Source organism: Variovorax sp. PDC80 (genome assembly GCF_900115375.1).
Lineage (GTDB): Bacteria > Pseudomonadota > Gammaproteobacteria > Burkholderiales > Burkholderiaceae_C > Variovorax.
On sequence record NZ_FOWG01000001.1, the window covers coordinates 284,141 to 392,543 of the forward strand.

At 70.0% G+C, this 108,403-nt stretch carries 118 protein-coding genes (1 of these 118 only partly in view); 66 read left to right on the top strand and 52 right to left on the bottom strand.

What is annotated here, in order from left to right; all coding sequences use genetic code 11:
• Window positions 1-197: 197 nt before the first annotated feature.
• Together BM109_RS01265 and BM109_RS01270 are read left to right on the top strand one after the other, a co-directional pair.
• Entirely contained in the window at window positions 198-1,358 is a 1,161-nt protein-coding gene (locus tag BM109_RS01265) for a reverse transcriptase family protein (protein WP_093341200.1), read from the top strand.
• Window positions 1,351-1,566 carry a cold shock domain-containing protein gene (locus BM109_RS01270; protein WP_093339865.1) on the top strand — a complete coding sequence of 72 codons (216 nt, stop codon included), beginning with the start codon at window positions 1,351-1,353 and terminating at the stop codon, window positions 1,564-1,566. The genes BM109_RS01265 and BM109_RS01270 overlap by 8 nt, the downstream gene beginning before the upstream one ends.
• Window positions 1,567-1,715: 149 nt before the next feature.
• Here BM109_RS01270 and BM109_RS01275 read toward each other — a convergent pair whose 3' ends face one another.
• Entirely contained in the window at window positions 1,716-2,651 is a 936-nt protein-coding gene (locus BM109_RS01275; RefSeq protein WP_093339866.1) for a M14 family metallopeptidase, read from the bottom strand.
• Between the two features lie 126 nt (window positions 2,652-2,777).
• Window positions 2,778-3,842 (bottom strand): GNAT family N-acetyltransferase, encoded by a 1,065-nt coding sequence (locus BM109_RS01280; RefSeq protein ID WP_177239214.1) that lies wholly within the window; start codon window positions 3,840-3,842, stop codon window positions 2,778-2,780.
• A 142-nt stretch (window positions 3,843-3,984) separates the two neighbouring features.
• Here BM109_RS01280 and BM109_RS01285 point away from each other — a divergent pair, with 142 nt between their 5' ends.
• Window positions 3,985-4,326: a hypothetical protein gene (locus BM109_RS01285; protein ID WP_256222252.1), complete on the top strand. Its 342-nt coding sequence runs from the start codon at window positions 3,985-3,987 to the stop codon at window positions 4,324-4,326.
• 24 nt (window positions 4,327-4,350) lie between these two features.
• Here the strand turns inward: BM109_RS01285 and BM109_RS01290 are convergent, their stop codons facing one another.
• Together BM109_RS01290 and BM109_RS01295 are read right to left on the bottom strand one after the other, a co-directional pair.
• On the bottom strand, window positions 4,351-5,553 hold the full coding sequence (locus BM109_RS01290; RefSeq protein ID WP_093339871.1) for an ammonium transporter: 1,203 nt from the start codon (window positions 5,551-5,553) through the stop codon (window positions 4,351-4,353).
• Window positions 5,554-5,757: 204 nt separating this feature from the next.
• Window positions 5,758-6,726, bottom strand: coding sequence for a LytTR family DNA-binding domain-containing protein (locus tag BM109_RS01295; RefSeq protein ID WP_093339874.1), 969 nt, complete (start codon window positions 6,724-6,726; stop codon window positions 5,758-5,760).
• A gap of 192 nt (window positions 6,727-6,918) precedes the next feature.
• On the opposite strand from BM109_RS01295, the gene BM109_RS01300 reads away from it, so the two are divergent.
• Window positions 6,919-8,148: an acyltransferase family protein gene (locus tag BM109_RS01300; protein ID WP_093339877.1), complete on the top strand. Its 1,230-nt coding sequence runs from the start codon at window positions 6,919-6,921 to the stop codon at window positions 8,146-8,148.
• A 5-nt stretch (window positions 8,149-8,153) separates the two neighbouring features.
• Here BM109_RS01300 and BM109_RS01305 read toward each other — a convergent pair whose 3' ends face one another.
• Genes BM109_RS01305 through ylqF form a run of 4 tightly spaced genes read right to left on the bottom strand, consistent with a single transcriptional unit; the run spans window position 8,154 to window position 10,835 of the window.
• The gene (locus BM109_RS01305) at window positions 8,154-8,567 is read right to left on the bottom strand and encodes a PaaI family thioesterase (RefSeq protein ID WP_093339880.1); all 414 of its coding nucleotides are present in this window, start codon (window positions 8,565-8,567) and stop codon (window positions 8,154-8,156) included.
• A 57-nt stretch (window positions 8,568-8,624) separates the two neighbouring features.
• Complete coding sequence (locus tag BM109_RS01310; RefSeq protein ID WP_093339882.1) at window positions 8,625-9,209, bottom strand: anthrone oxygenase family protein; 585 nt, start codon at window positions 9,207-9,209, stop codon at window positions 8,625-8,627.
• 34 nt (window positions 9,210-9,243) lie between these two features.
• Window positions 9,244-9,849, bottom strand: coding sequence for a Crp/Fnr family transcriptional regulator (locus BM109_RS01315; RefSeq protein ID WP_093339885.1), 606 nt, complete (start codon window positions 9,847-9,849; stop codon window positions 9,244-9,246).
• A gap of 11 nt (window positions 9,850-9,860) precedes the next feature.
• Window positions 9,861-10,835: a ribosome biogenesis GTPase YlqF gene (gene ylqF, locus BM109_RS01320; RefSeq protein WP_093339888.1), complete on the bottom strand. Its 975-nt coding sequence runs from the start codon at window positions 10,833-10,835 to the stop codon at window positions 9,861-9,863.
• A 263-nt stretch (window positions 10,836-11,098) separates the two neighbouring features.
• On the opposite strand from ylqF, the gene BM109_RS01325 reads away from it, so the two are divergent.
• The 3 genes from BM109_RS01325 (at window position 11,099) to BM109_RS01335 (ending at window position 14,163) form a co-directional block, all read left to right on the top strand.
• Complete coding sequence (locus BM109_RS01325; RefSeq protein ID WP_093339891.1) at window positions 11,099-11,527, top strand: CBS domain-containing protein; 429 nt, start codon at window positions 11,099-11,101, stop codon at window positions 11,525-11,527.
• Window positions 11,528-11,671: 144 nt separating this feature from the next.
• On the top strand, window positions 11,672-13,657 hold the full coding sequence (locus tag BM109_RS01330) for an O-linked N-acetylglucosamine transferase, SPINDLY family protein (RefSeq protein ID WP_093339893.1): 1,986 nt from the start codon (window positions 11,672-11,674) through the stop codon (window positions 13,655-13,657).
• Window positions 13,658-13,797: 140 nt separating this feature from the next.
• A complete protein-coding gene (locus BM109_RS01335) occupies window positions 13,798-14,163 on the top strand; it encodes an HPF/RaiA family ribosome-associated protein (protein WP_093339896.1) in 366 nt (121 codons plus the stop codon).
• A gap of 14 nt (window positions 14,164-14,177) precedes the next feature.
• On the opposite strand, the gene BM109_RS01340 is transcribed toward BM109_RS01335, so the two are convergent.
• The 7 genes from BM109_RS01340 to BM109_RS01370 form a co-directional block, all read right to left on the bottom strand.
• Entirely contained in the window at window positions 14,178-14,678 is a 501-nt protein-coding gene (locus BM109_RS01340) for a MerR family transcriptional regulator (protein WP_093339898.1), read from the bottom strand.
• On the bottom strand, window positions 14,665-15,102 hold the full coding sequence (locus BM109_RS01345) for a nuclear transport factor 2 family protein (RefSeq protein ID WP_093339900.1): 438 nt from the start codon (window positions 15,100-15,102) through the stop codon (window positions 14,665-14,667). Before BM109_RS01345 ends, BM109_RS01340 begins: the two co-directional genes overlap by 14 nt.
• A 108-nt stretch (window positions 15,103-15,210) precedes the next feature.
• On the bottom strand, window positions 15,211-16,131 hold the full coding sequence (locus tag BM109_RS01350; protein WP_093339902.1) for an SDR family NAD(P)-dependent oxidoreductase: 921 nt from the start codon (window positions 16,129-16,131) through the stop codon (window positions 15,211-15,213).
• 110 nt (window positions 16,132-16,241) lie between these two features.
• On the bottom strand, window positions 16,242-16,628 hold the full coding sequence (locus tag BM109_RS01355; RefSeq protein WP_057595653.1) for a response regulator: 387 nt from the start codon (window positions 16,626-16,628) through the stop codon (window positions 16,242-16,244).
• A 202-nt stretch (window positions 16,629-16,830) separates the two neighbouring features.
• Window positions 16,831-18,390 carry a glutamate--cysteine ligase gene (gene gshA, locus BM109_RS01360; protein WP_093339904.1) on the bottom strand — a complete coding sequence of 520 codons (1,560 nt, stop codon included), beginning with the start codon at window positions 18,388-18,390 and terminating at the stop codon, window positions 16,831-16,833.
• Between the two features lie 141 nt (window positions 18,391-18,531).
• The gene (locus BM109_RS01365) at window positions 18,532-18,879 is read right to left on the bottom strand and encodes a putative quinol monooxygenase (protein ID WP_093339905.1); all 348 of its coding nucleotides are present in this window, start codon (window positions 18,877-18,879) and stop codon (window positions 18,532-18,534) included.
• Between the two features lie 44 nt (window positions 18,880-18,923).
• On the bottom strand, window positions 18,924-19,589 hold the full coding sequence (locus BM109_RS01370; protein ID WP_093339908.1) for an alpha/beta hydrolase: 666 nt from the start codon (window positions 19,587-19,589) through the stop codon (window positions 18,924-18,926).
• Between the two features lie 194 nt (window positions 19,590-19,783).
• On the opposite strand from BM109_RS01370, the gene BM109_RS01375 reads away from it, so the two are divergent.
• Window positions 19,784-20,092 carry a hypothetical protein gene (locus BM109_RS01375; protein ID WP_143129052.1) on the top strand — a complete coding sequence of 103 codons (309 nt, stop codon included), beginning with the start codon at window positions 19,784-19,786 and terminating at the stop codon, window positions 20,090-20,092.
• 8 nt (window positions 20,093-20,100) lie between these two features.
• On the opposite strand, the gene BM109_RS01380 is transcribed toward BM109_RS01375, so the two are convergent.
• The 5 genes from BM109_RS01380 to BM109_RS01400 form a co-directional block, all read right to left on the bottom strand.
• Window positions 20,101-21,087 (bottom strand): Bug family tripartite tricarboxylate transporter substrate binding protein, encoded by a 987-nt coding sequence (locus tag BM109_RS01380; protein ID WP_093339912.1) that lies wholly within the window; start codon window positions 21,085-21,087, stop codon window positions 20,101-20,103.
• A 113-nt stretch (window positions 21,088-21,200) separates the two neighbouring features.
• On the bottom strand, window positions 21,201-22,361 hold the full coding sequence (locus BM109_RS01385; protein ID WP_093339915.1) for an FAD-dependent oxidoreductase: 1,161 nt from the start codon (window positions 22,359-22,361) through the stop codon (window positions 21,201-21,203).
• On the bottom strand, window positions 22,358-23,521 hold the full coding sequence (locus tag BM109_RS01390; RefSeq protein WP_093339918.1) for an amino acid aminotransferase: 1,164 nt from the start codon (window positions 23,519-23,521) through the stop codon (window positions 22,358-22,360). Before BM109_RS01390 ends, BM109_RS01385 begins: the two co-directional genes overlap by 4 nt.
• Before the next feature lie 33 nt (window positions 23,522-23,554).
• Window positions 23,555-24,505: a tryptophan 2,3-dioxygenase gene (locus BM109_RS01395; RefSeq protein ID WP_093339921.1), complete on the bottom strand. Its 951-nt coding sequence runs from the start codon at window positions 24,503-24,505 to the stop codon at window positions 23,555-23,557.
• Window positions 24,506-24,641: 136 nt separating this feature from the next.
• Window positions 24,642-25,628, bottom strand: a complete 987-nt coding sequence (locus tag BM109_RS01400) for an AraC family transcriptional regulator (protein ID WP_093339923.1) — start codon at window positions 25,626-25,628, stop codon at window positions 24,642-24,644.
• 152 nt (window positions 25,629-25,780) lie between these two features.
• On the opposite strand from BM109_RS01400, the gene BM109_RS01405 reads away from it, so the two are divergent.
• Window positions 25,781-26,335 (top strand): Fur family transcriptional regulator, encoded by a 555-nt coding sequence (locus tag BM109_RS01405; protein ID WP_256222257.1) that lies wholly within the window; start codon window positions 25,781-25,783, stop codon window positions 26,333-26,335.
• On the opposite strand, the gene zigA is transcribed toward BM109_RS01405, so the two are convergent.
• On the bottom strand, window positions 26,259-27,452 hold the full coding sequence (gene zigA, locus BM109_RS01410; protein ID WP_093341203.1) for a zinc metallochaperone GTPase ZigA: 1,194 nt from the start codon (window positions 27,450-27,452) through the stop codon (window positions 26,259-26,261). The genes BM109_RS01405 and zigA overlap by 77 nt on opposite strands.
• A 142-nt stretch (window positions 27,453-27,594) precedes the next feature.
• Here zigA and BM109_RS01415 point away from each other — a divergent pair, with 142 nt between their 5' ends.
• The 5 genes from BM109_RS01415 to BM109_RS01435 all read left to right on the top strand — a co-directional run bounded on the left by BM109_RS01415 (window position 27,595) and on the right by BM109_RS01435 (window position 32,221).
• The gene (locus tag BM109_RS01415; protein ID WP_093339926.1) at window positions 27,595-28,224 is read left to right on the top strand and encodes a glutathione S-transferase; all 630 of its coding nucleotides are present in this window, start codon (window positions 27,595-27,597) and stop codon (window positions 28,222-28,224) included.
• Window positions 28,221-29,144 (top strand): LysR family transcriptional regulator, encoded by a 924-nt coding sequence (locus tag BM109_RS01420; RefSeq protein WP_093339928.1) that lies wholly within the window; start codon window positions 28,221-28,223, stop codon window positions 29,142-29,144. The genes BM109_RS01415 and BM109_RS01420 overlap by 4 nt, the downstream gene beginning before the upstream one ends.
• Before the next feature lie 67 nt (window positions 29,145-29,211).
• Window positions 29,212-30,192, top strand: coding sequence for a tripartite tricarboxylate transporter substrate binding protein (locus BM109_RS01425; RefSeq protein ID WP_093339930.1), 981 nt, complete (start codon window positions 29,212-29,214; stop codon window positions 30,190-30,192).
• A gap of 35 nt (window positions 30,193-30,227) precedes the next feature.
• Complete coding sequence (locus BM109_RS01430; RefSeq protein ID WP_093339933.1) at window positions 30,228-31,445, top strand: CaiB/BaiF CoA transferase family protein; 1,218 nt, start codon at window positions 30,228-30,230, stop codon at window positions 31,443-31,445.
• A complete protein-coding gene (locus BM109_RS01435) occupies window positions 31,442-32,221 on the top strand; it encodes an enoyl-CoA hydratase/isomerase family protein (protein ID WP_093339936.1) in 780 nt (259 codons plus the stop codon). The genes BM109_RS01430 and BM109_RS01435 overlap by 4 nt, the downstream gene beginning before the upstream one ends.
• Here the strand turns inward: BM109_RS01435 and BM109_RS01440 are convergent, their stop codons facing one another.
• Window positions 32,222-33,124 (bottom strand): LysR family transcriptional regulator, encoded by a 903-nt coding sequence (locus tag BM109_RS01440; protein WP_093339939.1) that lies wholly within the window; start codon window positions 33,122-33,124, stop codon window positions 32,222-32,224. It lies immediately after the preceding gene.
• A gap of 151 nt (window positions 33,125-33,275) precedes the next feature.
• On the opposite strand from BM109_RS01440, the gene BM109_RS01445 reads away from it, so the two are divergent.
• On the top strand, window positions 33,276-34,586 hold the full coding sequence (locus BM109_RS01445; protein ID WP_093339942.1) for an MFS transporter: 1,311 nt from the start codon (window positions 33,276-33,278) through the stop codon (window positions 34,584-34,586).
• Window positions 34,587-34,624: 38 nt separating this feature from the next.
• On the top strand, window positions 34,625-35,734 hold the full coding sequence (locus BM109_RS01450) for a M14 family metallopeptidase (protein ID WP_093339945.1): 1,110 nt from the start codon (window positions 34,625-34,627) through the stop codon (window positions 35,732-35,734).
• A gap of 15 nt (window positions 35,735-35,749) precedes the next feature.
• On the opposite strand, the gene BM109_RS01455 is transcribed toward BM109_RS01450, so the two are convergent.
• Window positions 35,750-36,547: an enoyl-CoA hydratase/isomerase family protein gene (locus tag BM109_RS01455; RefSeq protein WP_093339948.1), complete on the bottom strand. Its 798-nt coding sequence runs from the start codon at window positions 36,545-36,547 to the stop codon at window positions 35,750-35,752.
• 49 nt (window positions 36,548-36,596) lie between these two features.
• On the bottom strand, window positions 36,597-37,028 hold the full coding sequence (locus tag BM109_RS01460) for a hypothetical protein (RefSeq protein ID WP_256222258.1): 432 nt from the start codon (window positions 37,026-37,028) through the stop codon (window positions 36,597-36,599).
• A gap of 32 nt (window positions 37,029-37,060) precedes the next feature.
• Here BM109_RS01460 and BM109_RS41780 point away from each other — a divergent pair, with 32 nt between their 5' ends.
• Window positions 37,061-37,963, top strand: a complete 903-nt coding sequence (locus BM109_RS41780; RefSeq protein WP_371268767.1) for a hypothetical protein — start codon at window positions 37,061-37,063, stop codon at window positions 37,961-37,963.
• Here BM109_RS41780 and BM109_RS01470 read toward each other — a convergent pair.
• A complete protein-coding gene (locus tag BM109_RS01470; RefSeq protein ID WP_093339951.1) occupies window positions 37,924-38,196 on the bottom strand; it encodes a DUF2164 domain-containing protein in 273 nt (90 codons plus the stop codon). The two genes, BM109_RS41780 and BM109_RS01470, sit on opposite strands and share 40 nt — an antisense overlap.
• Window positions 38,197-38,314: 118 nt before the next feature.
• Between BM109_RS01470 and BM109_RS01475 the strand changes: the two genes are divergently transcribed.
• A complete protein-coding gene (locus BM109_RS01475; protein ID WP_057597821.1) occupies window positions 38,315-38,533 on the top strand; it encodes a hypothetical protein in 219 nt (72 codons plus the stop codon).
• Window positions 38,534-38,545: 12 nt separating this feature from the next.
• On the opposite strand, the gene BM109_RS01480 is transcribed toward BM109_RS01475, so the two are convergent.
• The 3 genes from BM109_RS01480 to BM109_RS01490 all read right to left on the bottom strand — a co-directional run bounded on the left by BM109_RS01480 (window position 38,546) and on the right by BM109_RS01490 (window position 40,788).
• The gene (locus BM109_RS01480) at window positions 38,546-39,442 is read right to left on the bottom strand and encodes a DUF808 domain-containing protein (protein ID WP_093339954.1); all 897 of its coding nucleotides are present in this window, start codon (window positions 39,440-39,442) and stop codon (window positions 38,546-38,548) included.
• Window positions 39,443-39,584: 142 nt separating this feature from the next.
• Window positions 39,585-40,268, bottom strand: coding sequence for a PepSY-associated TM helix domain-containing protein (locus BM109_RS01485; RefSeq protein WP_093339957.1), 684 nt, complete (start codon window positions 40,266-40,268; stop codon window positions 39,585-39,587).
• A 1-nt stretch (window position 40,269) separates the two neighbouring features.
• Complete coding sequence (locus BM109_RS01490) at window positions 40,270-40,788, bottom strand: GNAT family N-acetyltransferase (protein WP_093339960.1); 519 nt, start codon at window positions 40,786-40,788, stop codon at window positions 40,270-40,272.
• Between the two features lie 87 nt (window positions 40,789-40,875).
• On the opposite strand from BM109_RS01490, the gene BM109_RS41100 reads away from it, so the two are divergent.
• Genes BM109_RS41100 through BM109_RS01500 form a run of 3 tightly spaced genes read left to right on the top strand, consistent with a single transcriptional unit; the run spans window position 40,876 to window position 41,613 of the window.
• On the top strand, window positions 40,876-41,025 hold the full coding sequence (locus BM109_RS41100; protein WP_177239215.1) for a hypothetical protein: 150 nt from the start codon (window positions 40,876-40,878) through the stop codon (window positions 41,023-41,025).
• Between the two features lie 10 nt (window positions 41,026-41,035).
• Complete coding sequence (locus BM109_RS01495; RefSeq protein ID WP_093339963.1) at window positions 41,036-41,326, top strand: VF530 family protein; 291 nt, start codon at window positions 41,036-41,038, stop codon at window positions 41,324-41,326.
• Window positions 41,323-41,613 (top strand): 2Fe-2S iron-sulfur cluster-binding protein, encoded by a 291-nt coding sequence (locus BM109_RS01500; protein WP_093339966.1) that lies wholly within the window; start codon window positions 41,323-41,325, stop codon window positions 41,611-41,613. The genes BM109_RS01495 and BM109_RS01500 overlap by 4 nt, the downstream gene beginning before the upstream one ends.
• A 1-nt stretch (window position 41,614) precedes the next feature.
• Here BM109_RS01500 and BM109_RS01505 read toward each other — a convergent pair whose 3' ends face one another.
• Window positions 41,615-42,922, bottom strand: coding sequence for an MFS transporter (locus BM109_RS01505; RefSeq protein WP_256222259.1), 1,308 nt, complete (start codon window positions 42,920-42,922; stop codon window positions 41,615-41,617).
• Window positions 42,923-43,011: 89 nt separating this feature from the next.
• On the opposite strand from BM109_RS01505, the gene BM109_RS01510 reads away from it, so the two are divergent.
• On the top strand, window positions 43,012-43,701 hold the full coding sequence (locus BM109_RS01510) for an RluA family pseudouridine synthase (protein WP_093339971.1): 690 nt from the start codon (window positions 43,012-43,014) through the stop codon (window positions 43,699-43,701).
• A gap of 45 nt (window positions 43,702-43,746) precedes the next feature.
• Here the strand turns inward: BM109_RS01510 and BM109_RS01515 are convergent, their stop codons facing one another.
• The 5 genes from BM109_RS01515 to egtB all read right to left on the bottom strand — a co-directional run bounded on the left by BM109_RS01515 (window position 43,747) and on the right by egtB (window position 48,469).
• A complete protein-coding gene (locus BM109_RS01515; protein WP_057597897.1) occupies window positions 43,747-44,187 on the bottom strand; it encodes a universal stress protein in 441 nt (146 codons plus the stop codon).
• A 196-nt stretch (window positions 44,188-44,383) separates the two neighbouring features.
• A complete protein-coding gene (locus tag BM109_RS01520) occupies window positions 44,384-45,127 on the bottom strand; it encodes a 2OG-Fe dioxygenase family protein (protein WP_057597896.1) in 744 nt (247 codons plus the stop codon).
• On the bottom strand, window positions 45,124-45,408 hold the full coding sequence (locus tag BM109_RS01525) for a DUF427 domain-containing protein (RefSeq protein WP_093339974.1): 285 nt from the start codon (window positions 45,406-45,408) through the stop codon (window positions 45,124-45,126). Before BM109_RS01525 ends, BM109_RS01520 begins: the two co-directional genes overlap by 4 nt.
• 764 nt (window positions 45,409-46,172) lie before the next feature.
• Window positions 46,173-47,069, bottom strand: coding sequence for an L-histidine N(alpha)-methyltransferase (gene egtD / locus BM109_RS01535; RefSeq protein ID WP_256222371.1), 897 nt, complete (start codon window positions 47,067-47,069; stop codon window positions 46,173-46,175).
• Between the two features lie 146 nt (window positions 47,070-47,215).
• On the bottom strand, window positions 47,216-48,469 hold the full coding sequence (egtB, locus tag BM109_RS01540; RefSeq protein ID WP_093339979.1) for an ergothioneine biosynthesis protein EgtB: 1,254 nt from the start codon (window positions 48,467-48,469) through the stop codon (window positions 47,216-47,218).
• Between the two features lie 175 nt (window positions 48,470-48,644).
• Here egtB and BM109_RS01545 point away from each other — a divergent pair, with 175 nt between their 5' ends.
• Window positions 48,645-49,991, top strand: a complete 1,347-nt coding sequence (locus BM109_RS01545) for an NAD(P)/FAD-dependent oxidoreductase (protein ID WP_093339981.1) — start codon at window positions 48,645-48,647, stop codon at window positions 49,989-49,991.
• Window positions 49,992-50,016: 25 nt separating this feature from the next.
• Window positions 50,017-50,268 carry a hypothetical protein gene (locus BM109_RS01550; RefSeq protein ID WP_093339983.1) on the top strand — a complete coding sequence of 84 codons (252 nt, stop codon included), beginning with the start codon at window positions 50,017-50,019 and terminating at the stop codon, window positions 50,266-50,268.
• Window positions 50,269-50,298: 30 nt separating this feature from the next.
• Here BM109_RS01550 and BM109_RS01555 read toward each other — a convergent pair whose 3' ends face one another.
• On the bottom strand, window positions 50,299-52,236 hold the full coding sequence (locus tag BM109_RS01555; RefSeq protein WP_093339985.1) for a PhoX family protein: 1,938 nt from the start codon (window positions 52,234-52,236) through the stop codon (window positions 50,299-50,301).
• 98 nt (window positions 52,237-52,334) lie between these two features.
• Entirely contained in the window at window positions 52,335-52,862 is a 528-nt protein-coding gene (locus BM109_RS01560; protein WP_093339988.1) for a thermonuclease family protein, read from the bottom strand.
• A gap of 200 nt (window positions 52,863-53,062) precedes the next feature.
• Here BM109_RS01560 and BM109_RS01565 point away from each other — a divergent pair, with 200 nt between their 5' ends.
• Entirely contained in the window at window positions 53,063-53,785 is a 723-nt protein-coding gene (locus BM109_RS01565) for an SDR family oxidoreductase (protein ID WP_093339990.1), read from the top strand.
• Between the two features lie 11 nt (window positions 53,786-53,796).
• Window positions 53,797-54,498 (top strand): aspartate/glutamate racemase family protein, encoded by a 702-nt coding sequence (locus tag BM109_RS01570; RefSeq protein WP_093339992.1) that lies wholly within the window; start codon window positions 53,797-53,799, stop codon window positions 54,496-54,498.
• Window positions 54,499-54,507: 9 nt separating this feature from the next.
• On the opposite strand, the gene BM109_RS01575 is transcribed toward BM109_RS01570, so the two are convergent.
• A complete protein-coding gene (locus BM109_RS01575; protein ID WP_177239216.1) occupies window positions 54,508-56,205 on the bottom strand; it encodes a long-chain fatty acid--CoA ligase in 1,698 nt (565 codons plus the stop codon).
• Window positions 56,206-56,492: 287 nt separating this feature from the next.
• Between BM109_RS01575 and BM109_RS01580 the strand changes: the two genes are divergently transcribed.
• The 12 genes from BM109_RS01580 to BM109_RS01635 all read left to right on the top strand — a co-directional run bounded on the left by BM109_RS01580 (window position 56,493) and on the right by BM109_RS01635 (window position 67,412).
• Entirely contained in the window at window positions 56,493-56,933 is a 441-nt protein-coding gene (locus BM109_RS01580; RefSeq protein WP_057596490.1) for an OsmC family protein, read from the top strand.
• 47 nt (window positions 56,934-56,980) lie between these two features.
• Entirely contained in the window at window positions 56,981-57,949 is a 969-nt protein-coding gene (locus tag BM109_RS01585; protein WP_093339994.1) for a Bug family tripartite tricarboxylate transporter substrate binding protein, read from the top strand.
• Between the two features lie 431 nt (window positions 57,950-58,380).
• On the top strand, window positions 58,381-59,154 hold the full coding sequence (locus BM109_RS01590; protein ID WP_093339997.1) for a GntR family transcriptional regulator: 774 nt from the start codon (window positions 58,381-58,383) through the stop codon (window positions 59,152-59,154).
• On the top strand, window positions 59,151-59,951 hold the full coding sequence (locus tag BM109_RS01595) for a transporter substrate-binding domain-containing protein (protein WP_093339999.1): 801 nt from the start codon (window positions 59,151-59,153) through the stop codon (window positions 59,949-59,951). The genes BM109_RS01590 and BM109_RS01595 overlap by 4 nt, the downstream gene beginning before the upstream one ends.
• Window positions 59,952-59,966: 15 nt before the next feature.
• On the top strand, window positions 59,967-60,629 hold the full coding sequence (locus BM109_RS01600; RefSeq protein WP_093340002.1) for an amino acid ABC transporter permease: 663 nt from the start codon (window positions 59,967-59,969) through the stop codon (window positions 60,627-60,629).
• Window positions 60,630-60,636: 7 nt separating this feature from the next.
• The gene (locus tag BM109_RS01605) at window positions 60,637-61,290 is read left to right on the top strand and encodes an amino acid ABC transporter permease (RefSeq protein ID WP_093340005.1); all 654 of its coding nucleotides are present in this window, start codon (window positions 60,637-60,639) and stop codon (window positions 61,288-61,290) included.
• Window positions 61,274-62,056: an amino acid ABC transporter ATP-binding protein gene (locus tag BM109_RS01610; RefSeq protein ID WP_093340007.1), complete on the top strand. Its 783-nt coding sequence runs from the start codon at window positions 61,274-61,276 to the stop codon at window positions 62,054-62,056. The genes BM109_RS01605 and BM109_RS01610 overlap by 17 nt, the downstream gene beginning before the upstream one ends.
• A gap of 192 nt (window positions 62,057-62,248) precedes the next feature.
• Window positions 62,249-62,743 carry a P-loop nucleotide/nucleoside kinase family protein gene (locus BM109_RS01615; protein WP_093340009.1) on the top strand — a complete coding sequence of 165 codons (495 nt, stop codon included), beginning with the start codon at window positions 62,249-62,251 and terminating at the stop codon, window positions 62,741-62,743.
• 100 nt (window positions 62,744-62,843) lie between these two features.
• Window positions 62,844-63,353: a sigma-70 family RNA polymerase sigma factor gene (locus tag BM109_RS01620; RefSeq protein WP_093340011.1), complete on the top strand. Its 510-nt coding sequence runs from the start codon at window positions 62,844-62,846 to the stop codon at window positions 63,351-63,353.
• A gap of 1 nt (window position 63,354) precedes the next feature.
• On the top strand, window positions 63,355-64,341 hold the full coding sequence (locus tag BM109_RS01625; protein WP_093340013.1) for a FecR domain-containing protein: 987 nt from the start codon (window positions 63,355-63,357) through the stop codon (window positions 64,339-64,341).
• Window positions 64,342-64,443: 102 nt separating this feature from the next.
• Window positions 64,444-66,891 (top strand): TonB-dependent siderophore receptor, encoded by a 2,448-nt coding sequence (locus tag BM109_RS01630; protein ID WP_256222260.1) that lies wholly within the window; start codon window positions 64,444-64,446, stop codon window positions 66,889-66,891.
• A gap of 35 nt (window positions 66,892-66,926) precedes the next feature.
• Window positions 66,927-67,412, top strand: coding sequence for a GNAT family N-acetyltransferase (locus BM109_RS01635; protein ID WP_093340014.1), 486 nt, complete (start codon window positions 66,927-66,929; stop codon window positions 67,410-67,412).
• A gap of 3 nt (window positions 67,413-67,415) precedes the next feature.
• Here the strand turns inward: BM109_RS01635 and BM109_RS01640 are convergent, their stop codons facing one another.
• From BM109_RS01640 to BM109_RS01650, 3 genes are read right to left on the bottom strand one after another with little or no spacing between them, the layout of a single operon-like run.
• Window positions 67,416-68,639 (bottom strand): CaiB/BaiF CoA transferase family protein, encoded by a 1,224-nt coding sequence (locus BM109_RS01640; RefSeq protein WP_093340016.1) that lies wholly within the window; start codon window positions 68,637-68,639, stop codon window positions 67,416-67,418.
• A gap of 14 nt (window positions 68,640-68,653) precedes the next feature.
• Window positions 68,654-69,445: an enoyl-CoA hydratase/isomerase family protein gene (locus BM109_RS01645; RefSeq protein ID WP_057596478.1), complete on the bottom strand. Its 792-nt coding sequence runs from the start codon at window positions 69,443-69,445 to the stop codon at window positions 68,654-68,656.
• Window positions 69,446-69,491: 46 nt separating this feature from the next.
• Window positions 69,492-70,445: a tripartite tricarboxylate transporter substrate-binding protein gene (locus BM109_RS01650; protein ID WP_143129053.1), complete on the bottom strand. Its 954-nt coding sequence runs from the start codon at window positions 70,443-70,445 to the stop codon at window positions 69,492-69,494.
• Between the two features lie 89 nt (window positions 70,446-70,534).
• Between BM109_RS01650 and BM109_RS01655 the strand changes: the two genes are divergently transcribed.
• From BM109_RS01655 to BM109_RS01705, 12 genes are all read left to right on the top strand, one after another.
• Window positions 70,535-71,221, top strand: coding sequence for a GntR family transcriptional regulator (locus BM109_RS01655; RefSeq protein ID WP_093340019.1), 687 nt, complete (start codon window positions 70,535-70,537; stop codon window positions 71,219-71,221).
• A 104-nt stretch (window positions 71,222-71,325) separates the two neighbouring features.
• Window positions 71,326-71,913 carry a DUF1439 domain-containing protein gene (locus tag BM109_RS01660; RefSeq protein WP_093340021.1) on the top strand — a complete coding sequence of 196 codons (588 nt, stop codon included), beginning with the start codon at window positions 71,326-71,328 and terminating at the stop codon, window positions 71,911-71,913.
• Window positions 71,910-72,932 carry a glycerophosphodiester phosphodiesterase gene (locus BM109_RS01665; protein WP_093340022.1) on the top strand — a complete coding sequence of 341 codons (1,023 nt, stop codon included), beginning with the start codon at window positions 71,910-71,912 and terminating at the stop codon, window positions 72,930-72,932. The genes BM109_RS01660 and BM109_RS01665 overlap by 4 nt, the downstream gene beginning before the upstream one ends.
• A gap of 26 nt (window positions 72,933-72,958) precedes the next feature.
• Window positions 72,959-73,210: a hypothetical protein gene (locus tag BM109_RS01670; RefSeq protein WP_371268778.1), complete on the top strand. Its 252-nt coding sequence runs from the start codon at window positions 72,959-72,961 to the stop codon at window positions 73,208-73,210.
• A gap of 26 nt (window positions 73,211-73,236) precedes the next feature.
• On the top strand, window positions 73,237-73,662 hold the full coding sequence (locus BM109_RS01675) for a hypothetical protein (RefSeq protein ID WP_093340025.1): 426 nt from the start codon (window positions 73,237-73,239) through the stop codon (window positions 73,660-73,662).
• A gap of 77 nt (window positions 73,663-73,739) precedes the next feature.
• The gene (locus tag BM109_RS01680; RefSeq protein ID WP_093340027.1) at window positions 73,740-75,221 is read left to right on the top strand and encodes a TolC family protein; all 1,482 of its coding nucleotides are present in this window, start codon (window positions 73,740-73,742) and stop codon (window positions 75,219-75,221) included.
• 1 nt (window position 75,222) lies between these two features.
• On the top strand, window positions 75,223-76,608 hold the full coding sequence (locus tag BM109_RS01685; protein ID WP_093340028.1) for a multicopper oxidase family protein: 1,386 nt from the start codon (window positions 75,223-75,225) through the stop codon (window positions 76,606-76,608).
• 39 nt (window positions 76,609-76,647) lie between these two features.
• A complete protein-coding gene (locus BM109_RS01690) occupies window positions 76,648-77,160 on the top strand; it encodes a cupredoxin domain-containing protein (RefSeq protein WP_093340029.1) in 513 nt (170 codons plus the stop codon).
• A gap of 19 nt (window positions 77,161-77,179) precedes the next feature.
• Window positions 77,180-77,629 carry a DUF411 domain-containing protein gene (locus tag BM109_RS01695; protein ID WP_093340031.1) on the top strand — a complete coding sequence of 150 codons (450 nt, stop codon included), beginning with the start codon at window positions 77,180-77,182 and terminating at the stop codon, window positions 77,627-77,629.
• 35 nt (window positions 77,630-77,664) lie between these two features.
• Window positions 77,665-77,955 carry a copper-binding protein gene (locus BM109_RS01700; RefSeq protein WP_093340032.1) on the top strand — a complete coding sequence of 97 codons (291 nt, stop codon included), beginning with the start codon at window positions 77,665-77,667 and terminating at the stop codon, window positions 77,953-77,955.
• 40 nt (window positions 77,956-77,995) lie between these two features.
• Complete coding sequence (locus BM109_RS41105; RefSeq protein WP_177239217.1) at window positions 77,996-78,238, top strand: addiction module protein; 243 nt, start codon at window positions 77,996-77,998, stop codon at window positions 78,236-78,238.
• Window positions 78,239-78,240: 2 nt separating this feature from the next.
• A complete protein-coding gene (locus BM109_RS01705) occupies window positions 78,241-78,537 on the top strand; it encodes a type II toxin-antitoxin system RelE/ParE family toxin (RefSeq protein ID WP_177239218.1) in 297 nt (98 codons plus the stop codon).
• A gap of 12 nt (window positions 78,538-78,549) precedes the next feature.
• Here BM109_RS01705 and BM109_RS01710 read toward each other — a convergent pair whose 3' ends face one another.
• Complete coding sequence (locus BM109_RS01710) at window positions 78,550-79,851, bottom strand: NAD(P)/FAD-dependent oxidoreductase (protein ID WP_093341207.1); 1,302 nt, start codon at window positions 79,849-79,851, stop codon at window positions 78,550-78,552.
• Between the two features lie 47 nt (window positions 79,852-79,898).
• Here BM109_RS01710 and BM109_RS01715 point away from each other — a divergent pair, with 47 nt between their 5' ends.
• The 5 genes from BM109_RS01715 (at window position 79,899) to BM109_RS01740 (ending at window position 85,241) form a co-directional block, all read left to right on the top strand.
• Window positions 79,899-80,933: a P1 family peptidase gene (locus tag BM109_RS01715; RefSeq protein ID WP_093340035.1), complete on the top strand. Its 1,035-nt coding sequence runs from the start codon at window positions 79,899-79,901 to the stop codon at window positions 80,931-80,933.
• A gap of 18 nt (window positions 80,934-80,951) precedes the next feature.
• Window positions 80,952-82,484: a TAXI family TRAP transporter solute-binding subunit gene (locus BM109_RS41550; RefSeq protein ID WP_256222268.1), complete on the top strand. Its 1,533-nt coding sequence runs from the start codon at window positions 80,952-80,954 to the stop codon at window positions 82,482-82,484.
• A 47-nt stretch (window positions 82,485-82,531) separates the two neighbouring features.
• A complete protein-coding gene (pabB, locus tag BM109_RS01730; protein ID WP_093340037.1) occupies window positions 82,532-84,286 on the top strand; it encodes an aminodeoxychorismate synthase component I in 1,755 nt (584 codons plus the stop codon).
• A gap of 69 nt (window positions 84,287-84,355) precedes the next feature.
• A complete protein-coding gene (locus BM109_RS01735) occupies window positions 84,356-84,871 on the top strand; it encodes a MerR family transcriptional regulator (RefSeq protein WP_093340038.1) in 516 nt (171 codons plus the stop codon).
• The gene (locus BM109_RS01740) at window positions 84,771-85,241 is read left to right on the top strand and encodes a carboxymuconolactone decarboxylase family protein (protein ID WP_093340040.1); all 471 of its coding nucleotides are present in this window, start codon (window positions 84,771-84,773) and stop codon (window positions 85,239-85,241) included. Before BM109_RS01735 ends, BM109_RS01740 begins: the two co-directional genes overlap by 101 nt.
• Before the next feature lie 15 nt (window positions 85,242-85,256).
• On the opposite strand, the gene ettA is transcribed toward BM109_RS01740, so the two are convergent.
• Entirely contained in the window at window positions 85,257-86,918 is a 1,662-nt protein-coding gene (gene ettA / locus BM109_RS01745) for an energy-dependent translational throttle protein EttA (RefSeq protein WP_093340042.1), read from the bottom strand.
• 343 nt (window positions 86,919-87,261) lie between these two features.
• Between ettA and BM109_RS01750 the strand changes: the two genes are divergently transcribed.
• Together BM109_RS01750 and BM109_RS01755 are read left to right on the top strand one after the other, a co-directional pair.
• Window positions 87,262-89,049, top strand: a complete 1,788-nt coding sequence (locus tag BM109_RS01750) for a DEAD/DEAH box helicase (RefSeq protein WP_093340043.1) — start codon at window positions 87,262-87,264, stop codon at window positions 89,047-89,049.
• An 88-nt stretch (window positions 89,050-89,137) separates the two neighbouring features.
• On the top strand, window positions 89,138-90,169 hold the full coding sequence (locus tag BM109_RS01755) for an endonuclease/exonuclease/phosphatase family protein (RefSeq protein WP_093340045.1): 1,032 nt from the start codon (window positions 89,138-89,140) through the stop codon (window positions 90,167-90,169).
• Window positions 90,170-90,181: 12 nt separating this feature from the next.
• On the opposite strand, the gene BM109_RS01760 is transcribed toward BM109_RS01755, so the two are convergent.
• From BM109_RS01760 to BM109_RS01780, 5 genes are all read right to left on the bottom strand, one after another.
• The gene (locus BM109_RS01760; RefSeq protein ID WP_093340046.1) at window positions 90,182-91,378 is read right to left on the bottom strand and encodes a mandelate racemase/muconate lactonizing enzyme family protein; all 1,197 of its coding nucleotides are present in this window, start codon (window positions 91,376-91,378) and stop codon (window positions 90,182-90,184) included.
• 65 nt (window positions 91,379-91,443) lie between these two features.
• Complete coding sequence (locus BM109_RS01765; RefSeq protein ID WP_093340048.1) at window positions 91,444-92,451, bottom strand: TRAP transporter substrate-binding protein; 1,008 nt, start codon at window positions 92,449-92,451, stop codon at window positions 91,444-91,446.
• A gap of 61 nt (window positions 92,452-92,512) precedes the next feature.
• Window positions 92,513-93,814 carry a TRAP transporter large permease gene (locus tag BM109_RS01770; protein ID WP_093340050.1) on the bottom strand — a complete coding sequence of 434 codons (1,302 nt, stop codon included), beginning with the start codon at window positions 93,812-93,814 and terminating at the stop codon, window positions 92,513-92,515.
• The gene (locus tag BM109_RS01775) at window positions 93,811-94,377 is read right to left on the bottom strand and encodes a TRAP transporter small permease (protein WP_093340051.1); all 567 of its coding nucleotides are present in this window, start codon (window positions 94,375-94,377) and stop codon (window positions 93,811-93,813) included. The genes BM109_RS01770 and BM109_RS01775 overlap by 4 nt, the downstream gene beginning before the upstream one ends.
• A 94-nt stretch (window positions 94,378-94,471) precedes the next feature.
• On the bottom strand, window positions 94,472-95,221 hold the full coding sequence (locus BM109_RS01780) for a FadR/GntR family transcriptional regulator (protein WP_093340053.1): 750 nt from the start codon (window positions 95,219-95,221) through the stop codon (window positions 94,472-94,474).
• A gap of 171 nt (window positions 95,222-95,392) precedes the next feature.
• On the opposite strand from BM109_RS01780, the gene BM109_RS01785 reads away from it, so the two are divergent.
• From BM109_RS01785 to BM109_RS01805, 5 genes are all read left to right on the top strand, one after another.
• Window positions 95,393-97,132, top strand: a complete 1,740-nt coding sequence (locus tag BM109_RS01785; protein ID WP_093340055.1) for an IlvD/Edd family dehydratase — start codon at window positions 95,393-95,395, stop codon at window positions 97,130-97,132.
• Between the two features lie 8 nt (window positions 97,133-97,140).
• Complete coding sequence (locus BM109_RS01790) at window positions 97,141-98,052, top strand: 2-dehydro-3-deoxygalactonokinase (protein ID WP_093341209.1); 912 nt, start codon at window positions 97,141-97,143, stop codon at window positions 98,050-98,052.
• Window positions 98,049-98,690, top strand: a complete 642-nt coding sequence (locus BM109_RS01795) for a 2-dehydro-3-deoxy-6-phosphogalactonate aldolase (protein ID WP_093340056.1) — start codon at window positions 98,049-98,051, stop codon at window positions 98,688-98,690. The genes BM109_RS01790 and BM109_RS01795 overlap by 4 nt, the downstream gene beginning before the upstream one ends.
• Window positions 98,691-98,726: 36 nt before the next feature.
• On the top strand, window positions 98,727-99,464 hold the full coding sequence (locus BM109_RS01800) for an aldolase (RefSeq protein WP_093340058.1): 738 nt from the start codon (window positions 98,727-98,729) through the stop codon (window positions 99,462-99,464).
• A 280-nt stretch (window positions 99,465-99,744) separates the two neighbouring features.
• Window positions 99,745-100,059 (top strand): hypothetical protein, encoded by a 315-nt coding sequence (locus tag BM109_RS01805; protein WP_093340060.1) that lies wholly within the window; start codon window positions 99,745-99,747, stop codon window positions 100,057-100,059.
• 63 nt (window positions 100,060-100,122) lie between these two features.
• Here BM109_RS01805 and BM109_RS01810 read toward each other — a convergent pair whose 3' ends face one another.
• From BM109_RS01810 to BM109_RS01825, 4 genes are all read right to left on the bottom strand, one after another.
• Entirely contained in the window at window positions 100,123-100,830 is a 708-nt protein-coding gene (locus BM109_RS01810; protein WP_093340062.1) for an SDR family oxidoreductase, read from the bottom strand.
• A gap of 34 nt (window positions 100,831-100,864) precedes the next feature.
• Entirely contained in the window at window positions 100,865-102,280 is a 1,416-nt protein-coding gene (locus BM109_RS01815; RefSeq protein ID WP_093340064.1) for an MATE family efflux transporter, read from the bottom strand.
• Between the two features lie 28 nt (window positions 102,281-102,308).
• Window positions 102,309-103,643: an MFS transporter gene (locus BM109_RS01820; RefSeq protein ID WP_093340066.1), complete on the bottom strand. Its 1,335-nt coding sequence runs from the start codon at window positions 103,641-103,643 to the stop codon at window positions 102,309-102,311.
• 111 nt (window positions 103,644-103,754) lie between these two features.
• A complete protein-coding gene (locus BM109_RS01825; protein WP_093340068.1) occupies window positions 103,755-104,210 on the bottom strand; it encodes a MarR family winged helix-turn-helix transcriptional regulator in 456 nt (151 codons plus the stop codon).
• 56 nt (window positions 104,211-104,266) lie between these two features.
• On the opposite strand from BM109_RS01825, the gene BM109_RS01830 reads away from it, so the two are divergent.
• Window positions 104,267-104,815, top strand: coding sequence for a PaaI family thioesterase (locus BM109_RS01830; protein ID WP_093340071.1), 549 nt, complete (start codon window positions 104,267-104,269; stop codon window positions 104,813-104,815).
• A gap of 27 nt (window positions 104,816-104,842) precedes the next feature.
• Here the strand turns inward: BM109_RS01830 and argC are convergent, their stop codons facing one another.
• Complete coding sequence (gene argC, locus BM109_RS01835) at window positions 104,843-105,772, bottom strand: N-acetyl-gamma-glutamyl-phosphate reductase (protein WP_093340073.1); 930 nt, start codon at window positions 105,770-105,772, stop codon at window positions 104,843-104,845.
• 82 nt (window positions 105,773-105,854) lie between these two features.
• Here argC and BM109_RS01840 point away from each other — a divergent pair, with 82 nt between their 5' ends.
• The 3 genes from BM109_RS01840 to BM109_RS01850 form a co-directional block, all read left to right on the top strand.
• On the top strand, window positions 105,855-106,754 hold the full coding sequence (locus tag BM109_RS01840; protein ID WP_093340075.1) for a LysR family transcriptional regulator: 900 nt from the start codon (window positions 105,855-105,857) through the stop codon (window positions 106,752-106,754).
• 124 nt (window positions 106,755-106,878) lie between these two features.
• The gene (locus BM109_RS01845; protein ID WP_093340077.1) at window positions 106,879-107,925 is read left to right on the top strand and encodes a Fe(3+) ABC transporter substrate-binding protein; all 1,047 of its coding nucleotides are present in this window, start codon (window positions 106,879-106,881) and stop codon (window positions 107,923-107,925) included.
• A gap of 37 nt (window positions 107,926-107,962) precedes the next feature.
• On the top strand, window positions 107,963-108,403 hold the 5' end (the start) of the coding sequence (locus BM109_RS01850) for an ABC transporter permease (protein ID WP_093340078.1). The gene runs 1,269 nt beyond the window's last position; 441 of the gene's 1,710 nt are visible here — the first part of the coding sequence; the start codon lies at window positions 107,963-107,965; its stop codon lies off the right edge, out of view.

The following is a 108,403-nucleotide window of genomic DNA, read 5'->3' on the forward strand; positions in this document are numbered from 1 at the left end:
CCCTCAAGGCAAAACCCAAATCGAATAATTGCGGCGCTTGCGCCGCTAGAAGAAAGAATTCTGCAAAGCGTGAGCTTTCTGATTTCAAATGTGGAGTCTACCGCTGGCCCGACATTATCATGGCTTCTATTAAGCTTTTGATCTTGTTGAAATCTTTGTGGGATATCATTTCCGACTAAGTAGGCACCTGTTTTTTTATGCGACCAATTTTTCATGGGAAACCGATCGCTAGTATTGCGTCCTTAGCTGCGGCACTTGGATTAAATGCTACGACCCTCCAAGATTTCTCGGCCCGCGCTCAAAGCCAATACACGCGATTCGAGATCCCAAAGAAAAACGGTGGGACCCGCACTATATGCAGCCCAACCCACGATCTCAAGGTCATACAAAAAAGAATAAATAGAGCAATTTTCTCGAATGTGGAGTTTCCGCCTTTCTTATTTGGAGGCATCGAAGGCAAGGATTATGTCAAAAATGCTCAGGCTCATGCCGGAGCCAAAACAATAATCACCTTAGATGTAACGGATTTCTACCCCAGCATTTCGAAAAAACGTGTGGCAGAAATATTCAAGTATTTCTGTCACTTTCCAGACCCTGTAAGCCATCTGCTTGCCGAACTTGTGACCCTCGACGAGGTGGTCCCACAAGGCGCGTGTACGAGTTCATACATTGCGAATTTAGTGCTTTTTGAAACCGAGCACAGACTGGTTGAAGAATTTCGCCAAAGAAAACTAACTTACAGTCGATTGCTCGACGATATTTGCATTTCGTCGCAGAGAAATATTGCGCCAAAAGAAGTACAAGAAATCATATCGCGCACCGCCTCCCTGCTGAAAAGCAAAGGGTTTAGAATTAAGAATCGAAAAACCAGGGTAAGTAGTGCTTCAAATCCCGAAACTCTAATGGAGGTGACCGGTCTTTGGTTGAATCGAGGTCACCCTAGAGTCTTTCGAGCCGAGCGAGAAAAAATAAGAACACAGCTGCATCGCTGCGAAGAAAACTTCAAAATTTCCCGCACCGCCCCTGAATACCACCAAGAACATGACCGACTTTCGGGCTTAGTTGCAAAACCAACCTATTTAAATCATTTTGAAGCGACCAATTTTCGCAATCGATTGAGCGCAAAACTCCCACACTACAATCGAGCCGACACTTATAAAACAGAAAAAATAGTTGAAAGTCTAGAGCGCGTAAACATGGGTGATCGCGGAAAAATTTCCTATATTGAGAAATTTAATCAAGTCACACATAGGATAAACATTCTCGCAAGATCAAATGCAAAACTGGCGACCAATCTGAGAGATCGACTAAGAAAACACGCACCCACAAAAACTAAAGAGGACCTGATATATGGATGATCAAGAAAAGTCTTCGATAGGAAAGATTAAGGCTTATTTCCCATTAAAGGGATATGGATTTATTCAAAGAGAAAAGGGGAAAGACGTCTTCTTTTTCAGAACCTCCGTAACGGATGAGGCGTCTTTGGTAACGGGCTCTGATGTTGAATTCAACATAGAACACGAAAACAACAAGAAATTTGCAACCAATATTAAGAGGCTCAGCTAGCTCTCCGCCACATCGGATAAAAAAAACGCCTCTGTCCGAGGCGTTTTTCTATTTGAAGGAAGAAAAATTCATAATTTTTCGCTCCACACATTCGCCAACAAGCTGCAAAACCACCTCATCTTTTGAGCACCGCAGCCAGCCCGCCCGGCTCAGATCGGCTGGGTCAGGTAGAGCGCCTCGCGCCCCACGATCACGCGCTGCGCGGGCATGAACACGGTGCAGTCGTCCACCGGCGCGCGGATCTCGTCGGGGCCGTTGGTGGCAATCAGCTCGCCCTTGGCGAAGGTCTCGAAGCCGATCAGCGGGCGCACGAAGGCGAAGTCCTCGCTCTGGATCACGTGCGTCTGCAGCAGCTTGAAGCGGCGCTGCGGCTCGGGCGCGGGGGCGGCCGGGTCCTTGTCGACCAAGCCGAAGTAGGCGAGGAAGTCGTAGGTGACGGCGGTCGCGAGGTCGGAAGCCGAGCGCAGGAAATGCTGGCCGCACTCGACCACCATCGCCACGCCCTTTCCGTCGGGTCCGCCATGGCTGCCGTACTGGATCAGCGGCGTGCCCGAGCCCAGGCCGTCGGGCATCACGAGGTGCACGGGCGGCCGGCCGATGGCCATCGCCACCTTGGCATTGCGCTCGAAGGACGGATAGACCCAGAACGGCACCACCGGCTGGCTGGTGGAATGGATGTCGAGGATGTGGTCGGCCGCATCGACCACGGGCCGCAGGATGCGCGCGCGGCGCAGCTCGGGGCTGTCCTCGCTGCCATCGAGCCACTCGGGCGACCAGATGCGGTTGAGGTTGTGGACGATCTGGCGGCTGTCGTAGGGCGCGGCCTCGGTGAAGGACTCGTAGGCGTCGATGTTCGCGAAGCTCACAGTGAGCGTGCCGATCTTCGGCCGCACGCCGTGGTCGAGCAGGTGCGTGGCGGCCGTCATGCCGCAGATCTCGTTGCCGTGCGTCAGGGCGTTGATCAGCACGTGCGGGCCGGGCTTGCCCGATTCGAAGCGGTGCACGTAGTCGACGCCGACATTGCCCTGGCGGTAGGCGGAGAGATCGCGCGGGAGGACTTCGAGGGCGGACGGGGATTGGGTCATGGTGGGGTGTGGCGGCTCGGGCGGGAACGGGGTCGCGCGAGTTTGCTACAGGCGGCGCGTTCTTGCTGGGCACCGGTTCCGGCCCGATACGCTTCAAATCTGAAGCGTATCGGCGCAATTTGCGCTTCAGTCCACCGATTCCCCGCGCCGCGCCAAGCACTCGGCCAGCGCCTCGACCCCCAGCTGATAAACCCCCTGCCGCCGATGCACCTCGAACCCCAGCCGGCGGTTGATCGCGAGGATCGGCGCGTTGGCCTCGGCGTTGTAGGTCACGACGGTGCGCAGTTCGGGATGCAGCGCGCGCACGCTTTCGAGCATCGCGGCCTTCACCGCCTTGGCCAGCGAGCGGCCACGCCAGGCGCGCGCAACGCCGGTCAGGCGCTGGTGCAGGCGGTCGGGGGTGCGCGGGTCCCAGTGCGCTTCGCACATCGCGGCCAGCGTGCCGTCGGCGTCGACCAGCAGCACCAGGTGGTGCTCGCCGCCGCTGCGGTCGAGTTCGCGGTACCAGTTGGCATAGCCGTCGAGCTCGTAGCGCGCGGGCGGCAGTTCGAGTTCGCCGAGCGGCATGTCGTTGAACAGGTCCGAGAACGGCGCCAGCAGTTGCGCCAGGCGCTCCATCGGCGTGCGGCCCGGATGGATCTCGAAGCGCAGCGCGCCGCCGGCCGTGCCCTGTGCCTTCCAGCGCGCGAGCTCGGCCGCGTCGAGGCCATCGATCCGCATGCGGTTCTCGACCACGCGGTGCTTGAGGACCGCGCCCGAGGCTTCGAGGAAGGCATGGCCCGGCGGGTAGAAGGTGTTCATCGTCGCGACGGTCTTGCCGTGCTCGCGCATGAAGGCCAGCAGCGGCACGAGCAGCCGGCTGCCGATGCCGCGGCGCCGGTGCGCGCCCAGCACGCCGAGCCAGGCCTCCGCGTGCAACGCGAACGGCTCGCTGTTCGATGCGTCGGGCCGGCGCCGCCAGAGGATGAGGTTGCCGACCAGTTCGTCGCCCTCGCGCGCGACGAAGCGCTCGGCCTCGTGGAAGGGCATGCGGCGCCGCGCGTCGTGCTCGAAGTCGGCATCGGCCGCCTGCGGCTCGCCGGGGTGCAGCTCCTCGTCGCGCAGGCGCCGGTAACGGTGGAAGCGCGCCCATTCGGACGGATCGTCCATATGGACATCGAAGCGCCGGATCTCGATCGTGTCGTTCGCCATCTCCCGTCCTCCGTGTTCTTGCCGGGGCGCGATTGTGCCGAAGCGCGGACCCGTCGCGCGCTTGGACGAACGCATCTTTGGCTTGGCCGAAGGTTGGCGCTCCACAATGGTGTTTCCGCCCCCTTCGACGAGGAGTTCGCACATGCCCTTCCCGCCGCTGTCCCGCATGGTCCTGGCCGCAGCGGCCCTGCTCGCACTCGCGGGCGCCGCCGCGCAGGAAACGAAGACCGACCCCGTCTACACGCGCGCCCGCCTGATGTCCTCGCACGAGGAGCCCGGCGGCAAGCTGTACCTGCACCTGAAGATCCCGCCGCGCTCGAAGCTGCCGTTCACCACCCAGACCTTCAGGCTGGCCGACCGCAAGCTCGCGGCCGACATCGCCGACGGCACGCCGGTGGAGTTCGTCTCGCGCCGGCTCGACGGCGAGAACACGGTGGTGGCGATCCGCGCGGTGGCCGAGTGCCCGCGCTTCCAGAAGTGCTGAAGCGCCGATACGCCCCGGCCGGCCTCACCAGTTGACTTCGCGCTCCGGCGTCGCCGAGATGTGGTGGATCGACAGGTCGGCGCCGTCGAATTCCTCTTCCTGCGACAGCCGCAGCCCGACGGTCTTCTTGAGCACGCCGTAGACCACGGCGCCGCCGAGCAGCGCCCAGACCACGCCCATGACGGTGCCGATGAGCTGCGCGCCGAGGTTCACGCCGCCGATGCCGCCCAGCGCCTGGGTGCCGAAGATGCCGGCGGCGATGCCGCCCCAGGTGCCGCACAGGCCGTGCAGCGGCCAGACGCCGAGCACGTCGTCGATCTTCCACTTGTTCTGCGTCAGCGTGAACATCGCGACGAAGATGGCGCCAGCCACGCCGCCCACCACCAGCGCGCCGATCGGGTGCATCAGGTCGGAGCCCGCGCACACCGCCACCAGGCCGGCCAGCGGGCCGTTGTAGACGAAGCCGGGGTCGTTCTTGCCCATGGCCAGCGCCACCAGCGTGCCGCCGACCATCGCCATCACGGAGTTGACCGCGACCAGGCCCGAGATCTTGTCGATGGTCTGCGCGCTCATCACGTTGAAGCCGAACCAGCCCACGCACAGCACCCAGGCGCCGAGCGCGAGGAACGGGATGTTCGACGGCGGATGCGCGGCCAGCGAGCCGTCGCCGCGGTAGCGGTTGCGCCGCGCGCCCAGCAGCAGCACGGCCGGCAGCGCGAGCCAGCCGCCCACGGCATGCACCACCACGGAGCCCGCGAAGTCGTGGAATTCATGGCCCGTGACCGAGGCGATCCAGTCCTGGATGCCGAAGTGCTTGTTCCAGGCGATGCCCTCGAAGAAGGGATAGATCAGCCCGACGATGACCGCGGTGGCGATCAGCTGCGGCCAGAACTTGGCGCGCTCGGCGATGCCGCCCGAGATGATGGCCGGAATGGCGGCCGCGAAGGTCAGCAGGAAGAAGAACTTCACCAGGTCGTAGCCGCTGCGGGCCGACAGCTCGGTGGCGCTGACGAAGAAGTGGGTGCCGTAGGCCACGCCGTAGCCGACGAGGAAGTAGACGATGGTCGAGACCGAGAAGTCGACCAGGATCTTCACGAGCGCATTGACCTGGTTCTTCTTGCGGACCGTGCCGAGTTCGAGAAAGGCGAATCCCGCATGCATGGCCAACACCATGATCGCGCCTAGAAGGATGAACAGCGCGTCTGCGCCCTGTTTGAGTGCGTCCATTGGAGCTTCTTGCTGGTTTTTGGATTGATTTGGTGCGCCGCACCTGAATTCAGCAGGACGGCGGGCCAATGAAGCAAAAATGGTGCCTACAAGCTCGTCAATGGTGCGAAACGGGCCGAGATGGGGCTGAGTGAGCCCGAAGGGCGGGCGTGGCGCACCGGAACGGATGCCGCCTGACGGTGCATGACACACCCGCGCCGCGGTTCAGGAGGCCGTCGCGCCGCGCAGGGCCTCGCGGTAGCGCCGGCTGCACGGCACGGTGCTGCCGTCGTGCATGTGCAGCCGGGCATCGCCGCCGTCGAGCGGCTCGATCTCGCGCAGCCGCGACAGATTGACCGCGTGGCTGCGGTGCACGCGAACGAACAGCGCCGGATCGAGCTGGGTCAGGAAGTCGGTCAGCGTGGCGCGCAGCAGGTAGTCGTGGCCGTTGACGTGCAGGCCGACGTAGTTGCCCTCGGCCTGCAGCCAGTCGATGTCGCCGGCGGCAATCAGGAATTCGCGGCGCAGCTTGCGCACCAGGAAGCGCTCGGGGCGCGCGGGAGCCGGCGGCGGCGCGGGTTCGGCGGGCGGCGGTGGCGCGTCCGCGGCCGGGGCCGGCTCGGCATCGGCCGGGCGTGGCGACGCTTGCGGCCCTTCAGGCGCCTCGTCCGGCGCGTCGAGCACTCGCGCCTCGCCCTGCCAGCGCAGCATGAACATCCGGTAGGCCCAGATACCGAACACGATCGAGACGTAGGCGCGCACGTCCTTCAGGTACTCGTAGCCCCACTGCGCGGCCCAGCCGCCGAAGGCGTAGTGCTCGCCGGCGGCGGCATAGGCCAGCGAGCGCAGCGCGAACATCGCCATCACGTGGACCACGCTGAACACCACGCTGGCCGCGAGATGCCAGGCCAGGTAGCGCACCAGCCTGCCGGGCGCGAGCGAGGCCAGCGGGGAGAGCCGGCGCTCCAGCGCCACGATGGCCGGCACCAGCAGCAGCAGGACCAGGTGGCTCGAGCCCTCCCAGACCACGATCTCCCAGGTCTCGCGCGGCACGGCGCGCGAGCGCGCGTCGACCATCGCCACCGTGGTGTTGAACAGCGCCTGCAGCGCCATCACGACGATCCAGAAACCGACCTCGACGTAGCGGCGGATCGGCTCGTAGCGGTGGTAGAGGTCTTTGCGGGGGCCGGCCATGGCGGGCGATTGTCGCGATCCACGTGACGAATGGGGCGACAGGGGCGGCCCGGGGACGGATTTCGCCCCGTGTTTCGTCCCACCGGGGCCACCGCTCGTCACAAAGTGCCCGCGATCCGTCCCCCGGCCGCGCCGCCGCCTCGCCGGGCCCGGACCATGGCCGCTCGTTCAGTCCCCGATCCAGGAGCCTTCATGCCCACCGACCGTTTTCCACGCAACCCCGTCCCGCCGGCCGCCGACCCGCGCCGGCACGACATCGACGCCCTGCGCGCCCTCGCCTTCCTGCTCGTCATCGTCTATCACGTGGCGATGTACTACGTGGCCGACTGGCCCTGGCACCTCAAGAGTCCGCATGCGGCCGAATGGCTGCAATGGCCGATGCGGATCCTGAACCTCTGGCGCATGGACCTGGTGTTCCTGATCTCGGGCGTCTCGCTGGCCTTCCTGAGCCGCCACCAGGGCACGGCGGCGCTGCTGCGCGGCCGCGGGCTGCGGCTAGTGCTGCCGCTGGCCTTCGGCATGGCGGTGGTCGTGCCCTGGCAGGCCTATGCCGAAGGCGTGGCCAACGGCCTGGTGGCGCCGGGCTTCGGCGCCTTCCTGCTGCGCTACCTGCCGATGAGCCAGCCCTGGTCCAAAGGCGCCTTCGCGGGCGCCGAGTTCGGCATCACCTGGAACCACCTCTGGTACCTGCCGTACCTGTTCGTCTACACGGCCGCGGTGGCGCTCACCTTGCCGTTGTGGCGTTCCGCCGCAGGCCAGGCGCTGCGCCGGGCCTTCAACGGGCTGCGCGGCGGCTGGCTGCTGCTGCTGCCGGCGCTGCCGCTCGCGGCCTTCACGCTGCTGCTGGCGCCGCACTACCCGCCGACCCACAACCTGGTGCGCGACCCCTTCCTGCACAGCATCTACTTCACCGTCTTCCTCTACGGCTACTGGATGGGCGTCGACAGCGGCATCTGGCGCGAGCTTGAGCGGCTGCGCCGCGTGTCGCTGGCGCTGGCCGTGGCGGTGGTCGCCGCCTACATCGCGGCGCGCACGCTGGGCGCCGGCAGCGTGCCGAACGAAATCAACGCCGTGCTGCGCTCGCTCTACCTCTGGGCCGCGGTCGCCACCCTCCTCGGCCATGGCCACCGCCACCTGAACCGACCCTGGCCCTGGCTGCGCTGGGCCAATGCCTCGGTCTATCCCTGGTACATGCTGCACCAGACGCTGATCGTGCTGGCGATCGTCTGGCTGGCGCCGCTGGCGCTCGGCCCGGTGCTCGAGCCGGCGCTGATCCTCGCGGTCACGCTGGGCGGCTGCTGGCTGCTCAACGACGCGCTGATCCGCCGCGTGCGCTGGCTGCGGCCGCTGTTCGGCCTGCCGCCGCAGGAAAAGCGGACGCCCGATCGGGCGCCCGCGGCGGCCCTGACGGCCGCGCGCTGAAGGCCTCAGCCCTTGTCGTCGGGCACCGGCACCAGGATCGTGCTGCCCGTGGCCAGCAGCTTCAGCGTGCCGTCCTCGGCCTCGCCGAACAGCTCGGCGGCGGTGAAGACCTGCTTGCGCCCGGCCTTCACGACGCGCCCGCGCGCCACGAAGACGCGGCCCAGCGCGGGCGCCATGCAATCGACCGAGAAGTGCGAGGCCAGCACGCGGCCCGCCACGGTGGCGGCCGCGAAGCCGCAGACGGTGTCGAGCAGCGCGCCGATCATGCCGGCATGCAGGAAGCCGGCGTACTGGCCCATGTCGGCCTCGCGCCATGCCATGCGCAGTTCGGCCTCGCCCTTTTCCGCGCGCACGACTTCGAAGCCGGCCCAGCGGTTGAATGCGGCCGTTCGATTCAAGGCCTGGATGGTGTCTAGCATCGGATGCTCCTTCGAGAGGGGGACTCTCCTTGTCGACCAGAATGGGTCGAGCCCACTCTACGAAGCGCCCCCGGCCCGGCCCGTCGCGTCCGTGACCGGAACGCGCGCGGCAGTTGCATCGGCGACAGCCCGCGCACGCAGCGCGAGCGCCGCAATCGACAGCGCGAAGGCCAGCGCGCTGGCCGCGCAGCGCCAGAGGTTGGCGGCATGCCAGCGTGCGCGCGTCTCGGCCCAGTCGGGCGGCAGTGCCTGCGGATCCCACGACTCGGTGTAGGCATTGAGCGGCAGGTTCACCTGCGCGGTGAACAGCACGATGCCCAGCGCATAGAGCACGCCCGCGAACGCGAGCAGGCCGAACCAGCCGCGCCGCCATTCATTCCGGCCGGCCGCGAGCGCCAGCGCGCACAGCACCGGCGGGCCGAAGAAGAAGCCGAAGAACATCGCGTGCCGCACATGGCGGTTGAGGCTGGACTGCACGACGGCATAGCTCGCGCCGTCCATCTGCAGCGTGGCGAGGCTGACGTTGAAACCGTAGGCCCAGAAGAAGCCGGCCATCAGGCCGAAGGCGAAGACGGCGAGGCCGTGCAGGCTCCAGCCTGCAAGAGACAGGGCGAATGAGAGCGGCGAGGTACGTGGCGGCATGCGCCGACTGTGGCGCGCGCCGCCCCGGCCCGCCTTAACCTGCGATAAGCCCCATCTCCGCGCGCAGCCGCGACAGCGAGACATCGGTCATGCCGAGGTAGGACGCCAGGTGGCGCAGCGGAATGCGCCGCGCCCAGTCGGGCCGTTCGCGCAGCAGCGCCTCGTAGCGGGCGCGCGCGTCGCATTGCAGGAAGGCCTGCTCGCGCCGCAGCTTGTCGTCGAACAGGCCCGCCAGCGCCGCCAGCCGCAGCGCGGTCCACGAGGGCAGCGCCGCGACCGCCGCTTCGAGCGCGTCGCACGGCAGGCAGCGCACCACGGCGGGCTCGAGCGCCGCGATGAAGAAGGCCGCCGGCTCGTCGCGCAGCAGCGGCGTCACGGGCCAGACGAAGGCGTCCTCGGCATGGAAGTTCTTGTTCGACTCGCGACCCTCGGCGTCGAGGTAGTACAGCCGCAGCAGCCCGCGCTCGACCCAGAAGGCATGGCGCCAGGCGTTGCCCGCGGCCAGCAGCACCGCGTGCGGCGCCAGGGTCTCGCGGCGGGCCGAACCGGCCAGCGCGACCAGCGGGCCGGCACCGAGTTCGGGGAAGCGGCGCGCCAGGGCCGCGTGCCAGGCGGCATCGGTGGCGGCCGGCTGCTGCATGGTCCGGTGTCTCAGGCGACCGCGTCGTCCTCGGCGGCCGCGGCCTTGCCGCCCTTGCGCTGCTGCTTGCGCGCGGCCTTCTTGGCCTCGCGCTCGGCATCGGCGCGCTGGCCCTCGGCCAGCCACTGGGCGAACTCCTCGGGCGTCTCGAGCGTGATGCGGCCGAGGTTGCCGGCGCGGAACTCGTGCATCACGATCTCGGCCGCCTTCTGCAGGTTCACGCGCCCCTTGCCGAGCAGCGCGCCGCGCTTGCGGCCGATGGTGTCGAGCAACGCCTCGTCGCGCATCTCGGCGAGCTCCCCGGGCGCATGCTCGTGCTCGACCAGCTTGAAGCGCGCCACCAGCCCCGCCGCGTAGTGCTGCTTGAGGTAGCCGAGCAGCTCGAGCGCCACCTCCTCCTCGTCGAAGGCATTGCGCCCCACCGCGCCGCTGGCCGCGAGGTTGTAGCCGCTCTTGGGCACCACGATGCGCGGCCACAGCATGCCGGGCGTGTCCCAGAGGTAGAAGTCGTCGGCCAGCGTGATGCGCTGCTCGAGCTTGGTGATGCCGGCCTCGTCGCCGGTCTTGGCCTTGCGCCCGCCGGTCAGGGTGTTGATCAGCGTCGACTTGCCCACGTTCGGAATGCCGCAGATCAGCACCCGCATCGGCTTGGCGAGCCCGCCGCGGTTGGGCGAGAGCGCGTGGCAGGCGCGCACGATCTGCTGCGCGGGCGTCGACAGGCTAGCGTCGAGCGGGATCGCGCGCGTGGCCGGCAGGCCGTTGTAGTGCGCGAGCCAGCGCTCGGTGCGCTCGGGGTCGGCCAGGTCCTGCTTGTTGAGCACCTTGAGCGCCGGCCGGTTGGCGGTCAGCCGCGCGAGCATCGGGTTGGCGCTCGAGCCGGGCAGCCGCGCGTCGAGCAGCTCGATCACCACGTCGATGTCCTTCACGCGCTCGGTGATCGCCTTCTGCGTGAGATGCATGTGACCGGGGAACCACTGGATCGCCATCGGTGCGTGTCTTTCTTGTGTTTGTGGCTGCGGGATGGAATGGGACGGTGCATGCACCGGTCCGGGGTGCGCATTGTGAACCGCGAACCTGAATCGATCGATACGCCCCCGTCGCGCGGGGATACCGGGGTCTTTGCCGCGCGCGGCATGGCCGCACGCTTGCAAAGTCTTGCGCCGCTCGCGCGTGCCAGCCCCTATGATTTGTCGCAGAGCGCGCCTTCCGGCGTCGGTCGAATCCAGACTTTTTTCAAGGAGTTGCCGCGATGAAACCCGTCTCCGAACTGCTCAAACGTCACGACTCCGCGGCCTGGCGGACCTCGCCGGGCACCACGGTGTTCGATGCGCTGGCCACGCTGGCGCATTTCGAGGTCGGTGCCCTGATGGTGATGGAGGGCGACCGGCTGGTCGGCTTCCTCTCCGAGCGCGACTACACGCGCAAGGTCGCGCTGCAGGGCAAGAACTCCAAGGAGGTCAAGGTCTCGGAGATCATGACGCCCGACGTGATGACCGTGAACCCGCAGACCCCCACCCAGACCTGCATGGCGCTGATGAGCCAGCGCAAGTTCCGCCACCTGCCGGTGGTCGACGGCGACAGGGTGGTGGGCATGATCTCGATCCAGGACCTGATGGACGACATCATTGCCGACCACGAGCAGACCATCGAGCAACTGACGCACTACATCCAGAGTTGAGCGAAGGCGGCGCCGCCGCCCTTTTTCGGCCCCCGCGTCAGGCAGGCGCGACCGGACGACGCTAGACTGCGCGCGCCCGCCCCTCGCGGCCGGGCGCCACCTCGTGGCCCTCCCCCCAAGATCACCGAACCACAAGGGTCTGCAATGAGCTTGCAGTCGGCCGAACTGCTTTTCCGGCAGGGCCAGTATTCCGCTGCGCAGAAAGTGCTGCTGCAGCTGCTGAAAAAAGGCCAGCACACGGCCGCCGCGAACCGGCTGCTGGGCTTCATCGCGGGCCAGACGCAGGACTTCCCGCAAGCCATCGAGCGGCTGCGCGCCTCGCTGCGTTACGACCCGAATTCCCTCGAGAGCTGGTACTACCTCGGCATGGCCTGCCAGAAGTCGGGCCAGCACCGCGCCGCGGCCGAGGCCTTCGGCACGCTGCTGCAGCGCCAGCCGAACCTGTTCGAGGCCGAGCACGACCTGGGCCTCGCGCTGCTCGCGCTCGGCAAGGCCGCCGAGGCGCTGGCCCACTTCGACCGCGCGGTGCAATTGCGCCCGGGCGCCTTCGAGGCCCACATGAACCGCGGCGCGGCCTGCGGCAAGCTGCGCCTGCATGCACAGGAACTTCAGTGCTACGAAAGCGCGCTGGCGCTGCAGCCCGCGCATCCCACGCTGATCGAGAACTACGGCACCGCGCTGTGCCAGGCGCGGCGCTTCGCGGACGCGGCACAGCTGTACGACCGGACCCTGCGCGAGCATCCCGGCGACGCCGACTACGCCTTCGCGCGCGGCGGCCTGCTCTATGCGCGTGCGGCCATCGCCGACTGGCGGGACTTCGACGCCCAGATGGCGCTGCTGCGCGAGGACATCCGCGCGCAGCGCGAATGCATCGAGCCCTTCGCGCTGCTGATCCTGCCTTCCACGCCGCAGGAGCAGCTGCAGGTGGCGCGGCTGCATGCGCAGCGCCACTATCCGATGGCGGCCGAACCGCTGCACGCGCCGGTGCGCGCCGAGGGCGAGCGCCTGCGCGTCGGCTACATCTCGGCCGACTTCGGGCGCCATGCCACCTCCTTCCTGGTGGCCGAGGTGTTCGAGCGCCACGACCGCGAGCGCTTCGAGGTCACGGCGATCTCGCTGCGCCAGAGCGACGGCAGCGCGATGCGCGAGCGGCTCGAGCGGGCCTTCGACCGCTTCGTCGACGCGCACGAGCTGTCGGACAGCGAGACCGCGCAGGCCATCGCCGACCTCGGCATCGACATCCTGGTGGACCTCGGCGGCTACACCATCGATGCGCGGCCCTCGGTGCTGGCGCTGCGGCCGGCGCCGCTGCAGATCAGCTACCTGTGCTTCCCGGGCACGCTGGGCGCGCCCTTCATCGACTACCTGGTGGCCGATCCCTTCCTGATCCCCGAGGCGGCGCGCGCGGACTACAGCGAGAAGATCCTCTACCTGCCCGACGCCTACCAGCCCAACGACTCGCGCCGCGAGACGGCCACCGGGCCGCTGTCGCGCGCCGATGCCGGCCTGCCGGAAGCGGCCTTCGTCTTCTGCAACTTCAACAACGGCCAGAAGCTCACGGCCGCGTTCTTCGACATCTGGCTGCGGCTGCTCGCGCGCGTCGAGGGCAGCGTGCTCTGGCTCAAGGGCGGCACTGAGGCCTACGAACGGAACCTGCGCGAGCGCGCCGCCGCGCACGGCATCGCCTCGGAGCGGCTGGTGTTCGCGCCCTGGGCCGAGCAGTCGGCCCACCTGCAGCGCCTGGCGCTGGCCGACCTGTGCCTGGACAACCTGCCCTACAACGCCCACACGACCGCCAGCGACGCGCTGTGGGCCGGGCTGCCGCTCGTGAGCTGCGTGGGCCAGACCTTCGCCGGCCGCGTGGCGGGCAGCCTGCTGGGCGCGGCCGGTTTCCCGCAGCTCGCGACCGACTCGCCGGCCGCCTACGAGGCGCTGGCCCTGGCGCTCGCCACCGACCCGCCGCGCCTCGCGGCGCTGCGCGCCGAGCTGGCCGCCGCGCGCGGGCACTGCGCGCTGTTCGATACCGCGACCTACACGCGCCACCTCGAAGCGGGCTTCGCCGCGGCCTGGGAACGCCACCGCGCGCAACTGCCGCCCGAGCACATCGTGGTGCCGCGCCTGGGCGCGTAGCCCGTCCCTTCGTCCGCGGATCGCCAACCCTGCCCGGCCCGCCGGCAGGGCCTTGGCCTACGCGCGCCACGGTTCCAGCGTTCAGAGTGAAGACTCGTTTCGATCCTCCAACCTGACATCCAAGAAGGGAGACACTGGACATGCAGATACAGGTCAACACGAGCAACGGCATCGACAACAAGGAAGCGCTCGAGCGCTGGGCCGACACCGAGATCCAGCAGCAGCTGCAGCGCTTCGCCGACGACGTGACACGCGTGGAAGTGCACCTGAGCGACGAAAACCACGAGAAGGCCGGCGAACGCGACAAGTGCTGCGTGATGGAAGCGCGGCTCGCGCACCACCAGCCGCTGGCGGTGAAGCAGCACGCATCCAGCATGGACGAGGCCTTCCGCGGCGCGTCCGACAAGCTCAAGCGCCTGCTCGACAGCACCCTGGGCCGGCTGCACAACCACCGCGACCGCGAGTCGATCCGCCGCGACGGCGGCATGGGGCTGGTGGCCGAATAAGCCTTCGGCGCCCTTCAGCTTCGACGCGCGCGGCGCGAAGGCGCCGGTGTGTCCGGCTGGCGCGGTGGCCGCGCCGGCTCGGGCGCGCCGGTGGGAATGAGCGGCGGGCGCTGCCCGCTCTCGATCCAGGCGTCGTAGAAGTCGATCTTGCGGTCGACCAGCGACAGCGCGCGCTTCCATTCGGCGATGGTTTGATTCACGCGCTCGCGGTGCGTCGCGAGCAGCGCGCGCCGCTCGGCCAGGGTGGCGCGGCCGCGCAGCGCGAGCGCCGTGTACTCGCGCATCTCGGCGATCGACATGCCGGTGCGGCGCAGCCGGTCCATCAGGTCGAGCCAGCCGATGTGGGGCTCGCCGTAGAGGCGCCGCCCGCCCGCGTCGCGCACCACGCCGGGCACCAGCCCCTGGCTCTCGTACCAGCGGATCGCATGCACGCTGCGGCCGGTGCGCTGCGCCAGCTCGCCGATCAGGAACGGCGTGCCCTGCGCGACGCCGCGCCGGGCCTCAGCCGCCGGCATCGGCCGGGGCCGCGACCCCGGGCGCTTCCAGCGCCGAGGCCACCAGGCCGGTGTCGAAATACTCGATCAGCTCCTTCACCAGGCCTCCTTCGAGTCGGTAGACGTAGCAATAGCGGTTGTTGTAGCGGCGCCCGGCATGGGTCAGCACGTCGCCGCTGAATTGCACCACCACCCGGTCCTCGTCGGCCAGGACGTGCTCGGTGCGGCTGGTGTAGGGGGTGGCGAACTGGGCGAACAGCGGGTTCAGCAGCTCCTCGCGGATCGCCTTCCTGCCGCGGTAGGTGCGCGACCAGGCGGTGCTGCCCTCGAGCTTCCAGGTCGCGTCGTCGGCGAAGCCCTCGAGGAAGGGCCGGCTGTTGCCCTGGTCGAGCTGGGCGTGGATGTGCTGGATGAGCGCCTTGTTGCTGGCGGTGGTGGTGTTCATGGCGATGTCCTCTTGAGCGTCAATGGAAAGCACCGGAGGCCCCGGTGGATTTCATTGGAAGGGCTCGCGTGCACTCGAGGTCAAGCGCCATGAACGCCCGGGTGGAATTCAGCCGCGCGCCGCCTTCGCCTTCGCGACCTCGTTCGCGCCCTGGGCGGTGCCGCTCTGGGGCACCTGCTCGCCCTCGCGCGCGCGCACCTCGTCGAGCCGCGCGGCCAGCTGCTCGGGCGTGTCGCCGCCGATGCCGATCCAGGCGCCCTGCGTGAGCGTGATGTGCGCGGCCTCGAAGGTGCCGGCGCCCGCGCACAGGATGGCGCGCGTGGGCGCGTTCTCGGCCGCCAGCACCAGCATCGCCGGCACCACGGCCTCGGGCTGGAAGGCCTCGAGCATGTCGGGCGGGAACAGGTCCTCGGTCATGCGCGTGGCCGCGGTGGGCGCCAGGCAGTTGACGCGGATGTCGTTCTTCGCGCCCTCGATGCTCAGGGTCTGCATCAGGCCCACCAGCGCCAGCTTGGCGGCACCGTAGTTGCTCTGGCCGAAGTTGCCGTACAGGCCGCTCGAGGAGGTGGTCATCACGATGCGGCCGTACTTCTGCGCGTTCATCAGCGCCCAGACGGCTTTGGTGCAGTTGACGGCGCCCATCAGGTGCACGTCGACCACCAGCCTGAAGTCGGCCAGTTCCATCTTGGCGAAGCTCTTGTCGCGCAGGATGCCGGCATTGTTCACGAGGATGTCGACCCGGCCCCAGGCATCGACCGCCTGCTGCACCATGGCCTGCACGGCCTCGAAGTCGGTGACCGAGGCGCCGTTGGCGATCGCCTCGCCGCCCGCGGCCTTGATCTCGTCGACCACCGCCTGCGCCGCGCTCACCGAGCCGCCCGAGCCGTCGCGCGCGCCGCCGAGGTCATTGACCACCACCTTGGCGCCGCGCGCCGCGAGGGCCAGCGCATGCTGGCGGCCCAGGCCGCCGCCGGCGCCGGTCACGATGGCCACGCGGCCCTGGAAGTCGATGCTGCTGTCGTTGCTCATGTCGTCTCGGTCTCTCGGAGGATGGATGGAGGGCGCGTCCAAACCGCACGCGCCGCGGCGCGTTTTACCTCAGAAAGTACCGCGCGGCCGCACCCGGGCGGTCCCGCCAGTCACTCGTGCGACGAGGTTTCGTGCAGGGTTTCGCAGTAGGCGACGAGCTGGTCGAGCTCGGCCGACTTGTCGAAGAAGGCGTCGGCGCCCAGCAGGCGCGAGCGGTCGCGCATCTCGGCGGTGGCGTAGTTGCTGAGCACCACCACCTTCTGGTGCGGCGAACGCTGGCGGCAGGCGTCGAGCACGCCCAGGCCGTTGCCGCGCTCGAGGAACAGGTCGACGATGGTCAGGTCCCAGTCGTCGCGGTGGCGCTGCAGCCAGGCCACGGCCTCGTCCTCGCTGCCGGCCACGGCCAGCACCTCGGTCTCGGTCACGTCCTCGAGGAAACCCACGAGGTTCTCGCGGATCACGGGGCTGTCTTCGACGAGATAGGCCTTGAGACTCATGATCGCCCGCCCCGCGCAGTGCCGCACCGTTGCGGATCGGCCAGGGCGCGGAACGAGGCGGGAGGGAACGGCTGGCGGGCGACGGCTTGCATGGTCCGATCCTCTCAGCCATGCGGCGGTGCAGCGTGAGCCAGCGGCACCGACCGCCTGTAGGCCACGGGCCAAGACGGCTGTCGTCAGCCGGCGGCCGGGCGGCCCGCCGTCAGGCCGCGACGGCCACCCGCTGGCCCTTGCCCACGCCCAGGCGCGTGGGCGACACGTACTGCTCGCGGTAGATCTCGAAGGGCATGGTGTCGGCCATCTCGATGCGCTTCTGCTCCTGGATCGAGTCCTCGGTCATGCGCGCGAATACGGCGCGCTGGGCGTCGGAGAAGGGCAGCGCCATCAGCGCGGCGCGGGTCTGCTCGGAGCGCGCGCGGATGAAGCCGATGAAGGAGTTGGCATGCTCGTGCTCGATGGCCGCGAGCACGCGCGCCGAGGGCAGGCTGTCGGGGTTGCCCAGCGCCTCGCGCGCGGCGCGCACCGCCTCGGCATGGGCCGTGCCGCCGTGCGCGGCATCGAGCCGCTCGGCGATCGGCGCGCATTGCTCGACCAGCTCCAGGCCCCAGTCGACCAGCGACACCGGCTGGCCGCCGCGCAGCAGCGCCAGGCCCGGCTCGCGGCCGCGCGCGGCCGTCAGGTGCTGGTTGTGCGCCAGATCGGCGATCTCCTGCGGCGTGTCGTCGGGGCTGTCGCTGAGCAGGCAGTGCAGCAGGAACACGTCGAGGAAGCGCATGGTCTGGGCGTTGATGCCCACGGCCTCGAAGGGATCGAGGTCCATCAGCCGCACCTCGACGTACTCGACGCCGCGCTCGCGCAGCGCATGCAGCGGGCGCTCGCCGGGGTTGATCACGCGCTTGGGGCGGATGGTGCCGTAGAACTCGTTCTCGATCTGCAGCAGGCTGGTGCCGAGCTGGTTGTAGTCGCCGCCGAGGTTGCGGATGCCGATGGCCTCGTAGGCCGGCCAGGGGCGCGTGAGCGCGTCCTGCAGCGAGGCACCGTAGCCCTCGAGGCTGTTGTAGCTCACGGCCAGCGAGGCCTGCGCGTCGCTCTGGTAGCCCAGGCGGCCCATGCGCAGCGAGGTGCCGTGCGGCATGAACATGCTGCCGTCGCCCAGCGGCTGCAGCTCGTGCGGGCGACCCGCGACGAAGCTCGAGCACAGCGCCGGCGAGGCGCCGAACAGGTACAGCAGCAGGAAGGCGTGGCGGCGGAAATTGCGGATCAGCGCGAAATACGCTTCGCTCGACACCTCGGGCAGCGACCAGTTGTAGTGGATGCCCGAGATGGTCTGCATGCGGCGGCCGTAGCGGTGGCTCAGGCCCATGCGGTAGACGCTCTTGGCGCGGCCCACGTTCGACGAGCCGTAGCGGCCGATCGGAATGGTCTCGTCGGTCGGCAGGCCGCAGGGCATGCTCGAGACCCACATGCGCTCGTCGCCGAGCTGGTCGAGCACGCGGTAGGTGAACTGGTGGACGCGGGTCAGCTCGTCGAGCGCGGCCTCGGCGTCGCCGTGCACGCCCGTGATCAGCTCGAGCTGCGACTCGCTGAAGTCGGTCGTGATGTGCGGATGGGTCAGCGCCGAGCCGAGCGCGAGCGGATGGGGCGTCAGCGCGAGCTTGCCGTCGGGCAGCGCGCGCAGGCTTTCCTTCTCGATGCCGCGCCGCATGCCTTTCAACCGCCCGGCCGAGAGCGAACCCAGCCTCTCCTGCAATCTGTTGCTCATATTGTTATGACCCATCAATCTTCTGAGGGGCTGGAAGGTAGCACGGCGGCGCGGGCGCTGCTCGTACAGGGAAACCCGCTGCCGGCTATGCTGCGGTCCGCTATTTTTTCCATAGCATCACCTTTCGACGCGCTGACGCGATCAGCTCTTTTCGGGGGTCCGCGGCGCAGCGCCCGAGCGGCCCGCGAGGCCGGCCAGGTCGATCTCGTCGGACTGGTAGACGTGGATCTGCGGCGGCCCGTCGGCCATCGCGGCCAGCGCCTTGCCGAAGGCGCGCGAGGCCTCGACGCGGAAATGCACCTGCAGCGCCGCCATGTCGCTCCAGCGCTCGACGAAGGTGAGCTGCAGCGGCTGCAGCGCGTCGGTCGAGACCTCGTGCGAGAGGCAGCCGGGCTCGGCGCGCGAGCGCTGCACGTGCTCGACGCTGATCGCCAGCATGGCCTGCAGGGTGTCGGGCTTGGCGGTGGCATGGCCGATGACGAGGATCATGGGATGTCTCCTTTCGAGTGTCGCGGGCGCCTCGGCCCGCCGGTTCAGCGTGCGAGCACGCGCAGCAAGAAGGCGTTGAGGTCGCCGATCTCCTCGATGCAGACCGAGTGCGCCATCGCGTACTCGTGCCATTCGATGGTGTAGCCCAGTGCCGCGAGCGCGTCGCGCGACTGCTGGGCGCGCGCGATCGGCACCACCGGATCCTGCCGGCCATGGGCCAGGAACACCGGCGTGTCGTGGTTGGCCGCATGGCGCTCGGCCGCGGTGGTGGCCGCGATCGGCAGGTAGCCCGAGAGGCCGACGATGCCCGCGAGCCGCTCGCCATGGCGCAGCCCGGTCATCAGCGCCATCGCGCAACCCTGCGAGAAGCCGGCCACCACGATGCGCTCGGCCGCGATGCCGCGCGCCTTCTCGTTGGCGATCAGCGCCTCGATCGTGGCCTGCGAGCGGCGCAGGCCGGCCTCGTCCTCGCGCGCCACCAGGTCGGCCACCGCGATGTCGTACCAGGCCGGCATCTGGTAGCCGCCATTGATGGTGACCGGGATCACGGGCGCGTTCGGGAACACGAAGCGCACCGGGCCCACGCTGGCGAGGTCGAGCTCGTTGGCGATGGGCACGAAGTCGTTGCCGTCGGCGCCCAGGCCATGCATCACGATCACCGTGGCGGTGGGATGGGGGGCGGTTTCGATCTCGATGGGGGGACGGGACATGGTCGGTGAAAGTCGTGAAAAAGTACGCCAAACAGGCGCGGATGGCCGGACCTTAGCGCATTCGGGCGGCCCGGGACATTGATCCAGCGCAGGGATCCGGTGCATCCCGCGCACCCGGACGGCCGCTCGGCCGACTTGCGCGGCGCGGCCACGCCCCCAAGATGGTCCGCAAGAACCCCAGCGAAGGACCCCGCGTGAGCCATTCCCCACCCCTGGTAGACACCAAGCTCGGCGGCCTCGTGCTTGTCTGCGGCGAATGCGAGGCGCGCAAGGACGGCCCCGCGAAGCTGCAGGCCAGGCCGGTGCGCAAGGAACTCAAGCACGAGCTGCGCGATGTGCCGATTCGGCTGCGCGTGGTGCAGTCCAGTTGCCTGGGCCTGTGCCCGAAGAAGGCGATGGCGCTGGCGGCCGTGGCGCAGGGCCATGCGCCGCTGGTCGCGGAGGTCTGCCGCGACGAGGATGTCGCGGCCTTCGCGCGGGCGCTGGCCAAGTCGGTCCGCTGACCGGCGCCTTATTCCGCCTTGATCCCGGTCGCCTTCACGATCTGCGCATAGCGCTCGTACTCGGCCGCCACCTGGCCCTGGAACTGGCGCTGCGCGAAACCGGTGGCCTCGATGCCCTGGGCCGCGAGGTCGGCGCGCGCGGCCGGCGTGCGCACGATGCGGCCGGCCTCCTGCGCGATCGCGTCGACCACCGGCTGCGGCGTGTTCGCGGGCGCGAACAGGCCGAACCAGGTGCCGGCGCGGTAGCCGGGGTAGCTCTCGCCCAGGGTCGGCACCTCGGGCAGCAGCGGATGGCGCTTCTCGCCGCCCGTGCCCAGCGCCACCAGCCGGCCGCTGCGGATGTGCGGCAGCGCCGGGCCCACGGCGATCAGCATCACGTCGACCTGGCCCGCGATCACGTCCTGCATGCCCAGCGGGCCGCCGCGGTACGGGATGTGGGTCACGTAGATGCCGGCCTTCTGCTTGAACAGCTCCATGCCCAGCTGCTGCGGGCTGCCGTTGCCGGCCGAGGCGTAGTTGATGCGGCCCGGCTGCGCCTTGGCGGCGCGCACGAAGTCGGCCACGCTGCGATAGCCGGTCTTGGGGTTGGCCACCAGCACGAAGTCGATCTGGCCCAGCGACACCACCGGCACCAGGTCGCGCCGCGCGTCGTAGGGCAGGCTGGCCTGCAGGTTCGGCAGGATGGTGATCGGGCCGTCGGCGCCCACCAGCAGCGAATAGCCGTCGGGCTGCGCCTTGGCGAGCCCGTCGGCCGCGAGGATGCCGGCCGCGCCGGCCTTGTTGTCGACCACCACGGGCTGCTTCCATTGCTCCGACAGCCGCGTCGAGAGGTAGCGCGCGAGCACGTCGGGCGAGCTGCCGGGCGTGTTGGCCACGGTGATGTGGACCGCCTTGGCCGGATAGGAAGCAGCGGGGGTTTGCGCCTGCGCGCCCAGGGCGATCGACGCGCCGGCCCACAACAGGAGGGCCGGCTTCAGAAGGGAGGGGACGCGCATGGAGAACTTTCGGGTACGGGCTGGAGAACGCGCGCGATTCTGTCGCGCCGCCGCCCGCGCGCGAACGACCCATTCGTCAGATGCTTAGGCCGATCCGGGCATAAGCGCCCGGTTCAAGCCGCGCGCAGCGCGTCCAGGCGGCCGTAGAACGCGTCGACCTGCCGCTGCGCGCCCTCGCGCATCGCCGCGTTGCGCAGCGCGCAGCTCGCGGCGTCCTCCACCGCGCCGGCCTCGCCCACCTGGCGCGAGGCGTCCTGCACGAAGCGGCACATCGGATAGCGGCGCTCGCCGAAGGCGCGCAAGGTGGCATCGGAAATGCCGTGGTCGGCCAGCATCTCGGCCAGCACCACCGCGTCCTCCACCGCCATCGCCCCGCCCTGTCCCATGAACGGCGTCGAGGCATGGGCCGCGTCGCCGATCAGCAGGAGGCGCCCCGCATGCCAGGGCAGCGGCGCCTGCACTTCCTCGACCGCGGTGTAGAGCAGCTCCGAGTCCGCGCCGAGCTGGTCGAGGAAGGGCAGCGCCGGTCCGCCGAACTCGGCGAAGCGCTCGCGCATGCGCGCGGGCCAGTCCTCCTTCGGATACCAGCGGCCGGCCGGCTCGGCCACGGTGCCGAACAGGTAGAGCCGGTCGTCGGCGATCGGCATGATGCCCAGCCGCTTGCCGATGCCCATCAGCATGATCTTGGCCACCAGCGCGCGCGGCCGCTCGTGCACGCTGCGCCAGACGCCGAAGCCGGTGTAGCGTGGCGCGAGCGGTCCCGTCACCTGTTCGCGCAGCTGCGAGCGGATGCCGTCGGCGCCGACGACCAGGTCGAAGGCCTGCGCCGTGCCGTCGGACAACAGCACCCGCGCGCGCTCGCCCTCGGCGGCGATCCGCTCCACCGTGGTCGCGAGCCGGATCTCCACGCCCAGCGCCGACAACCTGTCCGCAAGCACGCGATGCATCTCCGAACGCTTGATGCCCACGATCGGCACCGCGCCGCCCTGCGAGCGCGGATAGAACACGTCGACGATCGGCGCGCCGAGGTGGTCGAGGTAGACGTTGCGCCCGTCCTCGATCGCGAAGCCGGCCTCGAGGATGCGCGGCAGCACGCCCACCGCGCGCAGTGCCTCGAGGCCGTTGCCGTAGATGAAGATGCCCGAGCTCTGGAAGCGCCATTCGGCCTGCTTCTCGACCAGCGTGACGCCGAAACCCCGGCTCGCCAGCGCGATCGCCACCGAGCAGCCCGCGATGCCGGCGCCCACGACGAGGATGCGTTCGGGCCGCGTCATGCGTGCACCGCCGCGAGCGCGGCGCTCACCCGTTCGATGTTCGAGGGATTGAGCCCCGCGACGCACAACCGCCCCGAGCCCACGAGGTAGACGCCGAAGCGTTCGCGCAGTGCATCGATCCGCGCGGGCGCCAGTCCCGTGTAGCTGAACATGCCGTGCTGCGCCACCAGGTAGTCGGAGCCCGGCCCTAGCGCCCGATGCAACGCCGTGCGCATCGCGCGCATGCGCAGCCGCATCGCCTCGAGCTCGGCGCGCCATTGCGATTCGAGCGCGCGGTCCGACAGGATCGCCTGCACCAGCGCCGCGCCTTGTCCCGGCGGGCACGAATAGCTGCGCCGGATGCCGAGCTTGAGCCGGCCCAGCAGCCGCGCCGCATCGGCGCCCGGCGCATGCACGGCGAGCGCACCCACGCGTTCGCCATAGAGCGAGAAGATCTTCGAGAACGAGCTCGCCACCAGGCAGGCGATGCCGCGGCGCACGCATTCGCGCACCGCCCAGGCATCCTCGTCCACGCCCTGCGCGAAGCCCTGGTAGGCCATGTCGAAGAAGGGCAGCAGGCCGCGCTGCGCGATGGTGTCGAACAGCGCGCGCCACTCCTCGTGCGAGGGATCCACGCCGGTCGGGTTGTGGCAACAGGGATGCAGCAGCACGATGTCGCCGGCCGGAAGCTTGCCGAGCGTGGCGATGGCACCGTCGAGGTCGAAGCCGCCGGTCCTTCCGTCGTAATAGGGATAGTGATCGACGCGCAGCCCCGCGCCCTCGAAGATCGCCGCATGGTTGGCCCAGGTCGGGTCGGGCATCCACACCGTGGCCTCGGGCGACAGGTCCTTCAGCAGGTCCGCGCCGGTCTTGAGTGCGCCGGTGCCGGCCACGGTCTGCACCACCACGAGCGGCGCCGTTGCCACCTCGCCGAACACCAGCCGCCGCACCGCGTCGCGGTAGGGCTGCGCCCCCTCGGTCGGCGCATAGACGCTGGGCGCATCGGCCTCGGCCAGCAGCGCGCGCGCCGCGCGCACCGAAGCCAGCACCGGCACCCGGCCCTGCTCGTCGCAATAGATGCCGATGCCGAGGTTGACCTTGTGCGGCCGCGGGTCGGCCTTGTAGGCCTCGAACAGGCCGAGGATGGGATCGTCGGCATGGGCCGGCAGTTGATCGAACACGCGTGCTCCAGAAAGAAAAACGAAAGGAAGGACTCAGAGCCGCGTGCGCACCGACCACAGCTCGGGAAAGAAGCGGTGGTCGACCACGCTGCGCAGCCAGCCCACGCCGGCCGAGCCGCCCGTGCCGGGCTTGAAGCCCAGGATGCGTTCGACCGAGACGAAATGGCGCCAGCGGTACTGCGAGAACACGTCGGCGATGTCCATCAGCGCCTCGCCGAGCCGGTAGAGATCGTTCTCGGGCGCCGGATCGCCGTAGACCTGCAGCCATGCGGCCTCCACGCCCGCGTTCGGCGCATAGCTCGCCGACCAGTCGCGCGCCAGCGCCTCGGCCGGCACGGGCACGCCGCGCCGGTGCAGCAGCGCGAGCACGTCGTCGTAGAGGCTGGGCGCATTCAGCGCGCGTTCCATGTACGGCCACACCTCGGGGTTGTTGGCATGCGCGCGCGCCAGCGGAATCGACTTGTTGCCGAGGATGAATTCCACGTGCCGGTACATGTAGGACTGCTGGCCCGAGGCGATGCCCAGCGTGTTGCGGAACTGGTTGAACTCGTGCGGCGTGATGGTCGAGAGCACGTCCCAGGTCTTGGCCAGGAACTCGAGCAGCGCGCGCACCCGCGGCGCGAGCTGCAGCGCGCCGGCCACGTCGTCGGCGCGCACGCGCAGCTGCATGTTCGAGAGTTCGTAGTGGATCGCCTTGAAGCTCAGCTCCTTGCAGTGGGTGATGCACATGAAGACCATCTCGTCGTGGCCCTCGCTGCGCATGTGCTGCAGGCTCAGCAGCAGGTCGTTGCGCTGGTGCTCGAGATAGGGGTTGCTGCGGCCCTCGAACTGCAGCAGCGGCTCGCCGTCGGTGTCCTGCACCGTGGCCGCGCGCTGGTGGTTGTCGCCGGTCGCGATCGGCTTGACCAGCGAAAGCTCGAGCGCGGGATCGCGCACCGCGGGAATCACGCGCTGCCGCCGGGGGCGCGAGGGGGAAGCCGTCATGTCGTCGTCTCTCTGGCCCGCGTGCTGCGCGGGCCGTGATGGGGATGCGGCGATTCTTCGGCCCCGGGGCCGGCGGCTCAACCTCCGGCGCGCCGGATTTGGTCACCGTTCGTCCGTGACCGGACGATGACGGCGTTCAGGCGGCGCCGTGGCGCCGGGCGTAGGCGCTGGGCGTGAGCCCGGTCCAGCGCTGGAAGGCGCGCGAGAAGGCCTTTTCCGACTCGTAGCCCACCGACTCGGCCACCTGGTGCAGGCTCAGCTGCCGGTTCTTGAGCTTCTCGGCCGCCAGCGTCATGCGGTAGGAGCCCAGGTAGTGCATCGGCGTCACGCCCACCAGCGTGCGGAAGCGCTCGCTGAAGATGGTGCGCGACAGGTAGCTGGCCTGCGCCAGCGTCGCCACCGACCACGGATGGGCGGGCCGCTCGTGCATCAGCGCCATGGCGCGCGCGATGCTCTCGTCGTCGAGCCCGCGCAGGGTGCCCAGGCGCTCGGCCGGCGCGGCGGGACCGGCCGGCGCCGCCGACGGCTGCGCGTACAGGTGCTCGCAGAGGATGTGGACCAGCAGCAGGTCGGCCATGCGCGCGGCCGAGAGCTGCCAGCCCGGGCGCTGGGCCACGGTCTCGTTGACCAGCGTCTCCATCGCCAGCGCGAGCGAAGCCGTGGTGGGAATCTGCGCCTGGCGCAGCACGATCAGCGGCGGCAGGCTCGCGATGATCGAGCCCAGCCCCTGGGCCGGCAGCCACAGGTGCAGCGAGAACAGCTCGGTGACCGGACCGCCGCCGCCGTGCGAGAACACGATCGGATGGTCGCCGTGGCGGCCGGTGGAATGCGCGGCGATCAGCTCGCGGAACGGCCGCGCCTCGAGCCCCGGCGCCGACGACACGGTGTGCGCGCCGCCCTGCGGCAGCATCGCGATGTCGTGCGGCGCCACCTGCACCGGCTCGGCATCGGCCACCGAAATCCAGTAGGGCGCGCCGGTGCACAGGCGGATCAGCGGGCCGTCCACGCCGGTCGAGTGCAGCGCCCAGGGCGCCGAGAGCGAGAAGCGCGCCGTGACGGCACGCTCGGACTTGTAGCCCGCGAGCAGGTGGCTCAGTGCGTCGCCGTCGCGTCCCGTGTCCATGCTGTTGCGTCGTGGCGTCCGTGGTCTGTCCGATTCGCGCGGATTATCTGGCATGGAAGCCGGGCGATTCGCCGCGGCGCGCCCACGACGGCGCGGTATGCAACACAATGGCGGCTCGCATGAAGACAACGACCTCGCAACCGAAGCCCCGAATGGCCCACGCAACCTTCGACAGCGAAAGCCAGCTGCGCGACCGCGGACTGCGCGTCACGCGCGCCGCCCAGACCGTGCTCGAGCTGCTCGAGCACACCTCCCAACCGCTCACGCACGACGAAGTCGCCGCGGCCTACACCACCGCCACCGGCGAGGAACCCGACCGGGTCACGATCTACCGCGTGCTCGACCGGCTGGTCGAGGTCGGCCTGTGCGACCGGCGCGTCGGCGCCGACCGCGTGAACCGCTTCGCGCGCCACGTCGAGGCCGCCTCGGGCAACACCTTCGAGTGCGACCAGTGCCACAAGGTGCTGGCCCTGCCCTCCGACCCCGAACTGCCGAAGGTCATGGGCCGGCTCGGCCGCGCGCTGCGCAAGCAGGGCATCGACACCCGCCGCACCGCGCTCACCCTGCACGGCACCTGCGGCGACTGCGTGCCGGCCGAAGCCGCACCCGCGGCCCGGCCCGCCGCCCGCCCTACACGTTCCAGGACGGGAAAGGGTCCGGCAGGTTCTGCCACCACGAGGCGCCGTAGCGCATCTCTTCCTCGGTGAGCAGGCAGGCATCGAGCCGCGCGCGCAGCGCGGCCTCGTCCATGCCGATGCCGATCAGCACCAGTTCCTGCCGCGCGTCGCCCGTGGCCGGGTCCCAGTGGCTCTGGATCAGCGCCAGTCCCTCGGGATCGCTGGGCCAGTGCTCGCGCGGCACGGCCGCCCACCAGAAACCCGCCGCGCCGTAGCGGCAGGCGCCCCCGGCCTGCGACCAGTTGCCCGCGCGCGTGGGCCGGCTCGCGAGCCAGAAGAAACCCTTGGAGCGCACCACGCCCTCCCATTCCTCCTGCACCAGGTCCCAGAAACGCTGCGGATTGAACGGCAGCCGCGCGCGGTAGACGAAGCTGCGGATGCCGTAGGCCTCGCTCTCGGGCAGGTGCTCGCCGCGCAGCTCGGCCAGCCAGCCCGGCGCCTGCTCGGCCTGCGCGAAATCGAACAGGCCGGTGTCGAGCACCCGGTCGAGCGAAATGCGGCCGAACTGCGACAGCTCGATGCGCGCGCGCGGATTCAGGCTTTTCAGGATCGCCATCAGCCGCTCGCGCTCGGCCGCGCTCACCAGGTCGGTCTTGTTGAGCACCAGCACGTCGCAGAACTCGATCTGCTCGATCAGCAGGTCGACCACGGTGCGCGCGTCCTCGTCGCCCAGCGACTGGCCGCGCTGCCGCAGGCTGTCGGCCGAGCCGTAGTCGCGCAGGAAGTTGAAGGCATCGACCACCGTGACCATGGTGTCGAGCCGCGCCACGTCGGCCAGGCTCTTGCCGTCCTCGCCCGCGAAGGTGAAGGTCTCGGCCACCGGCAGCGGCTCGGAGATGCCGGTCGACTCGATCACCAGCTGGTCGAAGCGGCCCTCCTTCGCGAGCCGCCCGACCTCGATCAGCAGGTCCTCGCGCAAGGTGCAGCAGATGCAGCCGTTGCTCATCTCGACCAGCCGCTCGTCGGTGCGCGACAGCTCGGCCCCGCCCTCGCGCACCAGCGCGGCGTCGATGTTGACCTCGCTCATGTCGTTGACGATCACCGCCACGCGGCGGCCCTCGCGGTTGTGCAGGATGTGGTTGAGCAGCGTGGTCTTGCCGGCGCCGAGAAAGCCGGACAGCACGGTGACGGGGAGGCGTTGGGGCATGGCGTGGGTCTCGTTGATATGCAACTGCATTGCATTATATGAATGACGCAACACGGTTGCATGTAACCCGAAAAACCGCCCGCCACCGCCCTCTCCGGCCGCGCCGATAGACTCGGGGCCCGCCTCCGCCTTCCCGCCGCCGATGACCCCGCCCGTGCTCTACAGCTTCCGCCGCTGCCCCTATGCGATGCGCGCCCGCCTCGCGCTGGCGGCGAGCGGCCAGCGCTGCGAGCTGCGCGAGGTCGAGCTCAAGCGCAAGCCGCCCGAGATGCTGGCCGCCTCGCCCAAGGGCACGGTGCCGGTGCTCGTGCTGGCCGACGGCAAGGTGATCGACCAGAGCCTGGACATCATGCGATGGGCGCTCGCGGCCCACGATCCGCTGCGCTGGCTGCGGCCCAGCGACACCGAGGCGCTGGTCGCCGCCTGCGACGACCGCTTCAAGCCGCAGCTCGACCGCTACAAGTACCCGGGCCGCTTCGCCGACGCGGTGCAGGCCGAGGCCCGCGAGCAGGGCGCGCGCTTCCTGCGCGAGCTCGAGGCGCGGCTGGCCGCCTCGGCCTTCCTGCTCGGCGCCCACGCCACCCTGGCCGACGCCGCGCTGATGCCCTTCGTGCGCCAGTACGCGATGGTCGAGCCGGCCTGGTTCGAGGCCCAGCCCTGGCCGCGGCTGCGCGCCTGGCTCGCGGACTGGATCGCCTCGCCGTTGTTCGACAGCGTCATGCGCAAGAACCCGCCCTGGCGCAGCGGCGAGGCCGGCATCGCCTTCCCATGAGCACGCGCCTGCATTTCGACCTCACGACGGTCCAGCTCTTCATCGCCACCGCCGAGCTCGGCGGCGTCACGCGCGGCGCCGAGCGCATGCACATGGCGCCGGCCGCGGCCTCGCGCCGCATCCTCGAGCTCGAATCGCAGTTCGGCGTGGCGCTGTTCGAGCGCCGCCCGCACGGCATGGTGCTGACCGATGCCGGGCGCGCGATGCTCGCGCATGCGCGCAACATCACGCACACCGTGCTGCGCATGCAGGACGACGCGGCCTCCTACCTCGGCGGCGAGCAGGGCGTGGTGCGCGTGGCGGCGCCGAAGTCGGCGGTGATCCAGTTCATGCCGCGCGACATCGAGCGCTGCGCCGCCGCCTGCCCCGGCGTGCGCATCGACCTGCAGGAGATGAACAGCCAGGTGGTGCAGCAGGCGCTGCGCCGCGGCACGGTCGACATCGGCATCTACGAGGCCAGCCTCGGCGCCATCGACCTGCCGATGCTGCCCTACCGCGGCGACCGGCTGGTGGCCGTCACCGCACGCGGCCATGCGCTGGCCGGCCGGCGCGAGGTGGTGCTCGAGGACATCCTGGCCTGCGACCTGATCGTGCTCAACGAGGGCTCGGCGATCTCGATCATGCTGGCGCGGCTGGCCGACGAGACCGGCCAGCTGCTGCGCATGCGCATGCGCGTGGGCGGCTTCGACAGCATCGCGGCGCTGGTGGCGCAGGACCTGGGCATCGGCGTCATGCCGGTGGCGATCGCGCGCCACGTGGCGGCGGGCAGCCGCTTCGCGCGATTGCCGATCCGCGGCGACTGGGCGCGGCGCCAGTTCGTGCTGTGCCATCGCGCCGGGGATTCGCTGTCGCGTGCCGCGGCCAGCGTGGCGCGCGTGCTCGCGGATACGCAAAACGCGAATCCAGCCTCGCCCAAATAGCGATGGCGCCCGGTGCGGGCCTTGCGCACCATCCGTCGAACCTGAAGAACGACGGAGACATCGCAGCATGCAACGCAGAAGCTTCACCCTGGCGGCCGCGGCCGCCCTCGCCGCACCGGCACTGGTGCGCGCCGCGAACGAGGCGGCGCCACCGGCCGGCCCCGTGAAGATCGTGGTCGGCTTCGCGCCCGGCGGCGGCACCGACGTGCTGGCGCGCGTCATCGGCCAGAAGCTGGGCGCGATGTGGAACGCATCGGTGGTGGTCGAGAACAAGCCCGGCGCCACCGGCGCGATCGCGGCCGACTACGTGAGCAAGCAGCCGCCCGACGGCAACACGCTGCTGATGGCGCACGTCAACAGCCACGCGATCGCGCCGGCGCTGCTGACCGGCGTGCGCTACGACCCGCGGCGCGACTTCACGCCGCTGACCCTGGTGGGCGTGACGCCGAACATGCTGACTTGCGCGCCCGCGCAGAAGGCGCGCACCCTGCCCGACGTCGTGGCGCTGTGCCGCGAGCGGCCGGGGCGCGTGTCCTTCGGCTCCTCGGGCATCGGCTCGGCGCAGCACCTGGCCTTCGAGATGTTCAAGCTGCAGGCCAGGGTCGATGCGGTTCATGTGCCCTACAAGGGCTCGAGCGCGCTGATCGTCGACCTGCTCGGTGGGCAGATCGACTACGCCTTCGACACCATGACCGCGGCCACGCCCTTCGTGAAGCAGGGCAAGGTGATCGCGATCGCGCAGACGCGGCTGCAGCGCGCGCGCAGCCATCCCACCGTGCCCACGCTTGCCGAGTCGGGCTTTCCGGGGCTGGATGCGGCTTCGTGGTACGGCCTGGTCGGCCCGCGCGGCATGGCCGCGCCGATGGTGCAGCGCATGAGCGAGGACATCAACCGCGTGCTGGCCCTGCCCGACATCGCGCAGCGGCTCGACGAGTTCGGCGCCGAGGACGCGGGCGGCAGCCCCGAGAAGTTCGGCGCCTTCATCGCGAGCGAGTACGCCAAGTGGGGCCGCATCGTGAAAGAAGCCGGCGTACGCGCCGATGCTTGAGACCATTTTCCTTTCCCCCTGAAAGACGCCAACCGATGAGCGACACCTCCTCCTCCCGTCCCCTCCCCTTGGCCGGCGTGCGCGTGCTCGACGTGAGCCAGGTCATGGCCGGCCCCTATGCCTGCATGCTGCTGGCCGACCTCGGCGCCGACGTCATCAAGATCGAACCGCCGCAGGGCGGCGACCAGACGCGCGGCGCCATGGGCTTCAAGCTCAAGGGCACGGACAGCATGGGCTTCCTCAACATGAACCGCAACAAGCGCTCGATCGCGCTCGACCTCAAGTCCGACAGCGGGCGCGAGGTGCTCTACAAGCTGGTGGCGCAGGCCGACATCCTGGTGGAGAACTACCGCCCCGGCGTGATGAAGCGGCTGCGCACCGACTACGAGACGCTCAGCGCGATCAACCCGCGGCTGGTCTACGTCAGCATCTCGGGCTTCGGCCAGACCGGGCCCTGGGCCGGCCGGCCGGGCTTCGACCTGATGGCGCAGGCGATGTCGGGGATCATGAGCGTGACCGGCCATCCCGACGGCCCGCCCGCCAAGGCCGGCGTGCCGGTGGCCGACATCGGCTGCGCGCTGTTCGCCACCTACGGCATGCTGTCGGCCTACATCGGCGCCAAGGCCACGGGACGCGGCCAGTACGTCGATGCCTCGCTGTTCGATTCCGCGCTGGCCTTCTCGATCTGGGACATCAGCGAGTACTGGGGCACCGGCCGCGAACCCGAGCAGCTCGGCACCGCCAACCGCATGAGCGCGCCCTACCAGGCGATGAAGGCGGCCGACGGCCATTTCGTGATGGGCGCGACCAACCAGAAGCTGTGGCAGACGCTGTGCGCCACGCTGGAGCGGCCCGACCTGCTCGAGGACGCGCGCTTCGCGACGGTATCGCTGCGCCTCGCGAACCGGCACGCGCTGATCGAAAGCCTCGAGCGCAGCTTCGCGCAACAAGGTTGCGAACACTGGATCGACCGGCTGCTGGCCGTGGGCATTCCGGCCGGGCCGATCCTCAGCTACCCCGAGGCCTTCGAGAGCGAGCATGGCCGGCACCGCCGCATGCGCATCGAGATCGACCATCCGGTGGAGGGCAAGGTGCCCAACATCGGCTTCGCGGTGAAGATGGGCGGCACGCCGCAGCAGGTGCGGCGCGCGCCGCCGCTGCTCGGGCAGCACACGGCCGAGGTGCTGGCCGAGCTCGGCATCGATGCGTCGGCGCAGCGCGAGCTGGCCGCGGCCGGAGCCTTCGGGTCATGAGCGAAGGCAGCGTTCATCTCTCGGTGACGGCGGGCATCGCCACGCTGGTGTTCGACCGGCCGGCCGCGCGCAATGCCATGACCTGGTCCATGTACCAGTCGCTCGCCGCGCACTGCGAATCGCTGGCCGCGCGCGCCGGCGAGGTGCGCGTGGCGGTGCTGCGCGGCGCGGGCGGCCAGGCCTTCGTGGCCGGCACCGACATCGCGCAGTTTCGCGACTTCGCGGACGGCGACGACGGCGTGGCCTACGAGCGGCGCATCGATGCCGGCATCGGCCTGATCGAGGCGCTGCCGATGCCGACCGTGGCGGTGGTCGAGGGCTGGGCCGTGGGCGGCGGGCTCGCGATCGCGACCGCCTGCGACTTCCGGCTCGCGACGCCGGGCGCGCGCTTCGGCGTGCCGATCGCGCGCACGCTGGGCAACACGCTGTCGTCGCTGAACTTCGCGCGGCTGCGCGCGGCCTGGGGCCTGCAGCCGGTGCGGCGCATGCTGCTGCTGGCGCAGATCCTCGATGCGAACGAGGCGCTGGCCTGCGGCTTCCTCGAACAGGTCTGCGCGGCCGAGGCGCTCGACGGCGCGCTGCAGTCGCTGTGCGCGCGGCTGGCCGCGCTGGCGCCCGTGACGCAGGCGGCCGCCAAGGAAGCGCTGCGCCGCGGCACGACGCAGGGCGCGCCCGACACCGACGACCTCGTGCGCCGCTGCTACGGCAGCGCCGATTTCGCCGAGGGCGTGGCGGCCTTCACCGAGGGACGGCCGCCGGCCTGGCGCGGCCGCTGATCAGGCCGCGAGCGCGCGCGCCGAGGCGCGCTGGATGCATTCGACGAAGTGCTGCGCGGCCGGCGTCAGCAACTGGCCGCGGCGCTTGACCACGCAGACGTTGAGCGTCGGCAGCGTCTCGACCACGTCCACGCGCCGGATGCCGTGGCGCTTGAAGCTCAGCGCGGCCAGCGGCTCGACGAACAGGCCGATCAGGTCCATCTGCCCGACCAGCGACAGCGCGACCGTGACCGAGTGGCCCTGGATCACGCGCTGCGGCGCCGGCAGGCCCAGCGGCAGCAGCGCCGAGATCGATTCGCGGCCGCTGAAGTGATCGTCGCCCGGCAGGATCCACTCGGCGGTCGCGAGCTCGGCCATCGAGCGGCTCGCGCGCAGCGGATGGCGTTCGCGCAGCCCCACCACCAGCTTCACCGGAAACAGCTCGATGGCCTCGAACTGCGGGTCGAGCCGGCCCGGCACCACGTGCGCCACCGCGAAGTCGAGCGAGCCTTCGCGCAGCCGCGCCAGCATCCAGGGCAGCACCGCCTCGCTGAACTGCACGTCGACGGCCGGCAGCCGCCCGTGGAAGTCCTTGAACGCCGCCGGCAGGATGGTCTGCGCGAACGAGGTGCTGACGGCCAGCGCGACCCGGCCCGTGAGCCCGTCGCGGATCTGCGCGATCTCCTCGCGGGCGCGCTGCATGTCGGCCAGCAGCATGCGCGCGCGCGGCGCGAAGGCCTCGCCGAAGGGCGTGAGCCGCACGCCCTTGACGCTGCGCTCGACCAGCGGCGCGTCGACCTCGCGCTCGAGCTCGCGCACGATCTTGGTCACCGCGGGCTGCGAGATGCCGAGCACGCGCGCCGCGGCGCGGATGCTCATCTGCTCGACCACCGCGACGAAGGCGTGCAACTGGTTGGGTTTCATGGAGGACGGGTGCCGGACGGGCGACAACCAAAAGTTATCGTACTGGCCCAATTATTGTCTTTTCAGCGAGCAACCGACTCTCTAGCATCCGTCGCGGCCGAAGACCTTCGACCTACCCGCATTCCACAGAACCACACCAACACCCCGAGACATGAGCCCCACCCGTCCCGCGCACAGCGCCGCCAGCCGGCGCCAGACCATCGTCGCCACCACCATCGGCAACGGCCTCGAGTTCTTCGACTTCACCGTCTACGGTTTCCTCGCGCTGGTGATCGGCAAGCTGTTCTTTCCCACCTTCAGCGGCTACGGCCAGCTGCTGCTCACGGTCGCGACCTTCGGCGTCGGCTTCATCATGCGGCCGCTGGGCGGCATCGTGATCGGCGCCTATGCCGACCGCGCGGGCCGCAAGAAGGCCATGACCTTGACCATCTTCCTGATGGCGCTCGGCTGCGCGGTGATCGCCTTCACACCCACCTACGCGAGCATCGGCGTCGCGGCGCCGGTGCTGATCGTGCTGGCGCGGCTGATCCAGGGCTTCTCGGCCGGCGGCGAGGTCGGTGCTTCCACCACGCTGCTGGTGGAGCACGCCACGCCGCAGAACCGCGGCTACATGGCGAGCTGGCAGTTCGCGAGCCAGGGCCTGGGCGTGATGCTCGGCGCGGTGGTGGTGGGCGCGCTCACCTTCACGCTGTCGCCCGAGAACATGCAGAGCTGGGGCTGGCGCGTGCCCTTCGTCCTCGGCATGCTGATCGCGCCGGTGGGCATGTACATCCGCCGCCACCTCGAGGAATCGCTGCAGATCGCGCCCGAATCGGCCACCGCGCCGCGCCGCGAGAGCAGCCTCAAGATCGTCTGCTCGCAGCACGGCAAGACCGTGCTGGCCGCCATCCTCGCGCTGGTCGGCGGCACCACGGCCGCCTACGTCGTCACCTTCTACATGCCGACCTACGCGGTGCGCGAGCTCGGCCTCACGCCCTCGGTGGCGCTGTTCGGTGCCGCGCTCACCGGCCTGATCTCGTTCGCCTTCGCGCCCTTCGTGGGCCTGCTGTCGGACCGCGTGGGCCGCAAGCCGCTGATCCTCTGGAGCCGCGTCTTCCTCGTGGTGCTGATCTACCCGGGCTTCCTCTGGCTCAATGCCTCGCCCACGCCCGCCGTGCTGTTCATCGTGCTCGGCGTGCTGAGCCTGGGCCTGGTGGGCCAGACCGTGCCCGGCATCACGATGCTGCCCGAGATGTTCCCGAAGGCGGTGCGCGCCAGCGGCATGTCGCTGGTCTACAGCGTGGGCGTGGCGCTGTTCGGCGGCTTCGCGCCCTTCATCAGCACCTGGCTGCTCAACGCCACCGGAAGCAAGCTCGCGCCGGCCTGGTACCTGGTCATCATGACCCTGGTCTCGCTGCTGGGCCTGCTCTGGCTGCGCGACCACACGGGCCGCGACATCGACGCGGCCGGCGCGCACGCCTGATCTCCGTCGTCTCGAACATTCCTCCCCACGATCCCTCCATGACCGCTCTCACCCACAGCACCGCCGCCACGCGGCATTTCTCGGGCACCTATGTCGAGGCCCGCGCCAAGTTCCTCGAGGCCGCGCGCGCCCGCGGCGCGGCTATCGAGTCCTTCGTCAACGCTGCCCACCGCGGCGCGCTCGGCGAGGAACTCGCGACCGACGTCGCGCTGCTCGGCGCCATCGACGCCAAGAAGCTACTGCTCGTGACCTCGGGCACGCACGGCCCCGAGGGCTTCTGCGGCTCGGGCGCGCAGGTCGCGACCCTGCATGACGAGGACCTGCTCGCGCGGCTGCAGCAGGCCGGCGTGGCGCTGCTGCTGCTGCATGCCGTCAATCCGCACGGCTTCTCGCACCTGCACCGCACCAACGAAGACAACATCGACCTCAACCGCAACCACATCGACTTCGGCGCGCCGCTGCCGGTGAATGCCGAATACACCGACGTGGAACCGCTGGTGCTGCCCGCGAGCTGGCCGCCGACGCCGGCCGACGAGGCGGCCGTGGCCGCCTACATCGACAAGCACGGCATGCGCGCCTTCCGCGCCGCCGTCACCAAGGGCCAGTACGTTTCACCCGACGGCCTGTTCTACGGCGGCACCGCGCCCTCGTGGAGCAACAGGACCATCCGGTCGATCCTGCGCAAGTACGCGGCCTCGGCCACGCACATCGGCTGGATCGACGTGCACACGGGCCTGGGCCCCTATGGCCACGGCGAGAAGATCTACCCGGGCCGCAACACGCCCGAGGACCTGGCCATGGCCCATGCCTGGTGGGGCGCCGACGTGTTCGCGCCCTTCGCGGGCGACTCGGCCTCGGCCGACGTCTCGGGCCCGGTGATCTCGACCGCCTACGACGAATGCCCGAACGCGCGCATCGCGCCCATGGGCCTGGAGTTCGGCACCCTGCCCGACAACGAGGTGCTCACGCGCCTGCGCGCCGACACCTGGCTGCGCCGCCATCCCGAAGCCTCCGACGCACAGAAGCGCGAGATCCGCCGCCAGCTGCGCGACGCCTTCTACTGCGACAACGACGAGTGGAAGGGCATGGTGCTGGGGCAGACGCGCGTGGTGCTGCTGCAGACGCTGCAGGGCCTGCGCAAGGCCTGAAGACGGGGCGGCGCGTCAGCCGAAGTTCGGCGCGCGCTTTTCGCGCAGCGAGGCCACGCCCTCGCGCACGTCGGCGCCCGCGAAGCCCATGAATTCGAGCGCCAGCGAGGCATCGAAGGTGGGCCCGGCCTGGCGCAGCCAGTTGTTGAGCGCGTACTTGGTCAGGCGGATCGCGCTCTGGCTGCCGGCCGCGAGGCGGTCGGCCACCTCGTAGGCGCGCGGCAGCAGTTCCGCGTCGTCGACCGCCAGCGACACCAGGCCGATGCGCTCGGCCTCCTCGCCGCTGACTGGCTCGCACAGCAGCAGGTGGTACTTGGCCTTCGCCATGCCGCACAGGAGCGGCCAGACGATCGCCGCATGGTCGCCGGCCGCCACGCCCAGGCGGGTGTGGCCGTCGACGATCTTCGCGCCGCGCGTGGCGATCGAGATGTCGGCCAAGAGGCCCGCCACCAGCCCCGCGCCCACGGCCGGGCCGTGCATCGCGCTCACGATCGGCTTGTCGCAGTTGATGATGTTGTAGACCAGGTCGCGCGCCTCGCGCCACACGCGCTGGCGGATCGCGTCGTCGGCCGTCATGTCCTGCACCATGCCGAGGTCGCCGCCGCCCGAGAAGCCCATGCCCTCGCCGCGCAGCACGGCGCAGCGCACCGAGTCGTCGGCCGACACATCGCGCCAGATCTCGGCGAGTTCGCGGTGGCCGTCGTGGCCGGCCGTGGGCAGCTTGCCGTTGGTCGCGCGCATCTGGATGTCGAGCACGGTGCCATTGGCGCCGCGGCGCGTGATGGCGAGGGTCTGGTAGCGGGCGTAGTCCATGGTCTTTCCTGTCTCCGGTGCGCGCCGATCGCGCACGCTCGTTGTTCTTTCAGCGCTGCGAGGCCACCTCGCGGCAGCGCTTCACGTTGGCATCGAGGCGCGGCGCGAGCCCGGGCTCGCAGACATCGCCCGCGGGATCGAGCCGGCACAGACCGACCACCACGTAGTCCATCACGGCATCGGTGCACATCGGGTACTTGGCGAGCTGCGGGTTGGCCCTGGACTTGAAGCCCCAGCGTTCCGAGAACTCGATGGTGCGCGCCATCGCGCCATGGAAGAACTCGCGGTTCCTCGAGGCGACGGCGGCCTCCATGCGCGGCAGTTCCTCGTTGAGGTAGCCCACCGATTCGAGCGGGAAGTCGGCCGGGTTCTGCGACTGCGCGCAGGCGAGCGAGGCGGCCAGCAGCAGCGGCAGCAGGCAGGCGGCGCGCAACGGGCGCGGGTGGGTCGACGAGGAAGGGGCGGTGCGATGGCGAGGCATGGCCGTCGATTCTGCAACGTTTGCTGACAGTTTTGAATTCGGTCCGATGCGCCGGCGCCACGCGGCGCTTCCACGAAGCGCAGGTCGAGGCCCGCGCAGGCGTGGCGCGCGAGCACCAACTCGTCGGGCGGCGAGGCCTCGAGCAGTTGCCGTTCGGCCAGGAAGGCCCGCGCCTGCGGCAGCGAGCGCACGCCGAAGCACAGCGATTCGATGGTCGCGAACGGGTGTCGGCCCGGGGCCAGCGCCACGGCGATGTCGGGCATCAGAGCGATCGGGCCCTGTGGCGAAGCCGTCAACGCACGCCATCGCGCGCTCGCCTCGGCCTCGTCGGGCACGGCCAGGCCGATCCTCTGCAGACCGACCAGCCCCAGCGGCCCACCCGCGCAGGCCTGGAAGACCTCCGCATCGCGAGCACGCCGCTGCGGCGCATCGAGCGTCTCCGGCCACGGATAGATGGTGCCGGCCGCATCCCAGGCGCAGAAGAAGACGCAGCAGGCATCGGAGGACAGGTCGAGCAGCACCGCGTTGGTGAAGTTGGTGACCGATGCGCCCGATGCGTCCTGCGTGCGGTACGCACGCGGCGGCTTGCAGGCGATACCTCGCGCGGCCAGTTCGGCGATGCTCGCTTCCAGGTCGGCCGGGTCGAGCGCCAGGCCCTGCACGCGCGGCGGCTGCGCCTCGGGCGGCATGTCGGCGTCGTCGCGCGCGGCCCAGAGCTCGAGGTTGGTGTTGCCGACGTTGATCCAGCCGAAGCTCGCGAAGGCGCTGTGCTGCAGCGGCCAGCTCACCGGCAGGCCGAACTCGCCGGCGAGCAGCGACCACAGCGGCTCGACCGCGCGCAGGCGGATCACCACGTGGTCGAGTGCGCGGTACGGTGCCATCGCTGCGCGGCGGCCTACCGCCCCTTCTTCTGCTTGTCGAACTTGTGCCAGTAGCGGAACTCGTCCTCGTGCACCTCGAGGTCGACCTCGGACACGCGCGCCTGCAGCCGCTCCTGCACGTCGGCCACGGCCTTGTTGTAGATCGTGGGGCCGACCTCCTCGAGGAAGAAGCCCAGCAGCGCGCCGGCGGCGACGTTGCCGATCGGCTCTTCCATGTTCTCGCGGAAATAGCGCTCGATCGAGGTGATGGCCTGCTGGCGCAGCTCGCGCGAAATCTCGATGGTCATGCGGCGGGGTCCTTGCTGGATGCTCGAAAAGGGCATTGTGCCGATGCGTGGAGAATCGGGCCCCCGGCCGCGGCGCGAATGCGGCGGCCGCTCCCCCCAACCGAACCGATCGATCTCCATGGCCCGTCCCTCCCGCCAGCCCCGCATGCTCGAACGCGGCATCCTCTGCCTGCTCATCGGCGCCGCCGTGCTGCTGGGCCCGCACTTCCTGCAGGGCACGCGCTGGTTCGAGATGGTGGCGGGCGCCTCGGTGGTGGGCTGGTTCGCGCTCGCGCTAGGCGCGGCGCTGGTGGTGGTCGAGCTGGTGAAGCGCGGCAAGGATTCGCAACGGCGCTGAGCCGCGCGCCGCTCAGCGCCGCAGCTTCTTGACCAGTTCGACGACCGCGAGCACCACGGCGCCCGCGACGATGCCGACGCCGGCATTGACCAGCATCGAGCCCAGCGTGCCGAACACGCCCGAGGTCGCGGCCCAGGCCTCGACCGCATGGCCGAGCGCAGGCACGCCGTGCACCAGGATGCCGCCGCCGACCAGGAACATCGCGGCGGTGCCGGCGATCGACAGCCCCTTCATGAGCCAGGGCGCGCCCGCGAGGATCGCGCGGCCCACGCTGCGCGCGGCGGCACTGCCGCGCTGGCTCAGGTAGAGGCCCGCGTCGTCGAGCTTCACGATGCCGGCCACCAGGCCGTAGACGCCCACCGTCATGATCAGCGCGATGCCCACCAGCACGCTGAGCTGGGTGGTGAAGGGCTGGCCCTGCACGGTGCCCAGCGTGATCGCGATGATTTCGGCCGAGAGGATGAAGTCGGTGCGCACCGCGCCCTTGATCTTGTCCTTCTCGAGCGCCACCACGTCGACCGCGGCATCGGCCACGGCCTGTTCGTGGCGCGCGGTGTCGGCCGCGTGTTCTTCCTTGTGCAGGAACTTGTGGGCCAGCTTCTCGCAGCCCTCGAAGCACAGGAAGGCGCCGCCCACCATCAGGAGCGGCGTGACCAGCCAGGGCAGCCAGGTGCCGATGGCCAGCGCGGCCGGCACCAGGATCACCTTGTTGACCAGCGAGCCCTTGCACACCGCCCAGACCACGGGCAGTTCGCGGTCGGCCTTGACGCCGGCGACCTGCTGGGCATTGAGCGCGAGGTCGTCGCCGAGCACCCCGGCCGTCTTCTTGGCGGCGACCTTGGTGAGGACCGATACGTCGTCGAGCACGGTCGCGATGTCGTCGAGCAGCAGGAGCAGGCTGGAGGCCATGGATGGGCGAAAGGAAAATGAAAGGCGCGAGCTTAGCCGCTGCCGTGTGCAGGGTCCGTGAATATCCGCACATGCCGGGCCCGCGCCTTCGGGCGCGGCCACGCGATGTACGCCGAAAGCAGTCGGCCGAAGCCCTGAGCCGTCAGAGCGCGCTCAGCGCGATCGCCAGCATCGTGGCCAGCGAGACGCCGAACACCGCGAGGCCGACGGCGCGGCGGCGGTGCGTGAGCAGCCACAGCGCCACGCCCGAGAGCGACAGGAAGATCAGGCTGCCGGCCAGCGTGTCGACCAGCAGGATCCACGCGAGCGGCATGCCGCCGCCCTTGTGCATGTTGGTGAGGGTGGCGACGAGGCCGTTGCGCGTGGTGGCGACGCCCACCGAACGGTTGCCCTGCCAGTAGTCGGCCTGCACGGTCTGGTTCGGGCCGCCGAAGTTGAAGGTCCAGTGCGCGGGCTGCGTCAGCGCGGGCGCCTCGGGATCGGCCTTGCGGTCGACCCAGGCCACCGGCTTGGCGGGCTCGATGCGCGTGGAGCGCGGCGGGCCGTCGGTGCGCAAGGCCTGCTGCAGCCAGGCGGCCATCGCCTCGGGCGTGGCCGGCGCCGGCTCGGGCAGCGCGAGCTGGGCCCGGGTGCGTTCCTGCGCTTGCGGCAGCTTCAGCACGTTGCGATGGTTGAGCCAGATGCCGCTGAAGCCGAACAACAGCCCGAGCACCGCGCCCCAGAGGCCGAACCAGCCATGGGTGCGGCGGATCCACTGCACGGCGAGCGTGCGGCGCTGGTGCGATGGCACCCGGCGGGCGTGGCCCGGGGCGTGTCCGGCGTCCATGTCAGGCGACGTTGCGTTTGAGGCGGATCTCTTCGATGCGCACGCTGCCGATCTGCGTGGTCTTGGCGGTCTTCATCTCGCGCTTGAAGCCGGCCAGCTCGTGGAAGCGCATCGCGCGGTCGTTGCGGATCGGCACCCAGATGGTGACCGTGGTGCAGCCCTCTTCCTCGAGGCCTTCGCGCGCGGCGTCCCAGAGGGCGACGCCGATACCCTTGTCCCAGTGCTCGGGACGGACGTAGAGGGCCCAGATCTCGCCCGCGGTGGACGGGGTCTTGGGATCGCGCGAGCGGTCGAAGCCGACGAAGCCGACGACCTTGCCGTCGAGCTCGGCCACGTGGACCTGCGGTTCGCTGAACTCGATGGCTTCGCGCCACTTGGCCTCGCGCGAGGCGAGCGCCAGCGCGCGCAGCTCCTCTTCGGGCAGGATGCCTTCGTAGGCGGCCTTGGCGGCGGCGGCGTGGACTTCTGCGATGGCCTTGGCATCGCGCATCGTGGCGGGGCGAACTTCGTGGTCGGACATGAATGCGGGAAAAACGGATGGAACCGCCTATTGTCGCCGCACCGCTAAACTCCCAGCCCATCATCGCAGCAGCTCAGGAGAAACCTCATGGCCAAGGGTCAGCAACGTTCCAACAAGGAAAGCAAGAAACCGAAGAAGGACACCTCCCCGCCGAAGGCCCCGGCACTCGGCGGCGAGCCGGTGCGCGCGGTCGTCACCACGGCGGTGATTCCGCGCGGCAAGCTCAAGAACAAGTGATCCGCCACCCGTGAGCGACGCACCGGCCTCGCCGCCCTCCCCCACCGCGCCCCCGGCCCAGCCGCGCAATCCGCTGCATGGGCTGACGCTCGAAGCCATCGTGACGGCGCTGCAGGCGCATTACGGCTGGCAGCAGCTGGGCGAGCTGGTGCCGGTGCGCTGCTTCACGCACGAACCCAGCGTGGGCTCGAGCCTGCGCTTCCTGCGCAAGACGCCGTGGGCGCGCGAGAAGGTCGAGAGCCTCTACCTCTTCATGCTGCGCGAGCAGCGCCGCCAGGGCACGTCGACGCCGCGGCCATGAAGGTCCGCCTCGAGCCCTCGGGCCTGGTCTTCGAGACCGAGGCCGGCACCACCGTGCTGAAGGCGGCCGAGGCGGCCGGCATCGAGATGCCGAGCTCGTGCCGCAACGGCACCTGCCGCACCTGCATCTGTCAGCTGCTCGAAGGCGAGGCGCGCCACACCATCGAATGGCCGGGCCTGAGCGCCGAGGAAAAGGCCGAGCGCTGGATCCTGCCCTGCGTGGCCGAGGCGCTGGGCGACATCGCGATCGACGCGCCGCAGGCCTTCTCGCTGTTCGACGACGCCTGACTCAGCCGCGCACGGCCGGCGCCGCCACCACCAGCCGGTCGCGCTGCGCCAGCGAGGGGAAGAGCCTGAACCAGGTCAGCGCGACCAGCATCGTGCCGACGCCGCCCACCACCACCGAGCCCACCGGCCCGAGCAGCGCCGCGGTGGCGCCCGACTCGAATTCGCCGAGCTGGTTGCTGGCACCGATGAAGATCGAATTGACCGCGCTGACCCGCCCGCGCATGGCATCGGGCGTCTCGAGCTGCACCAGCGTCTGGCGGATCACCACATTGACCATGTCGGCGCCGCCCGAGACCGCGAGCGCGATCAGCGAGACGATGAAGCTGCGCGAGATGCCGAACACCACCATGCACAGGCCGAACAGCGCGATCGCCATCAGCAGCGCGCGCCCCACGCGGCGCTCGATCGGCCGGCGCGTGAGCGCGATCGACATCACCAGCGCGCCGACCGCGGGCGCGCCGCGCAGCAGGCCCAGGCCCCAGGGGCCGGTGTGCAGGATGTCCTTGGCATAGATCGGCAGCAGCGCCACCGCGCCGCCCAGCAGCACCGCGAACAGGTCGAGCGAGACCGCGCCGAGCACCGGCTTGCGGTTCCAGATGAAGTTGACGCCCGCGAACACGGTGCCGAGCGTGACCGGCTCGCGCGCCTTGGGCACGTAGGCATAGCGCAGCCGCAGCACCAGCGCGCAGGCCACCACGAAGAACAGCACGCTCGCGCCGTAGACCACCGCCATGCCCGCCACGAACAGCAGGCCGCCGAGCGCCGGCCCGCCGATGATCGCGCCCTGCATGCCGGCCGAGCTGAAGGCCATGGCGCGCGCCAGCATGACCGGCGGCACCAGCATCGGCGTCAGCGCCTGCTGGGCCGGCATCTGGAACGCGCGCACCGCGCCCAGCACCAGCGACAGCCCCAGCAGCAGCGCGCGGCTGTCGTGGCCGCGCAGCACCGCGAACAGCAGCGCCAGCGCCACCAGCCCCTGCACCGCGAAGCAGGCCGCGACGATGCGGCCGCGGTGGTGGCGATCGACCACGTGGCCCGCGAGCAGCGCCAGCAGCAGCGCCGGCACGAACTGGTAGAGCCCGACCAGGCCCAGGTCCCAGGCGCTGTTGGTCAGGTCGTACATGTGCCAGCCGATGGCCACCAGCAGCATCTGCGAGGCGGCGGTGCCGAACAGGCGCGCCACCCACATCTGCATGAACGGGCGTTCACGCGTGAGGTCGGAAAAACTCGGTGGGGAAGGCACCGCGCCGGCGGCGGCATCGAGGGGAGAGGAGGCGGAGGCTGAGGAGCCAGTGGCGGGGCCGGACATCCGTCCAAGGATAGCCCACCCACCGTGAGCCGCGCATGAGCGCCCGCCAACGCCCCTGCCTGGCCACGCTTCTACACTCGGGCCCTCCCATGGCTTCACCCCCGCTACGACCCGTTCACGAAGACGCCCACCTGCTGGTGCTCGACAAGCCTCCCGGCCTGCTGTGCGTGCCCGGCCGCGGCGAGGACAAGCAGGACTGCCTGAGCGCGCGCGCCCAGCGCCAGTGGCCCGATGCGCTGATCGTGCACCGGCTCGACATGGCGACCAGCGGCCTGGTGCTGATGGCGCGCGGCCTCGAGATGCAGCGCGCGCTCGGCGACGCCTTCGCCACGCGCCAGGTCGACAAGCGCTACGAAGCGGTGGTCGACGGTCTGCTGCCTGTGGACGCGGACTGGGCCTGCATCGATGCGCCCTTGATGGCCGACTGGCCGCGCCGCCCGCTGCAGAAGATCGACCCCGCCGGCAAGCCCAGCCTCACACGCTGGCGCGCCCTGGGCGGCCTCGATGGCGAGGCGCCCTGCAGCTATTTGCTGCTGGAGCCGCTCACCGGCCGCTCGCACCAGTTGCGCGTGCACCTCGCGTCGATCGGCCATCCGATCCTCGGCGATGCGCTCTATGGCAGTCCCGAAGTGCAGGCACGCGCGCCGCGCCTGCTGCTGCATGCGAGCGCGCTGGGCTTCGAGCACCCGGCCACGCGCGAACGCATGCGCTTCGCGAGCCGGCCCGATTTCGGGCCGCGCTTCGAGGCGTTGCGGGAGGCGGGAGAAGGCTCGGCGTGAGCGGCGGGAATCGGCGGGATTCGAAGGGGTGGCGCGGCGTTCTTCTCAGCCGCCCTTGACCACCAGCACCGGCACCATCGAGTCCTGCAGCACGCGCTGCGTCACGCTGCCGAGCAGCAGCTTCTCGATGCCGCTGCGGCCGTGCGAGCCCATCACGATCAGGTCGGCCGCGATGGCGATGGCCGTGTCCACGATGCCTTCGTGCACCACATGGCCGTCGATCACGCGCTGGTCGCTGTGCAGGCCTTCGGCCGCCAGCGCGGCCACGCCGCGCGCTAGCGCCGCATTGGCGCTCGAGGTGGCCGCGGCGAGGTACTCGTTCTGGCCGAGCGCATAGTCCGCGCCCACGCCGATGAAGGGGTAGTTGTCGATCACGTGGATCAGGGTGATGCGGCTTCCGAAGGCCAGCGCCAATCCGCTGGCCTTGCTGACCGCGAGCATGGAAGTTTCGGAGCCGTCGATGGGGACCAGGATGTGATTGAACATGGCGGACCTCGCTTTCTTCGTTCGCAGGCAGACAGGGTCCAGTCCACGGGCCGTTTGAGATGGCCGAAGACCGGGCCCCGAATTTAACCGCAAGGCCGCGACACAACTGTAGGACGCCTCCCAGCCAGGGAAATCGCGGATACCGCGTGCGCGCGGCCCGCGCCTGCAGGCCGCGCAGCGCCTCGCGGCGCGGGTTTCAGTCGCCCTGAAAACCCTGGGCGCGGCAGGTGATCACCAGCGTGTCGCGCCAGCCCGTGCCGTTCTCCTCGAGCGGCTGGATCGGTGTCGATTCGTGGATCACGCGCGCATCGTCGAGCAGCAGCAGCGTCCACGGCTCGGTCATGGTGAAGCGCTCGCCGCGCCGCCCGTTGGCCTCGAACACGCGCGTCTCGCCGCCCTTGATGTCGTGGCGGCCCACCAGCGCCACCGCCACCAAGTCCACGCCATCGCGGTGCGCGCCCTCGGGCGTCGGCCGGCCGATGCCGCCCGCGGTGTCGATGCGGAACTGGTGCGCTTCCACGTACCAGCGCTGCGCGCCGCGCAGCTGGCTCGCCGCTTCGCCGAGCTTGACGATCAACCGCTGCCAGGCCGGCTGCGCGATCGTGGCCGCGAGCATCGGCGCGAACCAGCGCTGCATGCCGCCATGCAGCGCGTTGTATTCGACCGGTTGCCAGTGCGCGCGGCGCGGTACCTGCTGCATCGCCTCGCCATCGACGGTGAAGCATTCGTGGCGCCGCGTGCGATAGCGGCCGCCGTCCTTCAGGTATTCGTCGGGCGGAAGATCGTTCCAGTCGGCATGCAGCGCCTCGAGCTGCGCGACCGGCAGGCCGAGCCAGTCGCCCACGGCCTGTGGGCCGAGCACGGCGTAGCCCTGGTCGCGCAATGCGGCCGGCAGTTCCGCGGGATGGATGAACGGCGGATCGAAGGCCGGGGTGGTCACGACGCCGTGACCTTCACGTCTTTCCAGAACGCGACGCGGTCGCGGACCATCTCGGCCTCGGGCTTGGGGTCGGCGTAGTACCAGGCGGCGTCGGTGTTGAGTTCGCCGTTGACCAGCAGCGAGTAGTAGTTCGCGCTGCCCTTCCAGGGGCAGGTGGTCTTGTGGTTGCTGAAGGTCACGACGTCGCGGTTGAGCGACGACATGGGGAAGTAGTGGTTGCCCTCGACGAGGACGGTGTCGTCGCTTTCGGCGATGGTGGCGCCGTTCCAGGTGGCTTTCATTTGGGTTTGGGTCTCCGACTGGGGGGATGTGTTTGGCCGGAGGGGTATTGTGACTGTTTGGTTTCTGGTGTTTTGTTGGGGTGGTTTTTTTGCTCTTTGGGCTGAGGTTGGATTGGGGCTGTTTTCTTTGCTTGAGGCTGTAGGCCGGGTCTCGCCCCGGCGGGCGACTTACTTTCTTTGTCTCGCCAAAGAAAGTAAGCAAAGAAAGGCGACCCCGCTGTCTGTGTCCCTCCGCTTCGCTGCGGGCAACCTGCGGTGCTCGGAGAAAGCGGGGGTCCGCAGAACTCGCTGCACTTCGTTGCGCTCAGACAGCTGCGGCCCTTATCCCGCTTTCTCCTGCGCTCCTCGGCACAGCCAGAGGGGATCAGGGTCAACGCGCCGTGGCGCGTCCTTGTGTGGGGTGTGTGAGTGCGAAGGCCCTGGGTCTTCTTCCACCGGGGCCGAGCGAAGCGAAGGCCTGTCGGGTATCTGTGGCCGAGCGCAGCGATGGCCCGACCCACCCCCTCTGGCTGCGCCGAGGAGCGCAGCGTTTCGCGGATCAGGGCTCGCAGCTGTTTGAGCGAAGCGAGTTCTGCGAGACCCCGCGAAACGCGAGCACCGCAGGTTGCCCGCAGCGAAGCGGAGGGTCGCAGACAGTGGGTCGCCTTTTCTTTGGTTACTTTCTTTTGGCGAAGCAAAAGAAAGTGACTCGCCCGCCGGGGCGAGACCCGGCCAACAGCCTCAGCAAGAAAACATCTCCTAAAAGAGCCCTAGAAAAAGAGCCCTCAAGCCCCCAGCCAATGCACGCTGAACAACCTCTCCGAATCCACCCAAACCGCCCCCGGCCGAAACCCCGCTTTAACGGCCAAAGCACGAAACCCATCCACAGTGAACTTATGCGAGTACTCCGTATGAATGGTCTCCCCTTCCTCGAACCCAAACGACTCGCCATTCAATGAAACGCTCTGAGCCCGCCGACTCACCAGATGCATCTCGATCCGCCGCAGAGGCGCATTGAAGAACGCCGCATGCGTGAACCCATCGAGATCGAAGTCCGCATCCAGCTCCGAATTGGCACGCCGCAACAGATTGAGATTGAACGCCGCCGTCACCCCTTGCGCATCGTTGTAGGCCGCATGCAACCGCGCCGGATCCTTCACCAGGTCCACCCCGATCAGCATCCCCCCACCGCGCAACATGCGAGCCGCCAACTGCAGAAAGGCCAGCGCCTCGTCAGGCTCGAAGTTCCCCAGCGTAGACCCCGGAAAGAACCCCACCCGCCGCCCGGCCCCAGGCATGGGCGCGGGCAACACCAGCGGCATCGTGTAGTCGGCCGCAATCGGCTGCACGGCCAACTCCGGATAGTCCGCACGCAAGCGCGCAGCAGCCCCTTCGAGATACTCGCCCGAGATATCGATCGGCAGATAACGCTTCGGCGATTCGAGCGCATCGAGCAGCAAGCGGATCTTCGTCAACGACCCCGCCCCGAACTCCACGATCTCCGCATTCGGCCCGATCTGCTTCGCGATCTCTCCCGCGCACTCGCCGAGGATGCGCAACTCGGTGCGCGTCGGGTAGTACTCGGGCAGATCGCAGATCTGATCGAACAGCTGCGAGCCCACGACGTCATAGAAGAATTTCGGCGAGATGCTGCGCGGCGTGCGCGCCAGCCCCGCCTGCATCTCGCGCGCGAACTCGGACAGCGGCGCGGTCGTGGCGGGCGCAACGACGGCGGGACGCTTCTTCGCCGAGAACGGCAACGAAGAAGACGAGGAAGAAGCGGAAGCAGTCGAAGCTGCCGCGGGAATGGGAGCGAATGGGCGCATGGTCAGAGATCCTTCGCGAGCCGCAGGCCGGTGAATTGCCAGCGCGCGGCCGGCGGGAAAAAATTGCGATAGCTGGGGCGCGCATGGCCCTCGGGGGTGGCCACGCTGCCGCCGCGCAGCACGAGCTGGCCCACCATGAACTTGCCGTTGTATTCGGCCGCGACGCCAGGCAGCGGCTTGAAGCCCGGATAGGGGTCGTACGAGGAACGCGTCCATTGCCACACGTGGCCGGTCATCTGCGAGATGCCCGGGTTGCCGAACGCGGCCTCCCACTCGAACTCGGTCGGCAGCCGCGCGCCGGCCCACTCGGCATACGCGGCGGCCTCGTAGAAACTCAGTTGCGATACCGGCGCCTCGGGCTCGATCGGCCGCACGCCGTGCAGGCCGAACACATGCCAGCCGCCGGCATTGGCCGACGAGGCCCCCAGGCGCGGATCGTCGGGCGCGAGCCAGTAGGCCGGATGGCGCCAGCCCTGCGACTGCACCGCGGCCCAGCCGTCGGACAGCCACAGCTCGGGCCGCTGGTAGCCGCCATCGGCGATGAACTGCGCATAGTCGCCACAGCTCACGAGCCGGTCGGCGATCGCATGCGGCTGCAGCAGCGCGCGATGGCGCGGGGTCTCGTTGTCGAACGAGAAGCCCGCGCCGTCATGGCCGATCTCGACCAGGCCGCCCTCGTGCGGCAGCCAGCGCATGGCGGGCGGCACCGCGGCCAGCCGAAGCGCGGGGCCGCCGGCGGGCTTGTAGGCGGGCAGCAGCGGGTTGCACGACAGCGCATGCAGGATGTCGGTGAGCAGCAGCTCCTGGTGCTGCTGCTCGTGGTTCAGGCCCAGCGTGACGATGGGCTCGAGCGTGGTCCAGGCGGCCTCGGCCTCGTCGCTGTCGAGGAAGGCCAGCACGGCCGCATCGACATGGCGGCGGTAGGCCTGCACCTCGTCGAGCGAGGGCCGCGTGAGCAGGCCGCGCTGCGGACGCGGATGGCGCGGGCCCAGGGCCTCGTAGTAGGAATTGAAGAGGTAATGGAAACGCGTGTCGAAGGGCTGGTAGCCGCTGGCGTGCGGCTGCAGCAGCACGGTCTCGAAGAACCAGGTGGTGTGCGCGAGATGCCATTTGGTGGGGCTCGCGTCGGGCATCGACTGGATGCACTGGTCTTCGGCGGAAAGCGGTGCGGCAAGCGCGAGGCTGGCGGCGCGCACGGAGCGGAACTGCTCTCGCACGGTGCCGGCTGCCGGCGTGATCGGCCGGGAAAGCGTCATGGGTTCTCCAGTCGCGGGTCAACGAAGTTTGTAGCCGAAGCCTTCGGCGGCGGCGCGTAGGACAAAAGCCCGCGCCAGAGCACCCGCCGTCCCCGCGTGGTTCTCGTTCCTCGGCGGGTCGGCCACTTTGGCACAAGATGGCTTCGCGTGCAGGGCGCTGCGTATCATCCGTTCGATGCAAACGACCAACTCCCCAGGCCGCCCCCGCGTCGTCATCGTCGGCTGCGGTTTCGGCGGGCTCGAAGCGGCTCGCAAGCTGCAAGGCGCCGACGTCGACGTGACGGTGATCGACCGCACCAACCACCACCTGTTCCAGCCGTTGCTCTACCAGGTGGCGACCGCCGGGCTGGCGGCGCCGTCGATCGCGGCACCGGTGCGCGGGCTGTTCCGCGGCCAGGCCAACATCACGACCCTGCTCGGCGAGGTCTCGGCCATCGATCCGGCCGCGCGCACGGTGCGCATGGCCGACGGCAACCCGGTGCCTTACGACCACCTGATCGTCGCGGCCGGCGCCACCCACAGCTATTTCGGGCGCGACGAATGGTCGGCCAATGCGCCGGGCCTCAAGACCCTGGCCGATGCCTTCGAGATCCGGCGCCGCGTGCTGCTGTCCTTCGAGACCGCCGAACTCACGACCGACGCGCAGCGCCGCCGCGCGCTGCTGACCTTCGTGGTGATCGGCGCCGGCCCGACGGGCGTGGAGATGGCGGGCACGCTGGCCGAGATCGCCAAGCACACGCTCGCGGGCGAGTTCCGCCACATCGACCCGGCGAGCGCGCAGGTGCTGCTGGTCGAGGGCGGACCGCGCGTGCTGCAGGCGATGCCCGAGGGCCTGAGCCAGAAGGCGCTCGAGCAACTCGAGAAGCTGGGCGTCGAGGTGCGGCTCAACGCGCGCGTGACCGCGATCGACGCCACCGGCCTCGAGGTGCAGACCGGCGGCGGCGCCGATGGCGCGCCCGCGCAGAGCTACCGCATCGACAGCAGCTGCGTGGTGTGGGCCGCGGGCGTGGCGGCCTCGCCGCTCGGGCGCATGCTCGGCGGCGCCACGGGCGTCGAATGCGACCGCGCGGGCCGCATCAAGGTCGAGCCCGACCTGAGCCTCGCGGGCCATCCCGAGATCAGCGTGGTCGGCGACCTCGCGGCCGCCATGAGCCATGCGCCCGGCAAGGAACCGCGGCCGGTGCCCGGCGTGTCGCCCGGCGCCAAGCAGGCCGGGCGCGCCGCGGCCGCCAACATCCTGCGCCGCATCGCGGGCCAGCCCACGCAGGCCTTCCGCTACCGCGACTACGGCAACCTCGCGACCATCGGCCGCAACTCGGCCGTGGTCGACCTCGGCACGCCCTTCGGCCCGCTGCGCTTCAGCGGCCGGCTCGCGTGGCTGTTCTGGCTGTTCGCGCACGCGTACTTTCTGATCGGCTTCCGCAACCGCATCGTGGTGATGATGGACTGGGCCGGCGCCTACTGGAGCTTCCAGCGCAATGCGCGCGTGGTGGCCGACGTGAACGGCCGCAGCGAGTCCTGAGCCGCGCCGCCGCAGGAGGTCCGCCATGTCGCTGCTGCCCTGGATCGCGCTGCACGCCCTCACCGCGCTGTTCTGGCTCTGGATCCTGCGCTGGGGCGGCGCGCACTGGCTCGAAGGCACCTTCGCCTCGGGCTTCCTCGTGAGCATCTTCGCGCCGCGCTGGAGCGAGGAAGGCCTGCGCATGTGCGCGCTGCTGATGCTGATCGTCTGCGGCATCAGCTTCGTGCTCGGGCTGTTCATGCCCGAACTGCGCTGCTGGTACGGCGGCGCCTGCTGAGCGCCGCCGTCCGCTCTCGGCTACGGGCGCTCAGGTCCCGACCACGCCGCCGTCGTTCTTGGTAATCGCGACCGTCGCCGAACGCGGGCGGCCCGCGCCATCGGGCCACTTCGACACCGCGAGCGGGCGATCGGGATCGCTGCGCTCGTTGGCCGGCTCGCCCGGATGCTGGATGTTGATGAACAGCGTGCGCAGGTCGGGCGTGGCCGTGAGGCCGGTGATCTCGCAGCCGGCCGGGCCGAGCAGGAAGCGGCGGATCTCGCCTTGCGTCGGATCGCAGGCCAGCATCTGGTTGTTCGGCAGGTTGGTGTAGTCGCCCTTGCCGAGCGTGGAGGTCGAGACGTCGGTCTGGATCCACAGCACGCCGCGCGCATCGACCATCAGGCCGTCGGGGCTGCCGAAGGCATCGCCCTTGACGTTGCCCTGCGCTTCCCAGCGCGACTGCTTCGGGTCGCCCGCGAGCACCAGGTGGTTCCACGCGAACTTGGTGCCGTCGAGGTCGCCCTGCTCCTTCCAGCGGATGATCTGGCCCATGGTGTTGTTGGAGCGCGGATTGGCCGCGTCCATGAACGGCTGGCCGGCACCGCCGCGGTTGCTGTTGTTGGTCAGCGTGCAGTAAACCTCCTTGGTCAGCGGATCGACGGTGGTCCACTCCGGGCGGTCCATCTTGGTCGCGCCCAGCAGGTCGCTGGCCTGGCGCGACTTGATCAGCACGTCGCCCTGGCTCGCGAAACCCTTGTCGGCCACGAGTCCGTTCTGGCCCTGCACGAGCGGCAGCCATTCGCCGCTGCCGTCGACATCGAAGCGCGCCACGTAGAGCGTGCCGTGGTCGAGCAGCTCGCGGTTGGCGGCCGCGCCGCCGGGCTTCACCGCGTCGCGGCTCACGAACTTGTAGATGTATTCGAAACGCGAGTCCTCGCCCATGTAGACCACGGCACGGCCGTCGGCGGTCAGCGCGGTGGCCGCGCCCTCGTGCGCGGCGCGGCCCATCGCGGTGCGCTTGCGCGGCGTGGAGGCCGGGTCCTGCGGATCGATCTCCACCACCCATCCGTAGCGGTTGGGTTCGTTCGGGTTCTTCGTCACGTCGAAGCGCGGCTCGTGCTCGTGCCAGCGGTACTTGGCGCCGTTGCCCTTGCGGATGCCCCAGCGCTTCTGGTGCGCGTCGGGCGACTCGGGGCCCTCGAAGTAGTCGGCGAAGTTCTCCTCGCAGGTCAGGTAGGTGCCCCAGGGCGTCTGGCCGTTCGAGCAGTTGTTGTAGGTGCCCAGCACCTGCGTGCCGCTCGGGTCGGCGGCCGTGCGCAGCATCGGATGGCCGGCGGCCGGGCCGCTCAGCGTCATCGGCGTGAGCGCGGTGACGCGGCGCGCGAAGCGCGAGGGCAGCACCTGCGACCACTTCGCGCCGTCGCGCTGCAGCTCGATCACCGACACGCCGTGCGCGTTCATCGACTTGCGCACCTTTTCGGGCGTCCAGGTCTTCATGCCGTCGGCGTGCAGCAGGCCGTCGTCGACGTACTCGTGGTTGAGCACCAGGAGGCCGCGGTTCGAGCCCTCGATCGGGAAGAAGGCCATGCCGTCGTGGTGCATGCCGGCCTGCAGCGCCTGGTCGTCGGCCGAGTTGGAGCCGTCGGTCCTGAAGGCGGGCATGCTGCCGGCCACGCCGGTCGGATCGCCCCAGCGGTAGAGCACCTGCGCGCTGTAGCCCTCGGGCACGACCACCTGGTCGACCGCGGCCATCGCGATGCCCTTGAAGCCGATCGCGCGGCCCAGGCCGGCGACCGCGCCACCGCCGCTGCCGGCGGTCGATGCGCAACCCGCGAGCGAGCCGGCCGCGAGCGGGCCGAACAGCCCCGCCACCGCGGCCGCGAGGCCGCCGCGCACGAGCACGCGGCGCGCCGGATCGGACACCTCGTGGATCGTGGGGTTGGCGGAAAGGTTGGAGTCCTCCATCCGGTCGAAATTCTTGGCCATGTCGTTGTTCTCTTCGGTGCGTGGGTTGCAAGAACCTCGAATGCTCTTCGCGCCGCATGAATCTCGCGTGACATGGGCCGTGCCCGGCCTGAAGGCGCTCAGAAGGACGAGAAGAAGTTGTCACTCCAGTGAGATTCGCGTCGCTGCCGGCGCCATTCCCAGGGTGGCACGGGCTTGGTGTCGGCCCACAGCCCGGCACGCTGCGCGCGGGCGCCGTCCTGCAGCCGGAACAGGTCGCCGCCGCGCTTGCTCGCGATGCCGTGGTAGTCGTAGACCCAGGCCCAGCCCTCCGACACCATGCGCCGGCCCGCGTCCTCGCCGTTGCACGACACGTCGGCCACGGTGCGGCCGTAGCGGTCGGTGTCGCGCGCGGTGATCAGCGCCTTCTCGGCATAGCAGAGCCGGCTCAGCGCCTGGCGGCTGCGCTGGCCATAGGGCTGCGCCTTCTCGGGCGCGTCGATGGCGGCGATGCGCACCTTGACCTGTTCGTAGGCACCGCTGCGGCCGCAGCGCGCGGTCAGCGTGTCGCCGTCGCTGACGCCGACGACGAGGCAGCTGCGGGAGGCGGCGGCGTGGGCCAGCAGGGGGAAGGCAAGAAGGATGGGAAGGAACGCGCGCAGGTGCATGAAGAAGACGGACGGATCGACAACGGATGAGGACGCATCGAGGCTAAGGGATTCGCGTGCCGGGCGCGCTGGGGACACACATTTTTTCCAACGGCGCTCGGCACCTTGCCGCCCGCTTGACAGGGCGGCGCGGCCTTCTATGATCGAGTTCAATTATCTTGATGCAAGTTCCGAAATATGGAACTCGTGAAAATCCAATCATGAGCAACACCTTCTCGCAGCAACGCGTCGCCATCGTCGGCGGCACCTCCGGCATCGGCCTCGCGGTGGCGCAACGCGTCGTCCAGCAGGGCGGCCAGGTCCACGTGGGCGGTCGCTCGCCGCAGCGGCTGTCGGCGGCCCTCGAGCAGCTCGGCCCCGCGGCCACCGGCGCGACGGTCGACTCGTCCGACGCGGATTCGCTCACGCGCTTCTTTTCACCGCTGCCCGCCATCGACCACCTGTTCACGCCCGGCGCGAGCTACAGCGTCGCGCCCTTCGGCAGCGAAGACGTGGCCCAGGTCGAAAGCCCGTTCCGCCAGAAGTTCTGGCCCCAGTACTGGGCCGTGCACCACGCGCTCGCCAAGCTGTCGCCCAGCGGTTCGGTGGTGCTGATGTCGGGCGGCGCGGGCGCGCGGCCGCTGCCGGGCGTCGCCAGCTACGCGGCCTGCAACAGCGCGATCGAGGGCCTGGGGCGCGCGCTCGCGATCGACCTGGCGCCGCGGCGCGTCAACACCGTGTCGCCCGGCACCATCGACAGCCCGCTGTGGCGCGGGCGCCCGGCCGCCGCGCGCGAGGCCGCCTATGCGGGCTTCGCCGCGATCAGCACGCTGGGCCGGGTCGGCACCGTCGAGGAAGTGGCCGACGCGGTGGTGTTCCTCATGGGCAACGGCTTCATGAGCGGCACCACGCTGTTCGCCGACGGCGGCTACACGCTGCGCTGAGGAGTCGCGCCATGCCGATCCGCATCCGCGTCGTCACGCCCCATGTCGCCCCGGTGCCCGCGAAGCTGCGCGAGATCGAGGATCTCGCCGAGGGCGGCGCGCTGCAGCTGTCGCAGGTCAACATCGCCGACGGCCCGCGCGCGATCGAGAGCGCGGCCGACGAGCACCGCTGCCTGCCCGGCGTGCTCGCGCGCATCGAGGAGGCCGAGGCGCAGGGTGTCGACGCGGTGGTGGTCGACTGTTTCGCCGATCCCGGCGTGGCGGCCGCGCGCGAGCGCGTGGCGATCCCCGTCATCGGCCCGGGCGAGGCCAGCCTGCACCTGGCCGCGACGCTCGGCCGGCGGCTCGCGATCGTCACGGTGCTCGAGAGCGTGCGCCCGATGATCGATGCGCTCGCCGAGCGCACCGCGCTGGGCCCGCGGCTGGCGCCGCTGCGCGTGGTCGACACGGCGGTGCGCGAACTCGACGCCGATCCCGAACGGCTGCTCGCGCGCCTGACCGAGGCGGCGGCGCGGGCCGTGCGCGACGACGGCGCCGACGCGATCGTGCTGGGCTGCACCGGCTTCCTGGGCGTGAGCGATGCGCTCGCGCGGGCCCTGGCGGCCCAGGGCCTCGCGGTGCCCGTGATTCATCCGCTGCGCAGCGCGGTGCTGCTGGCCGCGACGCAGGTCCGGCTCGGGTTGCGGCACCGGGCGGCGCGCCCGGCGCGCTGACTCGGCGCCTCAGGCGTTCTCGGCTTCCTGCAACAGGCGCCACATGACCTTGCCGCTGCCGCTCTTGGGCAGCGCGTCGACGAACTGCACCTGGCGCGGGATCTTGTAGACCGCCATGTTCTCGCGGCACCAGTCGATGATCTGCTGCGCGGTCGTGTCCTTGTGGGTGGCGCGCAGCACCACCACGGCCTTGACCGATTCGCCGCGGTAGGCGTCCTTGGTCGAGATCACGCAGGCTTCCTGGATCGCCGGGTGGCGGAACATCAGCAGCTCGACCTCGGCCGGCCAGACCTTGAAGCCGCTGGCGTTGATCATGCGCTTCAAGCGGTCGGTGATGAAGAAGTAGCCCTCCTCGTCCATGCGGCCCATGTCGCCCGAGCGGAAGAAGCGCTTGCCCTCGAACTCGACGAAGGCCGCGGCCGTGGCCTCGGGCCGCTTCCAGTAGCCCTGGAACACCTCGGGACCGTGGATGATGATCTCGCCCGATTCGCCCGGCGGCAGTTCCTTCAGCGTGTCGGGGTCGACCACGCGCGCGTCGGTGCTCATGAACGGGATGCCCAGGCACTGCTGCTTGGGATGCTCGGCCGGGTTCGAGTGCGAGGGCGCGGCCGTCTCGGTGAGGCCGTAGCCTTCCTGGTACTTGAGGCCGAACTGGTCCTGCAGCCGCTGCGCCACCGCCTGCGGCATGGCCGCGCCGCCACCGCCGATGTAGCTGAGGCTCGAGAGGTCGTAGCTCGCGAAGTGCGGGCTCGCCATCAGGTCGATCACCATGGTCGGGATGTTGGTCCAGCTCGAGACCTTCCAGCGCGAGATCAGGCGCCCGGCCACGTCGCGGTCCCAGCGCGGCATGATGACCAGCGTGGCGGCCGCGAGGATCGCGGTGTGCATCATGCTGACCACGCCGGTGATGTGGAACATCGGCACCACGGCCAGCACCACCACCTCGGAATGGGCGCAGCCCCAAAGGACGCCCGACAGGGCGTTGTGCATCAGGCTCGAATGGTGGTGGATGCAGCCCTTGGGCAGGCCGGTGGTGCCGCTGGTGTAGGGCAGCAGCGCCATGTCGTTGGCGCCCACCACGTGCTCGGGCACCGGGTGGCTGGTCTCGAGCGCCTCGGTCCAGGCCATGACCTCGCCGCCGGCCAGCGCGGGCAGCGGATGGCGCGTGCCGAGCCAGTCGACCCAGGCGGGCGCGGGCGCGTCGTCGCCGGTCACGCCGGGATCGAAGGCGTCGGTGAACTGGGTCACGATCATCCTCGACAGGCGTTCGCCCTCGGGCAGCGCGTCGCTGGCCTTGGCCAGCTCGCCGGCCAGGTCGCCGGTGGTGATCGCCACCTTGGCATCGGCGTCGGTGATGTAGTGCTTGAGCTCCTCGGCCCGGTTCATCGGGTTGACCGGCACCACCACGGCATTGGCGCGCAGGATCGCGAAATGCGCGATCACCAGTTGCGGGCAGTTCTGCATGTCGAGCAGCACGCGGTCGCCGCGCTTCACGCCCAGCGCATGCAAGGTGCCGGCCAGGCGCTCGACCTGGCTCGCCAGCTCGCGGTAGCTGGTGACGCGGCCGAAGAACACCAGGGCGTTGTTGTCGGGGTAGCGCTCGGCGGCGGTCTTGAGGTTGTGCCAGAGCGACACCGCGGGCACGGTGATCGAATGCGGCAGGCGTTTGGGCCAGAACTTGTGATGCGGGCGTTGTTCCAGGGTCATGGCAGGCGGGCGGAAGGGGAATGGGGAATCCGGGCGGGGCGCGTCCGGCCGGAATGCCGGGCGCGCGAACCGCACGCCAGCCTAAGCCGAGCGCGGCGCGGCTCCCATCGGGGAAGCCCCCGGAGCGTCACCTTGGCGACGCCCTTTTTTCTACGTCGTCCGATCGCGGCCTGCCGAAAAGGCCGGGGCGACAGCGCCGGCGACTACAGACGCGGCGCCTGGTTTCGGCGATACCCGGGGCTTCGCATCCCGTTCCCCCATCCACCGACCACCGAAGGAGCATCTCCATGGCAGCAGAAAAGCACGCGAGCGTTCACTGGGAAGGCGCCGGCAAGACCGGCAAGGGCCAGGTCAGCACCGAGACCGGCGCACTCAAGGACTACCCCTATGGCTTCGCCAGCCGTTTCGAGGACGACCGGCGCGGCACCAACCCCGAGGAGATCGTGGGCGCCGCGCACGCGGCCTGCTTCACGATGGCCTTCGCTTTCGCGCTCGAGAAGGAAGGCCTGGCCGCCACGAAGATCGACACCCGCGCGGCCGTGCGCCTGGCCAAGGACGGCGAGGGCTTCAAGATCGACCGCATCGCGCTCGAGCTCGACGCCGCCGTGCCCAACCTCGACGAGGCGAAGTTCCAGCAGATCGCCGCGGCCGCCAAGGCCGGCTGCCCGCTGTCGAAGGCGCTCGCGAGCGTGCCCGAGATCACGCTGAAGGCGACGCTGGCCGGCTGAGGGCCTTGCCTATGATTGTCTCCTCACCAGGAACGAGGAGACGGATCATGAGCAACAACACCCTGCGGACCGCGCTCGCGGTCCTGTCGCTGGCCGTGAGCACGGCCGCCACGGCCGCCTTTCCCGACAAGCCGATCAAGGTCGTGATCGGCTTCCCGGCCGGCGGCCCGCTCGACCAGCATGCGCGCCTGCTGACCGACAAGCTGCAGGCGGCGCTGGGCCAGCCGCTGATCGTGGACTACAAGCCCGGCGCGGGCGGCTCGGTCGGCGCCGACGCGGTCGCCAAGAGCCCGGCCGACGGCTACACGCTGATGCTCGCGAACACCGGCGTGGCCGTGATCAACGGCGCGCTCTACAGCAAGCTGCCCTACGACACGCAGCGCGACTTCGTGCCGATCGCGCGCACCGCGATGCAGCCGCTGGCGCTGCTGGTCACGCCCAAGCTGCCGGTGCAGAACCTCAGGCAGTTCATCGACTACGCGAAGGCGCGGCCGGGCCAGGTCAATTACGGCTCGGCCGGCAACGGCGGCATCAGCCACCTGGTGCCCGAGATGTTCAAGACCGCGACCGGCATCTTCATGGTCCACATCCCCTACCGCGGCAGCGCGCCGGCCTTCACCGACCTGATGGGCGGCCAGGTGCAGTTCATGGCCGAATCGATCCCGCAGGCCGCCAACTACCACAAGCAGGGCAAGGTGCGCGCACTGGCCGTGACCAGCCGCGAGCGCAATCCCGCGCTGCCCGACATCCCGACCGTGGCCGAATCGGGCGTGAAGGGTTTCGAGGTGGTGGGCTTCTACGGCTTCTTCGCGCCCAAGGACACGCCCAAGGACGTAGTGGCCAAGCTCAGCGAGGCCTTCAAGCAGGTGCTGACCAGCGCCGAGGTGCGCGAGCGCATGGTGAGCCAGGGCGCCGATCCGGCCTTCCTGGGCAGCGAGGAGTTCGCGCGCTTCCTGGCGACCGAGACGCCGCGCTGGCGCGAGGCGGTGAAGGCTTCGGGGGCGCGGATGGATTGAGCTGGCTGGGGCAGCCTGCCGCTTCGAAGCGCAGGGGGGTGGAGGCCTGAGATACGCCGGGGGCGCGTGCACAGGACAGCGGGTACTTCCCTCCGCGAATGTCCCCCGGCCTTCGGCCTCCTCCTTGATTTCGCTGCGGGAAGCACCCGCTGCCCTGTGCACGAAGGCGCTGCGGTGGTGCCGGCCGCACAGCAACCGTTGCGTCCAGGCTCACGTCGATGGGGTACTCCCCGCAGCGAAATAAAGGAGGAGCCGAAGGCGGGGGACATTCGCGGAGGGGAGTACCCCATCGGCGTGAGCCCGTCCCTCCGGGCGCGAGAACCAGCTTCAGCATGCCCGAAACACCCGCACCACCAGCGCACGCCGCCAGCCCATTTCGGTGCACACATCTTGCATACCAGTTGGCACGGAAGCTGCTGGTATGCAGGCGAATGTCTACCTCCGCTTCCGAAATCAGTGCGCGCATCGTCGAGGCGGTGATGGCGCAGAAGCTCGCGCCGGGTTCGCGCCTGGGCGAGCAGCAGCTCGCGATGCTGTTCGACTGCAGCCGCACCATCGTGCGCGAGGCGCTCACGCGGCTGGCGGCGCGCGGCATCGTCACCGTGAGCGCGCGGCGCGGCTGGTTCGTGATCGAGCCCTCGCAGGACGAGGCGCGCGAGGCCTTCGAGGCGCGGCGCGTGATCGAGCTCGGGCTGATCCGAAGCGCGGGCAGCGCCGGCAAGCTCCAGAAGAGCGCGCTGCGCCAGCTGAAGACGCACCTGCAGCGCGAGAAGGCCGCGCTCAAGGAAAGCGACGTCGGCAACCGCAGCTTCCTGCTCGGCGACTTCCACGTCTGCCTGGCCGAATGCCTGGGCAACACGCTGCTGGCCGACACGCTGCGCGACTACACGGCGCGCACCACGCTGATCGCCATGCTCTACCAATCCACGCACGACGCGGTGCAGTCCTGCGAGGACCACGTGCAGATCGTCGCGGCGCTCGAGCGCGGCGACCATGCCGCCGCCGAGGCCCTGATGGCCGAGCACATCGGCACGGTGCAGTCGGCCCTGCGCGTGCAGGCGCCCGCCGATCCGCTGGCCCAGCTGCGCGATGCGCTGGCGCCGCTCCAGAACACGGCCACCACGCCCGCCCCCCGAAGCAAGCGCCGCAAGCCCGGCGCGGCCCCCGATCCCGACTCTTCGACTTACCTAGGAGCCCTGCTATGACCTTCCTCGCATCCAAACGCCGCGTCGCCCTCGCGCTCGCCTCCCTCGCCATGCTGGCCTCGGCCGGCGGTGCCTACGCCCAGAACGCGCTCGACAACGTGCTCAAGGCGAAGACCATCAAGATCGCCGTGCCCACCGACTACCCGCCCTATGGCTCGGTCGACAAGAACATGAAGCCGCAGGGCCTCGACGTCGAGATGGCCGAGCTCATCGCCGCCAAGCTCGGCGTGAAGGTCGAGCTGGTGCCCGTGACCAGCGCCAACCGCATTCCGTACCTGCAGACCAGGAAGGCCGACCTCGTGATCTCCACGCTCGGCAAGAACGCGGAGCGCGAGAAGGTGATCGACTTCTCGTCGGCCTATGCGCCCTTCTTCCAGGCCGTGTACGCCGCCAAGAGCATGAAGCTCGTCAGCTTCGCCGACATGGCCGGCAAGACCGTGGCCGTGACGCGCGGCGCGATGGAGGACCAGGAGCTCAACAAGGTGGCGCCGCCGAACGTCGACTACCGCCGCTTCGAGGACAACAACGCGACCATCGCGGCCTTCGTCGCGGGCCAGACCCAGACCCTCGCGACCAGCGCGGCCGTCGCCGGCGACATGCTCGCCAAGAACCCGAAGGTCAGCGCCGAGTTCAAGCTGCTGCTCAAGGACAGCCCCTGCTTCGTCGGCATCGCCAAGGGCGAGACCGCGCTCAAGACCAGGGTCAACGAGATCATCGCGACGGCCAAGAAGGACGGCACGCTCGACGCCCTGTCGAAGAAGTGGCTCGGCAAGGCCGCCGGCGACCTGCCGGTCTGATCGAACGGCGCGGCCATGGGCATCGAATTCGACTTTGGCGCCGTGCTCGCCGAATGGCCGCTGCTGCTGCGCGGCATCGCGTGGACCATCGGCCTCACCGCCGTGGGCACCGTGCTGGGCATGGGCGTCGGCACCTTCTGCGCCTGGGCGCGCGCCGACGGCCCGCGCTGGCTGCGCGCCATCGTGGGCACCTACGTGGAGCTGATCCGCAACACGCCCTTCATCGTGCAGCTGTTCTTCATCTTCTTCGGGCTGCCGGCCGCGGGCGTCAAGCTCACGCCCGAGGTCGCTTCGGTGATCGCGATGGTGCTGAACCTCGGCGCCTATTCCACCGAGATCATCCGCGCCGGCATCGAGGCCACGCCCAAGGGCCAGATCGAGGCCGCCGTGAGCCTGGCGCTGAGCCGCTCGCAGGTGTTCCTGCGCGTGGTGCTGCCGCCGGCGCTCAAGAAGGTGTGGCCTGCGATGGTGAGCCAGATCGTCATCGTGATGCTGGGCTCGGCCGTGTGCGGGCAGATCTCGACCGAGGAGCTGAGCTACGCGGCCAACCTGATCCAGAGCCGCAACTTCCGCGCCTTCGAGGCCTTCATCGTCGCCACGCTGATCTACCTCGCGCTCTCGGTGGCGCTGCGGCGGCTGCTCGACTGGGCCGGTCCCCGCTTCTTCTTCGGCCGCTGAATCCGCCATGACCGATTTCTCCCTCTGGGACATCCTGCGCAACCTGCTGCTGGCGCTGCGCTGGACCGTCGTGCTCTCGCTCATCGCCTTCGTCGGCGGCGGCATCGTGGGCGCGCTGCTGCTGTTCCTGCGCCTGCGCGGCGGCCGGGCCGTCGGCAAGGCCGTGGGCCTCTACGTGCAACTGTTCCAGGGCACGCCGCTGCTGATGCAGCTGTTCCTGGCCTACTTCGGCATCGCGCTGTTCGGCATCGACGTGTCGGCATGGACCGCGGCCAGCGTGGCGCTCACGCTCTACACCAGCGCCTTCCTCACCGAGATCTGGCGCGGCTGCGTGGCCTCGATCCCGAAGGGGCAGTGGGAGGCCTCGGGCAGCCTCGCCCTGAGCTTCGGCGAGCAACTGCGCCACGTGATCCTGCCGCAGGCCGTGAGGATCGCGATCGCGCCCACCGTGGGCTTCCTGGTGCAGGTCATCAAGGGCACGGCGCTGGCGTCGGTCATCGGCTTCGTCGAACTCACCAAGGCCGGCAGCATGATCTCCAACGCCACCTTCCAGCCCTTCGTGGTGTTCAGCTGCGTGGCCCTGCTCTATTTCGTGCTGTGCTTTCCCGTGAGCCTGTACGCCAAGACCCTCGAGAGGAAAACCCATGGCCGCCGTGCTTGAACCGCAACAACAACCCGCCGTCGCGGTGGGCGCCCCCATCGTGCGCATCACCGCGCTGCGCAAGTCCTACGGCAGCAACGAGGTGCTCAAGGGCATCGACCTCGACGTCAAGCGCGGCGAGGTGATCGCCATCATCGGCAAGAGCGGCTCGGGCAAGAGCACGCTGCTGCGCTGCATCAACGGCCTCGAGGTGTTCCAGGAAGGCTCGCTCACCGTCGACGGCAAGCCGCTGCTGCACGAGAGCGCGATGGCGATGCGCGAGCTGCGCCAGCGCGTGGGCATGATCTTCCAGGGCTTCAACCTGTTCCCGCACCTCACGGTCGGCAAGAACGTGATGCTCGCGCCCACGCTGGTGAAGAAGCGCTCGTCGCTCGAGGCCGCCTCGCAGGCGCGCAAGCTGCTCACGCGCGTGGGCCTGGCCGAGAAGTTCGACGCCATGCCCGACCAGCTCTCGGGCGGCCAGCAGCAGCGCGTGGCGATCGCGCGCGCGCTGGCCATGGAACCGGGCGTGCTGCTGTGCGACGAGATCACCTCGGCGCTCGACCCCGAGCTGGTGGGCGAGGTGCTGCGCGTGGTCGAGTCGCTGGCCGACGAGGGCATGACCCTGCTGATGGTCACGCACGAGATGAACTTCGCGCGCAAGGTGGCCGACCGCGTGATCTTCATGCACCAGGGCCGCGTGCACGAGATGGGACCGCCCACCGAGCTGTTCGCGAACCCGCGCACGCCCGAGCTGCGGCAGTTCCTGTCGTCGCTGCACGACTGAAGCGCGCGGCCGTGGGCTATGCTCGGCCCATGGCCTGCCCGCGCATCATCGCGTCGATCATTCGCACCATTTCGAAGATGGTGGGTTGACGCACGGTTCCTCGAGTTCATGCCATGCAACCCGCCCCAGAAGGCGGGTTTTTCGTTTTCCGGGGCGCTGCTTCCAAGCCCACCACCCTCCGGAGAAAACGAAATGACAGCGATCCCCTCCACCCCCGTGCTGCACATGGTCTGCGGCAAGATCGGCGCGGGCAAGTCCACGCTCGCGCGCCGGCTCGCCGCGGCACCCGCCACCGTGCTCGTGAGCGAGGACGCCTGGCTCGCGGCGCTCTACCCGGGCGAGATCCGCGAACTGCCCGACTACGTGCGCTGCGCGGGCCGCCTGAAGCAGGCCATCGAGGGCCACCTCGCGGCGCTGCTCGCGGCCGGCGTGTCGGTGGTGCTCGACTTCCCGGCCAACACGGTCGCGAACCGGCGCTGGATGCGCGGCATCTTCGAAGCGGCCGGCGCGGCGCACGTGCTGCACCTGCTCGAGCTGCCCAACGCGGTCTGCAAGCAGCGCCTGCGAGAGCGCAACGCGAGCGGCACGCATCCCTTCGAGACCAGCGAGGCGCAGTTCGACCTGATCAGCAGCCACTTCGCCGCGCCTTCCGCGGCCGAAGGCTTCACGGTGCGGCGGCACGGCTGAAAACCCATGCCCCGGGGCGAGCGCTTCATCTAGAATTAATGAGAAACGTTCTCATTAATCTCGACCCATGCCAGGCCGCTGGCGAAGAGGGAATGCCGCCATGCCTGCCGCCGAATCCGCCATGCACGAGGAAGTGCGGTCGCTCTATGGCGAGCACCATGGGTGGCTGCAGGGCTGGCTGCGGCGCAAGCTCGGCGATTCCTTCGCCGCGGCCGACCTGGCACAGGACACCTTCGTCAGCGTCATCACGACCGGCACCGCGGCCGGCATCCGCGAGCCGCGCCCCTTCCTCGCCACCATCGCGCGGCGGCTGATCGCGCACCGGCATCGCCGGCAGGTGCTCGAACAGAGCTACCTCGAGGCGCTGGCCGCGCTGCCGCAGGAGATGGCGCCCTCGCCCGAGGTGCAGCTGCTGGCCATCGAGGCGCTGCACCAGGTCGATCGCGTGCTCGACAGCCTGCCGCCGGCCGCGAAGGAAGCCTTCCTGCTGGCCCATCTCGAAGGCCTGAGCTACGCGCAGATCGCCGAGCGGCTCGGCGTATCGGCCAGCTCGGTCAAGCAGTACCTGTCGCGCGCCAACCGCCAGTGCTTCTTCGGCCTGGCCGACTGAGATGCGCAGCGCCCCCCTCGACACCGCCACCGCCCTGCCCTTCGGCGAACGCGCCGCCGACGAGGCCGCGGAATGGCTCACGCTGCTGATGTCGGGCGAAGCCACGGAAGACGACCGCCGGCGCTGGCAGCAATGGCGCCGCGGCCATCCGGACCACGAGCGCGCGTGGCAGCACATCGAGAGCTTCAGCGCGCGCCTCAAGGGCCTGCATCCGGCGGCCGCCCATGCCGCGCTCGCCTCCGGCCGCACGCCCGCGCCGCGGCGCAAGGCGCTGCGCGCGCTGCTGTGGCTCGGCGCGGCCGGCGCCACGGGCGTGCTCGCCTCGCGCACGCAAACCTGGCAGCAGACGGTGGCCGATTTCCGCACCGGCACCGGCGAGCAGCGCGACCTGTCGCTGCCCGACGGCACGCGCCTCACGCTCGGCACGGCCAGCGCCATCGACGTGCGCTTCGACGACCGGCAGCGGCTGGTGCGGCTGGTGGCAGGCGAAGTGCTGATCGTCACCGGCCACGACCGCCCCGACAGCCCGCCCTTCGTGGTCGACACCGCCCAGGGACGGATCCGCGCACTCGGCACGCGCTTCAGCGTGCGCCAGGACGAGGGCCGCAGCCGTGTCGCCGTGCTCGAGAGCGCGGTCGAGATCACGCCCGCGGACGCCGCGGCCGCGCCGGTACGGCTGCGCGCCGGCGAACGCGCGAGCTTCGGCCGCGGCGAGGTCGACCCGATCGCCGCGGTGGATGCGCAGACCACGGCCTGGACGCTCGGCCAGCTCATCGCCGACGACATGCGCCTGGACGACTTCCTGGCCGAACTCGGCCGCTACCGGCCCGGCATCGTGCGCTGCGACCCGGCCGTGGCCGGGCTGCGCTTGTCGGGCGTGTTCCCGCTGGCCGACACCGAGCGCATCCTCTCGATGCTGCCGAGCGTGCTGCCGGTGCAGGTGCGGCTGCGCACCCGCTTCTGGGCGACGGTGGAGGCCGTTCAATAACCGTCGGCCGAAAAAATTTTCGTCATCGCCTGCCCGATTTGCTTTCTCGCGGCACCTGTCAAGTGAGGGCTTCTTTTTCAGCAATCACTTCGAGAGACCACCATGCCGACCAACGGGCGCCAGCCGCGACACCAGAAGAACAAGCATCCAGCTCAGGGAATTTCAGCCACGGCGCTGTGCGGCCTCGCGCTGCTGAGCGCGCAGATGGGCCTGCCGGGCACGGCCCGCGCCCAGGCACCGCAGGCACAGGCCGCGCGCCAGACCTATGACGTTCCGGCCGGTCCGCTCGCGCCGGCGCTGCGCAGCTTCGCGAGCGCGGCCAACCTGCCGCTGAGCTTCGTCGCCGAGCAGACCGACGGCAAGCGCACGGCCGGCCTGCGCGGCCCCTTCACGCCGCAGGAGGCGCTGGCCGCGCTGCTGGCCGGCACCGGCTTGCAGGCGCTGCGGCTGGACAACGGTGGCTACGTGCTGCGCAGCCAGCCCGCGCCCACAGAACCCGCGCCCACCGCGCCCGTCACGGGCAGCGGCAGCCTTCCCGCCGTGCAGGTGAACGCAAACGCCGAGCGCGAAAGCGGCAACGGCCCCGTACCCGGCTATGCCGCGCGCATCAGCGGCACGGCCACCAAGACCGACACGCCGCTGATCGAGGTGCCGCAATCGGTGTCGGTGATCGGCCGCGAGGAAATGGAGGCGCGCGGCGCGCAGGACGTGATGGAGGCGCTGCGCTACACGCCCGGCGTGACCACCAGCACCTACGGTCCCGACAACCGCGGCTGGGAGTACGTGCTGCTGCGCGGCTTCAATTCGTCGACCACCGGCGTCTACCGCGACGGGCTGGCCCAGGCCTCCTTCGTTCCCACCTACTACCTGACCGAGCCCTATGCGCTGGAGCGCGTGGAGGTGCTGCGCGGCCCGGCGTCGATGGTGTTCGGCCAAGCCGACGCGGGCGGCATCGTCAACCGCGTGAGCAAGCAGCCCACGGGCGAGCGGATCCGCGAGATCGAGCTGCAGTACGGCAGCTACCAGCGCCAGCAGCTGGCCTTCGACCTCGGCGACCGGATCGGCAGCGACGCTGTGCTGAGCTACCGGCTGGTCGGCCTGAGCCTCGACAGCAACGACCAGGACCGCTACCCCGACGGCCGCCGGCTCAACCACACGCGCACCTACATCGCGCCCTCGCTGCGCTGGCAGCCGAACGCGGGCACCTCGCTGACCGTGCTGGCCGAGTTCCTGCGCAACAACACGGCCGAGGATCCCTACTACCTGACGCAGAACTACGCCCTCTCCTCGATCAAGGTGGGCGACCACAGCTTCGGCCAGCTCAAGCAGACGCAAGGCGCCATCGGCTACCGCTTCGAGACCGCCCTGGGCGACCAGTGGACCCTGCGCCAGAACTTCCGCTACAGCCGCGTCGACCCGAGCCGGCGCGTGGTCTGGGCCGATGCGCTGGGCGAGGACCAGCACACGCTGTCGCGCATCGCCAGGACCTGGCGCGACCCCGTGAACCTCGCGACGCTCGACACCAGCGTGCAGGGCAGGCTGCAGCATGGCGATGTGCAGCACACGCTGCTGCTGGGCGTCGACTACAGCGACCAGAAGGGCCGGCAACGGCGCTTCATCGGCCCGGCGCCCAGCCTCGACCTGCTCGCGCCCGTCTATGGCCAGCCCGTGGCACTGCCCACCGAGCCGCTCGCCAACCTCGACCAGTCGACGCGCCAGCTCGGCTTCTATGCGCAGGACCAGCTCAAGTTCGGCGAGCGCTGGGTGCTCACGCTCGGCGGCCGCCAGGACCGCGTGCGCCAGGTCACCGACGACCATCTCGACAGCAGCCGCTCCCGCAAATCCGACAGCGCCTTCAGCGGCCGGGCCGGCCTCAGCTACCTGCTGGGCAACGGCTGGGCGCCCTACCTGAGCTACGTCACCTCCTTCCTGCCCAACAGCGGCACCGATGCGAACAACGAGGCCTTCCGGCCCAGCCGCGGCAAGCAGGTCGAGCTCGGCCTCAAGTTCCAGCCCGCGGGTTCGCGCAGCCTGTTCACCGCGGCCGCCTTCGACCTGCGCAAGACCAACGTGGTCACCTACGACCCCGCGACCTTCGAGGGGCGCCAGATCGGCAGGCAGCGCTCGCGCGGCATCGAGCTCGAAGCCAAGGGCGAACTCGCGCCGGGCCTGAACATCGCGGCGGCCTACACCTGGCTCGACATGAAGGTGCTCGCCAGTGCCGACCCCGACGAGATCGGCAAGATCCCGCCGCTGGTGCCCAAGCAGTCGGCCTCGGTCTGGCTCGACTACACGCTGGGCAACGGGCTGGGTTTCGGCGGCGGCGTGCGCTACGTCGGCAAGCGCCAGAACGACGAGCACAACACCAGCGCCGAACGCGGCGTGACGCTGCTCGACGCGGCCCTGCACTACGAGCGCGGCCCGTGGCGCGTGGCGCTCAACGTCTCCAACCTGGCGGACAAGAAGTACAACTCGATCTGCTACCACGGCGAGTGCTACCAGGGCACGCGCCGCACGGCGACGCTCACGGCACGCTATCGCTGGCAGTGAGGACCGCGGCGGCGGGCCGCTATGCTTCGCACCCCATGCAGATCGAACCCGCCCGCCCCGAGGAAGCCCCCACCGTCGTCGCCGTGCTGCACGAGGCCGCGCAATGGCTGGTCGACGAAGGCCGCACCCTGTGGTCGGGGCCGGAGATCGCGCCCGCGCGCATCGAGCGCGACTGCGCAGCCGGCGGCTACTTCATCGCGCGCATCGATGGCCAGGTGGCCGGCGTGGTCCGGCTCGACCTCGAGGACCCGTATTTCTGGCCCGAGATCGAGGCCGGCAGCTCGCTCTACGTGCACAAGCTCGCGGTGCGCCGCGGCTTCGCCGGGCAAGGCGTGTCGAACGCCTTGCTGGTGTTCGCGCGCGAACGGGCGACGGCGCTCGGCAAGCGCCACCTGCGGCTCGACTGCGTGGCCGACCGCGCGCCGCTGCGCCGCCTGTACGAGCGCTTCGGCTTCGCGCTGCACAGCGAGATCCGCAAGGACTTCGGCCTCTTCGCGCGCTACGAGTTGCCGCTGGGCTGATCCTCAGGCCGCGGCGTGCTGCGCGATGACCTGCGCGCGCTGCAGCCGTTCGATCTCCTCATCACCGAAATCGAACTCACGCAGCACCTCGTGGGTCTGCTCGCCCACGCGCGGCGCGGCCGAGCGCGCATGCGGCGACACGCCGTCGAAGTGCAGCGGCAGCCCGAGCGAGCGCGTGGTGCCGCCCTCGGCATGGTCGACCTCCACCACCATCGACACCGCGCTCGATTGCGGATGCTCGAGCGCCTGCTTCACGTCGTGCACCGGTCCCACCGGCACGCCGGCGCGGTCGAGGCGCTCGATCCAGTGGTCCGCGCCGTGCGGCGCCAGCGCCTGCGTGATCAGCGCCTCGAGCGCGGCCTGGTGCGCGAGCCGGTCGCGGCCCGTGCGAAAGCGCGGGTCGTCCACCCACTCGGGATGGCCCAGCACCTCGGCGATGCGCTGCCAGTTGGCCTGGTTGCCGCCGCCGATCGCGATCGCGCCCTCGGCGCAGCGGAAGGTCTGGTAGGGCGCGATCAGCGGATGGGCGGTGCCCATCGGCCGCGCGATGGCGCCGCTCGAGAAGTAGGCCGCGGCGAACCAGTACATCTGCTGCAGCGAGGCCTGCAGCAGCGAGGTCTCGACCTTGCTGCCGATGCCGGTGCGCAGCCGCCGCACATAGGCCGAGAGGCTGCCGAGCGCGGCCAGGATGCCGGCATTGATGTCGGCGACCGAGTTGCCGGGCTTGGCCTGCTCGCCGCCGAGGCTGCCGGTGACGCTGATCAGGCCCGAGAAGGCCTGCAGCACCAGGTCGAAGCCGCCCTTGTCGCTCAGCGGGCCGTTGGGGCCGTAGCCGCTGATCGAGCAGTAGACGAGGCCGGGGTTCGCGGCGCGCAGCTGCTCGTAGCCGAGGCCGAGCGCATCGAGCTTTCCGCGCCGGAAGTTCTCGGTGACGATGTCGCAGCGCGCCGCGAGCCGGCGGATCACGTCCTGCCCGGCCGGCTGGCGGATGTCGACCGCCACCGAGCGCTTGCCGCGGTTGAGCATCACGAACGATGGCGCGAGCCCCGGGTCGTTGGGCCGTGCATAGCCGCGCGCATCGTCGCCGGCCGGAAACTTCTCGATCTTGATGACCTCGGCGCCCATGTCGGCCAGCATCAGGCCGCAGATCGGGCCGGCCATGATCTGCGACAGCTCGAGCACGCGCACGCCGGCCAGCGGCAGCGCGGCGGGGTCCGGTGGCGGCATTCCGTGCGCCACGCTCAATGGCCCTCGAAGCGCGGCGCGCGGTTCTCGGCGAAGGCCGCCAGGGCCTCGTGCAGGTCGCGCGTGCGCAGGCTGGCGACATGCGCCTGCTGCGCGGCGGCCTCGTCGTACTGCTGGCGCGCGGTCTCGTTGAGCGTGCGCTTCATCGTGACCAGCGGGATCGGCGCCACCGCGAGCAGCTCGTCGAGCCAGGTGCGCAGCTCGGCATCGAGCGCCTCGGGCGCGACCAGCGCATCGAGGTAGCCCACGCGCAGCATCTCCTCGGCCTGGATCGCGCGCGAGGTCAGGAACAGCTTCTTGGCCGCGCCGAGCCCCAGCCGCGAGACCCAGCGGCGGATGCCGTGGCCGTAGTAGTGCAGGCCCAGGCGCGAGGCCGGCATGAACATGCGCATGCCCTGCACGCCGAGACGGAAGTCGCAGGCCAGCGCGAGGTCGGTGGCGCCGCCGTAGACCGGCCCGTGCAGCCGCGCGATGGTGACCGCGCGCGCGTTCTCGATCTCGTCGGTGAACTGCTCGAACAGGTTCTCGCCGGTGGCCGCGGCCTTGCCCAGGCGCGAGAGGTCGAAGCCCGAGCTGAAGCTCTTGCCCGTGCTCGCGAACACGATCACGCGCACCGCGGGATCGGCGTCGAGCTGGCGCAGGTAGCCGCGCAGCACCGGCAGGTCGTCGGGCTCGATGCGGTTGTGGCTGCCGGGGCGGCGCAGCGTGATGGTGGCGACGGCGCCGTCGATGGCGAGCAGCGGCGGCGCGGCGGTGTCGGCCGCGGGGTCCTGGAGGGTCGTGGTCATGCGTGAAGGTCCTTGGAGAGGAAGAGAAAAAAGGAAAAGGGGCGGGTCAATCGAAACGGAGTTGCTGCTCGCGGATCACCTGGCCCCACTTGCGGAAGTCGGTCGCGACCAGCTCGGCGGCCGCCTCGGGCGGGCCGGCCTCGATGTCGCTGCCCGTGGCCAGGAGACGTTCGCGCACCGCGGGCGTCTGCAGGGCGGCGTTGAGCGCCGCGTTGAGCCGTCGCACCACGGGCGCCGGCAGGCCCTTGGGCGCGGCCAGCACGAACCAGCCCTGCGCGTCGTAGCCGGGCAGGCCCTGCGCCGCCACGGTCTTCACGCCCGGCAGCGCCGGCACCTCGCGCGCCGAGGTCACGGCGATGGCGCGTGCCCGGCCGCCCTGCACCACCGGCACGGCGGGCGCGATGGTGGCGAACGAGACCGCGACCGCGCCGCCCATCAGGTCGTTCATGGCCGGTGCCGCGCCCTTGTAGGGCACGTGCATCAGGTCGCTGTGGCTCGCGGCCTTGAGCAGCTCGCCCGCCAGGTGGTGGATGGTGCCGTTGCCCGAGCTGGAATAGGCCAGCTGCCCCGGCTGCGCGCGTGCCAGCGCCAGCAGTTCGGGCAGGGTGCGCGCGGGCACCGAGGGATTCACCAGCACCACCAGCGGCGACTTCGAGACCACGCCCAGGTAGCTGAAGTCGCTGCGCGGGTCGTAGGGCACCTTGCGCGCGTTCGGGATGATGGTCAGCGGCGCGCCGTCGATCAGGCCCAGGGTGTAGCCGTCGGGCGCGGCGGTCTTGACGGCCTCGGCGCCGATCGCGCCGCCGGCGCCGGGCCTGTAGTCCACCACCACCGGCTGGCCCAGCGCCTTCTCCATCACCGGCGCGAGGTCGCGCGCCACCGCGTCGGCCGCGCCGCCGGGCGTGTAGCCGAGCACCAGCCGCAGCGGGCGGGTCGGCGACCAGCTTTCCTGCGCATGCAAAAATCCGGGCGCACCCAGCAGAAATGCAGAACCGGCCACCACGACCTTCCAAAGCAGTCTTGAAAACACCACGCGTCTCCGTTTAAATATTTATAAACGAGTTCAGTATATTTTCAGATCACATCCGTATGCAACCCGGTAGAAGCCCCGTTGCCAGCCCGACGCTGGCCGAATCGATCCGCCTGTCGATCATCGAAAGCCTGGCCAGCGGCCTGCTGCAGCCTGGCCAGCCCATCGACGAGCGCGGACTCAGCGAGCGTTTCGAGGTCTCGCGCACCCCGATCCGCGAGGCCATCCTCCAGCTGGCGGCCCAGGGCTTCGTGGTGATGGAACCGCGCAGCGGCGCCTCGGTGCCGCGGCTGTCGATCCAGCTGCTGCGCGAGCTGCTGGAACTGCTCGGCGAGCTCGAGGGCGCGGCCGCCAAGTTCGCCGCCAAGCGCATGCGCCCGACCGAGAAGAAGGCGCTGGAAGAGGCGCTGGCCGCCTGCGCCGAGGCCTCGGCGCGCGACGACGCGCTGGCCTACCGCGATGCCAACGACCATTTCCACGACCTGATCTACGCGGCCTGCCGCAACGAGACGCTGGTCGACCAGATCCGCGCGCTGCGCACCCGCTGCGCCGCCTACACCGCCAACCGCTTCGATTCGCCGGGCCGCATGCAGCGCTCGGCGCGCGAGCACGCGGCCATCACCGAGGCGCTGCTGCGCAGCGATCCGGCCGAGGCGCAGGCGGCGATGCTGGTCCACATCTCGATCGGCGGCAGCGACTTCGCGGAGTTCGTGAGCGGGTTGCCGCAAGACCTGTTGCACGCTTGAACGGGCCCTGTCCGGCCAGCGTTGCCGGTGACGTCCTGCAACCAATCGGGCGCGAACTCGCGCGCCTGTGGCAAGCTCCCACCGCCATGCAAAGCCGCTGCTCCATGCCCTCCTCCCCGATCCGCCCGACCCGTCTGACCCGCCGCCGCGCGCTGGGCGCCCTGCTCGGCGCCTGCGCGCTCCAGGCGCCGTTCGCCGCCTTCGCGGGCTTCAACTTCTTCACCAGCGAATACACCGCGAGCCGCGACGAGCTGCAGGCGCAGATCGCGCGCCGCTTCCCGGTGGCCGAGCGCTATGCCGAGCTGTTCACGGTCGGGCTGCGCGATCCGCAGCTGGGCCTGGACGCGGGCACCAACCGCGCCGCGATCACCGCCACGCTGACCATCGCGAGCCCGCTGCTCGGCGGCGCGCCGGTGCAGGGCACGGTGGCGGTCAGCAGCGCGCTCAAGTACGACGCCGCCACGCGCGCGCTGCGGCTCGACCAGCCCAAGGCCGAGCGCATCGAGCTGCAGGGCCTGGGCGGGCGCGATGGCGAGCGGCTGCAGCGCGTGGGCGCGCTGGTGGCGCAGGAACTGCTGCAGGGCCAGCCGCTGCGCACCTTCAAGCCCGAGGAACTCACCGTCGGGCGCAAGACCTACGAGATCGGCGACATCACGGTGCTCGCCGACGGCATCAAGGTGCAACTCAAATGACACATCGCAGACGCACGCTCCTGCTCGCCCTGGGCGCCACGGCCGCGCTCGCCGCGGGCTGCACCGGCTTCGCGCCCACGCCGCGCACGCGCTTCGACCTCGAGGCCCACCGCGGCGGCCGCGGCCTCGCGCCCGAGAACACGCTGGCGGCCTTCTCCAACGCCATCGACCTCGGCGTGACCACGCTCGAGCTCGACATCGGCCTGAGCGCCGACGGCGTGGTGGTGGTGTCGCACGACACGGCCCTCAACCCCGACCACACGCGCGACGCCGCCGGCCAGTGGCTCGCGCCCGCGAACGGCCGCAGCGGGCCCACGATCCGCTCGCTCACGCTGGCGCAGCTGCAGGGCTACGACGTGGGCCGGCTCAATCCCTCGAGCAGCTATGGCCGCCAGTTCGCGCTGCAGCTGCCGCGCGACGGCGAACGCATCCCGACGCTCGAGGCGGTGTTCGACCTGGTGCGCGCGCGCGGCCCGGCCGCGGCCACCGTGCGCTTCAACATCGAGACCAAGATCGACCCGACTCGGCCTGACGAGACGGCCGCGCCCGAGCCCATGGTGCGCGCGCTGCTCGCGGTCATCGACAAGGCGCAGATGGCCGAGCGCGTGACCGTGCAGAGCTTCGACTGGCGCACGCTGGCGCTGGTGGGCCAATGGGCGCCCGCGATGTCGCGCGCCTACCTGAGCACGCCGCGCACGCTGAAGGACAAGCGCTGGACCGCCGGGCTCGATGCCGCGGGCTTCGGCTCCACGCCGCAGCTCGTGAAGGCCGCGGCCGGCACCAGTGGCGGTCCGCTCGTCTGGTCGCCGGCCTTCGCCGACCTCGACGCGGCGCAGGTGAAGGAAGCGCAGGGCCTCGGCATGAAGGTGCTGCCCTGGACCGTGAACCAGCGCGCCGACATGATCCGGCTGATGGACCTGGGCGTGGACGGCATCATCACCGACTACCCCGACGTGCTGCGCGACCTGGTGCGCGAACGCGGGCTGCCGCTGCCGCCCTCGGGAAGGAGCGCCTCGTGAGCGCCGCGCTGCAACAGCTCGACACCATCGCCGGGCACATCGACGCGCTGCGCCGCCAGGGCGGCGGCCCCGCCGGCCTGCTGTCGGACCAGGCACGCGGCAGCGCCGCGCTGCTGGCCGCCCTGCCGCCGCGCTATGGCGAGGTGCTGCTGAACCTGCTCGACCGGCTCGAATCGAGCGCGCTGTTCAGTGAGGAAAGCTGCTCGTTCAGCCAGAAAGATTTGCTCGACAACCTGTCGTTGTGGGTGGACAAGGCCCGCGCGCAGCTCGGCGGCTGAGGCACGCGGTTTATCATCGGCCCTCCATGCGCACCCTGTTCCTCGCCCTCATGATCGCCCTGCTGCCGGTTCGCGGCTGGCTCGGCGACGCGATGGCGATCGAGATGGTGCGGCATTCGATGCCCGCGGCCGAGGCCGTCGCCGGCGTGGCACAGGCGGCCACCGAAGCGCACTGCCACGAGGCCGGCGACATGGCCATGACGGCCATGGACAACGCCTCGCACGCCGACCACGCGATGGCCGACACCCACGGCGACGGCAGCGACAGCGACCACGCCAGCCACCAGGGCTGCGGCACCTGCACCGCCTGCCAGGTCTGCCACTCGGTGGCACTCGGCGGCACCGAACTCAGGGGCATCGCGCACGACGCCCCCCAGGCCGCGCCCGCGGCCCCGGCGGCTCGCTTCGCGAGCACCGAGCCCTTCCTGGGCTTGAAGCCGCCCATTTCCTGATCTCCCTGCCCGTAGTCCGTCCGCGGTGAGCCCTTGCCGGCTCGCGGCGTCGATCGTATTGCTCATGGAGATCGAGCGTGAACCCTATCGTTCGCCGGCACCTGGCCGGCCCCTTTCCCTTTCGCTGTCGAACAACTGACGCGCTGCCCCGGCGCGCCCTCGTATTCGCCAGTGCCCTGTTTCTGGCCGGCTGCGCCAGCCTCTCGCCCGACGGCGGCACCGCCGACGTGCAGGCCCTGGTCGCGGGCAATCCCCTGATGGCGGGCCAGCCGGCCCAGCGCATGCCCGACGAGGCTTCGCGCAAAAGCGTCGATGCGCTGCTCGCCAGGCCGCTCGACGCCGAGGGCGCCGTGCGCATCGCGCTGGTCAACGGCCCGCGCGTGCAGGACGCCTTCGCCACCCTGCAGCTGAGCGACGCCGACCGCGTGCAGGCCGCGAGCCTGCCGAACCCGGTGCTCTCGTTCAGCCGGCTGGCGCAGGGCCGCGAGCGCGGACTCGAGCGCATGCTGAGCTTCAACGTGATCGGCCTGGTCACGCTGCCGTGGCAGGCGCGCTGGGCCGGCCAGCGCCACGAGGCCGCCAAGCTGCAGGCCGCGCAGAGCGTGCTGCTGCTGGCCGCCGACACGCGCCGCGCCTGGGTGCGCGCGGTGGCGGCGCAGCAGAGCGTGGTCTACCTGCGCGATGCCAGGGAGGCGGCCGAGGCCGGCGCCGAGCTCGCGCACCGCATGGCCCAGGTCGGCAACTGGAGCGCGCTGCAGCGCACGCGCGAACAGCTGCTGCTGGCCGATGCCGCGGCGCAGCTCGCGCGTGCCGAGCAGGCCGCCGTGGCCTCGCGCGAACAGCTCACGCGGCTGCTGGGCCTGGCGGGCGAACGCACCGCCTACACCCTGCCCGACCGCCTGCCGCCACTGCCCCAGGCCGCGCCCGAGCTCGGCGACGTGCAGGCGCGCGCGCTGCGCGACCGGCTCGACGTGCGCTCGGCGCAGGCGCAGAACACGGCCGTGGCCGATTCGCTGGGCCTCGTGCACGCCACGCGCGTCATCAATGCGATGGAGCTCGGCGTGGTGCGCAACACCACCTTCGAGAACGATGCCGACCGTTCGCGCGCCACGCAGCGCGGCTTCGAGCTCGACCTGCCGCTGCCGCTGTTCGACTGGGGCCAGGCACGCACCGGCCGCGCCGAGGCGCAGTACATGCAGTCGGCCGCGCGCGTGCGCGACGTGGGCGTGCTGGCCACGAGCGAGGCGCGCGAGGCCTGGCGCGGCTGGAACACCGCCTATGGCCTGGCGCGGCGCTACCGCGACGAGGTGCTGCCGCTGCGCAGGAAGGTCAACGAGGAGATGGTGCTGCGCTACAACGGCATGCTCGCGAGCGTGTGGGAGCTGCTCGCCGAGACGCGCGCGAGCATGCTCGCGGTGAACGCCGGCATCGAGGCGCAGCGCGACTTCTGGCTGGCCGACACCGACCTGCAACTGGTGCTCACGGGCAGTTCGCCCGGCGGCATGACGGCGCTGCAGACCGCGGCCGCCAGCGACGCCCCCGCGGCGGGAGGACATTGAGATGAACCGCCGCAATTTCTTCGCGGGCGCCGCCACGGCCGTGGCCGCCACCACCGTCAGCCGCGTCTCGATGGCCGCGCTGCCCGAGCCCGTCTCGCAGAGCTCCACCGCCACGGCCGCACCGCTGGTGCCGCCGAACGGCCGGCCCTACAACCCCGTCGTCACGCTCAACGGCTGGACCCTGCCCTGGCGCATGAACGCCGGCGTCAAGGAATTCCACCTGGTCGCCGAGCCGGTGGTGCGCGAGATGGCGCCGGGCTTCAAGGTCAACATGTGGGGCTACAACGGCCAGTCGCCGGGACCGACCATCGAGGTGGTCGAGGGCGACCGGCTGCGCATCTTCGTGACCAACCGGCTGCCCGAGCACACCACCGTGCACTGGCACGGCCAGCGCCTGCCCAACGGCATGGACGGCGTGGGCGGCATCACGCAGCCGCAGATCCCGCCGGGCAAGACCTTCGTCTACGAGTTCACGGCGCGCCGCCCCGGCACCTTCATGTACCACCCGCATGCCGACGAGATGGTGCAGATGGCGATGGGGATGATGGGCTTCTGGGTCACGCACCCGAAGGCCGATCACCCGCTGATCGAGAAGGTCGATCGCGACTTCTGCTTCCTGCTCGGCAGCTTCGACGTGGAGCCCGGCAGCGCCACGCCCAAGGTCAGCACCATGACCGACTTCAACCTCTGGAGCTTCAACAGCCGCGTGTTCCCGGCCATCGACACGCTCAACGTGCGCCGCGGCGACCGCGTGCGCATCCGAGTGGGCAACCTCACGATGACCAACCACCCGGTCCACATCCACGGCCACGAGTTCGAGGTGACCGGCACCGACGGCGGCCCCGTGCCGCGCACCGCGCGCTGGCCCGAGGTGTCGGTCGACGTGGCGGTGGGCCAGATGCGGCAGATGGAGTTCATCGCCGACGAGGAAGGCGACTGGGCGCTGCACTGCCACAAGGCGCACCACACCATGGGGCCGATGGGCCACGAGGTGCCGACCATGATCGGCGTGGACCACAAGGGCGTGGCCGAGAAGATCCGCAAGCTGGTGCCCGACTACATGGTGATGGGCGACAAGGGCATGGCCGACATGGGCGAGATGGAGATGCCCATTCCCGACAACACGGTGCCGATGATGACCGGCACCGGCCCCTTCGGTTCGGCCGAGATGGGCGGCATGTTCACGCTGCTCAAGGTGCGGCGCGACCAGAAGCCCGGCGACTACCGCGACCCGGGCTGGTTCAAGCATCCGCCGGGCACGGTCGCGCGCGAAGTGCCGAACGCCAACGTGCCGCCGGCCCCGCGCGCGAAGGCAACGGCCCCATCGGCCGCCGAACCCGATGCCAGCGTGCGCAAGCCCTTGGGCCACGGCGCGCACCAGCACTGAGTTCGCTCATCCTCTTTCGATTTTTTCGGAGTTCCATCCATGAACAAGACACTCAAGCTCGCCGCCGCCGGCCTCGCGCTCGCGGCCTTCGCCACCGCCTCGCTGGCGCACGAGAACCACGTCGCCAAGCCCAAGGGCGCGGCCGAACTCGCACCCGAGCAGAAGCCCTGGGGCATCGTCGGCAAGCCCGGTGCCGTGAAGCGCACCATCGACATCGCGATGGCCGACGACATGACGTTCACGCCCTCGGTGATCGAGGTGCGCGAAGGCGACACGCTGCGCCTGCGCTTGAAGAACAAGGGCCGTGACCTGCACGAACTCGTGCTCGGCACCACGGCCGAGATCGAGGCCCACGCGGCCATGATGAAGAAATTCCCGGGCATGGAGCACGACGAGCCCTGGATGGCGCACGTGCTGCCGGGCCGGACCGGCGAGCTGGTCTGGACCTTCAACCGCGCCGGCGACTTCGACTTCGCCTGCCTGGTGAAGGACCACTACGAACTCGGCATGGCTGGCCGCGTCCGCGTGCTGCCCGCCGCCGGCAAATCCTGAAATCCCGAAAGGAACTCCCATGCAAAGAAGACGACTGATGCTGGCCCTGGCCTCCACCGCCGCCCTGCCCTTCACCGCGCGCGCCGCGGCACCGATGGTCGAGATCTGGAAGGACCCGAACTGCGGCTGCTGCCAGGACTGGGTCAAGCACCTCAACAGGAACGGCTTCGCCACGCGCGTGCACGACGAAGGCAACGCGGCCGCGCGCAAGCGCCTGGGCCTGCCCGAGAAGCTGGGCTCGTGCCACACGGGCCAGGTCGGCGGCTACGCCATCGAGGGCCACGTGCCCGCGCGCGAGATCCAGCGCCTGCTCAAGGAGAAGCCCAAGGCCGTGGGCCTCGCCGTGCCCGGCATGCCGGTCGGCTCGCCGGGCATGGACGACCCGGCCTATGGCGACCAGCGCGATCCCTACGACGTGCTGCTGGTGCTGGCCGATGGCGGCACGCGCGTGTTCCAGAGCTATCGATGAATCCTCCGATCCCCCTGCAAGAAAGACCGATCACCATGAAGAAATCGCTCGCCGCCCTCGGCGCCCTCCTGTTCGCCGCCGTCGCCTTCGCGCAGACGGCCCTGCCGCCCGTCGAGGGCGAGGTCCGCAAGATCGACACCGAGGCGAACAAGATCACCTTGCGCCACGGCGACATCCCCAACCTCGAGATGACCGGCATGACCATGGTCTTCCGCGTGAAGGACCCGGCGCTGCTCACGCAGGTCAAGCCTGGCGACAAGGTGCAGTTCACGGCCGACAAGGTCGATGGGGCGCTCACGGTGCTGTCGATCGCACCTGCGAACTGAGGGCCTTAGGGCTTTGGGCACGCCTGCCTAGAATGATGCGTTGATCCACTTTCGGGAGATCGAATTGGGAAGCTCCGATCTGCAGCAGGCTCTTTCTTCGCTGAGCATGGCGGAACGCATCGAGCTGGCCGAAGAACTGTGGGACAGCGTGGCGCGCGATGCCGAATCGCAAAGGCTGAGCGCACGCGAACAGGAAGAGGTCGCACGCCGCCGCGCCGAGCATCGTGCCGACCCGCAGGCCGTTGTGCCCTGGGATCAGGTCAAGGCATCGCTGAAGCTCTGACCTTGCTGGACATCGTTTTTCGGGAAAGCGCGCTGCGTCAGGTGCAGGACGCGCAGGGCTGGTACGACATGCAGCGCGCCGGCCTGGGTGCGGAGTTCGCGCGCAGCGTCGAGGCCGTGGTGCACCGGATCGCGCGACAGCCCGAAGGCGCGCCGCTGGTCTGGGAAGACGTTCGCAGGGCCCACCTGCGGCGCTTCCCCTATTCCGTCTTCTATCTCGTCGAATTCGATCGCGTGGTGGTGCTGAGCTGCATGCATCAGCGCCGCGACCCCGCGGGCTGGCCCTCTTCGGCCGCCTGACGGCGAGCCACGCTACGCCCCGAAGCGCCTCGGATCGAACGGCGCCAGCGCGATCTCCGGCGCCAGCCCCGCCATCGCCTGCGCCGCCAGCCGCCCGGTGCGTGCCGAGCCGCACAGCCCCACGTGCCCATGGCCGAAGGCCAGCACCACGTCGGCGCTGCCCGCGGCGGGACCGATGCAGGGCAGGCCATCGGGCAGGCTCGGGCGATGGCCGAGCCAGCGCTGCACCTCGGCCCCTTCGGGTGGCGCGTCGGCCAGCGCGGGAAACATCGAGCGCAGGTGCTCGTGCAGGATCTCGGCGCGGCGCCAGTCGGGCGCGGCCTCGAGCCCCGCGATCTCGACCTGGCCGGCGGCGCGCAGGCCGCCGTTCATCCAATGCGCGATGAGCTTGCCGTCGGCCACCATCACCGGCGTGCGCGGGCCCACGGCCGCCTTCGGCAGCACGACGTGGTAGCCGCGCTCCGATTCCAGCGGCACCGGCGAACCGGCCGCGGCGGCCAGGGCACCCGAGCGCGCGCCGGCGCAGACCGCGGCGGTGTCGCAGGCGATCTCGCCGACCTCGGTGCGCACCGCGCGCAGTCGCCCGCCCTCGATGCGGAAACCGGTGGCGCGCGCGGCCACGCGTTCGGCGCCGAGCGCACGCGCATGCGCGGCCAGCGCCGCCACGTAGGCGCCCGGGTCGCGGCAGTGGCCGGCCTCGCCGACGTGGATGCCGAGCGTGTAGCGCGCGTCGAGGTCGGGCTCCTGCCGGCGCAGCTCGCCGGCATTCCATTCGCTCCATTGCACGCCGGTGCGCGCGCGCACGCGCCAGGCCAGCGCATCGCCCTCGAACTCGGCGCGCGAGCGGTAGGCATGCAGCAGGCCGCGCTGCTCGATCAGTTGCGGCACGCCGGCCTCGGCCGCCAGCCGCGCATGCAGCGCGGGTGCATCCACCAGCAGCGTGCGCAGCGCGTCGGCGATGCGCTGCACGCGCGCCTCGGTGGCGCCCGAGGCCAGGTAGCGCAGCAGCCAGGGCAGCGCGCGCGGCAGGTAGGGCCAGCGCACCGCCAGCGGGCCGAGCGGATCGGCCAGCCAGCCCGGCACCTTGCGCCAGGCACCGGGCAGCGCGGGCGGCACCACCGAATGCGAGGAGAGCCAGCCCGCGTTGCCGTAGCTGGTGGCCTGCGGCGCGCCGGGCTCGCCCGGCTCGACCACGGTGACGCGCAGGCCCGCGCGCAAGGCCTCGATGGCGGTGGCGCTGCCGACGGCGCCCGCGCCGATCACCACCGCATGACGCCGCGCGCCGGACTGGAAACCACTTCTTTCAACTGTCATGGCGCCCATCGTAGGGGCCACGCGGCATGGTTCCATAATCGGCCGCCATGTCCGCCACGCCTTCCCACGCTTCCCCCTCCTCTTCCGACGGTGCCATCACCGACGTCGCCGGCATCGAGGTCGGCCATTTCTCCGACACCCGCCGGCCCACCGGCTGCACCGTGATCATCACGCGCGAAGGCGCGGTGGCCGGCGTCGACGTGCGCGGCGCCGCGCCCGGCACGCGCGAGACCGACCTGCTCGCGCCCGGCAACCTGGTGCAGCAGGTGCACGCCGTGATGCTCGCGGGCGGCAGCGCCTGGGGCCTGGCCGCGGCCGAGGGCGCGATGCGCTGGCTCGAGGAGCGCGGCGTGGGCATGGACGTGCGCTTCGGCACCTTGCCGATCGTGCCCGCCGCGGTGCTGTTCGACCTGCCGATGGGCGATGCCCGCATCCGGCCCGATGCCGCGGCCGGCTATGCCGCCTGCGAGGCCGCGGGCCGCGAGGCGCCGGCCGAGGGCAACGTGGGCGCCGGCACCGGCGCGCTGGTGGGCAAGCTGTTCGGCGTGCAGCGCGCGATGAAGGGCGGCATCGGCACCGCCTCGGTCACGGTCGGCGGCGTCACGGTCGGCGCGCTGATCGCGGTCAATTCGCTCGGCGACGTGATCGATCACTACACCGCGCTGCCCGTGGCCGGCGCGCGCACCGAGGACGGCCGCGCGCTGCTCGACACGCGCCGCGCCCTGCTGCGCGGCGAGCTGCCCAAGCCGCTCTTGGCCGGCACCAACACCACCATCGGCGTGATCGCCACCGACGCGGTGCTGACCAAGGTGCAGGCCAACCGGCTCGCGACCGTGGCGCACGACGGCCTGGCGCGCGCCATCAATCCCGTGCACACCATGAGCGACGGCGACACCCTGTTCGCGCTCGCCACCGGCCGCGTGCCGCTGGCGGCCGACGGCCCGGGCATGACGGTGCTCAGCGCCATGGCGGCCGAGGTCACCGCGCGCGCCACCCTGCGCGCGGTGCTGGCGGCGCGCTCGGTGACGGTCGGCGAGCTGCACATCCCCTCGGCCGCCGAGCTCGGCACCGCGCCGCGCTGACCCCACGAGCGAGACACCATGGCCTTCCCGAGAACCCTCAAGCTGATCCTGCTGTCGATCCGCGACCTGATCGCCTCCGCCGGCCCGATCCTGTTCCTCGTGATCGGCCTGTTGATCGCCGCCTACTGGTGGCTGCAGCCGCAGCCGCCCAAGCAGGTGACGCTGGCCACCGGTCCCACGGGCAGCGCCTATGCGCAGTTCGGCAAGCGCTATGCCGAGTCGCTGAAGCTCAGCGGCATCGAGGTCACGCTCAAGCCGACCTCGGGCTCGTCGGAGAACCTCGAGCTGCTGCGCAAGGGCGAGGCCGACGTGGGCTTCGTGCGCGGCGGCAGCGCCGACCCGGTGGCCGACGAGGAGGCCGGGCTCAGTTCGCTCGGCAGCCTGTTCTTCGAGCCGATCTGGCTGTTCTACCGGCCCGACGCGATCACGCGCGCGCCCGACAGCGTGATCGCGCAGCAGGCGGCGGAGGCCGAGAAGGCGAAGAAGGCGGCCAAGGCAGCCGCGAAGGGCCGCCATGGTGCCGAGCGCAAGAAGGCCGCACCGCCGGCGGCGCAACCCGTCACGCCCCCCGCACCGATCCCGCTGACCTCGCTGACCCAACTGCGCGGCCTGCGCGTCAACGTCGACATGCCCGGCAGCGGCCTGCCCGAGCTCATGGGCCGGCTGCTCGAGGCCAACCGGCTCGCGCCCGATGCGCTGCTGCTGTCGAACCTCGAGCAGGCCGCGGCCGCCGAGGCGCTGCAGGCCGGGCTGCTCGACGCGATCGTGCTGTCGTCGGCGCCGCAATCGCCGCAGGTGCAGCGGCTGCTGCGCGCCAACGACATCCGGCTCATGGATTTCGTGCAGGCCGACGCGTACACGCGGCGCTTCCCCTTCCTTTCTGCCGTGACCCTGCCGCGCGGCGTGGTCGACCTCTCGAAGGACCTGCCGGCCGGCGACGTGTCGCTGCTCGCGGCCACCACCTCGCTGCTGTCGCGCGAGGACACCCATCCCGCGCTGCGCCAGCTGTTCGCGCAGGCCGCGCAGCACCTGCATGGCGGTGCCGGCTGGTTCAACCGGCCGCGCGACTTCCCGAACACGCGCACCAGCGAACTGCCCGTGAGCCCCGAGGGCGACCGCGCCATCAACGGCACGCCGCCGTTCTGGCAGCGCTACCTGCCGTTCTGGGCCAGCAACCTGATCGAGCGCATGTGGCTGGTGCTCGGCGGCCTGCTGGTGCTGATGCTGCCGCTGAGCCGCGTGGTGCCGCCGCTCTACCAGTTCCGCGTGCGCCGCCGCGTGTTCCGCTGGTATGCGCGGCTGCGCGACATCGAGGGCAAGGTCGACGGCCAGCGCGGCGATCCGGCCGAACTCACGAAGGAACTCGACGAGCTCGACCGCGTGGTGAACCGCGTGGCGGTGCCGCTGTCGTACGCCGACGAGCTCTATGCGCTGCGCAACAACATCTATGCGGTGCGCAAGCGGGCGCTGGCGCGCGGCGCCGGTGCGCCGGCCGGGCCCGCGATGCCACCGTCGCCACCGCTCTCGCCTTCGCCTTCCGCACCGCGCTGACCGGCGCGCGGCGCGTTGGCGCCCGTGCCTTCTCCACAGACTCCATCGTGTCCACCCTGATCGACTTCGCCGACCCGCGCACCGATGGCGCGCAACGGCTGCGCCTGGCGTTCGGCGCTCCTTCCCGCACGCTCGTGGCGCGCAACCTGGCCGAGGTGCGGCCCGTGCTCGCGCAGGCCGAGGCGCTGGCGCGCGCGGGCCACTGGTGCGTGGGCTACCTGCGCTACGAGGCGGCCGCGGCCTTCGATGCCGCGTTCGAGACGCATGCGGGCGACGACGGGCCGCTGGCCTGGTTCGGCGTGCACGACCAGGCCCTGCCCTGGCCCGAGCAAGCCCCGCCCTCTCCCTCCAGCCCGCCGATCGCCTGGCGCGACAGCCTCTCGCGCATCGACTTCGACCGGCAGATGCAAGTCATCCACGCGGCGATCGCCGCCGGTGGCCTCTACCAGATCAACCACACGGCGCCGCTGCTCGGCGAATACGCCGGCGACCCGCTGGCCCTGTTCGCCGCGCTGCGCCGCAACCAGCCCGCGGGCTACGCGGCCTTCATCGACAGCGGCGAGGAGCAGGTGCTGTCGCTGTCGCCCGAGCTGTTCTTCGACTGGCACGGCGAGCGCATCCTCGCGCGCCCGATGAAGGGCACCGCGCCGCGCGGCGCGACACCGGCGGAGGACCAGGCCCAGGCGCATCGGCTGCGCAGCGTGCCGAAGGAGCGGGCCGAGAACGTGATGATCGTGGACCTGCTGCGCAACGACCTGTCGCGCATCGCGCAACCGTTCTCGGTGCGCGTGCCGCGGCTGTTCCACACCGAGGCGTTGCCCACCGTGTGGCAGATGACCTCGGACGTGGAGGCGGCGGTGCGCCCCGGCACCTCGCTGGTCGACGTGTTCGACGCGCTGTTCCCCTGCGGCTCGGTCACGGGCGCGCCCAAGGTGGCGGCGATGCGGCTGATCCACGAGCTCGAGCAGGCGCCGCGCGGCGTGTACTGCGGCGCGGTCGGCGTGCTGCGGCCCGGTGGGCATGCGACCTTCAACGTGCCGATCCGCACCGTGACGCTGCGCGGCGGCCAGGCACGCTGCGGCATCGGCAGCGGCATCACGGCCGATGCCACGGCCGACGCCGAATGGGCCGAGTGGGGCCACAAGCGGGCCTTCCTGGGCGCGGCCGCCGTTGCCGAGGCGCCCGGCTTCGAACTGCTCGAAACGCTGGCGCTGGTCGACGGCATGCTGCGCGATGCGCCGCTGCACATCGAACGCATGGCCGGCGCGGCGGCGCACTTCGGCTTCGCCTGGGATGCCGCGCGCGTCGAGGCGGCGCTGCAGTCGCTGCGCGATGCGCATGCCGAAGGCACCTGGCGCGTGCGCCTGCTGCTCGATGCACGGGGCCTGCCACGCGCCGAAGCGCATGAAATGGGCGCTGCGCCCCACCGCGTGAAGCTGCAGCTGGCCGACCGCCCCTTCGACGAGGCGCACAGCGAGTTCACGCGCTTCAAGACCACGCGCCGCGCGCACTACGAGGCGTTCGCGCCGACCCTGCCCGATGCCTTCGACACGCTGCTGTGGAACCCCGAGGGCGAACTCACCGAATGCACGCGCGGCAACATCGCGCTGCACCTGGACGACGGGCGCTGGGTCACGCCGCCGCTGCGCTGCGGCCTGCTGCCCGGCATCGGGCGCGCGCAACGGCTGGCCGAGGGCTCGCTGGTCGAGCAGACGGTGCGGCGCGACCAGCTCTCGCGCGTGACCGCGCTGGCCTTCGTCAACAGCCTGCGCGGCTGGATCGAGGCGGAACTCGTCCCCTGAATCGCCGCATCGGAGGAAGATGCGAAAAGCGCTTGACTTAGAGCGCGCTCCAACTTCGAGAATTCCCCCATGGAAAGCAACCTGAGCATCGCGGAAGTGGCACGGCGCACCGGCCTCACGGCCCACACGCTGCGCTACTACGAACGCATCGGCCTGATAGCCGCCGTGTCGCGCGCACCGGGCGGCCAGCGCCGCTATGCCGCAGCCGACATGGAATGGCTTGCTTTCCTGTTGCGCCTGCGCGAGACCGGCATGCCCATCCAGGGCATGCAGGCCTTCGCCGGGCTTCGCAGTCAGGGGGACGCGAGCATCGGCGAACGCCGCGCGATGCTCGAATCGCATCTCGCCGAGGTTCGCTCGAAGGTGGAGGCGCTGCAGCAATCGATGCAGGCGCTGGCGCACAAGATCGAGCACTACCGCGGGATCGAGGCCCGGCGTCCCTCTTCATCGGGCATCGCCCCGGCTTCAACGAAGAGGAAGAAACATGCAGCAGCAGCAACACCAACCCCAACCGACGACGACCAGCCACGCGCCCAGCGAGCGCTACGCGCGCGGCCTCGCGAAACTGCAGCAGATCGACGGTGAAGGCGGCATCAAGGTCGTCGAAGGCCTGGCCGACATCGCACCCGACTTCGCGCGCCTGCTGATCGAGTTCCCGTTCGGCGACGTCTATTCGCGCCCCGGCCTCGACCTGCGCTCGCGCGAGATCGCGGTGGTGGCCGCGCTCACCGCCATGGGCAATGCCGCGCCGCAGCTCAAGGTGCACATCCAGGGCGCGCTCAACGTCGGCGTGACGCGCGAGGAAGTGATCGAGGTGATCATGCAGATGGCGGTCTACGCGGGCTTCCCCGCCGCGCTCAACGGCCTGAGCGCCGCCCGCGAGGTGTTCGCGGCCGGCGATGAAAAAAGCGCGCGGCCCCTTGCGGAACCGCGCGCCCTGGTCGAGCCGGCCTGAGAACCGACGCGGGCCTTACTTGAGGGCCTTGAAGCGCACGCGCTTGGGCTTGGCGCCCTCTTCGCCCAGGCGCTTCTTCTTGTCGGCTTCGTACTCCTGGTAGTTGCCGTCGAAGAACACCCATTGCGAATCGCCTTCGGCGGCCAGGATGTGGGTCGCGATGCGGTCGAGGAACCAGCGGTCATGGCTGATCACCAGCACGGTGCCCGCGTACTCGAGCAGCGCGTCCTCGAGCGCGCGCAGCGTTTCCACGTCCAGGTCGTTCGAGGGTTCGTCCAGCAGCAGCACGTTGCCGCCCTGGATCAGCGTCTTGGCCAGGTGCAGCCGGCCGCGTTCGCCGCCCGACAGGTTGCCGACCTTCTTCTGCTGGTCCTGGCCGTTGAAGTTGAAGCGGCCCGCGTAGGCACGGCTGGCCATCTGGAACTTGCCGACGTTGATGATGTCCAGGCCGTTCGAGATGTCTTCCCACACGGTCTTGTTGTTGGCCAGTTCGTCGCGGTGCTGGTCGACGAAGGCCATCTTGACGGTCTGGCCGACCACCACCTCGCCGCTGTCGGGCTGTTCCTTGCCGGCGATCAGCTTGAACAGCGTGGACTTGCCGGCGCCGTTCGGGCCGATGATGCCGACGATGGCACCCGCGGGAATGTTGAAGTTCAGCTTGTCGATCAGCAGGCGGTCGCCGAAGCTCTTGCTCACGTCCTTGAACTCGATCACCTGGCTGCCCAGGCGCTCGGCCACCGGAATGAAGATTTCCTGCGTTTCGTTGCGCTTCTGGTATTCGACGTCGCTCAGCTCCTCGAAGCGGGCCAGGCGCGACTTGCTCTTGGCCTGGCGGGCCTTCGGGTTCTGGCGCGACCATTCCAGTTCCTTCTTCAGGGCCTTGGCGTGGGCTTCCTCGCTCTTCTGCTCCTGCGCCAGGCGTTCGCCCTTCTGCTCGAGCCAGGTGCTGTAGTTGCCCTTCCACGGGATGCCGCGGCCGCGGTCCAGTTCGAGGATCCACTCGGCGGCGTTGTCGAGGAAGTAGCGGTCATGGGTGATGGCCACCACGGTGCCCGTGAAGCGCTGCAGGAACACTTCGAGCCACTCCACCGATTCGGCGTCCAGGTGGTTGGTGGGTTCGTCGAGCAGCAGCATGTCGGGCTTGGACAGCAGCAGCTTGCACAGCGCCACGCGGCGCTTCTCGCCGCCCGACAGCAGGCCGATCTTGGCGTCCCACGGCGGCAGGCGCAGCGCGTCGGCCGCGATCTCGATCTGGTGCTCGGAATCGGTGCCGGCGGCGGAAATCACCGCCTCGAGTTCGCCCTGCTCGGCCGCCAGCGCGTCGAAGTCGGCGCCTTCCTCGGCGTAGGCGGCATAGATCTCCTCGAGGCGCGCCTTGGCGGCGTTGACCTCGCCCATGGCCTCGTCGATCGCGTTGCGCACCGTGTGCTCGGGATTGAGCTTGGGCTCCTGCTCGAGGTAGCCGATCGACAGGCCGGCCATCGGAATGGCTTCGCCCTCGATCTCCTTGTCGACGCCGGCCATGATCTTGAGCAGCGAGGACTTGCCCGAACCGTTCAGGCCGAGCACGCCGATCTTGGCGCCGGGAAAGAAGGACAACGAGATGTCTTTCAAGATCTGCCGCTTGGGCGGCACGGTCTTGGAGACTCTGTTCATGGTGTAGACGTACTGGGCCATCTTCTGTGTAGGACTGCTGATTGCTGAGGTGGCGAAAGCCGGAAAAAGCCGAAATCCCCTGGAGGAAGCCCCTGGAAGACGGCGGCAGGCCCGGCGCGCGGAATCGCGGAAACGGAGCGCGAAAAGCAGTGATTATCGACTCATGCGACAATCGCCACCGTGCCGGGTCCAGTTGCCCGCACACCGGCTCTCTGCCGGGGACGAAGAAAACCCTTCCGCAAGTCGGTTTTTCGGGCTCCCACTCCTGACCTTCATCAGCCTTGACTGGCTCGCGTCACAAGAACGAAAGACGCCGAGCGGGCCGATGTCACCGCGCCGTGTATGGCGCTTGTTGTTTCACACAATGACTTTTGATGAACTGAAGTTGGCTCCGGCCATCTTGAAGGCCGTGCACGAGCAGGGCTACGAGACCCCCACCCCGATCCAGGCCCAGGCCATTCCGGCCGTCCTCGAGGGCCACGACCTTCTCGGCGGCGCCCAGACCGGCACCGGCAAGACCGCCGCCTTCACCCTGCCGATGCTGCACAAGCTCACCATGAGCCGCAGCGCCACCAACAAGTTCGGCGGCATCGGCATCCGCGCCCTGGTGCTCACGCCCACCCGCGAACTCGCGGCGCAGGTCGAGGAATCGGTGCGCGACTACGGCAAGTACCTGCAGCTCGGCTCGACCGTGATCTTCGGCGGCGTGGGCATGAACCCGCAGATCGACCGCCTCAAGCGCGGCGTCGACATCCTGGTGGCCACCCCCGGCCGCCTGCTCGACCTGCAGCAGCAGGGCATGCTCGACCTGTCGACCGTGCAGATCCTGGTGCTCGACGAAGCCGACCGCATGCTCGACATGGGCTTCATCCACGACGTGAAGAAGGTGCTGGCGCTGATGCCGGCCCAGAAGCAGAGCCTGCTGTTCTCGGCCACCTTCAGCGACGAGATCCGCGAACTGGCCAACGGCCTGCTGCGCAACCCGCAGAGCATCCAGGTCACGCCGCGCAACACCACGGTGCAGCGCATCACGCAGGTGGTCCACCCCGTGGGCCGCGGCAAGAAGAAGGCGCTGCTCGCGCACATCATCAACGAGCACCAGTGGAGCCAGGTGCTGGTGTTCACCCGCACCAAGTTCGGCGCCAACAGCGTGGCCGAATTCCTCACCAAGAACGGCATCGAGGCGATGGCGCTGCACGGCAACAAGAGCCAGAGCGCGCGCACCCAGGCGCTGGCCGGCTTCAAGAGCGGCGACATCCGTGCCCTGGTGGCCACCGACATCGCGGCCCGCGGCATCGACATCGACGAGCTGCCGCACGTCGTGAACTACGAGATCCCGAACGTCAGCGAAGACTACGTGCACCGCATCGGCCGCACCGGCCGCGCGGGTTCGAGCGGCGAGGCCGTGAGCTTCGTCTGCCTCGACGAGGAAGGCTTCATGCAGGAGATCGAGCGCTTCACCAAGCAGACGATCCCCGTGCAGGTCATCGAGGGCTTCGGCCCCGAGGAAGGCGAACGTGCCGAGCCGATCGCCATGGGCCGCCAGACCATCTGGGGCGGCGCCGGCCGTCCGCCGAGCCGTGAAGTCATGCAGGCGGCCGCCAAGGCGGCGCGCGGCGAGATGATGCAGCGCATCCGCGACAACAAGGCCAGCCAGGGTGGCGGTGGTGGCAGTGGCCAGCGCCGCGGCGGTGGCGGCAACGGCGCCGGCCAGGGCCGCAGCGCCAATGGCGGCGGTGGCCAGCAGGCCCCGCGCGGCCAGGGCCAGGGACCGGGCAATCGCGCGCCGCAAGGCCGCGCACCGCAGGGCCAGCCGCGTCCGCATCACCATGCGGCGGCGCACCCGCAGCAGAACCATCAGCCGCACGACGAGCGCCAGCCGCGCCATCACGGCAACAGCCACAGCCCGACCCAGGCCAACCAGGTCGCGCACCTGCGCGCCGAGGCGATCACCGGCGCGGCCGGCCAGCCCGATCCGTTGCGCACCAGCGTCGACCACATGGGTGGCGGCCGCGGACGCGGCGGCCGCTCGGGTGGCGGTGGCTACGGCGGCGGCAACCGTTCGGGCGGCGGTGGCCGTTCGGGTGGCGGCGGCTACGGCGGCGGCGGTGGCCGCTCGGGCGGCGGCGGTGGTCGTTCGTTCGGCCGCTGAGGCACGACGCAGACAGAACAGAGGGCGCTTCGGCGCCCTTTTTCATGTCTGCATGGCGCCGGAACACCTTCCGGACACAATCGTCGCCATGCAGTACATCCCGCCGAACTTCGCCACCCTCTTCGTGGCCACCTGCAACCTGCTCAATCTCGCGAACCCGCACCGCGTGTACTACGAGAACCAGGACGCCTACAACGAGCGCGAGTACGAACGCAAGATCGACTGGCTCGGCGAGCGCTTCCATGCGCTCAATGCCGACGTGCTCGCGGTGCAGGAGGTCTGGGACGAGGCGGCGCTGAAGGCCGCCCTCCAACGCAGCGGCCTGCGCTACGACTTCGTGGCCGTGCCCGGCGCCGAGAACGCGCCCGCGCAACCCGGCCTGCCGCCGCGCCCCGGCGCGCAGGGCACGCCGCGCGTGGGCATCGCCACGCGGCTCAAGGTCGACCGCATCCAGTCCTTCGTCGATTTCCCGCCGGGCTTCGGCGTCGAGGTGCCCGGCCTCGGGCCGCACACCCGCTTCGAACGCCCGCCGCTGCTGGCCACGCTGCGCATGAAGCACGGCCAGGCCGTGCATGTGCTGACGGTGCACCTGAAGTCGAAGCGGCCCAAGTTCCTGCAGGACGCGCAGGGCAACCACCTCGAGGACCGCGACGACCGCAAGGTGGGCGCGATGGCCTCGCTGCGCTCGCTGCTGATGCGCGGCGCCGAGGCCGCGGCCCTGCGCTGCATCGTGATCGACCTGCTGCAGGGCACCAACGTGCCGCTGGTGGTGATGGGCGACTTCAACGACAACCCGCACAGCGTGACCACGCAGCTCGTGGCGGCCACCTCCGAGGTGGCCTACGACAAGGCGGCGCGCGACGTGGCGCTGTTCAATGCCTACGAGATGCAGGGCGAGGCCGCGCTCAAGAAGGACGTGGCCTATTCGCACGTGCACCAGGGCTACCCGGAGGTGCTCGACCAGATCCTGGTGAGCGAGGAGTTCATCGCGGGCAGCCGCCACAGCCTGGGCGACGTGCGGCGCGTGGACTACTTCAACGACCACCTGCACGAGGGGCGCGACCGCTCGCGCTCGGACCACGGCTTCGTGCGCGCGCTGCTGCGGCTGCGCACCGACTGACGACGCGCCCGCTCAGGCCTTCGAGATCCGCACCATCGCATCGGCGCGCTTGTGCAGGTCGGGCAGCAGCTCGAGCCCCAGCCCCGGCTTGTCGTTGAGGCTGATCATGCCGTTCTCGACCTTCGGCAGCTCGGTCACCAGGCCCTGGTACCAGCCCGTGAAGAAGGCGCGCACGCTCTCCTGGATCAGCGCATTGGGCGCATGCAGGCTCAGGTGCGTCGACGCGGCCCAGACCACCGGGCCGGTGCAGTCGTGCGGCGCCACCGGCAGCTGCCAGGCATCGGCCATGGCCGCGATCTTGCGCGCCTCGGTGAGGCCGCCGCACCAGCTCAGGTCGAGCATCGCGACGCCGGCCACGCCGGTCTGCAGGTAGTCCTTGAAGCCCCACTTGTAGCTCAGCGTCTCGCTGGCGCAGACCAGCGCCTTGCAGTCGACCGCGTACTGCCTGAGCAGGTCGAGGCTGTCCATGCGGATCGCGTCCTCGTGCCAGAAGGTGTCGAACTCCTGCAGCGCGCGCGCGATCTTCTGCGCCATCGGCAGCCGCCAGAGGCTGTGGAACTCGACCATGATGTCCATGCGCTTGCCGACCGCGCCGCGGATCTTGCGGAAGGGCTCGAGCGCCGCGTCGAGGTCGGCGTTGCTGATGTACTGGCCGTGGCTGCGCTCGGCCGCCGGATCGAAGGGCCAGATCTTCATCGCCGTGATGCCCTCCGACAGCAGCGACTCGGCCAGCTCGTCGGCATGGTGCAGGAAGCCCTGCAGGTCCTCGTAGGGCCCGGCCGCGTTGCCGATGCCCCAGTTGGAGCTGGTCTGGTTGGCGGCGCTGCGAATGTACTGGTAGCCCGCGCAGGTGTTGTAGATGCGGATCGCGTCGCGGCTCTTGCCGCCGAGCGCGGTGTGCACCGGCATGTTGGCGGCCTTGCCGAACAGGTCCCACAGCGCGATGTCCACGGCCGAGTTGCCGCGCGTCTCCACGCCCGACCCACGCCAGCCCAGGTAGCCCGTGAGGTCGCGGTTGCGCGCCTCGATCGCCAGCGGGTCGGTGCCCAGCAGCTTGTGGGCGCCCCACTCGTGCAGGTAGGCCTCGACCGCCTCGGCGCCCATGAAGGTCTCGCCGAGGCCGACCAGGCCTTCGTCGGTGTGCAGGCGCACCCAGAGGATGTTGGGGAATTCGCCGAGGCGGATGGTTTCGAGCTGCGTGATCTTCATGGCGGTCCGGGATGCGGTGACTGAATGGCCGGCGCGCTCTCGAGCGCCGCCGGCCCGCGGAAGGCTCACCCGCCGCGCGCCTTCTTCAGCGCGTCCATCACCACGTTGACGGCCTCGGGGCCGATGGCCGGCACGTTCTTGTCGTACACCGGCTTCACCTTGTCGAGCATGCGCTTCTGCTCGGCCGGCGAGACCTCGTTGACCGTCATCGTCTTCTTGAGGCTCGCGAGCGACTTCTCGTTGAGCGCGCGGTTGGCGGCGCGCTCCACCTTCTGGCCCTCGACCGCGGCCTCGCGCAGCACCGCCTGCTCCTCGGGCTTGAGCTGGTCCCAGAGCTTCTTGCTGTAAAGCACGAGGAACGGCGTGTAGGCATGGCGCGTCACGCTCAGGTACTTCTGCACCTCGCTGAACTTCGAGGTCTCGATGGTCACGAAGGGATTCTCCTGGCCGTCGATGGTGCGCGTCTCGAGCGCGGTGAAGATCTCGCCGAAGGCCATCGGCACGGCGTTGGTGCCCAGCGTCTTGAACGAGTCGAGGAAGATGTTGTTCTGCATCACGCGCACCTTGATGCCCTCGAGGTCCTCGACCTTGGCCACCGGCCGCTTGCTGTTGGTGAGGTTGCGGAAGCCGTTCTCCCAGTAGGCCAGATTCACCAGCCCCGCGGCCTCGAGCTTCTTGTTGAAGTACTCGCCGGCCGGGCCGTCGAGCACCGCGTCGGCCTCCTTCTCGTTGTTGAACAGGAACGGCAGGTCGAACACGCCGAGTTCCTTCACGATGCCCACCAGCGGCGAGGACGAAGTGCACACCATCTCCTGCGTGCCCGCGCGCAGCGCCTGCGTGGCCGGCAGGTCGCCGCCGGCCGCGCCGCCCCAGAAAGCGACGATCTTCATCTTGCCGCCGGTCTTGGCGGCCAGCACCTCCTGCATCTTCTTCACGCCCAGGCCCACCGGGTGGTCCTCGTTCACGCCGTTGGTGAACTTGATGGTGCGTTCGGCGAACTGGGCGAAGGCCGGCGTGGCCGCCATCAGGGCCGCGGCGGTCGCTGCCGCCATGAGGGTTCTGCGCTGGATCATGGTCTGTGTCTCCTACTTCTTGGGTGATGAACGAACGGACGGGAAACTCTGCGGAACGCCCTCAGCGCGCCAGCCACCACGACAGCGGCACGGTGACGATCTGCGGGAAGAACACCAGCGCGAACAGCACGATGAGCTGCGCGATCAGGAAGGGCATCACGCCCTTGAAGGCATCGTCCATGGTGATGCGCGCCACGCCGCACACCACGTTGAGCACGGTGCCCACCGGGGGCGTGATCAGGCCGATGGCGTTGTTCATGATGAACAGCACGCCGAAGTACACCGGGTCGATGCCGGCCTTGAGCACCACCGGCATCAGCACCGGCGTGAGGATCAGCACCGTGGGCGTGAAGTCGAGCGCGGTGCCCACGATGACGATGAGCACCATCATCATCAGCATCAGCAGCGTCTTGTTGCCCATGAAGGGCTCGAGCATCCGCGTGACCTCGCCCGGGATGTCGGCCACCGTGATGAGCCAGGCGCTGACCATGGCCGCGGCCACCAGGAACATCACGACCGCGGTGGTCTTGCCGGCCGCCAGCGTGAGGCGGTAGAGCATCGAGGGCTTGAGCTCGCGGTAGACGAACATGCCGACCACGAAGGAATACACGGCCGCCACCACGGCCGCCTCGGTCGGCGTGAAGATGCCGAACTTCATGCCGCCGATGATCACCACCGGCAGCGCGAGCGCGAGGCTGCCGCGCGCGGTGATCGCCAGCCGCTCGCCGAAGGGCACGCGCGGCGCGGCCTGCACCTTGTCGCGGCGCGCCACGATCCACCAGGCGATGCCGATGGCCGCGCCCATCAGGATGCCCGGCACGATGCCGGCGAGAAAGAGCTTGGTGATCGAGACGTTGCCCGCCACGCCGAACACGATGAAGCCGATCGACGGCGGGATCACCGGCGCGATGATGCCGCCCGCGGCGATCAGGCCGGCCGAGCGGTTGGTGTCGTAGCCCGCGCGGTTCATCATCGGGATCAGCAGCGCCGCGAGCGCCGCCGTGTCGGCCACCGCCGAGCCCGAGATCGAGGCCATGATGATCGCGGCCACCACCGCCACGTAGCCCAGGCCGCCGCGGAAATGGCCGACCCAGGCCATCGCCATGTCGACGATGCGCCGGCTCAGTCCACCCGCCGTCATGAACTCGCCGGCCAGCAGGAAGAAGGGCACGGCCAGCAGCGGGAAGTTGTCGGCGCCGTCGACGAAGCGCTGCGCGATGATCTGGCTGTCGAAGGCCGGCAGGCCGCCGGTGTAGGCCAGCCAGCCCATGAGCGAGACGCCGCAGACCAGCAGCGCATAGGCGATCGGCATGCCGATCGCCATGGCGGCGAGCAGCGAGACGATGAAGACCGTGACCGTCATCGCGCACCTCCCGCGGTGCCCGGAGCGGGAGCGGTGGCGGCGGCGGGCTCGTGCGCCACGTCCTCCGACTCCATCACCTGCACCAGTTCCTCGTCGGAGACGCGGCCGGTGGCCAGGCGCCACAGCTTGTTGAGGTTGATGACGCCCATCACCACCGACACCACGTAGCCGATGCCGTAGACCCAGATCATCGAGATGCCGACCACCGGCGAGACGTTGGTGCGCTGCAGCTCGTGCATCTCGAAGGTGCCCATGAAGAACAGCACGTTGCAGAACAGCATGAGCAGCTGGTTGAGCACGAAGCAGATGGTCTTGCCCAGCCGCGGCAGGCGGCGGATCAGCGTGTCGACGCCGAGGTGCGCGCCGTCGCGCATCGCGACCATGGCGCCGATGTAGGTGAGCCAGATGAAGCAGTAGCGCGACATCTCGTCGGACACCGTGATGCCCGAGTTGAAGCCATAGCGCAGCACCACGTTGCCGAACACCATGACGACCATCGCCACCATGCATGCGACCACGAGGAATTCCAGCACCCGGAAGAATCCGTCGATCAACCTCTTCATTCGATGTCTCCTGTTGCCCTTGTGTTGTTGTTCGCTTGTTCCGTCGTTGCGCGGCTGCGCGCGCGGCCTCCTGCCGCCTCGTCGCCTTCGCCTGCTAGAGCGCGAAGGCCTTGAGCTGGGTCGCGGGTCGGCTGATGCGCGGGATCTTGCGGCGCGAGGCCAGCACGGTCTCGATGTCCTGGCGCGCGCCGTCGATCAGCACCAGCACCGCCTTCTCGGCGCGTGCCGGGTTGCGCGCGATCACCGCGTCGAGCACCGCGCGGTGCAGCGGCAGCGAGCTCGCGGGACCGTTCTTGCGCGTGGTCGAGATCTCGAAGCTGGTGCGCAGCAGCGCGCCCAGCGCGCGGCTCATCTGCACCAGCATGCGGTTGTGGCTGGAGCGGATCAGCCCCTGGTGGAAGCGCAGGTCGGGCGTGATGTAGTCGCCGCCGAACTCGATGGCCTGCTTCATGCCGGCATAGGCCTCCTCCATGTCGGCGATGTCCTCGGGCGTGGCGCGCGAGGCGGCCAGCGCTACCGCGGCCGGCTCGACCACGCGGCGCAGGTCCTGCAGGTCGCGCAGGAACTCGATCGACAGGCCGGCCTGCGTCTGCCACACGATGACGTCGGCATCGAACCAGTTCCACTGGTCGGACGGCTGCACGCGCGTGCCGACCTTGGGGCCGGTGGTGACCAGGCCCTTGGCGATCAGCGACTTGATGGATTCGCGCACCACGGTGCGGCTCACGCCGAGTTCCTCGCACAGGATCGGCTCGGGCGGGATCGCGGCGCCGGGCGCGTAGCGGCCCGCGACGATGTCGCTGCCGAGCCGATCGACCGTGTTGCCGTGGACGTTCTTGATCATGCGAAGCCGTTGGTTGTGCGACGCGGCCAAGGCCGCCCGGCGCGCCCCGCTCGCTCGGAAACCCTGAGCGCCCCGCCAGGACAGCGCGCTTATCATATGATGATTGAAAATGCGGTTCGGCAGGACAAACCCTGACCCCGCGGCGCCTTCCCGCAACCGGAGACACCCTCGATGAGCACCCCTCCCAAGAAGAAGAATCCCGAAGAGCTGCGCAGCCAGCAGTGGTTCGGACGACACGACCGCGACGGCTTCATCTACCGAAGCTGGATGAAGGGCAAGGGCGTGCCGCACGACCAGTTCGACGGCCGCCCGGTCATCGGCATCTGCAACACCTTCAGCGAACTCACGCCCTGCAACTCGCACTTCCGCACGCTCGCGGAGCAGGTGAAGATCGGCGTCTACGAAGCCGGCGGCTTCCCGCTCGAGTTCCCGGTGATGTCGCTCGGCGAGACCCTGCTGCGCCCCACCGCCATGCTCTATCGCAACCTCGCGAGCATGGACGTGGAGGAAAGCATCCGCGGCAATCCGCTCGACGGCGTGGTGCTGCTCATGGGCTGCGACAAGACCACGCCCGCGCTGATGATGGGCGCGGCCAGCGTCGACCTGCCGACCATCGGCGTGTCGGGCGGCCCGATGCTGTCGGGCAAGTGGCGCGGCCAGGAGCTCGGCTCGGGCACCGGCGTGTGGCAGATGAGCGAGCAGGTGCGCGCCGGCACGCTCAAGCTGCAGGACTTCTTCGAAGCCGAGAGCTGCATGCACCGCAGCCACGGCCACTGCATGACGATGGGCACCGCGAGCACCATGGCCAGCATGGTCGAGTCGCTGGGCATCGGCCTGCCGGGCAACGCGGCCTACCCGGCCGTCGACGGCCGCCGCAACGTGCTCGCGCGCGAGGCGGGCCGGCGCATCGTCGGCATGGTCCACGAGGACCTGAACATGTCGAAGATCCTCACGCGCCAGGCGATCGAGAACGCGATCAAGGTCAACGCGGCGATCGGCGGTTCGACCAACTTCGTGATCCACCTGCTGGCGATCGCCGGGCGCATCGGCGTCGAGCTCACGCTCGACGACTTCGACCGCCTGGCCTCCGAGCTGCCCTGTATCCTGAACCTGCAACCCTCGGGCCAGTTCCTGATGGAGGACTTCTGCTATGCCGGCGGCCTGCCGGTGGTGATCAAGGAGATCGCCGACCACCTGCACAAGGACATCCTCACCGTCACCGGACGCAGCGTGTGGGAGAACGTGAAGGACGCCGAGAACTACAACCCGCAGGTGATCCGCACCCAGGCCGAGCCCTTCAAGGACAAGGCCGGCATCTGCGTGCTGCGCGGCAACCTCGCGCCCAACGGCGCGATCATCAAGCCCAGCGCGGCCACGCCCGAACTGCTGGTGCACAAGGGCCGCGCGGTGGTGTTCGAGAGCGCCGACGACCTGCACCGCCGCATCGACGACGAGAACCTCGACATCGACGAGCACTGCGTGATGGTGCTCAAGAACTGCGGCCCCAAGGGCTACCCCGGCATGGCCGAAGCCGGCAACATGCCGCTGCCGCCCAAGGTGCTGCGCAAGGGCATCACCGACATGGTCCGCATCAGCGACGCGCGCATGAGCGGCACCGCCTACGGCACCGTGGTGCTGCACACCGCGCCCGAGGCCGCGGCCGGCGGCCCGCTGGCGCTGGTGCAGGACGGCGACATCGTCGAGCTCGACGTGCCGAACCGCAAGCTGCACCTGCACGTGAGCGACGAGGAACTGGCGCGCCGGCGCGCCGCCTGGGTCGCGCCGAAGGCACCGCTCGACTCCGGCTACTGGAAGCTCTACGTCGACACCGTGCTGCAGGCCGACGAAGGCGCCGACCTCTCGTTCCTGCGCGGCCGCCGCGGTGCCTTCGTGCCGCGCGACAACCACTGATGGCGGCGATGACGGGTCCGCTGGTCGCGGTCGACTGGGGCACGAGCTCGCTGCGCGGCGCGCTGATCGCGGCCGACGGCACGGTGCGCGAGGAGCGCAGCGACGCGCGCGGCATCCTCGCGGTGCCGGCGGGCGGATTCCCCGCGGTGTTCGAGCAGCTGTTCGGCGACTGGATGCGCGAGAGCGGCGCGCGCTGCCTGATCTCGGGCATGGCCGGCAGCAAGCAGGGCTGGGTCGAGGCACCCTACTGCGCCTGCCCCGCGGGCCGCGTCGAGGTCGGCCGCAGCATCATCGCCATCGACGCCATTCCCGGCCAGCGCATCGCGATGGTGCCGGGCCTGCGCGACGAGCACGACGGCGTGCCCGACGTGATGCGCGGCGAGGAGGTGCAGATCTTCGGCGCGCTGTCGCTGCTGGGCCGCGACGAGGGCCTGTTCGTGCTGCCGGGCACGCACAACAAGTGGGCCACGGTGAAGAAGGGCCGCGTGACCGGCTTTCGCACCTTCATGACCGGCGAGTTCTATGCGTTGCTGAGCCAGCACTCGATTCTCGCGCGCACGCTCGATGCGTCGGCGCCGCTCGACGAGGCCGCCTTCGTCGAGGGCGTGACCCGCGCCGACAACGGCCAGGGCCTGCTGCACAACGCCTTCGGCGCGCGCACGCTGGCGCTGTTCGATCGCATGCCGCGCGCCGAACTCGCGAGCTATCTCTCGGGCCTGCTGATCGGCGAGGAACTGCGCACCCAGTCGCTGCAGGCTGCGGGCGAGGTGGTGCTGATCGGCTCGCCCGCCCTCACCCAGCGCTATGCGCTCGCGCTGCGCGCCAGCGGCACGGCCACGCGCTCGCTGGGCGCCGAAGCCACCTGGGCCGGGCTGCATGCGCTGTCCGGCTTCCTCGATTCCTCCGCCACCCCATCATGACCACGCCCTTCGACAAATTCGACGCCGCCCTGCGCACCTTGCCGCTGGTGGCCATCCTGCGCGGGCTCGAGCCGCATGAAGCCGATGCCGTCGGCGACGCCATCGTCGAACCGGGCTTCCAGCTGCTCGAGGTGCCGCTCAATTCGCCGCAGCCGCTCGACAGCATCGCGCGGCTGCGCGCGCGCTTCCCGCAGGCGCTGGTCGGTGCCGGCACGGTGCTCGATGCGCAACAGGTGCGCGAGGTGCAGGCGGCCGGCGGCGAGTTGATCGTGTCGCCGAATTTCGATGCTGCGGTGGTGCGCGAGGCCGCGCGCCTGGGCCTGGTGTGCCTGCCCGGCGTGATGACCCCGACCGAGGCCTTCGGCGCGCTCGCCGCGGGCGCCACCGGGCTCAAGCTATTCCCGGCCGAGCTGGCCTCGCCCGCGGTGGTGAAGGCGCTGCTGGCCGTGCTGCCGCGCGGCACGCCGCTGATGCCCGTGGGCGGCATCACGCCCTCGAACATGACCGAGTGGCGCGAGGCCGGCGCCGCCGGCTTCGGCATCGGCTCGGCGCTGTTCAAGCCCGGCAAGAGCGCGCAGGCCGTGCGCGACGATGCGCAGCGCTTCGTCGCCGCCTACACGCGCACGACGCGCGCCTGATTCGATTCCCCCCACGCAGAACACCAGAGGATCACGATGTCCGCCGATGCCGACTACGCCAGCCCCGAAGTGCGCCGACTGCGCGAAGACCTCGCGCTCGCGCTGCGCGCCGCCGCCCACCACGGGCTGTCGGAAGGCGTGTGCAACCACTTCAGCGTGATGCTGCCGGGTCGGCAGGACCGCTACCTGATCAACCCGCGCGGCCTGCACTGGAGCGAGATCGGCGCCGACGACATCGTGCTGATCGACGTGCACGGCGAGGTGCTCGCGGGCCGCCATCGCGTGGAGCCCACCGCTCTCTTCATCCACGGCGCGGTGCACCGCATCGCGGGCCATGCGGTGGTGCTGCACTGCCACATGCCCTATGCCACCGCGCTCACCATCACGGTCGACCGCGCGCTCGATCCGACCGCGAGCCAGAACGCGATGCGCTACATCGACCGCATCGCCGTCGACCGCGAATACAACGGCCTGGCGCTCGACGACGCCGAGGGCGAGCGCATCGCGCGCGCGATGGCCGGCAAGGACGTGGCCTTCCTCGCGAACCACGGCGTGATCGTGGCGGGCGCCACCATCGCCCATGCCTACGACGATCTCTACTACCTCGAGCGCGCCTGCCTGCACCAGGTGATCGCGCAGTCGACGGGCCGCCCGCTGGCCCCCGTGAACCGCGAACTGGCCGCGCGCGTGGCCGCGCAGATCCAGGGCGAGCGCGAGCAGTCCGACCTGTTCTTCGAAGCGCTGCGGCGCATGCTGCCCGCGCCGCGCGGCTGAGCCTGTTCGCACCGCGTTCCTGTCGCCGTGCGGCGACAGCGGCAGCCTCTTTGTGTCGAGGCGTTTCCCGTGCTTTCAATTGCCTTGCGGCGCTGGCCGTGGCGCGTTACGTCTTGCGCTGGACGCGGCATTCGCGCGGGCAGAATCCGCCCGGTCGCCGTGGGCGAAGTCCTACACCCCGGCGTTACAGCGCTTCATCGGATTTCGCCCGCGCCTTACACAGCGTTGACATGAACGCGGGAGGATGACACCCATCAACAACCACTCCCCTGGAGTTGCCATGAAAAAGCTCACCTACGCATTCGGCGCCGCGGCCCTTCTCTCGCTGGCGGCGATCAGCGCTCCGGCCCAGGCGCAGAGCGGCCCCTTCATCCAGGCCCAGGTCTACGTGACCCCGGCGCCGCCGCATCGCCACTACGATCGCCGCTACTACGCGCCCCCGCCGCCGCCGCACTACCACCCGGGCTATCACCGCGGCGATCGCTACTACCGCCATGACCGCTACGACGGCCGCCGCTACGGGCGCCACGACAACGACCGCGACGGCGTGCCGAACCGCTACGACCGCCGGCCCAACAATCCGTACCGCTACTGACGCGGTCGTCTCCAGCAACGAAAAAGCCGGGCCTCGCGCCCGGCTTTTTCATGGCCGCCGCGTTCAGGCCGCGGGCACCTGCGCGTAGGGCGGCGTGTCGCTCGAGAAACCCTGCTTGAGCCCGCGCGAGATCGCATCGGCCAGCACCTCGGGCAGGCCCTTCTCCACGCCTTCGTAAGCCAGCCGCGCCACCTCGTCGGGCGAGGTCTTCGGCGCATCGACGTGCGCGGCCATGTCGGTGTCCATGTAGCCCACGTGCACGCTGACCACCTGCGTGCCCTGGCCCGCGAGCTCGTTGCGCAGGCCGTTGCTCAGCGACCAGGCGGCCGACTTGGTGGCGCTGTAGGTCGCCACGCTCGGGAAGGTGGTCCAGGCCAGCGCCGACAGCACGTTGACGATGGCACCGCCGCCGTTGGCCGCCAGCACCGGCGCGAAGGCGCGCGACAGCGCCCAGGGGCCGAAGAAGTTGGTCTCGAGCTCGGCGCGCGCGGCCGCCACCGAGTCGGGCCCGAGCAGGTTCGAGCCGCGCGAGATGCCGGCGTTGTTGACCAGCACCGACACGTCGCCGCAGGCGCGCACCGCGGCCTCGATCTGCGCCGGCTGGGTCACGTCGAGCGCCACCGGCACCACGCCGGGCAGGGTGATGGTCTTGGGGTCGCGCGCGGCGCCGTAGACCTTGCGCGCGCCGGCCGCGAGCGCGGCCTTGGCGAAGGCGAGCCCCAGGCCGCGGTTGGCGCCGGTGATGAAGACGACCGAATCCTTGATGTTCATGGGAGCCCTTTCGAAGTTGGACGAGAAAAACGCTTCAGGCCTGCGCCATGCGCCGCAGCAGGCTGCTGGTGGTGCGCGGCCAGCCGACGCGGCCGAACCAGGCGCCGCCCGCGATCGCCGAGCCGATGACCAGGCCGTAGACCACGAGCGCGATGCCCTGCGCGGCGAACACGCCGGTGAGCCCCGCGCCCCAGCGCAACGCCAGCCAGCCGCCGATGCCCGCCACGGCCAGCCGCGCGAGGTTGCCGATCACCGGCCACAGCAAGCGGCCCGCGCCCTGCGAGGCGAAGTACAGCCCCAGGCCGACGCCGAAGAAACCATAGAGCGGGCCCACCACGCGCAGGTAGTGGATGCCGGTGTCGAGCATCGCGGTGTCGTGGCCGAACAGCATGAGCCACGGCCGTGGGAAGAACGCCGCCAGCAGGCCGATGGTCTCGGCCAGCGTGAAGGCCAGGGCGGCGCCGATCCAGGTGGCGCGCAGCGCGCGCTCGCGCTGGCCCGCGCCCATGCAGGTGCCGACCATCGCGACCAGCGGCGCGCCCAGGCCGAACACCAGCGGCACCAGCAGGTACTCGAGCCGCGAGGCCGTGCCGTAGCCGGCCAGGGCCTCGGGGCCGAAGTGGCCGGTGAGCGCGGTGGCGATACCGATCGACAGGTTGGTGGCCACGGTCGACACCGTGCCCACGAGGCCCACGCGCAGGATGTCGCGGAAGAAGGGCCAGCGCAGCTTGAGCGCCGCCAGCGAGGGCTTGAGCAGGCTGCGCGGCGAGCGCAGGTAGACGATCAGCGCGATCGAGCCCAGCAGGTAGTACAGCAGCAGCGCCATCGCGCCGCCCGCGATGCCCATGCCCGGCAGCGGGCCCCAGCCGAAGATCAGGAGCGGCGAGGCGGGGATCAGGAACACCACGCCCACCACCGTGACGTTGGCCGGCACCGCCATGTTGCCGGTGCCGCGCAGGATCGCCGACAGCGAGTTGAACAGCCACACCAGCACCGCGCCCGAGAACACCCAGTTGGAATAGGTCAGGGCCGCCTCGAGCGCCGGGCCGCTGCCGCCCATGATCCCGTAGAGCCAGCGGCCGCCGAACAGCAGCGCGAGCGAGAACAGCACGCCGAAGCCCAGCGCGATGACGATCGCATGCCACACCAGCGAGTCGGCATCGGCGCGGCGACGCGCGCCGAGCGCGCGCGCGATGGCCGACGAGATGCCGCCACCCATGGCGCCGCTCGAGGTCATCTGCATCAGCATCACGATCGGGAACACCAGCGCCATGCCGGCCAGCGCGTCGGTGCCGAGCTTGCCGACGAAGTAGGTCTCGATCAGGCCGACCGAGGCCTGCGCCACCATCACGAGGACGTTGGGCGCGGCCAGCTTCAGCAGCGTGGGAACGATGGGCGCCTCGAGCAGGCGGCGGGTGCGCGGATCGAGATCGGCGGCGGAAGCGGTCATGGCCGGGGGCTCCGTGGCGTGGGAACGATCAGGCGCGGGCCGTGGCGGGCTGGCCCGCGGCGGAAGGCGTCGCGGGTGCGCCGCCGGCCTTGGGTGCCGCCGGGCGGCGGATCGCCATCACCATCAGCGCCGCCAGCAGGCAGGCCGCGCCGGCGACGTAGAGCGCCGGGGTGTAGGTCAGCAGCAGCGTGCGCGCGAAGCCCGCGCCATAGGCCGCGGTGGCGGCGCCGAGCTGGTGCGCGGCGAACACCCAGCCGAACACCATGCCGACCTTGGCCGGGCCGAAGGTGGAACCCGCGAGCTTGACCGTGGGCGGCACGGTCGCGATCCAGTCGAGGCCGTAGAACATCGCGAACAGGCCCAGGCCGTAGATGGTGAATTCGGAATGCGGCAGCCAGAACAGCGAGAGCCCGCGCAGGCCGTAATACCAGAACAGCAGCTTGCGGTTGTCGTAACGGTCGGACAGCCAGCCCGAGAGGATCGTGCCCACGAAGTCGAAGGCGCCCATCATCGCGAGCACCGAGGCCGCGGGCACGGCGCCCATGCCGTTGTCGCCGCACAGCGAGATGAAGTGGGTCTGCACCAGGCCGTTGGTGCTCAGGCCGCAGATGAAGAAGGTGGCGGCGAGGATCAGGAAGGTGCGGTTGGTCGCGACCTCCTTGAGCACGCGGAACGGCGTGGCGAAGGTGATCGCCGCGGCGGGCGCGGCCGGTGCCTGCGGTGCGTCGGCGGCTTCGCCGAAGGGACGCAGGCCGAGGTCGGACGGCCGGTTGCGCATCAGGCACAGCGCCAGCACGCCGATCAGCAGGCTGCCGATCACGATCGGCACGATGGCCGAGCGCCAGCCCCAGTGCTCGATCATCCAGGCCGCGACCGGCAGGAACGCGAGCTGGCCGGTGGCCGAGCTCGCCGTGAGCATGCCCACCACCAGCCCGCGGCGCGCCACGAACCAGCGGTTGGCCACCACCGCGCCGAGCACCAGCGCCGTCATGCCGGTGCCCAGGCCCAGCATCAGGCTCCACAGCACGAACAGCTGCCACAGCTGCGAGGCCATCGTCACCAGCGCCATGCCCAGGCCGACCAGCGCGAGGCCGGTGCAGATCACCGCGCGCAGGCCCCAGCGCTCCATCAGCACCGCGGCGAACGGCCCCATCAGGCCGAACAGCGCGAAGCGCAGCGCGAGCGAGGACGAGATCTGCTCGGTGCTCCAGCCGAACTCCTTGCCGAGCGGCTGCAGCATCGCGCCGGGCAGGCCCAGCGCGGCCGACATCGTCAGCATGGTCAGGAAGGTGATGGCGGCGACGATCCATCCGTAGTGGATGCCGCGGCGCTGCAGCCATGCGGAGACTTGGGTGGCGAACATGGGACCTCTGGAGGAATGGGAATGGAGGAATGGGAGAAAAGAGGGGCCTGGACCGCGGGGCCTGCGGGCGAATGGGGAGTGCGAAGAAAAGGAAGCGGGTGCGGCTGCGCGTCAGTCCAGTTCGCAGGCCTGGTCGTCCGCGCCGAGCAACTCGAGCGATTCGTCGATCAGCAGATGCAGCGCGAGCACGCGCTCCACGCCCAGCAGCGCATTGAGCTTCTGCTGCGCCGTCTTCCAGTGGGCCAGTGCCTCGCGGCGCTTGGCCTCGCCGCTGTCGGTGAGCTGCACCAGGCGGCTGCGCGCATCGGCGCCCGCGCCCTGCGCGATCCAGCCCGCGGCGATCAGCGGCTGCAGGTTGCGGCTCAGGGTCGAGGGCGTCATCTTGAGTTCGCCCGCCAGGTCGACCGGGCGCGAGGGACCGAGCCGCGCCAGATGCGACAGCAGCGAGTACTGCGTGGTCTTGAGTCCGCTGCGCGACACCTCCGCGTCGTAGTGCTGCGAGAGGCGGCGCGAGAGCTGGCGCACCTTGAAACTGGTGCAGCCGCGTGGCTTGGTGGGGGCATCCATGGGCTATTATTGTAGCTGCAACTATTGCATATGCAACCAATTGGAGGAATGACCGCATGACCGAACCCCAGAACCTGCTCGAGACCTGGCTTGCCGAGGAGCGGGACATCATCGCGAAGCTCGAAGCCGGCCCGGGCCCCGGCGTGGCCCGTCCCGAGCAGTTGAGCGGCAAGACCGGCCTCGAGATCATGCAGGCCATGCTGCGCGGCGACATCCCCTATGCCGCCATCGCCAAGACGCTGGACTTCACCGTCATCTCGGTCAGCCCCGGCGTCGCGATCTTCCAGGGCACCCCGCTGCCGCAGCACCTGAACCCGCTGGGCACCATCCACGGCGGCTGGGTCGCCACCCTGCTGGACTCCGCGCTGGGCTGCTCGGTCCACACCATGATGCCGCCCGGCCGCAGCTACACCACGGCCGAGCTCGGCGTGAACTACGTGAAGGGCCTCACGCCCAAGGTGCAGCGCGTGCGCGCCGAGGGCAAGGTGATCCACTGCGGGCGGCAGCTCGCGACGGCGGAAGCGCGGCTGGTGGGCGCCGATGGCACGCTGTATGCGCATGCCACGACGACCTGCTTCGTGTTCGAGATTCCGGCGGGGCGCTGAGCTTCGGGGTCCGGGCGGTCACCGGCGCTATAGGGCGGGTGCCATCGCCCCCGCCATCAACCGCAGGTTCTGCACCGCCGCCCCCGCGGCCCCCTTGCCCAGGTTGTCGAGCACCGCGCTCAACACGACCTGCCCCGTGCGCTCGTTGAAAGCCACCGCCAGGCTCATGTCGTTCGTGCCGTTGTGGATCTGCGGATCCAGCTCGGTCGAAGGCGCATCGGCAGACATCGGCAGCACCCGCACATGCGCCGCATCCAGATAGCGCTCGGCCAGGCATTCATGGATGCGCGCACCCGTCACGCCGGCGGGAAGCAGCCGCGCATGCAACCCGATCGTCAGCACGATCCCCTGCCGGTAGCTGCCGTAGGCCGGCACGAAGAGCGGCCGCTGCGACAGGCCGGCGTAGGCCTCGATCTCCGGCACATGCTTGTGTTCGAGCGCGAGCCCATAGACCGTCAATGAATGCGCGCCCGCGCCGGCCTCGTGCGCTTCGGCGCCCGCCCTGCCCTGGCCCGAATAGCCCGAGACGGCGTGGATGACCAGCGGATAGTCGGCGGGCAGCAGACCCGCGTCCGTCAGCGGCCGCAGCAGCGCGATCGCGGCCGTGGGATAGCAGCCGGGATTCGTGACCCGCGATGCCGAGGCGATGCGTTCGGCCTGCCCCGCAGCCAGCTCCGGCAAGCCGTAGACCCAACCGGGGCTGGTGCGATGCGCCGAGCTCGCATCGATGACGCGCACCGACGGGTTCTCGATCATCGCCACCGCGTCGCGCGCCGCGGCATCGGGCAGGCACAGGATCGCGATGTCGGCCTCGTTGAGCGCGGCGCGGCGCGCGGCCGGGTCCTTGCGCAGGTGGGTGGGCAGGGTGCGGATGCGGAATTCCCCGTCGCGCAGCCGGTTCTGCAGATCAAGGCCGGTGGTGCCCTGATCGCCGTCGATGAAGAGGTTGAAGTCCATGGAGCGCGATCGTAGGGATGAGGCCTCGATGGCTCCAGCTAAATATATGGAACCCCAGATTCAAAAAAGATAAATTAACGCGATGCGTGAACTGAGCCTCGACCATCTGCGCACCCTGGTCGCCATCGCCGACCTCGGGTCGCTGGCCAATGCGGCGCGCGCGCTGCACCTGGCGGCCCCCACCGTCACGGTGCAGATCGCGGAACTGGAGTCGCGCCTCGGCGGCCAGTTGCTCGTTCGCGGGCGCGGGCCCGCGCAGCCGACGGCCTTGGGCGAGCGCTTCATCGCGCGCGCCCGCCGGCTGCTGGCCGATGCCGACGATGCGGTGGAGGACGTGCGGCGCCAGCTCGCCGGGCAGACCGGCCGCGTGCGCGTGGGCGCCTCGACGGGCGCGATCGCGCACCTGCTGCCGCCCGCGCTCGAACGGCTGGCGCGCGACCATCCGGGCATCGAGGTCAACGTGCAGGTGCTGACCTCCAACGACAGCATGGCGCGGCTCGCCGCGGGCAGCCTCGATCTCGCGGTGGTCGCGTTGCCGCAGCCGCCGGTGCGCGGCGTGCACGTCACGCCGCTGCGGCGCGAGGCCGTACTCGCCTTCCTGCCGGCGGCCTGGAAGGCGCCGAAGCGCCTCACGCCGCAGTGGCTGGCCGAGCGGCCGCTGATCATGAACGACGCCTCCACGCGGCTCTACCGGCAGACGGCCGAATGGTTCTCGGCGGCCGGCGTGCATTGCCGGCCGCGCATCGAACTCAACTACAACGACGCGATCCGCACGCTGGTGGCCGCGGGCTATGGCGCGGCCCTGCTGCCCGAGGAAGCGGACGGGCGCACGCCCGATCCGCGCATCGCGATCCGCCCGCTGAGCCCGGCGCTGTGGCGGCAGCTGGGCCTCGCGGTCGGCGATCGCGACGTCGGCGGCCCGACGCGCTTCGTGCTCGAGGTCCTGCAGGCGTCGAAGGCTCGCGGCGGCCCGGGCGAGTAGGCCTGCGGCTTGTAAGTCCAAACGACGCGCGCCTCCCATCCCTGTTGATAATCGTTCGCATCGGCGCCGCAGGCCGGCCGCCGCATTGCCCCGAGAACACATCACCGACCTGGAGGATCCCGTCATGACCCAACGCATCGGCGCGCGCGCAGCACACGCCCTGATCGGCGCCACCGGCGCCTGGCTCGCCCTCGCCGCCCTGCCCGCGCATGCGGCGGAAGAGCTCACGCTCTACACCACGCGCGAGCCGGCGCTGATCCAGCCGCTGATCGCGGCCTTCAGCGCGCAGAGCAACATCAAGGTCAACACGGTGTTCGTGAAGGACGGCCTGCTCGAGCGCGTGAAGGCCGAGGGCGCGCGCTCGCCGGCCGACGTGCTGATGACGGTGGACATCGGCAACCTGGTCGACCTGGTCGACGGCGGCGTCACGCAGCCCGTGAAGTCGACCGCGCTCGAATCGGCGATCCCCGCCAACCTGCGCGGCGCCGACGGCCAGTGGTTCGCGCTCTCGATGCGCGCGCGCGTGCTCTACGCCGACAAGGCGCAGCCGCTCACCAATTTCCGCTACGAGGATCTCGCCAATCCCAAGTGGAAGGGCAAGGTCTGCATCCGCGCCGGCCAGCATCCCTACAACACCGCGCTGGTGGCCTCGCTGATCGCGCACGACGGCGAAGCCAAGGCCGAGCAGTGGCTGCGCGGCGTGAAGGCCAACCTGGCGCGCAAGGCCACCGGCGGCGACCGCGACGTGGCGCGCGACATCCTCGGCGGTATCTGCGACGTGGGCCTGGCCAACTCCTACTACGTGGGCCAGATGAAGAGCGCCAAGGAAGGCACCGACGCGCGCAAGTGGGGCGATGCCATCAAGGTGGTGCGCCCGACCTTCGCCAAGAGCGGCGGCACCCACGTCAACATCAGCGGCGCGGCGGTGGCGAAGAACGCGCCGCAGCGCGCCAACGCGGTCAAGCTGCTCGAGTTCCTGGTGTCCGAGCCGGCCCAGTCCCTCTATGCCGACGCCAACTACGAATACCCGGTGCGCAAGGGCGTCGCGCTCGACCCGATCATCGGCCAGACCATCGGCGAGCTGAAGGTCGATCCGCTGCCGCTGACCGAGATCGCGAAGTACCGCAAGCAGGCCAGCGCGCTGGTCGACAAGGTCGGCTTCGACCAGTGAGGGGCACCGCCGGATGCCCTGAGTCCAGGGCATCCGCATGCTGAGGGCCTCGCGCGGCCCCCGCACGCTGCAGGCGGTGGGCCCGCTGTGGCGCGGGGCCGCGTTCCTCGTGGCGGCCGGCGTGCTCGCGCCGGTGCTCGCCTTGCTGTGGCTCGCGCTCGGGCCTGGCGCCCAGGGCTTTGAGCACTGGCAATCGCTGTTCGCGCACGTGCTGCCGCAGGCCACGCTCAACACGGCCATGCTGCTGGGCGGCGTCGGCCTGCTGGTGCTGACGCTGGGCACCGGCTGCGCCTGGCTGGTCACGGCCTGCGACTTCCCGGGCCGGCGTGTGCTGCACTGGGCGCTGCTGCTGCCGCTGGCGATGCCGACCTACATCGTCGCCTTCGCCTACCTCGACCTGCTGCATCCCATCGGCCCGGTGCAGGGCGCGATCCGCTGGCTGCTGGGCTACGACAGCCCGCGCCAGTTCCGCCTGCCC

Coding starts and splice junctions, on each gene's coding strand:
- BM109_RS01265 (WP_093341200.1), top strand. CDS start 198: ATGCGACCAATTTTTCATGGGAAACCGATCGCTAGTATTGCGTCCTTA.
- BM109_RS01270 (WP_093339865.1), top strand. CDS start 1,351: ATGGATGATCAAGAAAAGTCTTCGATAGGAAAGATTAAGGCTTATTTC.
- BM109_RS01275 (WP_093339866.1), bottom strand. CDS start 2,651: ATGACCCAATCCCCGTCCGCCCTCGAAGTCCTCCCGCGCGATCTCTCC.
- BM109_RS01280 (WP_177239214.1), bottom strand. CDS start 3,842: ATGGCGAACGACACGATCGAGATCCGGCGCTTCGATGTCCATATGGAC.
- BM109_RS01285 (WP_256222252.1), top strand. CDS start 3,985: ATGCCCTTCCCGCCGCTGTCCCGCATGGTCCTGGCCGCAGCGGCCCTG.
- BM109_RS01290 (WP_093339871.1), bottom strand. CDS start 5,553: ATGGACGCACTCAAACAGGGCGCAGACGCGCTGTTCATCCTTCTAGGC.
- BM109_RS01295 (WP_093339874.1), bottom strand. CDS start 6,726: ATGGCCGGCCCCCGCAAAGACCTCTACCACCGCTACGAGCCGATCCGC.
- BM109_RS01300 (WP_093339877.1), top strand. CDS start 6,919: ATGCCCACCGACCGTTTTCCACGCAACCCCGTCCCGCCGGCCGCCGAC.
- BM109_RS01305 (WP_093339880.1), bottom strand. CDS start 8,567: ATGCTAGACACCATCCAGGCCTTGAATCGAACGGCCGCATTCAACCGC.
- BM109_RS01310 (WP_093339882.1), bottom strand. CDS start 9,209: ATGCCGCCACGTACCTCGCCGCTCTCATTCGCCCTGTCTCTTGCAGGC.
- BM109_RS01315 (WP_093339885.1), bottom strand. CDS start 9,849: ATGCAGCAGCCGGCCGCCACCGATGCCGCCTGGCACGCGGCCCTGGCG.
- ylqF (WP_093339888.1), bottom strand. CDS start 10,835: ATGGCGATCCAGTGGTTCCCCGGTCACATGCATCTCACGCAGAAGGCG.
- BM109_RS01325 (WP_093339891.1), top strand. CDS start 11,099: ATGAAACCCGTCTCCGAACTGCTCAAACGTCACGACTCCGCGGCCTGG.
- BM109_RS01330 (WP_093339893.1), top strand. CDS start 11,672: ATGAGCTTGCAGTCGGCCGAACTGCTTTTCCGGCAGGGCCAGTATTCC.
- BM109_RS01335 (WP_093339896.1), top strand. CDS start 13,798: ATGCAGATACAGGTCAACACGAGCAACGGCATCGACAACAAGGAAGCG.
- BM109_RS01340 (WP_093339898.1), bottom strand. CDS start 14,678: ATGCCGGCGGCTGAGGCCCGGCGCGGCGTCGCGCAGGGCACGCCGTTC.
- BM109_RS01345 (WP_093339900.1), bottom strand. CDS start 15,102: ATGAACACCACCACCGCCAGCAACAAGGCGCTCATCCAGCACATCCAC.
- BM109_RS01350 (WP_093339902.1), bottom strand. CDS start 16,131: ATGAGCAACGACAGCAGCATCGACTTCCAGGGCCGCGTGGCCATCGTG.
- BM109_RS01355 (WP_057595653.1), bottom strand. CDS start 16,628: ATGAGTCTCAAGGCCTATCTCGTCGAAGACAGCCCCGTGATCCGCGAG.
- gshA (WP_093339904.1), bottom strand. CDS start 18,390: ATGAGCAACAGATTGCAGGAGAGGCTGGGTTCGCTCTCGGCCGGGCGG.
- BM109_RS01365 (WP_093339905.1), bottom strand. CDS start 18,879: ATGATCCTCGTCATCGGCCATGCCACCGCCAAGCCCGACACCCTGCAG.
- BM109_RS01370 (WP_093339908.1), bottom strand. CDS start 19,589: ATGTCCCGTCCCCCCATCGAGATCGAAACCGCCCCCCATCCCACCGCC.
- BM109_RS01380 (WP_093339912.1), bottom strand. CDS start 21,087: ATGCGCGTCCCCTCCCTTCTGAAGCCGGCCCTCCTGTTGTGGGCCGGC.
- BM109_RS01385 (WP_093339915.1), bottom strand. CDS start 22,361: ATGACGCGGCCCGAACGCATCCTCGTCGTGGGCGCCGGCATCGCGGGC.
- BM109_RS01395 (WP_093339921.1), bottom strand. CDS start 24,505: ATGACGGCTTCCCCCTCGCGCCCCCGGCGGCAGCGCGTGATTCCCGCG.
- BM109_RS01400 (WP_093339923.1), bottom strand. CDS start 25,628: ATGGACACGGGACGCGACGGCGACGCACTGAGCCACCTGCTCGCGGGC.
- BM109_RS01405 (WP_256222257.1), top strand. CDS start 25,781: ATGGCCCACGCAACCTTCGACAGCGAAAGCCAGCTGCGCGACCGCGGA.
- zigA (WP_093341203.1), bottom strand. CDS start 27,452: ATGCCCCAACGCCTCCCCGTCACCGTGCTGTCCGGCTTTCTCGGCGCC.
- BM109_RS01415 (WP_093339926.1), top strand. CDS start 27,595: ATGACCCCGCCCGTGCTCTACAGCTTCCGCCGCTGCCCCTATGCGATG.
- BM109_RS01420 (WP_093339928.1), top strand. CDS start 28,221: ATGAGCACGCGCCTGCATTTCGACCTCACGACGGTCCAGCTCTTCATC.
- BM109_RS01425 (WP_093339930.1), top strand. CDS start 29,212: ATGCAACGCAGAAGCTTCACCCTGGCGGCCGCGGCCGCCCTCGCCGCA.
- BM109_RS01430 (WP_093339933.1), top strand. CDS start 30,228: ATGAGCGACACCTCCTCCTCCCGTCCCCTCCCCTTGGCCGGCGTGCGC.
- BM109_RS01435 (WP_093339936.1), top strand. CDS start 31,442: ATGAGCGAAGGCAGCGTTCATCTCTCGGTGACGGCGGGCATCGCCACG.
- BM109_RS01440 (WP_093339939.1), bottom strand. CDS start 33,124: ATGAAACCCAACCAGTTGCACGCCTTCGTCGCGGTGGTCGAGCAGATG.
- BM109_RS01445 (WP_093339942.1), top strand. CDS start 33,276: ATGAGCCCCACCCGTCCCGCGCACAGCGCCGCCAGCCGGCGCCAGACC.
- BM109_RS01450 (WP_093339945.1), top strand. CDS start 34,625: ATGACCGCTCTCACCCACAGCACCGCCGCCACGCGGCATTTCTCGGGC.
- BM109_RS01455 (WP_093339948.1), bottom strand. CDS start 36,547: ATGGACTACGCCCGCTACCAGACCCTCGCCATCACGCGCCGCGGCGCC.
- BM109_RS01460 (WP_256222258.1), bottom strand. CDS start 37,028: ATGCCTCGCCATCGCACCGCCCCTTCCTCGTCGACCCACCCGCGCCCG.
- BM109_RS01470 (WP_093339951.1), bottom strand. CDS start 38,196: ATGACCATCGAGATTTCGCGCGAGCTGCGCCAGCAGGCCATCACCTCG.
- BM109_RS01475 (WP_057597821.1), top strand. CDS start 38,315: ATGGCCCGTCCCTCCCGCCAGCCCCGCATGCTCGAACGCGGCATCCTC.
- BM109_RS01480 (WP_093339954.1), bottom strand. CDS start 39,442: ATGGCCTCCAGCCTGCTCCTGCTGCTCGACGACATCGCGACCGTGCTC.
- BM109_RS01485 (WP_093339957.1), bottom strand. CDS start 40,268: ATGGACGCCGGACACGCCCCGGGCCACGCCCGCCGGGTGCCATCGCAC.
- BM109_RS01490 (WP_093339960.1), bottom strand. CDS start 40,788: ATGTCCGACCACGAAGTTCGCCCCGCCACGATGCGCGATGCCAAGGCC.
- BM109_RS41100 (WP_177239215.1), top strand. CDS start 40,876: ATGGCCAAGGGTCAGCAACGTTCCAACAAGGAAAGCAAGAAACCGAAG.
- BM109_RS01500 (WP_093339966.1), top strand. CDS start 41,323: ATGAAGGTCCGCCTCGAGCCCTCGGGCCTGGTCTTCGAGACCGAGGCC.
- BM109_RS01505 (WP_256222259.1), bottom strand. CDS start 42,922: ATGTCCGGCCCCGCCACTGGCTCCTCAGCCTCCGCCTCCTCTCCCCTC.
- BM109_RS01510 (WP_093339971.1), top strand. CDS start 43,012: ATGGCTTCACCCCCGCTACGACCCGTTCACGAAGACGCCCACCTGCTG.
- BM109_RS01515 (WP_057597897.1), bottom strand. CDS start 44,187: ATGTTCAATCACATCCTGGTCCCCATCGACGGCTCCGAAACTTCCATG.
- BM109_RS01525 (WP_093339974.1), bottom strand. CDS start 45,408: ATGAAAGCCACCTGGAACGGCGCCACCATCGCCGAAAGCGACGACACC.
- egtD (WP_256222371.1), bottom strand. CDS start 47,069: ATGCAGGCGGGGCTGGCGCGCACGCCGCGCAGCATCTCGCCGAAATTC.
- egtB (WP_093339979.1), bottom strand. CDS start 48,469: ATGACGCTTTCCCGGCCGATCACGCCGGCAGCCGGCACCGTGCGAGAG.
- BM109_RS01545 (WP_093339981.1), top strand. CDS start 48,645: ATGCAAACGACCAACTCCCCAGGCCGCCCCCGCGTCGTCATCGTCGGC.
- BM109_RS01550 (WP_093339983.1), top strand. CDS start 50,017: ATGTCGCTGCTGCCCTGGATCGCGCTGCACGCCCTCACCGCGCTGTTC.
- BM109_RS01555 (WP_093339985.1), bottom strand. CDS start 52,236: ATGGCCAAGAATTTCGACCGGATGGAGGACTCCAACCTTTCCGCCAAC.
- BM109_RS01560 (WP_093339988.1), bottom strand. CDS start 52,862: ATGCACCTGCGCGCGTTCCTTCCCATCCTTCTTGCCTTCCCCCTGCTG.
- BM109_RS01565 (WP_093339990.1), top strand. CDS start 53,063: ATGAGCAACACCTTCTCGCAGCAACGCGTCGCCATCGTCGGCGGCACC.
- BM109_RS01570 (WP_093339992.1), top strand. CDS start 53,797: ATGCCGATCCGCATCCGCGTCGTCACGCCCCATGTCGCCCCGGTGCCC.
- BM109_RS01575 (WP_177239216.1), bottom strand. CDS start 56,205: ATGACCCTGGAACAACGCCCGCATCACAAGTTCTGGCCCAAACGCCTG.
- BM109_RS01580 (WP_057596490.1), top strand. CDS start 56,493: ATGGCAGCAGAAAAGCACGCGAGCGTTCACTGGGAAGGCGCCGGCAAG.
- BM109_RS01585 (WP_093339994.1), top strand. CDS start 56,981: ATGAGCAACAACACCCTGCGGACCGCGCTCGCGGTCCTGTCGCTGGCC.
- BM109_RS01590 (WP_093339997.1), top strand. CDS start 58,381: ATGTCTACCTCCGCTTCCGAAATCAGTGCGCGCATCGTCGAGGCGGTG.
- BM109_RS01595 (WP_093339999.1), top strand. CDS start 59,151: ATGACCTTCCTCGCATCCAAACGCCGCGTCGCCCTCGCGCTCGCCTCC.
- BM109_RS01600 (WP_093340002.1), top strand. CDS start 59,967: ATGGGCATCGAATTCGACTTTGGCGCCGTGCTCGCCGAATGGCCGCTG.
- BM109_RS01605 (WP_093340005.1), top strand. CDS start 60,637: ATGACCGATTTCTCCCTCTGGGACATCCTGCGCAACCTGCTGCTGGCG.
- BM109_RS01610 (WP_093340007.1), top strand. CDS start 61,274: ATGGCCGCCGTGCTTGAACCGCAACAACAACCCGCCGTCGCGGTGGGC.
- BM109_RS01615 (WP_093340009.1), top strand. CDS start 62,249: ATGACAGCGATCCCCTCCACCCCCGTGCTGCACATGGTCTGCGGCAAG.
- BM109_RS01620 (WP_093340011.1), top strand. CDS start 62,844: ATGCCTGCCGCCGAATCCGCCATGCACGAGGAAGTGCGGTCGCTCTAT.
- BM109_RS01625 (WP_093340013.1), top strand. CDS start 63,355: ATGCGCAGCGCCCCCCTCGACACCGCCACCGCCCTGCCCTTCGGCGAA.
- BM109_RS01630 (WP_256222260.1), top strand. CDS start 64,444: ATGCCGACCAACGGGCGCCAGCCGCGACACCAGAAGAACAAGCATCCA.
- BM109_RS01635 (WP_093340014.1), top strand. CDS start 66,927: ATGCAGATCGAACCCGCCCGCCCCGAGGAAGCCCCCACCGTCGTCGCC.
- BM109_RS01640 (WP_093340016.1), bottom strand. CDS start 68,639: ATGCCGCCACCGGACCCCGCCGCGCTGCCGCTGGCCGGCGTGCGCGTG.
- BM109_RS01645 (WP_057596478.1), bottom strand. CDS start 69,445: ATGACCACGACCCTCCAGGACCCCGCGGCCGACACCGCCGCGCCGCCG.
- BM109_RS01655 (WP_093340019.1), top strand. CDS start 70,535: ATGCAACCCGGTAGAAGCCCCGTTGCCAGCCCGACGCTGGCCGAATCG.
- BM109_RS01660 (WP_093340021.1), top strand. CDS start 71,326: ATGCCCTCCTCCCCGATCCGCCCGACCCGTCTGACCCGCCGCCGCGCG.
- BM109_RS01665 (WP_093340022.1), top strand. CDS start 71,910: ATGACACATCGCAGACGCACGCTCCTGCTCGCCCTGGGCGCCACGGCC.
- BM109_RS01675 (WP_093340025.1), top strand. CDS start 73,237: ATGCGCACCCTGTTCCTCGCCCTCATGATCGCCCTGCTGCCGGTTCGC.
- BM109_RS01685 (WP_093340028.1), top strand. CDS start 75,223: ATGAACCGCCGCAATTTCTTCGCGGGCGCCGCCACGGCCGTGGCCGCC.
- BM109_RS01690 (WP_093340029.1), top strand. CDS start 76,648: ATGAACAAGACACTCAAGCTCGCCGCCGCCGGCCTCGCGCTCGCGGCC.
- BM109_RS01695 (WP_093340031.1), top strand. CDS start 77,180: ATGCAAAGAAGACGACTGATGCTGGCCCTGGCCTCCACCGCCGCCCTG.
- BM109_RS01700 (WP_093340032.1), top strand. CDS start 77,665: ATGAAGAAATCGCTCGCCGCCCTCGGCGCCCTCCTGTTCGCCGCCGTC.
- BM109_RS01710 (WP_093341207.1), bottom strand. CDS start 79,851: ATGACAGTTGAAAGAAGTGGTTTCCAGTCCGGCGCGCGGCGTCATGCG.
- BM109_RS01715 (WP_093340035.1), top strand. CDS start 79,899: ATGTCCGCCACGCCTTCCCACGCTTCCCCCTCCTCTTCCGACGGTGCC.
- BM109_RS41550 (WP_256222268.1), top strand. CDS start 80,952: ATGGCCTTCCCGAGAACCCTCAAGCTGATCCTGCTGTCGATCCGCGAC.
- BM109_RS01735 (WP_093340038.1), top strand. CDS start 84,356: ATGGAAAGCAACCTGAGCATCGCGGAAGTGGCACGGCGCACCGGCCTC.
- BM109_RS01740 (WP_093340040.1), top strand. CDS start 84,771: ATGCAGCAGCAGCAACACCAACCCCAACCGACGACGACCAGCCACGCG.
- ettA (WP_093340042.1), bottom strand. CDS start 86,918: ATGGCCCAGTACGTCTACACCATGAACAGAGTCTCCAAGACCGTGCCG.
- BM109_RS01750 (WP_093340043.1), top strand. CDS start 87,262: ATGACTTTTGATGAACTGAAGTTGGCTCCGGCCATCTTGAAGGCCGTG.
- BM109_RS01755 (WP_093340045.1), top strand. CDS start 89,138: ATGCAGTACATCCCGCCGAACTTCGCCACCCTCTTCGTGGCCACCTGC.
- BM109_RS01760 (WP_093340046.1), bottom strand. CDS start 91,378: ATGAAGATCACGCAGCTCGAAACCATCCGCCTCGGCGAATTCCCCAAC.
- BM109_RS01765 (WP_093340048.1), bottom strand. CDS start 92,451: ATGATCCAGCGCAGAACCCTCATGGCGGCAGCGACCGCCGCGGCCCTG.
- BM109_RS01770 (WP_093340050.1), bottom strand. CDS start 93,814: ATGACGGTCACGGTCTTCATCGTCTCGCTGCTCGCCGCCATGGCGATC.
- BM109_RS01775 (WP_093340051.1), bottom strand. CDS start 94,377: ATGAAGAGGTTGATCGACGGATTCTTCCGGGTGCTGGAATTCCTCGTG.
- BM109_RS01780 (WP_093340053.1), bottom strand. CDS start 95,221: ATGATCAAGAACGTCCACGGCAACACGGTCGATCGGCTCGGCAGCGAC.
- BM109_RS01785 (WP_093340055.1), top strand. CDS start 95,393: ATGAGCACCCCTCCCAAGAAGAAGAATCCCGAAGAGCTGCGCAGCCAG.
- BM109_RS01790 (WP_093341209.1), top strand. CDS start 97,141: ATGACGGGTCCGCTGGTCGCGGTCGACTGGGGCACGAGCTCGCTGCGC.
- BM109_RS01795 (WP_093340056.1), top strand. CDS start 98,049: ATGACCACGCCCTTCGACAAATTCGACGCCGCCCTGCGCACCTTGCCG.
- BM109_RS01800 (WP_093340058.1), top strand. CDS start 98,727: ATGTCCGCCGATGCCGACTACGCCAGCCCCGAAGTGCGCCGACTGCGC.
- BM109_RS01805 (WP_093340060.1), top strand. CDS start 99,745: ATGAAAAAGCTCACCTACGCATTCGGCGCCGCGGCCCTTCTCTCGCTG.
- BM109_RS01810 (WP_093340062.1), bottom strand. CDS start 100,830: ATGAACATCAAGGATTCGGTCGTCTTCATCACCGGCGCCAACCGCGGC.
- BM109_RS01815 (WP_093340064.1), bottom strand. CDS start 102,280: ATGACCGCTTCCGCCGCCGATCTCGATCCGCGCACCCGCCGCCTGCTC.
- BM109_RS01820 (WP_093340066.1), bottom strand. CDS start 103,643: ATGTTCGCCACCCAAGTCTCCGCATGGCTGCAGCGCCGCGGCATCCAC.
- BM109_RS01825 (WP_093340068.1), bottom strand. CDS start 104,210: ATGGATGCCCCCACCAAGCCACGCGGCTGCACCAGTTTCAAGGTGCGC.
- BM109_RS01830 (WP_093340071.1), top strand. CDS start 104,267: ATGACCGAACCCCAGAACCTGCTCGAGACCTGGCTTGCCGAGGAGCGG.
- argC (WP_093340073.1), bottom strand. CDS start 105,772: ATGGACTTCAACCTCTTCATCGACGGCGATCAGGGCACCACCGGCCTT.
- BM109_RS01840 (WP_093340075.1), top strand. CDS start 105,855: ATGCGTGAACTGAGCCTCGACCATCTGCGCACCCTGGTCGCCATCGCC.
- BM109_RS01845 (WP_093340077.1), top strand. CDS start 106,879: ATGACCCAACGCATCGGCGCGCGCGCAGCACACGCCCTGATCGGCGCC.